Origin of the sequence: Actinoplanes sp. NPDC049668 (assembly GCF_044465445.1) — a bacterium.
GTDB lineage: Bacteria > Actinomycetota > Actinomycetes > Mycobacteriales > Micromonosporaceae > Actinoplanes.
Window position 1 is genome coordinate 225,067 of sequence record NZ_JBITLR010000009.1, and the last position, 113,650, is coordinate 338,716.

Annotated in this window: 109 protein-coding genes and 1 pseudogene (2 of these 110 running past the window's edge); 60 read left to right on the plus strand and 50 right to left on the minus strand. The window is 68.2% G+C overall.

Features of this window, described 5'->3' with window-relative positions:
- Positions 1–186, plus strand: partial view of a hypothetical protein gene (locus ACIBSW_RS34455; protein WP_354721686.1) — the 3' end only. Its footprint begins 360 nt before the window's first position; 186 of the gene's 546 nt are visible here — the last part of the coding sequence; the start codon falls outside the window, past its left edge; its stop codon occupies positions 184–186.
- A 271-nt stretch (positions 187–457) separates the two neighbouring features.
- On the opposite strand, the gene ACIBSW_RS34460 is transcribed toward ACIBSW_RS34455, so the two are convergent.
- Positions 458–724 carry a hypothetical protein gene (locus ACIBSW_RS34460; protein WP_354721687.1) on the minus strand — a complete coding sequence of 89 codons (267 nt, stop codon included), beginning with the start codon at positions 722–724 and terminating at the stop codon, positions 458–460.
- A gap of 307 nt (positions 725–1,031) precedes the next feature.
- On the opposite strand from ACIBSW_RS34460, the gene ACIBSW_RS34465 reads away from it, so the two are divergent.
- The 5 genes from ACIBSW_RS34465 to ACIBSW_RS34485 all read left to right on the plus strand — a co-directional run bounded on the left by ACIBSW_RS34465 (position 1,032) and on the right by ACIBSW_RS34485 (position 3,509).
- Entirely contained in the window at positions 1,032–1,229 is a 198-nt protein-coding gene (locus ACIBSW_RS34465; RefSeq protein WP_354721688.1) for a hypothetical protein, read from the plus strand.
- Positions 1,226–1,507, plus strand: coding sequence for a hypothetical protein (locus ACIBSW_RS34470; RefSeq protein WP_354721689.1), 282 nt, complete (start codon positions 1,226–1,228; stop codon positions 1,505–1,507). Before ACIBSW_RS34465 ends, ACIBSW_RS34470 begins: the two co-directional genes overlap by 4 nt.
- A 1,062-nt stretch (positions 1,508–2,569) precedes the next feature.
- Positions 2,570–3,010, plus strand: coding sequence for a hypothetical protein (locus ACIBSW_RS34475; protein WP_354721690.1), 441 nt, complete (start codon positions 2,570–2,572; stop codon positions 3,008–3,010).
- The gene (locus ACIBSW_RS34480; RefSeq protein ID WP_354721691.1) at positions 3,007–3,336 is read left to right on the plus strand and encodes a DUF1508 domain-containing protein; all 330 of its coding nucleotides are present in this window, start codon (positions 3,007–3,009) and stop codon (positions 3,334–3,336) included. Before ACIBSW_RS34475 ends, ACIBSW_RS34480 begins: the two co-directional genes overlap by 4 nt.
- Positions 3,333–3,509, plus strand: a complete 177-nt coding sequence (locus ACIBSW_RS34485; protein WP_354721692.1) for a hypothetical protein — start codon at positions 3,333–3,335, stop codon at positions 3,507–3,509. Before ACIBSW_RS34480 ends, ACIBSW_RS34485 begins: the two co-directional genes overlap by 4 nt.
- A 15-nt stretch (positions 3,510–3,524) precedes the next feature.
- Here the strand turns inward: ACIBSW_RS34485 and ACIBSW_RS34490 are convergent, their stop codons facing one another.
- Entirely contained in the window at positions 3,525–3,878 is a 354-nt protein-coding gene (locus ACIBSW_RS34490) for an Lsr2 family protein (RefSeq protein ID WP_354721693.1), read from the minus strand.
- A 307-nt stretch (positions 3,879–4,185) separates the two neighbouring features.
- Positions 4,186–4,419 carry a hypothetical protein gene (locus ACIBSW_RS34495; RefSeq protein ID WP_354721694.1) on the minus strand — a complete coding sequence of 78 codons (234 nt, stop codon included), beginning with the start codon at positions 4,417–4,419 and terminating at the stop codon, positions 4,186–4,188.
- A 1,221-nt stretch (positions 4,420–5,640) separates the two neighbouring features.
- Here ACIBSW_RS34495 and ACIBSW_RS34500 point away from each other — a divergent pair.
- Together ACIBSW_RS34500 and ACIBSW_RS34505 are read left to right on the plus strand one after the other, a co-directional pair.
- Positions 5,641–6,534 carry a helix-turn-helix transcriptional regulator gene (locus ACIBSW_RS34500; RefSeq protein ID WP_354721695.1) on the plus strand — a complete coding sequence of 298 codons (894 nt, stop codon included), beginning with the start codon at positions 5,641–5,643 and terminating at the stop codon, positions 6,532–6,534.
- Positions 6,524–6,730, plus strand: a complete 207-nt coding sequence (locus ACIBSW_RS34505) for a DUF397 domain-containing protein (protein WP_354721696.1) — start codon at positions 6,524–6,526, stop codon at positions 6,728–6,730. Before ACIBSW_RS34500 ends, ACIBSW_RS34505 begins: the two co-directional genes overlap by 11 nt.
- An 81-nt stretch (positions 6,731–6,811) precedes the next feature.
- Here ACIBSW_RS34505 and smpB (ACIBSW_RS34510) read toward each other — a convergent pair whose 3' ends face one another.
- Positions 6,812–7,339 (minus strand): SsrA-binding protein SmpB, encoded by a 528-nt coding sequence (smpB, locus tag ACIBSW_RS34510; RefSeq protein WP_354721697.1) that lies wholly within the window; start codon positions 7,337–7,339, stop codon positions 6,812–6,814.
- A 218-nt stretch (positions 7,340–7,557) separates the two neighbouring features.
- Positions 7,558–7,998 carry a hypothetical protein gene (locus ACIBSW_RS34515; RefSeq protein ID WP_354721698.1) on the minus strand — a complete coding sequence of 147 codons (441 nt, stop codon included), beginning with the start codon at positions 7,996–7,998 and terminating at the stop codon, positions 7,558–7,560.
- Positions 7,999–8,219: 221 nt separating this feature from the next.
- Here ACIBSW_RS34515 and ACIBSW_RS34520 point away from each other — a divergent pair, with 221 nt between their 5' ends.
- From ACIBSW_RS34520 to ACIBSW_RS34560, 9 genes are all read left to right on the plus strand, one after another.
- Positions 8,220–9,857, plus strand: a complete 1,638-nt coding sequence (locus ACIBSW_RS34520) for a hypothetical protein (RefSeq protein ID WP_354721699.1) — start codon at positions 8,220–8,222, stop codon at positions 9,855–9,857.
- Between the two features lie 40 nt (positions 9,858–9,897).
- On the plus strand, positions 9,898–11,304 hold the full coding sequence (locus tag ACIBSW_RS34525; RefSeq protein ID WP_354721700.1) for a hypothetical protein: 1,407 nt from the start codon (positions 9,898–9,900) through the stop codon (positions 11,302–11,304).
- A gap of 6 nt (positions 11,305–11,310) precedes the next feature.
- On the plus strand, positions 11,311–11,961 hold the full coding sequence (locus ACIBSW_RS34530; protein WP_354721701.1) for a hypothetical protein: 651 nt from the start codon (positions 11,311–11,313) through the stop codon (positions 11,959–11,961).
- 12 nt (positions 11,962–11,973) lie between these two features.
- Positions 11,974–12,855, plus strand: a complete 882-nt coding sequence (locus ACIBSW_RS34535; RefSeq protein ID WP_354721702.1) for a phage major capsid protein — start codon at positions 11,974–11,976, stop codon at positions 12,853–12,855.
- A 71-nt stretch (positions 12,856–12,926) separates the two neighbouring features.
- Positions 12,927–13,460 carry a hypothetical protein gene (locus tag ACIBSW_RS34540; protein WP_354721703.1) on the plus strand — a complete coding sequence of 178 codons (534 nt, stop codon included), beginning with the start codon at positions 12,927–12,929 and terminating at the stop codon, positions 13,458–13,460.
- 407 nt (positions 13,461–13,867) lie between these two features.
- Positions 13,868–14,365, plus strand: a complete 498-nt coding sequence (locus ACIBSW_RS34545) for a collagen-like protein (protein ID WP_354721704.1) — start codon at positions 13,868–13,870, stop codon at positions 14,363–14,365.
- 955 nt (positions 14,366–15,320) lie between these two features.
- Positions 15,321–15,983, plus strand: coding sequence for a hypothetical protein (locus tag ACIBSW_RS34550; protein WP_354721705.1), 663 nt, complete (start codon positions 15,321–15,323; stop codon positions 15,981–15,983).
- Positions 15,983–16,156 carry a hypothetical protein gene (locus ACIBSW_RS34555; protein WP_354721706.1) on the plus strand — a complete coding sequence of 58 codons (174 nt, stop codon included), beginning with the start codon at positions 15,983–15,985 and terminating at the stop codon, positions 16,154–16,156. Before ACIBSW_RS34550 ends, ACIBSW_RS34555 begins: the two co-directional genes overlap by 1 nt.
- A 30-nt stretch (positions 16,157–16,186) precedes the next feature.
- Positions 16,187–16,708, plus strand: a complete 522-nt coding sequence (locus ACIBSW_RS34560; RefSeq protein ID WP_354721707.1) for a hypothetical protein — start codon at positions 16,187–16,189, stop codon at positions 16,706–16,708.
- Positions 16,709–16,737: 29 nt separating this feature from the next.
- Here ACIBSW_RS34560 and ACIBSW_RS34565 read toward each other — a convergent pair whose 3' ends face one another.
- Positions 16,738–16,941 carry a hypothetical protein gene (locus ACIBSW_RS34565; RefSeq protein WP_354721708.1) on the minus strand — a complete coding sequence of 68 codons (204 nt, stop codon included), beginning with the start codon at positions 16,939–16,941 and terminating at the stop codon, positions 16,738–16,740.
- Positions 16,942–17,358: 417 nt separating this feature from the next.
- Between ACIBSW_RS34565 and ACIBSW_RS34570 the strand changes: the two genes are divergently transcribed.
- The 14 genes and pseudogenes from ACIBSW_RS34570 (at position 17,359) to ACIBSW_RS34635 (ending at position 33,892) form a co-directional block, all read left to right on the plus strand.
- Positions 17,359–17,691 carry a hypothetical protein gene (locus ACIBSW_RS34570; RefSeq protein ID WP_354721709.1) on the plus strand — a complete coding sequence of 111 codons (333 nt, stop codon included), beginning with the start codon at positions 17,359–17,361 and terminating at the stop codon, positions 17,689–17,691.
- A gap of 74 nt (positions 17,692–17,765) precedes the next feature.
- The gene (locus ACIBSW_RS34575) at positions 17,766–18,107 is read left to right on the plus strand and encodes a hypothetical protein (RefSeq protein ID WP_354721710.1); all 342 of its coding nucleotides are present in this window, start codon (positions 17,766–17,768) and stop codon (positions 18,105–18,107) included.
- A 25-nt stretch (positions 18,108–18,132) separates the two neighbouring features.
- On the plus strand, positions 18,133–18,549 hold the full coding sequence (locus ACIBSW_RS34580) for a hypothetical protein (RefSeq protein ID WP_404799545.1): 417 nt from the start codon (positions 18,133–18,135) through the stop codon (positions 18,547–18,549).
- Positions 18,550–18,978: 429 nt separating this feature from the next.
- Positions 18,979–19,617 carry a hypothetical protein gene (locus tag ACIBSW_RS34585; protein WP_354721712.1) on the plus strand — a complete coding sequence of 213 codons (639 nt, stop codon included), beginning with the start codon at positions 18,979–18,981 and terminating at the stop codon, positions 19,615–19,617.
- A gap of 265 nt (positions 19,618–19,882) precedes the next feature.
- Positions 19,883–20,437 carry a hypothetical protein gene (locus ACIBSW_RS34590; protein WP_354721713.1) on the plus strand — a complete coding sequence of 185 codons (555 nt, stop codon included), beginning with the start codon at positions 19,883–19,885 and terminating at the stop codon, positions 20,435–20,437.
- 329 nt (positions 20,438–20,766) lie between these two features.
- The gene (locus ACIBSW_RS34595) at positions 20,767–25,470 is read left to right on the plus strand and encodes a hypothetical protein (RefSeq protein WP_354721714.1); all 4,704 of its coding nucleotides are present in this window, start codon (positions 20,767–20,769) and stop codon (positions 25,468–25,470) included.
- Positions 25,471–25,472: 2 nt separating this feature from the next.
- A pseudogene (locus ACIBSW_RS34600) lies at positions 25,473–26,261 on the plus strand (fibronectin type III domain-containing protein); the annotation flags it as partial.
- Between the two features lie 384 nt (positions 26,262–26,645).
- Positions 26,646–28,022 carry a phage distal tail protein gene (locus tag ACIBSW_RS34605; protein WP_354721715.1) on the plus strand — a complete coding sequence of 459 codons (1,377 nt, stop codon included), beginning with the start codon at positions 26,646–26,648 and terminating at the stop codon, positions 28,020–28,022.
- 15 nt (positions 28,023–28,037) lie between these two features.
- Entirely contained in the window at positions 28,038–28,583 is a 546-nt protein-coding gene (locus ACIBSW_RS34610) for a hypothetical protein (protein WP_354721716.1), read from the plus strand.
- A gap of 1,281 nt (positions 28,584–29,864) precedes the next feature.
- Complete coding sequence (locus tag ACIBSW_RS34615) at positions 29,865–31,379, plus strand: hypothetical protein (RefSeq protein WP_354721717.1); 1,515 nt, start codon at positions 29,865–29,867, stop codon at positions 31,377–31,379.
- Between the two features lie 260 nt (positions 31,380–31,639).
- The gene (locus ACIBSW_RS34620) at positions 31,640–31,891 is read left to right on the plus strand and encodes a hypothetical protein (protein ID WP_354721718.1); all 252 of its coding nucleotides are present in this window, start codon (positions 31,640–31,642) and stop codon (positions 31,889–31,891) included.
- A gap of 426 nt (positions 31,892–32,317) precedes the next feature.
- Positions 32,318–33,370 carry a hypothetical protein gene (locus ACIBSW_RS34625; RefSeq protein ID WP_354721719.1) on the plus strand — a complete coding sequence of 351 codons (1,053 nt, stop codon included), beginning with the start codon at positions 32,318–32,320 and terminating at the stop codon, positions 33,368–33,370.
- Between the two features lie 26 nt (positions 33,371–33,396).
- Complete coding sequence (locus ACIBSW_RS34630) at positions 33,397–33,717, plus strand: DUF2958 domain-containing protein (RefSeq protein WP_404799546.1); 321 nt, start codon at positions 33,397–33,399, stop codon at positions 33,715–33,717.
- Positions 33,710–33,892, plus strand: a complete 183-nt coding sequence (locus tag ACIBSW_RS34635) for a hypothetical protein (protein WP_354721721.1) — start codon at positions 33,710–33,712, stop codon at positions 33,890–33,892. Before ACIBSW_RS34630 ends, ACIBSW_RS34635 begins: the two co-directional genes overlap by 8 nt.
- A gap of 39 nt (positions 33,893–33,931) precedes the next feature.
- Here the strand turns inward: ACIBSW_RS34635 and ACIBSW_RS34640 are convergent, their stop codons facing one another.
- The 6 genes from ACIBSW_RS34640 to ACIBSW_RS34665 all read right to left on the minus strand — a co-directional run bounded on the left by ACIBSW_RS34640 (position 33,932) and on the right by ACIBSW_RS34665 (position 39,160).
- Positions 33,932–34,357 (minus strand): hypothetical protein, encoded by a 426-nt coding sequence (locus tag ACIBSW_RS34640; RefSeq protein ID WP_354721722.1) that lies wholly within the window; start codon positions 34,355–34,357, stop codon positions 33,932–33,934.
- A gap of 83 nt (positions 34,358–34,440) precedes the next feature.
- Positions 34,441–34,911: an SsrA-binding protein SmpB gene (smpB, locus tag ACIBSW_RS34645; protein WP_354721723.1), complete on the minus strand. Its 471-nt coding sequence runs from the start codon at positions 34,909–34,911 to the stop codon at positions 34,441–34,443.
- Between the two features lie 16 nt (positions 34,912–34,927).
- Entirely contained in the window at positions 34,928–36,103 is a 1,176-nt protein-coding gene (locus ACIBSW_RS34650; protein ID WP_354721724.1) for a sn-glycerol-3-phosphate ABC transporter ATP-binding protein UgpC, read from the minus strand.
- A gap of 20 nt (positions 36,104–36,123) precedes the next feature.
- Positions 36,124–36,957 carry a carbohydrate ABC transporter permease gene (locus ACIBSW_RS34655; RefSeq protein WP_354721725.1) on the minus strand — a complete coding sequence of 278 codons (834 nt, stop codon included), beginning with the start codon at positions 36,955–36,957 and terminating at the stop codon, positions 36,124–36,126.
- 2 nt (positions 36,958–36,959) lie between these two features.
- Complete coding sequence (locus ACIBSW_RS34660; protein WP_354721729.1) at positions 36,960–37,793, minus strand: sugar ABC transporter permease; 834 nt, start codon at positions 37,791–37,793, stop codon at positions 36,960–36,962.
- A gap of 116 nt (positions 37,794–37,909) precedes the next feature.
- Positions 37,910–39,160: an ABC transporter substrate-binding protein gene (locus ACIBSW_RS34665; protein ID WP_354721726.1), complete on the minus strand. Its 1,251-nt coding sequence runs from the start codon at positions 39,158–39,160 to the stop codon at positions 37,910–37,912.
- Positions 39,161–39,353: 193 nt separating this feature from the next.
- Here ACIBSW_RS34665 and ACIBSW_RS34670 point away from each other — a divergent pair, with 193 nt between their 5' ends.
- Entirely contained in the window at positions 39,354–39,683 is a 330-nt protein-coding gene (locus tag ACIBSW_RS34670) for a putative quinol monooxygenase (protein WP_354721727.1), read from the plus strand.
- Between the two features lie 54 nt (positions 39,684–39,737).
- Here ACIBSW_RS34670 and ACIBSW_RS34675 read toward each other — a convergent pair whose 3' ends face one another.
- Positions 39,738–40,829: a cellulose binding domain-containing protein gene (locus ACIBSW_RS34675; protein ID WP_354730444.1), complete on the minus strand. Its 1,092-nt coding sequence runs from the start codon at positions 40,827–40,829 to the stop codon at positions 39,738–39,740.
- A gap of 190 nt (positions 40,830–41,019) precedes the next feature.
- On the opposite strand from ACIBSW_RS34675, the gene ACIBSW_RS34680 reads away from it, so the two are divergent.
- Positions 41,020–43,251, plus strand: coding sequence for a cellulose binding domain-containing protein (locus ACIBSW_RS34680; protein ID WP_354730442.1), 2,232 nt, complete (start codon positions 41,020–41,022; stop codon positions 43,249–43,251).
- Positions 43,252–43,368: 117 nt separating this feature from the next.
- On the opposite strand, the gene ACIBSW_RS34685 is transcribed toward ACIBSW_RS34680, so the two are convergent.
- The 3 genes from ACIBSW_RS34685 to ACIBSW_RS34695 are packed head-to-tail and all read right to left on the minus strand — an operon-like array spanning position 43,369 to position 47,299.
- On the minus strand, positions 43,369–44,712 hold the full coding sequence (locus ACIBSW_RS34685) for a heterodisulfide reductase-related iron-sulfur binding cluster (protein WP_354730440.1): 1,344 nt from the start codon (positions 44,710–44,712) through the stop codon (positions 43,369–43,371).
- Positions 44,712–45,851 (minus strand): FAD-binding protein, encoded by a 1,140-nt coding sequence (locus tag ACIBSW_RS34690; protein WP_354730438.1) that lies wholly within the window; start codon positions 45,849–45,851, stop codon positions 44,712–44,714. Before ACIBSW_RS34690 ends, ACIBSW_RS34685 begins: the two co-directional genes overlap by 1 nt.
- On the minus strand, positions 45,851–47,299 hold the full coding sequence (locus tag ACIBSW_RS34695; RefSeq protein ID WP_354730436.1) for an FAD-linked oxidase C-terminal domain-containing protein: 1,449 nt from the start codon (positions 47,297–47,299) through the stop codon (positions 45,851–45,853). The genes ACIBSW_RS34690 and ACIBSW_RS34695 overlap by 1 nt, the downstream gene beginning before the upstream one ends.
- Before the next feature lie 141 nt (positions 47,300–47,440).
- On the opposite strand from ACIBSW_RS34695, the gene ACIBSW_RS34700 reads away from it, so the two are divergent.
- Both ACIBSW_RS34700 and ACIBSW_RS34705 read left to right on the plus strand, forming a co-directional pair.
- On the plus strand, positions 47,441–50,326 hold the full coding sequence (locus ACIBSW_RS34700) for a M36 family metallopeptidase (RefSeq protein ID WP_404799547.1): 2,886 nt from the start codon (positions 47,441–47,443) through the stop codon (positions 50,324–50,326).
- 87 nt (positions 50,327–50,413) lie between these two features.
- A complete protein-coding gene (locus tag ACIBSW_RS34705; RefSeq protein WP_354729700.1) occupies positions 50,414–50,932 on the plus strand; it encodes a GNAT family protein in 519 nt (172 codons plus the stop codon).
- A gap of 162 nt (positions 50,933–51,094) precedes the next feature.
- Here ACIBSW_RS34705 and ACIBSW_RS34710 read toward each other — a convergent pair whose 3' ends face one another.
- From ACIBSW_RS34710 to recQ, 8 genes are all read right to left on the minus strand, one after another.
- Positions 51,095–51,382, minus strand: coding sequence for a hypothetical protein (locus ACIBSW_RS34710; protein ID WP_354729698.1), 288 nt, complete (start codon positions 51,380–51,382; stop codon positions 51,095–51,097).
- A gap of 35 nt (positions 51,383–51,417) precedes the next feature.
- The gene (locus ACIBSW_RS34715) at positions 51,418–51,690 is read right to left on the minus strand and encodes a hypothetical protein (protein ID WP_354729696.1); all 273 of its coding nucleotides are present in this window, start codon (positions 51,688–51,690) and stop codon (positions 51,418–51,420) included.
- A 181-nt stretch (positions 51,691–51,871) separates the two neighbouring features.
- Complete coding sequence (locus tag ACIBSW_RS34720) at positions 51,872–52,693, minus strand: intradiol ring-cleavage dioxygenase (RefSeq protein ID WP_354729694.1); 822 nt, start codon at positions 52,691–52,693, stop codon at positions 51,872–51,874.
- A 227-nt stretch (positions 52,694–52,920) separates the two neighbouring features.
- A complete protein-coding gene (locus ACIBSW_RS34725) occupies positions 52,921–53,184 on the minus strand; it encodes a hypothetical protein (protein WP_184994232.1) in 264 nt (87 codons plus the stop codon).
- A 304-nt stretch (positions 53,185–53,488) separates the two neighbouring features.
- Positions 53,489–54,637, minus strand: a complete 1,149-nt coding sequence (locus ACIBSW_RS34730) for a hypothetical protein (RefSeq protein WP_354729692.1) — start codon at positions 54,635–54,637, stop codon at positions 53,489–53,491.
- An 82-nt stretch (positions 54,638–54,719) separates the two neighbouring features.
- The gene (locus ACIBSW_RS34735; protein WP_354729690.1) at positions 54,720–55,601 is read right to left on the minus strand and encodes a glutathione S-transferase C-terminal domain-containing protein; all 882 of its coding nucleotides are present in this window, start codon (positions 55,599–55,601) and stop codon (positions 54,720–54,722) included.
- Positions 55,602–55,740: 139 nt separating this feature from the next.
- Positions 55,741–56,982, minus strand: a complete 1,242-nt coding sequence (locus tag ACIBSW_RS34740) for an HDOD domain-containing protein (RefSeq protein ID WP_354729688.1) — start codon at positions 56,980–56,982, stop codon at positions 55,741–55,743.
- A 450-nt stretch (positions 56,983–57,432) separates the two neighbouring features.
- Complete coding sequence (recQ, locus tag ACIBSW_RS34745; RefSeq protein WP_354729686.1) at positions 57,433–59,271, minus strand: DNA helicase RecQ; 1,839 nt, start codon at positions 59,269–59,271, stop codon at positions 57,433–57,435.
- A 153-nt stretch (positions 59,272–59,424) separates the two neighbouring features.
- Between recQ and ACIBSW_RS34750 the strand changes: the two genes are divergently transcribed.
- Positions 59,425–60,984 carry a carboxylesterase family protein gene (locus tag ACIBSW_RS34750; RefSeq protein ID WP_354729684.1) on the plus strand — a complete coding sequence of 520 codons (1,560 nt, stop codon included), beginning with the start codon at positions 59,425–59,427 and terminating at the stop codon, positions 60,982–60,984.
- A gap of 60 nt (positions 60,985–61,044) precedes the next feature.
- Here the strand turns inward: ACIBSW_RS34750 and ribA are convergent, their stop codons facing one another.
- From ribA to ACIBSW_RS34785, 7 genes are all read right to left on the minus strand, one after another.
- Positions 61,045–61,665: a GTP cyclohydrolase II gene (ribA, locus tag ACIBSW_RS34755; protein ID WP_404799563.1), complete on the minus strand. Its 621-nt coding sequence runs from the start codon at positions 61,663–61,665 to the stop codon at positions 61,045–61,047.
- 68 nt (positions 61,666–61,733) lie between these two features.
- Positions 61,734–62,423 carry a dihydrofolate reductase family protein gene (locus ACIBSW_RS34760; protein ID WP_354729680.1) on the minus strand — a complete coding sequence of 230 codons (690 nt, stop codon included), beginning with the start codon at positions 62,421–62,423 and terminating at the stop codon, positions 61,734–61,736.
- 73 nt (positions 62,424–62,496) lie between these two features.
- Positions 62,497–63,567 (minus strand): lysylphosphatidylglycerol synthase transmembrane domain-containing protein, encoded by a 1,071-nt coding sequence (locus ACIBSW_RS34765; RefSeq protein WP_354729678.1) that lies wholly within the window; start codon positions 63,565–63,567, stop codon positions 62,497–62,499.
- A gap of 61 nt (positions 63,568–63,628) precedes the next feature.
- On the minus strand, positions 63,629–64,432 hold the full coding sequence (locus tag ACIBSW_RS34770) for a class I SAM-dependent methyltransferase (protein WP_354729676.1): 804 nt from the start codon (positions 64,430–64,432) through the stop codon (positions 63,629–63,631).
- The gene (locus tag ACIBSW_RS34775; protein WP_404799548.1) at positions 64,429–65,493 is read right to left on the minus strand and encodes a glycosyltransferase family 4 protein; all 1,065 of its coding nucleotides are present in this window, start codon (positions 65,491–65,493) and stop codon (positions 64,429–64,431) included. The genes ACIBSW_RS34770 and ACIBSW_RS34775 overlap by 4 nt, the downstream gene beginning before the upstream one ends.
- Entirely contained in the window at positions 65,490–65,888 is a 399-nt protein-coding gene (locus tag ACIBSW_RS34780; protein ID WP_354729374.1) for a 6-carboxytetrahydropterin synthase, read from the minus strand. Before ACIBSW_RS34780 ends, ACIBSW_RS34775 begins: the two co-directional genes overlap by 4 nt.
- The gene (locus ACIBSW_RS34785) at positions 65,889–66,872 is read right to left on the minus strand and encodes a zinc-binding alcohol dehydrogenase (protein ID WP_354729373.1); all 984 of its coding nucleotides are present in this window, start codon (positions 66,870–66,872) and stop codon (positions 65,889–65,891) included.
- Positions 66,873–66,998: 126 nt separating this feature from the next.
- Here ACIBSW_RS34785 and ACIBSW_RS34790 point away from each other — a divergent pair, with 126 nt between their 5' ends.
- Positions 66,999–67,781: a CDP-alcohol phosphatidyltransferase family protein gene (locus tag ACIBSW_RS34790; RefSeq protein WP_354729371.1), complete on the plus strand. Its 783-nt coding sequence runs from the start codon at positions 66,999–67,001 to the stop codon at positions 67,779–67,781.
- A 2-nt stretch (positions 67,782–67,783) separates the two neighbouring features.
- Here the strand turns inward: ACIBSW_RS34790 and ACIBSW_RS34795 are convergent, their stop codons facing one another.
- Positions 67,784–68,668 (minus strand): ABC transporter substrate-binding protein, encoded by an 885-nt coding sequence (locus ACIBSW_RS34795; RefSeq protein WP_354729369.1) that lies wholly within the window; start codon positions 68,666–68,668, stop codon positions 67,784–67,786.
- 98 nt (positions 68,669–68,766) lie between these two features.
- Between ACIBSW_RS34795 and ACIBSW_RS34800 the strand changes: the two genes are divergently transcribed.
- Positions 68,767–69,141 (plus strand): hypothetical protein, encoded by a 375-nt coding sequence (locus tag ACIBSW_RS34800; RefSeq protein ID WP_354729367.1) that lies wholly within the window; start codon positions 68,767–68,769, stop codon positions 69,139–69,141.
- Here the strand turns inward: ACIBSW_RS34800 and ACIBSW_RS34805 are convergent.
- Positions 69,107–69,475 carry a hypothetical protein gene (locus ACIBSW_RS34805; RefSeq protein ID WP_354729365.1) on the minus strand — a complete coding sequence of 123 codons (369 nt, stop codon included), beginning with the start codon at positions 69,473–69,475 and terminating at the stop codon, positions 69,107–69,109. The two genes, ACIBSW_RS34800 and ACIBSW_RS34805, sit on opposite strands and share 35 nt — an antisense overlap.
- Before the next feature lie 222 nt (positions 69,476–69,697).
- Here ACIBSW_RS34805 and ACIBSW_RS34810 point away from each other — a divergent pair, with 222 nt between their 5' ends.
- Entirely contained in the window at positions 69,698–69,970 is a 273-nt protein-coding gene (locus ACIBSW_RS34810) for a hypothetical protein (protein WP_354729363.1), read from the plus strand.
- A gap of 51 nt (positions 69,971–70,021) precedes the next feature.
- Positions 70,022–70,531 carry a hypothetical protein gene (locus tag ACIBSW_RS34815; protein WP_354729361.1) on the plus strand — a complete coding sequence of 170 codons (510 nt, stop codon included), beginning with the start codon at positions 70,022–70,024 and terminating at the stop codon, positions 70,529–70,531.
- Between the two features lie 56 nt (positions 70,532–70,587).
- Here the strand turns inward: ACIBSW_RS34815 and ACIBSW_RS34820 are convergent, their stop codons facing one another.
- A complete protein-coding gene (locus ACIBSW_RS34820; protein WP_354729360.1) occupies positions 70,588–71,946 on the minus strand; it encodes a ferredoxin reductase family protein in 1,359 nt (452 codons plus the stop codon).
- Between the two features lie 176 nt (positions 71,947–72,122).
- On the minus strand, positions 72,123–74,291 hold the full coding sequence (locus ACIBSW_RS34825) for a discoidin domain-containing protein (protein WP_354729358.1): 2,169 nt from the start codon (positions 74,289–74,291) through the stop codon (positions 72,123–72,125).
- Between the two features lie 166 nt (positions 74,292–74,457).
- On the opposite strand from ACIBSW_RS34825, the gene htpG reads away from it, so the two are divergent.
- On the plus strand, positions 74,458–76,314 hold the full coding sequence (gene htpG, locus ACIBSW_RS34830; protein ID WP_354729356.1) for a molecular chaperone HtpG: 1,857 nt from the start codon (positions 74,458–74,460) through the stop codon (positions 76,312–76,314).
- On the opposite strand, the gene ACIBSW_RS34835 is transcribed toward htpG, so the two are convergent.
- Entirely contained in the window at positions 76,311–76,823 is a 513-nt protein-coding gene (locus tag ACIBSW_RS34835) for a TetR/AcrR family transcriptional regulator (RefSeq protein WP_354729354.1), read from the minus strand. The two genes, htpG and ACIBSW_RS34835, sit on opposite strands and share 4 nt — an antisense overlap.
- A 58-nt stretch (positions 76,824–76,881) precedes the next feature.
- Between ACIBSW_RS34835 and ACIBSW_RS34840 the strand changes: the two genes are divergently transcribed.
- Positions 76,882–77,892, plus strand: a complete 1,011-nt coding sequence (locus ACIBSW_RS34840) for an NADP-dependent oxidoreductase (RefSeq protein WP_354729352.1) — start codon at positions 76,882–76,884, stop codon at positions 77,890–77,892.
- Positions 77,893–77,947: 55 nt separating this feature from the next.
- Here the strand turns inward: ACIBSW_RS34840 and ACIBSW_RS34845 are convergent, their stop codons facing one another.
- Positions 77,948–79,165, minus strand: a complete 1,218-nt coding sequence (locus ACIBSW_RS34845; RefSeq protein ID WP_354729350.1) for a pectate lyase — start codon at positions 79,163–79,165, stop codon at positions 77,948–77,950.
- A gap of 279 nt (positions 79,166–79,444) precedes the next feature.
- Between ACIBSW_RS34845 and ACIBSW_RS34850 the strand changes: the two genes are divergently transcribed.
- On the plus strand, positions 79,445–79,924 hold the full coding sequence (locus ACIBSW_RS34850) for a GNAT family N-acetyltransferase (RefSeq protein WP_354729348.1): 480 nt from the start codon (positions 79,445–79,447) through the stop codon (positions 79,922–79,924).
- 4 nt (positions 79,925–79,928) lie between these two features.
- Positions 79,929–80,258, plus strand: coding sequence for an MmcQ/YjbR family DNA-binding protein (locus tag ACIBSW_RS34855; RefSeq protein WP_354729346.1), 330 nt, complete (start codon positions 79,929–79,931; stop codon positions 80,256–80,258).
- A 53-nt stretch (positions 80,259–80,311) separates the two neighbouring features.
- On the opposite strand, the gene ACIBSW_RS34860 is transcribed toward ACIBSW_RS34855, so the two are convergent.
- From ACIBSW_RS34860 to ACIBSW_RS34885, 6 genes are all read right to left on the minus strand, one after another.
- The gene (locus ACIBSW_RS34860; RefSeq protein WP_354729344.1) at positions 80,312–81,172 is read right to left on the minus strand and encodes an alpha/beta hydrolase; all 861 of its coding nucleotides are present in this window, start codon (positions 81,170–81,172) and stop codon (positions 80,312–80,314) included.
- 224 nt (positions 81,173–81,396) lie between these two features.
- On the minus strand, positions 81,397–82,188 hold the full coding sequence (locus ACIBSW_RS34865) for an MBL fold metallo-hydrolase (RefSeq protein ID WP_354730036.1): 792 nt from the start codon (positions 82,186–82,188) through the stop codon (positions 81,397–81,399).
- Positions 82,185–82,979 (minus strand): alpha/beta hydrolase, encoded by a 795-nt coding sequence (locus tag ACIBSW_RS34870; protein ID WP_354730034.1) that lies wholly within the window; start codon positions 82,977–82,979, stop codon positions 82,185–82,187. The genes ACIBSW_RS34865 and ACIBSW_RS34870 overlap by 4 nt, the downstream gene beginning before the upstream one ends.
- A gap of 97 nt (positions 82,980–83,076) precedes the next feature.
- On the minus strand, positions 83,077–83,934 hold the full coding sequence (locus ACIBSW_RS34875; protein ID WP_354730032.1) for a PfkB family carbohydrate kinase: 858 nt from the start codon (positions 83,932–83,934) through the stop codon (positions 83,077–83,079).
- 10 nt (positions 83,935–83,944) lie between these two features.
- Positions 83,945–84,100 (minus strand): hypothetical protein, encoded by a 156-nt coding sequence (locus ACIBSW_RS34880; RefSeq protein ID WP_184994260.1) that lies wholly within the window; start codon positions 84,098–84,100, stop codon positions 83,945–83,947.
- 78 nt (positions 84,101–84,178) lie between these two features.
- Positions 84,179–85,066 carry an amidohydrolase family protein gene (locus ACIBSW_RS34885; RefSeq protein ID WP_354730030.1) on the minus strand — a complete coding sequence of 296 codons (888 nt, stop codon included), beginning with the start codon at positions 85,064–85,066 and terminating at the stop codon, positions 84,179–84,181.
- Positions 85,067–85,121: 55 nt separating this feature from the next.
- Here ACIBSW_RS34885 and ACIBSW_RS34890 point away from each other — a divergent pair, with 55 nt between their 5' ends.
- Positions 85,122–86,606, plus strand: a complete 1,485-nt coding sequence (locus ACIBSW_RS34890) for an SLC13 family permease (RefSeq protein WP_354730028.1) — start codon at positions 85,122–85,124, stop codon at positions 86,604–86,606.
- Between the two features lie 35 nt (positions 86,607–86,641).
- Here the strand turns inward: ACIBSW_RS34890 and ACIBSW_RS34895 are convergent, their stop codons facing one another.
- Positions 86,642–87,427, minus strand: coding sequence for an LLM class F420-dependent oxidoreductase (locus ACIBSW_RS34895; RefSeq protein WP_354730026.1), 786 nt, complete (start codon positions 87,425–87,427; stop codon positions 86,642–86,644).
- A 90-nt stretch (positions 87,428–87,517) separates the two neighbouring features.
- On the opposite strand from ACIBSW_RS34895, the gene ACIBSW_RS34900 reads away from it, so the two are divergent.
- From ACIBSW_RS34900 to ACIBSW_RS34920, 5 genes are all read left to right on the plus strand, one after another.
- Positions 87,518–87,892 carry a hypothetical protein gene (locus tag ACIBSW_RS34900; RefSeq protein ID WP_354730024.1) on the plus strand — a complete coding sequence of 125 codons (375 nt, stop codon included), beginning with the start codon at positions 87,518–87,520 and terminating at the stop codon, positions 87,890–87,892.
- Positions 87,892–89,034: a hypothetical protein gene (locus ACIBSW_RS34905; RefSeq protein WP_354730022.1), complete on the plus strand. Its 1,143-nt coding sequence runs from the start codon at positions 87,892–87,894 to the stop codon at positions 89,032–89,034. Before ACIBSW_RS34900 ends, ACIBSW_RS34905 begins: the two co-directional genes overlap by 1 nt.
- Before the next feature lie 68 nt (positions 89,035–89,102).
- On the plus strand, positions 89,103–90,110 hold the full coding sequence (locus tag ACIBSW_RS34910) for a chlorophyllase/cutinase-like alpha/beta fold protein (protein WP_354730020.1): 1,008 nt from the start codon (positions 89,103–89,105) through the stop codon (positions 90,108–90,110).
- A gap of 37 nt (positions 90,111–90,147) precedes the next feature.
- A complete protein-coding gene (locus tag ACIBSW_RS34915) occupies positions 90,148–92,292 on the plus strand; it encodes a transglycosylase domain-containing protein (RefSeq protein WP_354730018.1) in 2,145 nt (714 codons plus the stop codon).
- A gap of 90 nt (positions 92,293–92,382) precedes the next feature.
- Positions 92,383–93,423 carry a hypothetical protein gene (locus ACIBSW_RS34920; protein ID WP_354730016.1) on the plus strand — a complete coding sequence of 347 codons (1,041 nt, stop codon included), beginning with the start codon at positions 92,383–92,385 and terminating at the stop codon, positions 93,421–93,423.
- Between the two features lie 39 nt (positions 93,424–93,462).
- Here the strand turns inward: ACIBSW_RS34920 and ACIBSW_RS34925 are convergent, their stop codons facing one another.
- Positions 93,463–94,470, minus strand: a complete 1,008-nt coding sequence (locus ACIBSW_RS34925) for a LacI family DNA-binding transcriptional regulator (RefSeq protein ID WP_239087191.1) — start codon at positions 94,468–94,470, stop codon at positions 93,463–93,465.
- Positions 94,471–94,699: 229 nt separating this feature from the next.
- Here ACIBSW_RS34925 and ACIBSW_RS34930 point away from each other — a divergent pair, with 229 nt between their 5' ends.
- Complete coding sequence (locus ACIBSW_RS34930) at positions 94,700–96,496, plus strand: LamG-like jellyroll fold domain-containing protein (RefSeq protein ID WP_354730765.1); 1,797 nt, start codon at positions 94,700–94,702, stop codon at positions 96,494–96,496.
- A 56-nt stretch (positions 96,497–96,552) separates the two neighbouring features.
- Here ACIBSW_RS34930 and ACIBSW_RS34935 read toward each other — a convergent pair whose 3' ends face one another.
- Positions 96,553–98,220, minus strand: coding sequence for a discoidin domain-containing protein (locus tag ACIBSW_RS34935; RefSeq protein ID WP_354727459.1), 1,668 nt, complete (start codon positions 98,218–98,220; stop codon positions 96,553–96,555).
- 111 nt (positions 98,221–98,331) lie between these two features.
- The gene (locus tag ACIBSW_RS34940; RefSeq protein WP_354727461.1) at positions 98,332–99,687 is read right to left on the minus strand and encodes an MFS transporter; all 1,356 of its coding nucleotides are present in this window, start codon (positions 99,685–99,687) and stop codon (positions 98,332–98,334) included.
- 90 nt (positions 99,688–99,777) lie between these two features.
- On the opposite strand from ACIBSW_RS34940, the gene ACIBSW_RS34945 reads away from it, so the two are divergent.
- Genes ACIBSW_RS34945 through ACIBSW_RS34960 form a run of 4 tightly spaced genes read left to right on the plus strand, consistent with a single transcriptional unit; the run spans position 99,778 to position 102,598 of the window.
- Positions 99,778–100,347 carry a TetR/AcrR family transcriptional regulator gene (locus ACIBSW_RS34945; RefSeq protein ID WP_354727463.1) on the plus strand — a complete coding sequence of 190 codons (570 nt, stop codon included), beginning with the start codon at positions 99,778–99,780 and terminating at the stop codon, positions 100,345–100,347.
- A gap of 36 nt (positions 100,348–100,383) precedes the next feature.
- Entirely contained in the window at positions 100,384–100,902 is a 519-nt protein-coding gene (locus tag ACIBSW_RS34950) for a SigE family RNA polymerase sigma factor (protein WP_354727506.1), read from the plus strand.
- Positions 100,899–101,546 (plus strand): hypothetical protein, encoded by a 648-nt coding sequence (locus ACIBSW_RS34955; RefSeq protein WP_354727465.1) that lies wholly within the window; start codon positions 100,899–100,901, stop codon positions 101,544–101,546. Before ACIBSW_RS34950 ends, ACIBSW_RS34955 begins: the two co-directional genes overlap by 4 nt.
- The gene (locus tag ACIBSW_RS34960) at positions 101,543–102,598 is read left to right on the plus strand and encodes an amidoligase family protein (RefSeq protein WP_354727467.1); all 1,056 of its coding nucleotides are present in this window, start codon (positions 101,543–101,545) and stop codon (positions 102,596–102,598) included. Before ACIBSW_RS34955 ends, ACIBSW_RS34960 begins: the two co-directional genes overlap by 4 nt.
- Here the strand turns inward: ACIBSW_RS34960 and folP are convergent.
- On the minus strand, positions 102,595–103,476 hold the full coding sequence (gene folP, locus ACIBSW_RS34965) for a dihydropteroate synthase (protein WP_354727469.1): 882 nt from the start codon (positions 103,474–103,476) through the stop codon (positions 102,595–102,597). The genes ACIBSW_RS34960 and folP overlap by 4 nt on opposite strands.
- A gap of 164 nt (positions 103,477–103,640) precedes the next feature.
- Here folP and ACIBSW_RS34970 point away from each other — a divergent pair, with 164 nt between their 5' ends.
- Both ACIBSW_RS34970 and ACIBSW_RS34975 read left to right on the plus strand, forming a co-directional pair.
- Positions 103,641–105,263 carry an ABC transporter ATP-binding protein gene (locus tag ACIBSW_RS34970; RefSeq protein ID WP_354727507.1) on the plus strand — a complete coding sequence of 541 codons (1,623 nt, stop codon included), beginning with the start codon at positions 103,641–103,643 and terminating at the stop codon, positions 105,261–105,263.
- Positions 105,260–106,993 (plus strand): ABC transporter ATP-binding protein, encoded by a 1,734-nt coding sequence (locus tag ACIBSW_RS34975; RefSeq protein WP_354727471.1) that lies wholly within the window; start codon positions 105,260–105,262, stop codon positions 106,991–106,993. Before ACIBSW_RS34970 ends, ACIBSW_RS34975 begins: the two co-directional genes overlap by 4 nt.
- Positions 106,994–107,057: 64 nt before the next feature.
- Here ACIBSW_RS34975 and ACIBSW_RS34980 read toward each other — a convergent pair whose 3' ends face one another.
- Positions 107,058–108,071: a TM2 domain-containing protein gene (locus ACIBSW_RS34980; RefSeq protein WP_354727509.1), complete on the minus strand. Its 1,014-nt coding sequence runs from the start codon at positions 108,069–108,071 to the stop codon at positions 107,058–107,060.
- An 88-nt stretch (positions 108,072–108,159) separates the two neighbouring features.
- On the minus strand, positions 108,160–108,435 hold the full coding sequence (locus ACIBSW_RS34985) for an excalibur calcium-binding domain-containing protein (RefSeq protein ID WP_354727473.1): 276 nt from the start codon (positions 108,433–108,435) through the stop codon (positions 108,160–108,162).
- Between the two features lie 476 nt (positions 108,436–108,911).
- Between ACIBSW_RS34985 and ACIBSW_RS34990 the strand changes: the two genes are divergently transcribed.
- From ACIBSW_RS34990 to ACIBSW_RS35000, 3 genes are all read left to right on the plus strand, one after another.
- The gene (locus ACIBSW_RS34990) at positions 108,912–109,235 is read left to right on the plus strand and encodes a hypothetical protein (RefSeq protein WP_354727474.1); all 324 of its coding nucleotides are present in this window, start codon (positions 108,912–108,914) and stop codon (positions 109,233–109,235) included.
- Between the two features lie 173 nt (positions 109,236–109,408).
- A complete protein-coding gene (locus ACIBSW_RS34995) occupies positions 109,409–113,083 on the plus strand; it encodes a hypothetical protein (RefSeq protein WP_354727476.1) in 3,675 nt (1,224 codons plus the stop codon).
- Positions 113,084–113,093: 10 nt separating this feature from the next.
- On the plus strand, positions 113,094–113,650 hold the start of the coding sequence (locus ACIBSW_RS35000; protein ID WP_354727478.1) for a hypothetical protein. The gene runs 907 nt beyond the window's last position; the window shows 557 of its 1,464 coding nt (coding positions 1–557); it begins with the start codon at positions 113,094–113,096; its stop codon lies beyond the right edge, outside the window.

The window sequence follows — 113,650 nt, forward strand, 5'->3', positions numbered from 1 at the left end:
TCGTATCGCAGGGCCGCCCAGGCCATGGCGTTCTTGCACCAAGAGCCCGAGATCTCCGCCAAGACGATCGGCGAGTACCTGCGCCGGATCGCCAAGATGGGCTTCATCGCCCTGGAGCCGGGGAAGCCGCGGGGGCCGAAGGCCAAGGTCCCAAGGGTCGCTTCCGTGATCAGGCTTCACATATAGGCGGTCGGGCCTCACTGGCGCGCGAGCTTTTTAGTTCTAGGGCGTCGCGGTAATAGGTGTATGACGATTTCTCCCGCCACCTGCTCCGCGATCGTGAAGAACACCGGTCGCCCCTGCAAGAACGCTCCATGGCGCGACGACCTCTGCGGCAGCCACCACCCCGACCGCCCCAAGCCCGGCGAGGGCTCGAAGATCTGGCCCTGCCCTGCGGGCCACGCCCTCAAGATCGACGGCAAGAGCACGGCGGCGCTGGAGTGGGTGCAGGATTCCGTTACGGGGAAGTGGTCGGCCCGCTGTCGCCTCTGCGGCGGCCCCGGTTGAGCAGGAACTTCACGTCGGCCTCGTCCACCCGCATCCCCTTGGCGGTGTCGAGGAGCTGCACTGCGAGCTTTTCCTTGCGCTCCACCAGTTTGTCGAACAGCTCTCGGTCCTCCACCTTCAGTCGGTCGATCGCCGCAAGGACGGTGGCGTACTCGACCGCGGTGTTGATCAGGATGGCTTCGGCTTCATCGTCGCGGTCCTGGTCGGCGTGGCTCACGGGGCCACGGTAACCCCGCGAGGGCCACCGTCAGGCCGCATCGGCAGCTTCGGCATATGGGCCTGGGGCCGGCTGGCTTCTGTCGCGCTAGGGCCTCTCAGCCGGTAACTGTTTATCGCCGGGTGGATCACCGTTTGGTAAATGTACGGAAAGCCTTGACGGGTCGCCGGGAACTGCGCCAGTGTGGCAGCCCGCAGGCGAGGTTAACGGACTGTAGTGGCCCGAATACGTATCCTTAACCGCTCGGTTGACTGGCCTGCCAGAAATTTCAAAAATGTAGTCAGGCAGTATCATTTGAGGAGTAAGAATGCACTACGACATTACCGATCCCGTCACACTGCGCGCAGAGCTCGCTGCCTTCCGGGCTAGGCTCGACGACTTGGCCGCCGAGCTCGCCGATCCGACCGTATCAGATGAAGATCTCGAACTATGGTCCGTAAAGCTCGACGGCATCCGTGCAGAAATAGGAGTGCTGCGGAACCAGTTGAAGGGAGCCGACCAGTGAGCGAACCGGCGGGGCAAGAAATGCAGTTCGATGATTTGAACGGTCCGGCAATTCAGCGGTACCTCGATGAGCACGGCGACGGGGCAGAACAGCCTGACGTGGAGTCGACGCGCCTGGAAAGCCGCGACGGTATCGAGGTGGTGGTTCTGAAGAGCGTGAACGGTGACGAGTTGGCTAGTTACCCGGTCGCGATGTTCACCAAGCGTCCGGTAGCCCCTCCACCGCTGACGATCCCGGACCTGGGGCAGAGCCGGAAGGAGGCCAACCATGACGAGTAGCCTCAACCGTCGGCCTCATCTCCACAACGGTGGTGGGGCCTTCGGCTGGTCTGAACATCGCCTCATCCGTAGTACAAGATAGATCCTCCTTTGTTCACGCCTGCTTCGGCTCAAAGGTCGATCGGCTAGCGATATCTCCTTCCGATCCTCAGGCCGGTAGTCGCTAGCTCAATCGAACAGCTCTCGGCTCTCCTGCGGGTAAGCAGGCTCACCCACATAGAGTCATGTTCATCAGGCTGGCCGCTTGTTGATCGGGTGAGGACATGTCGAGCCGGGAGCTGTTCTACGAGAGGCCGATGCACCTCCTAGTGTTAAGCGCCTCTCAACGGGCTCGCGCATGGTGGCCGGGGAGATCCTGGCACAAGGTCCGCGCATACCTCATGAAACAGAGCGAGCCCACCACAGCCATTGTTAGGCCGGTAACGAGTTGGGGCATGGGGAAGTGGGCACCATCCGATCTATCCAGCCGTAGGCAAGCTCAGAGGGCTGGAAGGTCATGGCCAATCGGCGCAGCAACCTTGGCGATTGCAGAAGGAATAGAACACGTAGGCGTAGTAGGAAGCGTGGCGCATCCTCCGTTTGACCCAGCTCCGTTCGCCAGCGTCGTTGAAGAGGCACTCAAGGCGTTCGGTTCTGACATCTCCTACGCGGAGGCCATGTGCAAGAACGCGTACAGCGTTCAACAGAAGCGCCTGGTTTGGGCCGCTCGTCAGGAGCTCCGCCTCCTGAGCGGGATTCCCAAGTACTACGGACCCGCTGGCTGGAAGATCGGTCCAGACCTCATCACCTGGCTGAACTCCCTCCCTCCGCCGTCTCACGACCCCAGATCCGATCCCAGTCGCAAGCAAGGCCGGCGGTTCCCACCCGACCGTCGCCGCGAGCTGATCCTCCTGGTCCAGCAGCTCAAGCGTGACGGCCTGACGCTCCAGGCCATCAGTAGGCGCACAGGTCTAAGCCTCGGTACAGCGAGCCGGTACTCCCGCATCCCTGCCGATGACTCATAGCAGTGGCGGTGGTCAGGTGAGGTGTCTCGTGTCGAATCCAAGCGGTAGGCGCATCGACGTGCCGGAGCGGTTGCGTCTCCAGGCCGAGGCTGTGCGGATGTACTCTCTGCGCCGCTCGTACAAAGACATCGGCGAGGCGCTAGGTATCCACTCGTCAACCGCGTTCAAGTACGTCCGTGACGCGTTCAAGGACCAGGCGATCGAGCAGGTAGACGAGGCCCGTAAGCGGGACATCAGCCTCATAGACCATCTCATCAATCGCCTGCTCGCCATCGTGGACGACCCTTCCTCCACCGACAGCTCGGCCAAGACGAACGCGGCCGGCACTATCAACCGCCTCCTGGATCGCAGAGCCAAGATGCTGGGCGTCGACACACCTGCTCAGTCCGAGGTCACCGTCACCCACCAAACGCCGGAGGATCTCGAGCTACGGGATCTCATCAACGCCGCCAAGGCCAGGGCTGCTCTGCCCGTCACGGACGAGGTGCCGCGGTCATGACAGAGCCAACTCCAGACCTCTCCTACGAGGAAAAGGAACAGGTCCTGGAGCAGAGCCAGGACCTAGCCGACGTACAAGATTCCAACCGTGCTGAACCTATCGACCGTAAGACTCACCGGGTCCGCGTCTACCTGGACGAATCCGGCGAGTACAGGTGGAGGCGCACCTCAGGCAACAACAAGACCATTGCGGTCTCAGGCGAGGGCTATAAGAACCTCGCCGCCGCCCTGGCCTCCCTGCACCTGGCTAACGATCCACCGTTCGTCGTGGTGTACGAGACGGAACAGGACGAGCCAGAGCAGGGCGACGACGAGGAGCAGCCATGACGACAACCGTCTGTGACCAGCACGGCTCCGAATGGACCTGGTCTGTACGCGTCGACGTAAGCCACGATCACCTCACATGGCTTTGCGTCATGTGCGAGAAGGACAACCCCACCCAGCTCACGCAGGAACGTGCCGACGAGGTGTTCCTGAAGGTCGCGGACCTCTGGGACTAGTAGCCCTCAGCTTGTTCAGTGCGCAGCTTCGTACGCATCCAAGATGTCTTGACTGATCCTTCCACGGTCCGACACCTTGTGCCCGTTCGCGTTGGCCCACTCACGGATAGCTAGCCTCTGGTCCTTGTCTCCTGCTGGGCTCACCTTGGTGACCTTCTTGGCCACACCACCACCACGTACGGGCGCAGCTACCTTGGTCGCCTTGTTGGTGTACTTCTCCAGCGCCTTGTCAAGCGCATCCTGGTTCTTCTTACTCAGGTCGATCTCGTAGTACTGACCTCGGATGGAGAAGGTCACGGTGCCTCCACCATCACCATCCTTTAGTTCAGTCCCATCCAAGTCATCAACGATCCTGGTCACCTTAGCCATGGCTAGCCTCCTGAGCGCATTCGGTCAGCCGATGCTAACAGTAAGGCCAACCAAACTCCTTCAATACAGGAGCGGTACATGCTCAGCCAAGGATGGATCCGGTGTCTCACCTGCAACAAGCGCAGGTACCTAACCGTGTTCAAGGCTGAATCCGTACGCAACGCAACCGAGTACGCCACCGACCTACAGCTACGGATCTACCCGTGCGATATCGGCGGCTTCCATATCACCCGCCAACCACTCGACCTTTGGGACACCAGGCTGTGAGCAGCACTCGCTACCTCTGAGGGCTGACTAACAGGCATGGTCAAGCAGCGTCGATCCTGCGCGGCTTCTCAGTCTTCTTTCCGATCGGCCGGCTCTCACCCATCGGCAGCGGCATCACGTGCGCGATCGTCAGCCGCTCGGTCTGACCCTGCTCCCGGATGCGCGCCCGCTTCGTTTCACCCACCTGCTTAGCGATCTCTCGGACCGCAAGCCACATGCCGCCACCGGCGAACAACGCGGTAACGATCTGAGCAACAAGGTCGAAGGCGGTCACGTCTTGGATGGTCTCACGCCACTAAGGCACTCCGGCGTGGACGGATTCGCGGTCAGTGGATCGCCTACCTGTGGATAACCATGTTTGCCCAGCTCACGGGGGGTACGGGACCAAGGTGATCTCCGTGGCGGCAGGTGGCTGATCGGCCGCACCCGTACTGGGAGGATTGAGCGACGGCTTACCAGAGAGCCGACACCACCAGGCACAACGGCCACAGCTAGCAGCCCAGTCACGGCGCAGGGCCACCACGTCGTCGATCCACCCATACGGCCAGGCCGACGAGCAGCGTGTCTTTAACCTTCAACTCCATGCAGGTGATCAGCTTCCCCCAGACTCAACGCCTGACGGACCATGCCGCGGTTAGCCATCGGCCGGCTGGGACACCCACCGAGGCACCTTCTTCGGACGGCTGGAGGGGTAACGCGGATTCTGCACCTTCCGGACCACTGGGCTGGCAGCTAGCTACGAATTCCTGGAGCTAGGACGGTCGTCTCGAGTTCCGAAGGCAGGCAGCTCGTACGTACAGGAATCGTGACTGCCCAGGGCCATTCCCGTTGGGTACGGGCTTGACGGTCGCCTCAACCTCAAACCAAGGCTCGTTGTCGAAGATCGTTTCGGTGATCACCCTGTCCACTCTCACGAGCAGAGCACCTAGGCCAAAGCGGTAATCGGCCTCCGCGATCTGGTAGACGCCGCCTACCTCCGGCCTCATCGCTCGATCACCTGCCAACGCCGCAGCGCGTTGAGGAGAACCCCCAGGTCTCGCTCATCCAGGTACCAGCGATCATCGGCCACGTTCTGAATTGGCACACGGGCCGCGGCTCTGTATGCCGCTGGCGGAAGGTTGGTCCCGGCTACTCGCTGCGGTAGCTCAGGTCTGGTGTCAGACACGATGACCACCGGCACCATCCATCGGCCGGCACGCCAATGTCGACCCTCCACACCGGGGACACCACCGAGCTTTGACCTTGAAGCTGAGCAGCCCGGCTAAGAATCCGATCAGCACGGCTATCGACAGCAGCATCAGTCACCCCTTGTGGTCACTTGTATCGTGTGGGTACAGATGCTCACTCTGGCGGGTATCAGATTGCAACATCCCAACCCGCGTCTATGAGCGTTGATCTTCCAGATCTGCCAAAAACCCGCTTGACGTGCCACATTGGTTGTTGGAACCTCCCAGACTGGTAGGTTCCCAGGTGCCAGAATGGAGGGCCGCCTGCCGTGACGGAGGAGACCAACGGATCGACAGTCCCCCGGCGAAGCCTCGGGCTTGCGTTGGAGTCGGCGCGTAAGCGGGCCGGGTTCACCATGCAGCAGGCAGCCGACCGGGTAGGCGTGTCAGTGCAGACGATTCGCCGTGTCGAACGTGGCGAGGTCTCGACTCGACCCTCGTTGGTGGAGGTGCTGTGCGAGTTCTACGACATCCCGAAACCCATGCGCGACGTGCTGATCGGCCTGGCGAAGGAGAGCAAATCTCGGGGCTGGTGGCACTCCTACGGCGACGTGATCCCTCGATGGTTCGAGCTGTACGTGAGCCTGGAGCAGACAGCCAGACGCATCCGGGAGTTTGCGCCGCAGCTCGTGCCAGGGCTCGTCCAACACAGTGACTACACCGGCCTCGTGATCCGAATCGACCTGCCGCATCTGGGCGACGAAGAGGTGTCCGCCCGGATCAAGCTGCGGCAAGAACGTCAGCAACTTCTGACCCGATCGTTTCCGGCTCCTCCTGAGGTGGAGGTGATCATCTCCGAGGCTGTCTTGTTGGGTGAGCCGACCGCCGACGGTGTGATGCGCTCGCAGGTGTGGCACCTGCTTAAGGCAACCGAGCTGCCCACGGTGACATTGCGTGTGCTTCCACTCCGGGCAGGGCCGCACCGGTCGTCCGCTAGTGGTGGCTGGACGCTGATGGACTTCTCCAGCGAGAACGGCTACAACACCCCGCCCAGCACGGTCTACAGCGAGGACGTGACGGGCGCGATCTACCTGGATAAGCCCTCTGAGATCGAAACCTACGAAGAAGTGTGGGCAGCCCTGGACCGGGCTGCTCTTGATCAAACTGAATCCATAGAACTGATGTCTCAGCGATTGAAGGAGCTGACAGACCGTGAAGCCTGACCTGACCGGGGCTCAGTGGCATAAATCCACCCGGTCCAACGGAAGCGGCAACTGTGTGGAGGTTGCCACCAACCTGACCGACATCGTCGCCGTCAGGGACACCAAGGACAACGGCAGCGGACCCGTCCTGTTGTTCACGCCAGCGGAGTGGGACGCCTTCGTCGGTGGCGCGAAGGCCGGCGAGTTCGACTTGTAGGCACACCGCAGGCCAAGCGAAGGCGTCTCCATGGGGAGGCGCCTTTGTGCCGTCCTGAGCCCGACCGGAGTCGAGGTCGTATCAGCCGCGGCTGCGTCCCTTGAGGTGACGGCCCATGGCCCGAGCGATCTCGCGGTTGGCGTCGCGCTCGGCGATCGCCTGGCGCTTGTCGTACTCCTTCTTGCCTCGGGCCAGGGCCAGCTCTACTTTTGCCCAACCATCGTTGAAGTACAACGACAGCGGTACTAGGGCATTGCCGGGCTCGCGCAGCTTCTCCAGGATGCGGGCGATCTCAACCCGGTGCAGCAACAGCTTTCGGGTGCGCCGGGGAGCATGGTTGGTCCACGAGCCGAAGCCGTACTCCGCGATGTGCAGGTTGTAGAGCATCAGTTCACCCTCGTGCTCCTGGGCGAACGCGTCCACGATCGACGCGTAGCCCGCGCGCAGCGACTTGACCTCAGTGCCCGCCAGCACCAGCCCGGCCTCGTACGTCTTCAGCACCGTGTAGTCGTGCCGAGCCTTCTTGTTGGACGCGATCACCTTGCGTCCGGTCTCCCTAGCCGTGACAAACCCCTTACCGGTACGGCCGCCGTCCCGATGCCGATCCACCGAGTGCCCATCTTCGCAGATCGGCCTCGTCGCCGGGCGCTGGACGCCAGGCAGCCGAATCGGCTGGCAGACAGAGTGATAGCCCGGCTGCCGCAAACGCCTAGAAAACGGGAGGCCGGGCTATCACCTTTGTGAAGGACTCCCGACCAGAGAGGAACCTTCACTGAGATCCACCCGTAGAACAAGTTCACGGGGCCTTTAGTTTCAGAACTTCCTGCTCAGCACAGCTTCTTCATCTTGTCGGAAGCGTACGCAGCATAGGCTTTCATTCGCATAGTTGCTTCCTCCGAAGATCCAGACTTACCAGCCCACATATCGCGCTCGGCTTTGACTTCTACACAGGACTTCCTTGAATCGATATAATCAATAGGACCTGGCTTACCGTTTACGAACCCAACGTCGCCGCCGTCGTCCTTGAAAATCACCACCGTCCCGTCTGGGAGTTTGTACTTCCACACCGCGACGGCAGGCGATGCTGCGGTTGATGGTGTTTGCTGAGCCGGAGTTGATGGTGTTTGCTGAACCGGAGTTGATGTTGTGGTAGGTGAAGATGAAGGAGTAGATGTATCATCCTTCGGCCTAGCTATCGCAATGCACATACACGCTATGGCAACAACTCCGATGGCTATCCACAATTTCCATTTGGTTTTCCGTGACATTATCGTTTCTCATCTCTGCGACGACCTAAGTGCAGCCCTCTTAGCGGTTCGAATTTAGCACGATAGCGTGTCAATTAAGCGGATATCTGAGGATGGCGCTGAGCTTGTTGATGATGTCCTGGCCTCTGAGTTGGCTTAGGACCGTAGATACGCCGTAGGCCCCTGTTCCCCATGGATGATGGGAGACAGGGGCCTATGGGTGCCGAGCCGATGAGATCACTGTGGCACTCCCTGGTGACTTCATCGACTTCAGCACTGATGCCGAGGTGTTCGACCTCGGCCAGTACCTGTCGGAAGCGACCGGAGGGCATCCCGAGCTCCTCGACTTCCCCGATGGTCGGAAGGCTCTGACCAGGAAGAACGCGCTCCTGTGGGCGGTGGTCTACTTCCGGCACTGGCTGAGGTCTGAGGACACCAACGACAAGATCACATTTAGCGACTTTCACCTCTCGATCTACAGGTGGGCTAGCCAGGACTGGTTACTCCCGCTAGGGGAGCCGAAGAAGTTCCGCGACGCGATCCTCGGCCCGCGCGGCATCGGTAAGACCACCACTCTGAAGATCCTCTGTCTGTGGGCGCTCCTGCACGGGCACTTCAAGTTCCTCGCGGTCTTCTCCGGCTCTGAGGACCAGTCACGCCTCCTGATCGACTCTCTGACCGAGGAGCTCCGCACCAACCTGCTTCTCCGCGCCGACTTCCCCGAGCACGCCAAGAGCTACGGCAAGCTGCCCGCTGAGCTGCGCGCCCTGGAGCAGGACCGGGTTGACTTCTTCAGGACCAGGGGAGGGGCGGTCATCGTTGCCCGCTCCGTCACAGCGTCTGTAGCTGGCCTGAACGTGTCTGGCCGGCGTCCCGACGCGATCGTGTTGGACGACATTGAGCAGGTAGGCGAGAACTACACAGCCACCCGAGCCCAGCAGCGTCTGGCCACGGTTCTCCAGAGCATCCTTCCGCTACGTCTGACAGCCAGGGTCATCTTCCTTGGAACCGCCCAGCTCACGGCATCTGTGATGCATGAGGCCGTCCGGTCCGTCGAGCAGGTCAAATCCAACGGCATCACGATCTCCAAGCCGGTAGCCGCGGATGCTCCCGACTGGCTCAAGTCCCTCAACGTCACGGTCCGCTGGTTCCGGCCGCTGGTCACACGGCCTGATGGGTCGCGCCGCTCGATATGGCCGGCTATGTGGTCCTCAGCCTTCCTCCTAGACCTGGAGAAGAGCGACCCAAGGGAGTATGGCGAGACCTTCGACAACAGCCCGTGGGTTAGCTCAGGGGTCTTCTGGTCCCGCGAGTACTTCACCTACGGTTCGCTTGAGTCCGCCTCCTTCACGGTTTTGAGCGTCGACCCGGCCAGGAATGCCAAAGCAGAGTCCGACTACACCGGCATCGCGGTCGTCAGCTACTCGAAGGCCGTCGACAAGTTCGAGGTCAAGCACGCTGAGCAGGCTCGTGTCACCGGCAACCAGCTCCGAGCCAAGGTGCTCGCGCTTCTCGAGACCTATAGCGACATCACGTCGATCGTGGTCGAGGTCAACACCGACGTGGCCTTTGCATCGGACGCTGGCATCTTCAACGACATCCCGGTTCCGGTCGTCCCCGTGCGTCAAACCCTGCCCAAGCCAGTCCGCTACGAGCAGGCCGCCATCGAGTGGCACCACGGACGTGTGCTCCACACGCAGCGGCATCCGCTCCTTGAGGGAATGCTCATCGCCTACCCGAACATCGCACATGACGATTTGACGGACGCCTGTGTTACGGCGGTATGTGAAATACGAAAGCGGGTTAGAGAGAGTCAGGCTCCTCGTCCTCTGTCCGCAGTAGCGGCGAGGTCGTCATACGCGGGATTCTACCGTCGGTAAAAGCCGATGTCCTCCCAGTAGAAGTACTGAGGAGGCATTCATGGCTGTCGAGAACTCGGATGTGCTTGCTCAGTCCTACACTGAGTTCACCAATCGTCTCGCCTTCTTTGCTCAGTGTGATGCGTACGCCCACGGAGCAAGCCTAGAGGTGTTCAGCGATCTGAGAACTAGAGGCATTTTGCGCCTCGATGAAGAGAGCCCTTACGTCTTCAACTTCTCCGGGATTCCTCTCCGCGTCATCTCTCATCGGCTGAACGTCTCCTCGTTCACGGTCCCCAACGACACAGGAGCAACAGATCGCTGTGCCGAACTGTGGCAAGAGAACAAGCTCTACCTGTACGAGCACGGCTTCATCTTCGACATCCTGAAGTACGGAGTCTCATATGCGTCCGTGTGGCCTGGCGAGGATGGCACAGCAGCTATCTCCTTTGAGAGTCCGCTCAACTGCCGGGTGTTCTACGACGAGGGATCGCAGACGCCTACCCACGCCATCAAGTCCTGGCGCGAGAGACGCGGTCTCGACTGGATAGCTCGGGTCAACCTCTACTTCACGGACCACATCGAGAAGTACTACGCCCTGGTGGCAGACGGCGTCCCTATCGCAACTGCCGACTGGATGGAGCTGGAGGAAGAGGACTGGTACGTCCCCAACCCCTATGGCTTCATTCCCATTGAGCCGTTCCACACGATCTGGCCATACGGGGAGCCCGAGCACAAGCCAGCTTGGCCGGTACAGGACGCCGTCAACAAGCTGGTAGCTACTCACATGGGAGTGGTCGACGCTCTGGGCCTTCCGATCCGGTACCTGCTCATGGACCCAGCGTCTCCCGAAGGCACATCCGACCTCAGCCTCCTAGAGGGCAACCCAGGTGGGACGCCCGACCCGTTCAGCGGCTCCCCCGGATCGGAGTCCATCAAGGCCAGGCCGGGCGACATCCTGGCGCTGAGAGCCAAGCAGGCCGGCACGTTCGAGGCCGCCAACTCCAGCCAGTTCATCGAGCCGCTGAAGTACTACGTCTCCCTGCTGTCGCCGCTGACCGACATTCCACTCAAGTACTGGGTAGACCCCGGCCAGATGCCAGCAGAGGGCAGCTCCATGGCGGCCGACGCCCCACTGCGGTCCCGCATCGCCAACCGTGAGATGAGCTTCGGCTACTCCTTCGGTGAGTTGCTGAAGAAGGCCCTCATCATCGAGAAGCGCGACGTGCCAACGGTCATCACCCATTGGCAGCCCCAAGAGGTCGAGATGGGCCGCAACTTCTGGGAAGGCGCTCAGATCATGCGGTCGCTTGGCGTGCCCATGTACTACATCGCGAAGAGCGCGGGCATCCCAGAGCAGACGCTACAGAGCTGGAACCTCAGCGAGGACTCAGCCACGTACAGCCCTCAGCAGACGGCCGGCGGGTCGACTCAGTTATCGGCCGATGGATTAGACACAACGTCATAGCGAACGGTGGCTGAGATGGGCACATTAGATCTCCGAGAAGGGGATTCGGATCAGGACCTGGAACTCGAGCAAGATGCCGAGGAACAGGGCGACGAAGAGGAACTAGACCCGGAAAGACTTCCAGGTCTGAAGTCGGCACTTAGGGAAGAACGCAAACGGGCGCGTGCCTACCGATCCGAGCTAACCAAGCTCGGCTACGTGGTTGGCAAGGATGGCGCGTTGCAGGCTCCTCAGCGCAAGGCTCCCGATGAAGATCCGGAGCAGCTCTTGCAGGCAGCAAAGGACGAAGCCAACGCCGAGTGGGGCCGGTACCTCGTAGCAGTAGAAGCCCGTTCAGAGCTTTCAAACGCAGGCTTTCTGGGAGATCCAGAGAGCGGAGTACGGATGCTCGACCTGGACGAGATCCAGGTGAGCAACAGGAGCGTTGACCGTGCCGCGGTACGGGACGCCATCGAGGAGCTGAAAGAGAAGAGCCCTCGATTGTTCAAACGCAGTAGGAGCCGAGACGACTCCGATGAAGAAGAAGAGGAACAGCTGAACGGCCGCGCGAGACGCCACGTCGGTTCTGCTGACCAGGGAAGACGCCTTCCAAATGTGACGCAGAAATCGCCCGCCGAGATATTCGGATCCTTTCGGAGGAACAACGGGCTTGACTAGAAGGAGACCGTCGTGGTCGACATCAGTAGGTCTACGACCGGGAACGTTCTCCCGGCCAGCATTAGTAATGACGTCTGGAGCAAGGTCAGCGAGACATCTGTAGTTCAGAGTCTCGCCCGCAAGATCGACGTTCCAGGCAACGGGCTCACAGTCCCTATGATCTCGGGCCACGCAGAGGCGTCCTGGGTCGCTGAGACCGACGTCAAGCCCATCTCGCGCCCGACCCTCGGTTCCAAGAACGTTCAGGCGTACATGATCCAGGTGACGGTGCCGTTCTCGAACCAATTCCGGCGTGACAACGCTGCCCTGTACGGCGCAATCGTAGACAGCCTCCCCGGCGCCATCGCCAAGAAGTTCGACCAAACGGTGTTCGGGTACGCACCCGCGCCAGGTCCCAACTTCGACACTCTGGAGACGTCTCCAGAGTCTGCGATCGACCCTGCGGACCCCTACGACTCGTACGTTGACGCGCTCGCCCTGGTCGGAGCCAACGACGCAGACATCTCAGCGTGGGTGCTGTCGCCCGCCGGTGAGATCTCAGCCCTCCGCGCCCGCAACGACGGTGGCGATCCCCTGTTCACCTCGGGCGCTGCTGAAGGCGGTGCTATCGGCAGCATCCTGGGTCGTCCGGTAGTTCGATCCAAGAACGTCGGCGACGCGGCCACGGACACCATCGGCATCGCTGGTGACTGGGCCGGGTCCGCTGTCTGGGGATCGGTCGGAAGCATCACCTACGCAGAGACCGACAGCGCAACCCTTCCCGACGCCTCAGTGCCTGGAGGGCTCCTGCACCTCTTCAGCCGCAACATGTTCGCTGTTCGGTTCGAGGTCGAGCTTGCCTTCCGCGTACGCGACGTCAAGGACTTCGTTCGTTTAACGCAGGCGACTCCGTAACTCACTCGACGAGAGGGTCAGTTGGCCACCGGCTGACCCTCTCCTCAGATCAAGCAGGAGATGGGTGAGTTATGCCAATCGTTGCCAGCGACATCGTGTTCCGCCTGACCACAAAGGGTGGGTCGGCCGGCGACACGACCGCATCCACACCCGCCGAGTCTCTGGGCGGGCACGTCAGCACATCGGTCTTCGCACCGGGAGCTAACTCGCTCTTCGATGACATCTCAGGTTCAGAGAACTCGGCATCCGTGGTGGACTACCGCGCCTTCGCCGTGCTGAACAACCACGCGAGCCTCACTCTTCAGAACGCCGTGGTGTACCTGTCTGCTGAGGCGGCAGGCGGCGCGAACATCGCCATCGCCGTCGACAACGTCGGTCCTGTGGCCAAGGGCGCCGCTGTTCAGGGCGCCAGCATCGCCAAGGAGACCACAGCTCCCTCTGGAGTAGGGGCCTTCTCGAGCCCCACCACGGCCGCGGTTGGACTCGCCTTAGGGAACCTGGCACCTGGACAGGTTCGGTTCGTGTGGGTCAAACGGTCGGCAACAAACAGTGCCGCTGCCGCGGACAACGTGGAGTTCAGCGTCTCGGGGGAGACCGCAGCCTAGGTAGGAGCGCGATGACTCAGCCGGACGACACCTCAATTCCCGTCAATTTCCCTGACGGTCAACGCGACGTGGCGTTTAGAGAGACTAGCCCCGACGGGCCAGTTGCTCTTGTTGTGTCGTCGGACGCCTCGGCTGTTGTTCCGGTAGTCGTGAACTTTCCTGACGGCCCTCGCGAGCTGGCTTTCACGGAGACTAGCCCTGGCGGTCCTCTAGCGCAGGTTGTGTCTGGGGAAGCAGGTCCAGAAGGCCCCGCCGGCCCTAACGGTCCTCAGGGCGTTGCTGGCGAAACCGGAGCCACAGGTCCACCCGGCGCGTCTGTGTCGGCGTTCAAATACCAGTACCACACCTCGCAGACGCCGCCTCCTGCGTCGGGTCAGGTGCGCACGGATTCAGACACCGCAACAACGGTGACCCTGATCTACCTGTCCTACCTCACCAAGCCGGGCGACAACGTGGCCCCGTTCGTGAAGTCCATCCTCGCGGGCAGCACGATCTACCTCCAGAACTCCAGCGACAACAACAAGTACGCATCGTTCACGGCCACGGCCAACGCGATCGATCATCCAGACGACTCCTACGCAGAGATCCCGGTCGCCTTCGCCGACGCCGCTCCACAAGCAGGCGACAAGAATCAAGAAGTTCTCGTCTTCATCAGCTACAAGGGCGCAGCAGGAGCCACCGGTCCTCAGGGGATGGCCGGCGCTAGCGGTCCAAGCGGTAGTCCAGGCCCGACCGGCGTGTCGGGTCCATCGGGAGCTGTGGGCGAACGAGGTAGCAAGATCTATACCGGCGCTGGCATCCCCGACGACACCCCCGTCGCCGAATGGACCCCGGAAGGCAGCGACTCAGCTGTAGGCGACGTCTACATCGACACGACCACCGGCAACATCTACGTCCAGGTGTAGAACGTGTTCAGCTCAACTGGAGGTGTGAGATGGCCGACGGACAGAGTAGGAACGTCACGTCCGCATACCAGTACTGGATGCCTGCGTTCTCATTTGATTACGTTCCTTACAGCACGTCATGGGATGTAGCTGCTCCTGATCGCTCGCCCGTTAGCAGTTCCACACTTACATCATGGGATGTGCTTGCTTCCGTATCTGCGAGCGATAGCACGTCCTGGAAAGTCAGGACGCTCATATCTGCGAGTGCGTCTACTGGCTGGGGCGTCAGGGTGTTTGCACTAGCTAGTGTTGGCACAGGCTGGCATCTTAAGCAATCTGTTGTAGCCGCGGTGGAATCTGCATGGCTAGTTGACGAGTTGGGCAGGGTTCTTGCGTTCAACCGCACGGATTGGGTTGTAAGGGCCTACGTAAGCCACACCCAAGCCACATCTTGGCATGTCCTAGGGGTAGTTAGGCATTCCACCTCAACTAGCTGGTATGGCTTCTCCTTGGTGTACAGCAGCACCTTCGACTCCTGGTCGGTGTCTGGGGCAGTAAAGACGAATATTGCTACTCGCTGGTACACCTACAAGGCGGTTAATAAGGCGGTTCGCACTACGTGGGATTCCAGGGTTACACCCACGTTCGTGGGTCCTGAGCTAGAGGGCTCTGTTGTACAAGGTGGCTCCGCCGTGTCTATTTCGTACACGGCTAGTTCTGGAAGCACCAGGTCCACGGCATCCGACGGCCTGGTCAAGACCAGCGCTCGGGAGGGACAGATCAGCTAGCAAAGGTGTCCAGCAACGTCGTTTGAGTTCCTTCGTGTCCAGGCGCAGCCTCCCTCAGCCGATGTCTTAGACGTCGAACGGGAGGCGTCATGGCTTCGGATCTAGTCGTAGTTTCAGGGGACTCGCACCCCCGCCCCACCGTGGTCCTGGAGGACCCGAGCGGGCAGCCTGCGGATCTCTCCGACGCCATGTCTGTCGACTTCATCATGCTGGACACGGACACCAACACGGTCTTCCTCAACGAGCTGGCTACGGTCGTCGATGCCACCGCAGGCGAGGTCACCTACGGGTGGCAGCCCACCGAGACGGACACCCCTGGGATCTACGCAGCCGAGTGGCGCGTGAACCGACCCACGGGGAGTCAGACCTACCCCACCCGTGGCGGGTACACCATCGAGATTCGTCCGAGCCTGTCGTCTCCGGATCCAACTCAACCACCTCGTCTAGCAACACCGGAGGATGTCAGCCGCCTCACGGGAGTGGACGTCACCACGGATGAGATCGATCGGGCTCAGGCCCACATCGAGATCTTCACGGGTCGCGCTCTCGCGGATCTCACGGAGTTCTCAGCCCAGGACGCGCATTGGCTCAAGCTAGCCGTGGTCTACCAAGCAGCATGGCTCGTCGGTCAACCAGACCTGGATCTCAGGCTCTCGGTCTCGTCCAACGGGCAGGCCGGCGCATTCACCGAGGACGCCGTCATCATCGCGCCCCTCGCCCGCAAGGCGTACATGCGCTGCTCGTGGGTCAAGTCTCGCGTCATCTCGGCCGGCGCTGGCACCTGGTCCGCCAGGGGCCGGTACATCGACAACCCGTACAGCTGGGTCACGTACCCCTACGGCAGGTACTGATGACCAAGCCTGGGTTCGAGAAGCGAAGCGAGACCTCCTCCCTCATCGACTCCGCAGCTCTGGTCACGTACACGCCGGAGCAGGTCCAGGAGGTCAAGCAGGCCTTGGACCTCGAGCGGGATCCAACGCCTGAAGAGCTGGCGGACTTCTTTGCCGATGTCTCTAGCACCTAACCCAGCTAGAGAAAGCGTCAGGTACGACTGATGAGCAATTCAACAGACCCAATCAGATGGCTCCCGCACATCAAGCTTGAGAAGTATGCCAGCGAAGAGGACCACCGCCAGCAGCTCCCATACGAAGTGGTCGAGCAGGACGGCAACCTCCTTACCACAGCCGGTCTGACCCGGATCATGTCCCTTCTCGTGGGAGCTGGAGGTCAGGCCGCGGATAACGGTCACACCCGTCTAGGCGTCGGCAACAGTGCTGTGGCCGAGGCTGCGGGCCAGACAGACCTTCAGGCGGCGGCCGGCGCAGCCAATCGCTGGTTCCAGGTCATGGACGCCACCTACCCCCAGGTAGCAGCAGGCGTGCTCACGGCGAAGGCAACCTTCGGCTCCGCTGACGGCAACTTCGTCTGGAACGAGTGGGGTCTGACCGTCGACAACTCTGGGTCTATCTCAGGCACCACAGTTGGCCAGACCCTCCTAAATCGAAAGGTCGCGGCCCTGGGAACCAAGGCGGCCGGAGCTATCTGGGTTCTTACCTGCACCATCACCTTGGCGTAGGCCGACTTCGCAGTTACGGAGTTCGCCCGTCATGGGAGCGGACCTCGTTTGCCCGGCTTGAGGGCCTGCACAAGTTCGGCCATCGCCTTGATCGCCTCAACTCGCTTCGGCTTTTCCACGAGCAGCATGGCGCAGACGAACATGACCATGATCGCAAACATCGGCATACAGATGACGAGAACAGCAGCCCACGGGCCGTTCGCCATGAGCGGTTCAAGGAACGCGAACCACACTTCTGGGGTCCTCTCGCTCGACCTGCTGGTCGAGGGAGGCAGGGCTCAGCTCGACCAGCGCATGACTGGTGAAGCTGAGGTCCCGCCGATCCGGCGCGAGGAGAACTCAGTAACTTGAAGCGTCCTACCGGCCAACTAACTCTCAACTGGCCGCGCGTTTCTCGTCGGCATGGCAAAGCTGTTGCTACCCCGTCCAGCCGGACGAACGGGGCGGCGAAGCCTGGGGAGCACCACGTGCTCTCTCTGAGTCGACTTCGCCTCAACTCTTGGTGCCCCACGAGTGTAGTGGACAGTCACAGGCGCCGGCACCCCCGAGGACCGAGATCCGCACATTGCCGTGTCTGCCTTGTGTTCAGCGGTCGCTGCTGCCGATTTGTTCAGTTAGCACGCCTTCCTGAACGGTGTCCGGGAGCAACCATGTTCATCGCATCCACCAAGGTCTCGGTTCTGAGCCGGGAGACCACGGAGTCGGAGTGGGGCTCACCAACTCTGACCTTCCGGGTTACCCACACGGGCATCCCCGCCTCGATCGTCTCCTCTCTCAGCGCGACGACCTCTCCGGAGACTGGCCGGCAGTACGTGGTCAACCGGGTCCGAGGCCAGGTGCCTCACGGAACGCCCCTCACCGACGGCGACCGGATCAAGGACGAATCCGACGGCAGGGTTTACACAGTTCTCGTCTGCTCTGAATCCACTATCCCGAACTTCAGAGGTCCCACTCTCCTTGACCTGGAGCGGATAGAAGTCTAGCCGATGTACTAAATCGAGATAAGCAGTCAATGCCTTCTCGCTACACGGCACCACTATTCCGTCAAGGAGCTACGGTGGGTAAGTTTCGGTTACAGTCAAACGGGCAGGCCAGAATCAGGCGCACTGCCATTCTTGCTGTAGCTGACGACGAGCGCCAGCTGGTGAGAGACATCGTTGAGGACATGCGCAGCTTCGCGGCATACGAATCCTCCGATGAGCCAGGCCACATACACCTCAAAGACACCATGTCGGGTGAGCTGGAGACCTTCACCGGTGTTATGCGTGTCGGTTCCACATCAGACCACGCCCAGGCCCAAGAGTTCGGTCGACCTGACTTAGTCAACTACCACTTCACGCCTTTTCTGCGTCCTGCGTTGGTCCGCAACATGGGAAAGAGAGGCGAGCGCCGTGGCTAAGACTCCTAACAGCGAACAAGTATGCGTGGCGTGGCTGCGCCGCTTGTCCGATCTCGTCTCTTCCGGCCTGGTGCAGGACGCAGCTACAGCGCTTCCTCAGATGGACTCACTCACAAGGCCAGTATTCCTGGTGGTCTCCTCTGTCACAGGCAGGATTGACCCCGCTTTCCCAACGCGCTCGCCGTTTATGCAGATAGACGCCTTTGCTAAAGCAGGTCTTGAGGCTGAGGTATTGGCGGCAACGGAGATGATCCGTGACCACTGCTACGACGGCGCTGGTCTCGGCATCTTTCCAGTCAAGGCTGGCTACTTCGACGCAAGCCTCAGTGATGTGACTTTGTTCGGAGAGCCTAGGCGCTCGCGTATTGATGCAGCGAAGTTGGCCAGAGCAGTAATAGATGTTGAGTTGACCTACGTTGTTTGGGAGTCGGTGACGGTCTGATGGCTACGAATGAGGAAAACATGGCGAAGTCGGATGAGCCTGTCGTCTATGCACAGAGAGATCTGTACATCGGCGGCGACAAAGCTTATGCGAAGGGCGGGGAGGTCAAAGCCACGCCGGAACAGATTGAGGCTTACGGCTGGACTGAGATGGTCGGCCCAGAGCCTCCTGAGGAAGAGACTCCAGAGGGCACAGCCACTAAAGAAACTACGGGAGTAACTCCCATGACATCAGGTGAAGATGCGGAGACCACTCCAATCTATGCGCCTGGGTCTCCACATACGCCAACAGATCAGACCAGTCCTGAGGGTGGCGAAGCTAAGGCCGCGGAATCTAGTGCCAGAGCTGCACGTCGGCGATCAGCCGCTGAGTAAATAGTGTTTGAGGCCGCCGAGGCGCCTCTCTAATTAGCAAGAGGAGTTGATTGACATGGCGCAAGTCAAGGTCAATATCGCCCGGCGCCAGTACGGAGTCGGCAAAATCTGGGGCGCTCCGCTGGGAACCTATACCAGCACTTATGCCCCGGAAGCAACTAACGGGAAGTTCGACCTCGGTACCACAGCCGCGACTGAGGTACCTGGAAATGTCGCTGCACTGCCAGTCGGTATCACCACGGAGGGTATGACGTTCACTAGGTCTATCGAGACTGAAGAGGACGAGGCTGCTGAGCAGTACGCCCCCATCAATGTCCTGGTGACCGGTGAGTCGGCGGGCCTGGCGTTTGAGATGAAGACTCTGAACTTGACCAACCTCTACTTCCTTTTCAACGCACCTCCTAACCAGGGAGCGGACCCAGACGACACCACAGCGGTGGACGTCGTGGTTCCTACTCCTGGTGATGAGGTGAAGCACCAGTGGCTTTGGTGCTCCCAGGACGACTCGATGCTCATCCTGCTCTACAGCGCTTTGAACACCGGAGAGCTGTCCCTCTCCGCAACAAAGGGTGCCGGCGGTATGAACGGTGCGGTCGACCTCCAGGGCACCATGCCAGACGCTTCCATCGCACCAACTCTGTTCAAGATCAGGGTTGCCGGTGCGAAGTGGGCCGAGACCGTAGCGACGGACTAGTCCATGAGCCTCGGAGAGGTCCACCTACGTTGCGATAAGTGCGCCACGGCGCTCTGTGGGGACAAGCCGCACAAGACGGTACCGGCCCGCAGGGGTGACGAGGCCAGGCGGTGCGTCAACTGCGTGTATCTCTCCGAGGCAGCAAAGCAGACCAGGCATTCAGTGCCTTCCACATACCTCAACACTCCGTTCGAGTACTCAACTGTGGACCCGATCGGAGTGGACTACCAGTGCGCTAACTGTGGGCACGTGATCTTTGGAATCGGTGGCGATTGAAATGAACGAAGCAAGAGACGTAGGAAACACAGCGCCTGTCGTCGGGTCTGTGTTCACGGTTCCTCAGGGAACCAACCTGGCGGAGATGATGTTCGGTGCGAGCCTTCCTCCCTCAAAGACCGGAACAGCAGTCATGGAGCGGCCAATACCATCGGGCGACTCCTTCGACTTCGGGGAAGACATCAATCCAGCGCCGGAACCAGGACCCGCGTTCACGGTTGAATCAGCGCTTGAGAGCAATAAGGCGGCAAAGGCAATGGAAGCGGAGGTACAGAACCTCGGAGTTCTGTTCCAGTACGAGGGAGTGACTTACACAATCCCGAAGGCTGATGACTGGGACCTGGAGGTCTTCGAGGCTTCCGAAGAAGGCCGCTTCGTAACCGCGGTTAAGTCCCTTCTCGGCCCTTACCAGTGGAAGAAGTTCAAGGACGGACCAGACCCTGACAACAAGCCGGTTCGCAAGGCTAAGGACCTGGAGCTGTTCTTCACCGAAGCTCAGAAAGCCCTTGGCGGTAAGAAGGGCGAGTTTCGGAAGGCTCGTTAGGATCATTTACGACGATGAGTTGGTAGGAGCACTAGAGAGCGACTTGCAACGATATTACGGAGTCGACGTTAGAGGCCTGTTTGTTCGGCCCAGGAAGTTGACGTACCGGCAGGTCGTAGTTTTTCTCAGGCACTTACCGCACGACTCAGCCCTAGGCCGGCGAGGAGAGGCAGGGGAGTACAAGTTCAGTTTCGAGCACAAGATTCAAGCAGCTCTCCTCAACGAGCTAAGGCTGGCGAACTACTACTACGTGTCGGCCCATGCTCAGAAGAACAAGGCTCCTAAAGAGCCGGCGATGCTAGAGCTGGAGTAATTGGAAGGAGGACCCGATGGCAGCTGAGTACACACTGTACGCGGAGATAATGCCGGAACTGGCTAACGGGTTCTCTTCCATCGTCGAAAAGCAAATCTCCTCGGCTCTTCGTCGTGTCAACCCCACAGTGACCCTGTCTGTTGACACCAGACGCACTGAAGCCCAGATACGTAAAGCCTTCAAGAACATTACCGCTGAGGTCAATGTAGAGCTGAAGGCGGTCAACAACACGATCAACGAGCTCCGTGACAAGTTCGGCGACGTAGAGCTTGAGGTTGACGTAGTATTCAGTTCGAGTCGCATCGAAGCTGCGTTTGTAGAGGCCACCTCAGGCATCACCGAAATTAACACCGAGGTCGACTTCAATGCTGCCCAGGTACAGTCAGACTTCAGGGCCGCCACGGCGGGCTTGGGAAAGATTGACGTAGACCTCGAATACAAGGGCCTGATGGGCGGCCTGCGTTCGTTGTGGGGCTTCGTCAGGGACTCGCTTTCTCAGGCTGTAGGCACGGCTATAGCGAACGGTGTCCAGAACAGGCAGATCGACAAGGCGTTCCAAGAGTCAGCGCTGAGAGTCACGCTTGATACCCGCGAAGCTATGCTTGAGTTGGCCAACCTCAACCGGCGGATTGAGGAACCGGCTCACAAAGAAGTGAAGCTTGACGTCGACAAAGACAAGGGCGCCGGGTTCAAAGATCTGTTCTCTCCTGGTGATGACGTCGGAGCCATAGATCTCTCGGCTTTCAGTGACGCCCTGTCCAACGTGGGTAAGTTTGCCGGAGACGCGTTCAAGCAGGTTCAGAGCTTGACTGGATCGTTTGGCGGCCTGGCCGGCGCACTGCCCTCGTCTATCGGTGGCGTGGGTGCTTTGGGCGCAGCTCTGTCAGTCGCTATCGGCGGGTTCCTGGCTCTAGCCTCAGCAGCCGCGGTGTTTACTGCTGCGGCATTGATTGCGGGGGTTGTGGCTGCCGCTCTGGCCTCATCAATCACTTTGGTAGGGGCGGCTATAGCTGCACTCCCAGCGTTGCTAGCAGGGGCAGCAGGCGGGTTCCTTGTCTTGTTCGCCGCTATGAAGCCAGTGATAGAGGCGTTCACCGCGTGGCAGGGAACTCTGGGAGGGTCGCAAGCTGCTCAAAGTACACAGAAGGCCATCTCTAACGCTGCTGCCATCGCTGCCGCACAGGAGAATCTGGCCCGTACCATCACGCGTTCCAACCGCCAGGTCCGCAACGCTCGTGAAGCGTTGGCCGCTACCACAGACAGAGCTAACCGAGCCGACCTCGCCGCTGAGGAACGTGTGCGGGACGCGAACCTGCGTTCCAAGGAAGCCACGGACAGACTCACGGAGGCTCGTGCCAGGGCTGCCGAGGATCTACAGGAGCTCAGCGACAAGGTAGCCGGTCTCGGAAACACTGAAGAGGCCGCGGCGATCCGCTTGGCCAAGGCTCAGAAGCGCGTACGGGAGACCGCTGGTCGCGCCGAGTCCGAGATCGACCGTCGGGAGGCCCTTCTCGAGCTGGCCGAGGCTCAGCAGAACCTCAACAAAGTCCAGCAGGACGGCATCAAGACGCGCGAGGAAGCTGCTAAGCGTCTGGGGGCCGGCGTTGAGGGCGAGAAGGGCGTCATCGAAGCTCAGGCGGACGTCAAGGAAGCCCAGCAGGATGTGAAGGACGCCGAGGCTGACCGCGTACAGACCCACAAAGATGGTCTCGCGGACATTGCACTCGCTGAGCGCACCCTCAAAGAGACTCAGGTTGACGCTGCTCTAGCTGTCAAGGACGCTAGAGATGCGGTTACGGTTGCCCGTGACCAGGAAACCATCGCAATTGGTGGCACCACTGGCGCTATCGGCAAGCTAAACGATGCGATGGACAAGCTTACTCAGGCGGGCAGGAACTTTCTCACCGAGCTTAAGAACATCTATACCTGGTTCGAGGGCTTGAGTCGCATCGCTCAGGATGCCCTCCTACCTGGATTCACAGCCCTTCTACAGTCCTTCCTCAAAGGCGGCATGGCGGCCGTTGTTGAGCAGGGAGTTAGGGAGATAGGCGGGGCGCTAGGAGCATTCGCAACTGAGCTAGGCGGACTGATCTCTGAGGGTCCGTTCAAGAAGGACATCGCAGACCTGTTCACAGCCGGTGCTGACCTCATCAAGTCTCTGACTCCCGCGACCATATCGCTGATACGTGATGTGATTGGTGGTCTGGCTGCGATGGCTAGGACCGCTAAGCCGGTTGTTGATGCTCTGGCTATCGGCTTGACGCTTATGGGCGAGGCTATCAACTCGTTCTTCGTTCAGTTGGCACAGCCCCAGGTGATGGAGGCTCTCGGCCAGGGCCTGAGTGCGTTCTTCGGCATCCTTGCTGGCGTCATCAAGTTGCTCGGTCCCTTCTTCGCTGAGATTGCAAAGGTTGGCGGACCTCTCCTACAGAAGCTTCAGGGTCCTCTGCTTTCCATATTTGAGTCTTTGCTTACCATCATCGAGGACTTCGTGACTGGCGGCGTCCTCACGGGCTTCATTACTCTGATCGAGGCTGTTGCTGATGCCTTTGAACTCATGGCGAAGCCAGGCGCCAACGGCCTGTCGATTATCGAAGAGCTTTCCATAGCGTTCGGCGAGGTCCTGACAGAGCTGGCTCCTCTGCTACCTGCATTGGTGGAGGAACTTGCTCCGATCTTGCCAACCATCATCAGGTCGTTTGTCGACTTGACGTTGGTGTTCATCAAAGCACTTCCCGCGTTGCTGCCTCTGATCCCTGTCCTGATAACGTTCATCGACATTCTGGTTCAGGATCTGCTACCTATACTTCCGACGCTAATCGAGTTCCTCAGTTACATGTTCGCGTCGGTGATGATAGTAGGAGCCACGGTCGTCTACGCACTTGTTGTAGCGCTAGCGGTCTTCGCCCAGTTGTGGAAGACCGTCACAGAAGCTGTGATCGATGCCGGAAAGTGGATTGGCGAAGCCATCGACTGGATCGGCAAGAAGTGGAACGAGCTGTGGGCGTGGGTTACTACGACCTGGAACAACTTCAAGATAGCAGTCCTCACCGCCTTCGTTGAGGTGTGGGAGGGCGTCAAGAAGAAGATCATCGACATCTACACTTCTATACAACTGAAGTGGGAAGCGATCCTCAACGCCATCAAGACTTTCTGGGACACCTGGAAGACCATTGTCCTGACAGCGATTCAGCTTGCGTGGGAGACCGTCAAGACCAAGATTGCTGCCGCGATTCAGGGTATCCGCGATAAGTGGGAAGCAGTCCTCAACGGCGTCAAGGCGTTCTGGACCTCTTGGAAGACAACAGTCCTGGATGTGATCCACACGGCGTGGGAGACCGTCAAGACCAAGATCGCTGCGGCCATTCAGGGGATCCGTGATAAATGGGACGCTGTTCTTAACGGCATCAAGGCTTTCTGGGGCACCTGGAAGACAACGGTCCTGGACCCTATCGTTGAAAAGTGGGAGGGCGTCGGAAAGAAGATCTCCTCTGCTTTGGACTCGATTAAGAAGGGATTCGAGACCGCCTTCGAAAACGGCTTGCTCGCCGTTAAGAAGGGCTGGAACAACATTGCGAACTGGGTCAACAAGAACGTCATCGACAAGGTCAACTCTGTCTTCCACATCGAGATTGCTGGGATGCCTACAGTGGCACTGGCAAAGGGTGGACTTGTCGCGGATACGCTACAGCTGGCTAGAGGTGGTCTTGCCACAGGCCCTGGCGGCCCGACTTCGGACATGATCCCAGCGATGCTATCCAACGGAGAGTACGTTCTCCGGGCAAGAGCTGTGTCAGCCATCGGTGTCGAGCGCCTCAACAAGCTGAACAACCTGGAGCCTGCTGGTACCGGGGGAGATGGCTCCGAGGGCATCTCCTTTGTTCGCAAATTTGCGGAGGGTGGTCTAGCGAGCCGCTTCGCTCGAGTTGGCCACGTCCCGCTGTCCGACGCCATGAGCCAACGTCTGGCCGGCGCACAGCAGTTCGCCAGGGACCAGCACGGCAAGCCATACGTGTGGGCCTCCGCTGGACCTGGTGGCTACGACTGTTCTGGCTTCATGAGCGCGATCTACAACTACCTCAGGAACCGGAATCCCTACAGCCACACCTTCTCCACCGGCAGCCTGCCTGGTAGTTGGCTAGAGCCGGGACCAGGAATCTTCACGCTCGGGTATGCCCACCCAGGCGAGCGCGGAGCTAGCTCTGGTGTCGGACACACAGCTGGCAACTTGGGCGGACTGCACGTGGAGAGCACTGGCTCTCGCGGCGTCGTCGTCTCAGGCGAGGCCACCGAGGGCGGACTGAAGACCCTCTGGGGATGGCTAACTGCGCCTCTCAAGAAGGTGAAGGAGTTCATGGCGGAGAAGGTCTCGGACCTGATCGCCACGCCGGGCGTTGCTGGCGAGACCTTGAGGGCTGTTGCCAAGTCGTCCATGACGGGCATGAACTTCGACGTACTCGACTCCGGAGGCCTCCTGCGGCCGCACGTCCCAGCAATCAACCTGACCCGTCGGCCTGAAACGGTGCGCACCTACGAGCAGGAGATGGCGCTCCGCGAAGGAGTACGCCTGCATGCAGAGACGATCCGTGAGTTGTCCGTGCGCGTGGCCCAGGCGCTCCAGACGCGGCCCGCGGAATTCCACGTCGACGGAAAGAAGATGGCTGAGGTCACCATGCCTCACATCGACGATCTACTCGGGTATCAGGGAGGTACGTGGTAGATATGGCTACTCTCGCTACCCCAGTAATCACAGGCGTTGACGAACCTACAGCGGACGGCAATATCCGCGTATTCTTCAACCAGGTTGCTAACGCTACTAGCTATACCATCTATGCCCGGTCTCCCGGAATATCAGAGTATGGAGATAACCACACCGAGACTAAAGCCCAGGTAGCTGGAGGCGCAGGCCAGGCCAACTCTACCTACTACCAAACGTATGTTGATGCTGAGTGGCAGATTGGTGTTCAAGCCACAGCGTCTGGGTACACATCTTCTGGGATAGCTAGCAGTCCACTGATCACCGTAGCGCACAACGCTCCGACCGGCTTCGCGGCCACTAAGGGCACTACGTCAATTACCTACACTTGGAACAAATCGCCGGGCAATAACACATATTTTCTGGATGTAGAGAATGGGTCGCAGTACCAGACTGGCGTTAACGTCACGTCTTTTACGATAAATGACTTCAGTCCAGGAGTTACGTACAAGACTAGGCTGTACTCGATTGAGAGTAACAACTCACAGCATCACTGGAGCAATCCAACCTCATACATCTCAGTTACTACTTATGCTCGGCTGCCAGCTCCTACGTCTATTTCTCTACAAACGCGTAACGACACACAGCTGAACGTTCAGTGGTCTACCGTTGCCAGTGCGTACGAGTACGAGGTTTATTCTCCTGCCGGCCAATTCGCGCCGATCTTCACGGGCACTGCGTACTCATCGTGGATTACTGGACTTCAACCCAACACGACGTATTCAATCGCGGTTAGGGCTTGGCGTGCTGGCCATTCCAGCGATCCAGGTTCGTACGGCAACTCTATTACTGCCTCCTACACAACCATGTACCCGGACACTACGCCCCCGAGTGTGCAGTACTTCAACGGAACTAGAACCAGCGGCGGCGCTAATATTTCGTGGTTGATTAACTACGATCAAGCGTCTTCTACTTCTTACGTGTCTGGCTACTGGAAGACTGAGATCTACCGCAGTGTGAACGGTGGTTCGTACTCTCTGATCTACACGAACAGCACTCAGGGTACGAACGTTGGATTGACGGACTCTGGCTGGGCTGCGGGGGATTCCCTGTCTTATCGGTTGCAGGCGTACGACAGCTATTCTAACCGGAACGATTGGTCTATCGGACTAGGAGCGTATGACACCACACCTCCTTCTGTGCCCATCAACTTGGTCAAAGTCAGCAACACTCAAACTGAGGTGGTCATCGGCTGGGATGAGTCTACTGGTGGTCCCTCGTACTATCAGGTCTACCTAGACAACGTCTACAAGGGGACTGGTGCAGTAGGGACTCGCCGCTTCACGTTTGCTGGGTTGACTCCTGGCGGGTCGTACAATGCCCAGGTTGCGTCCGTAGACAGCTCGGGCAACGTGTCTGCTAAATCTGACATTCTAGTTGTCCAGACCGCAGTACCCATTGCCTCTAGTGATTCGTTCACATCCGTAGAGGTGGTAACGGAGCGCGACTTCTCGGTTATCGAGGCAGGCCTATTCTCTGACGCTGTACTGGTGCGTGGCTACTCTGAGCTTGACCCCGGCCTATTTGCTGAGGAAGCGAGTCTTGGCGTATCTGGCAGCGGTGCGAATGATTCTGGTGCTTTCTTCTCTGAGACCGCAGACATCTTCGTGTCGAAGGCACCAATCACCAGCACATACGTTCAGCTTGTTGACGGCGACCTGGTCCTAGACATCCGCAAGTCCACGCTGAGCGTCCTGGACCCCATCGCCATGAGAGAGCTCGACCTGGGATACCCATCCTTCCGCGAGGTCCGCACTGACGCCGTGGGCCAGGACGGCGAGGTCGACCTCACGCAGCGATACGGGGCGCGCACCGTCTCCATGCAGCTCAGGATCATGAACCGGCCCAGCCAAAGCATCTCCCAGACCATCGACCAGATCTCAGCGATGGTGGTCCCGTTCCGCCGGCCATACATGTACGTGGAGCGGCCCGGCTGGATCGACCGCAGGAAGATGCGCCTTCGCCCTAACCCGCTGTCTTACGCCATCGTCAAGGAGTCTCTGGCGTACATCGACCTGAGCCTCAGCTTCTCCTGCCCATCTGGCGTCATGGAGGCGATCGACCCATCCACAGCGACGATCTTCGCCCTTGACCTCCGCACCGGAATCGAGTTCACATCCTCCGGTATGGCGGCGACCTCAGATGGTGTGGTTGTCAGTCCAGGTAACGCCGAGAACGAGCGAGAAGTGTGGTCGTACGGCAACGTATCGACTCCCGTCTTGCTAAGGGCCTATGGGCCGTTCACCTCCTTTGCCGTTAGGAACAAGCTCAGCGGCCGGAAGCTAGGTTTCACCGGCCTCAACCTCACGGCTGGCCACTACATCGAGGTGGACGTGGCAAACAGGACAGCGTACGTCGACTCTGATCCTGATCAGAGCGTCTACGGAAACATCGACTGGGCAGGCGGATCGACATGGTTCTCTCTCGCGCCTGGCCCCAACCCGTTGGTGTTTGAGAGCACGGGAGGAACGCCAGATACCCGATTGTTCGCTATGTGGGCTGATCGCTGGCTATAGGGAAAGGAGCCCATCATGGCTGACCAGATATATCTAAGTACCTCGGACGCCACCATGTCCGACTACCCATTCATGATCCAGCCTGTTGGCGGCGATCCCTCGATCAGCTACCCGGCGGTTGAGTTCCGCCAGGTGCTCGATTGCATCTGGACCACCGAGGGCAGGATAGCCGCGGCTGACTTCCTGGTGTCGCCACGAGCGGCCGGCGCCAACTGGTCGGTGGACATTGCCCCCGGCCGAGCTGTGATTCAGGGCGACCCGGCTGCGGCAAACTTAGGCAAGTACTTCGTGCGGTCTACAGGCATCGTGAACTTTCCTCTGTCCGCACTGGCGAACCCAGCCACCACCAGGACCCACCGCCTGATCATCCAGATACTGGATAAGCAGTACGCGGGCACTCAGTACGGCTGGGCATTCAAGGTGCTTGAGGACACCGGGTCCGGTATGCCAGCACTGCCTAACAGTGCAATCAGCCTGGCATCCATCACGCTTGCCAACGTCACAGCCTCAATCGGAGCAGGCCAGCTAACCGACCTCCGTGGTGCAGTGGCAGCCAAGTAGTTACGCCGTATCTTATGGAGGAGGTGAGCAATGCCAGCACCAGTCTTAACCACTAAAGGAGCGAATGTACCTGCTGCTGGAATAACTACTGCCACCGGCTTCACGTTCTCTAATATAACGATACAGGGCGGCTCGACTGTTGTACTGGCCTATTTGACGTCTCCTACACAGCTACCAACAGCTACGTTCAATGGCGTAGCTATGACTCGGACCGCAGTGAACGATGCCGGTGGCGCGTTCTCTTTAGGTGTGTTGGCGGTGTATGTTCCTGCCACTACGACCGGCAACCTTGTATGGAAGCCTAGCACTACAACCAACTATCAATCGTACTTGCAGGTGTTCGAGATAACGAATCTATCTCCTACTGTTCCCTTCAGGCAGGCACTGACGTATGCAGGGTCTGTTGGTACTAGCTACACTGCGAGTTTATCTGCTTTTGGTAGCTCTCTACATCGTCCTTTTCAGATTGTTGGGCAAATCTCAGAGCAGGACCCAGAAGCGGGATACACTCAGCTGTACGATCAGCTAAGTGGTTCTTATGATCTGTTCTCACAATGGAATCCCAACACTGCTGATACTACTGTCTCCGTGTATTCTAGTACCGTCACATCTGGTAGATACACTGCTATCACGATTGAGTTAAACACGCTTCCTTACTCTCTCAGTGATATTGTTGACGACTTTAATGGTGCGTCACCAGATCCTTCTATGTGGGCGACTTCCACTGCTGGTGTGGCAATTTCTGGTGGTGCTGCGAGATTAACTGCGGGCGGTTCTGATGTGTATTTGCAGACGCCTTCTAGTATCAACACGGGCTATCCGACATCTGTTGCGGCTAGAGTATCTCAGGTAGCCACAGGAGCAGGCAACACGGCTATACAACTATTTGATGGCGCGAGTCTTCACTGGATTTACTACGATGGCGCTAATGGGAGCCTTGCAGGGTACTCGAATGGCAGCTATAGTTTAGGTCCTTACAACCCGACCACGATGGCCTGGTGGCGCATCCGTCTTAATGCTTCTCGCGTCATCTATTGGGGATGGTCCGCTGATGGTCAGACTTGGACGGAGCAGGTCGGACCCACACTAGGTTCAACAACCGCCGGATATGTCCGTTTGTATGTAAACGGATCCGCTCGTCCTACTGCTGCTGTCTTCGATGCTGTGAACGTATTTTCTACTTTGGTATCGTCGTCTGATACTGGCGTATTCACTCAGAACCAAAGTGTGCTGACGGGTGTACTCCTATCTGACGTAGACTCTTTCACTTCTACCGAAGAAGTGAACTTCAGTCAGAAGCAGTTCGCAGTAAATGACCCGGGCACTGGTACTGAGTCCTTTTCTATCTTCTCCACCGTTGCCCAGTTGGTTGATTCAAATGTTCTGGCTGATGGTGGCGCTGTAGAGCAGATCGAGTTCCCGGCAAGCATCAGGTACAACGAGCGCTACAGCCAGGCCCAGCATCGCGTGAGCATCAGAGACTGGTCGCGCGATCCGGCGTTGACAAGCACAGAGAAGGAGTTCTCCGGGATCTCCGGTGCGATTCTGAACCTCAACCTGCTTGAGCCCTCCACGGTGTCCTTCACGTTGCCCGGCCAGCACCCCGATGCTGCCCTCATCGAAGAGTGGATCTCGGAGGTGGTCTGGAGACGCAACGCAGACGTCCTCTACATCGGCCGGCTGGTCAAGGCCGTTGACGAGCTGCCGCCGGACCCGGCAGCGATGAAGCTCTCCTGCGAGTCAACCGATTGGCGCGGCCTTCTCGACTACATGCACATCGTGGGGGACTCGACTACCTACGTTGGGTCTGTCACCTCCGCGACGGCGACCACGCTGACGGACACCAGCGCCAACAAGAACCCCGCCTGGACGACCAACCTGTGGAATCAGTACCGGGTGCGGATCACGTCGGGTACCGGGGCAGGCCAGGAGCGCGTGATCCTCTCCAACACGACCACAGTCCTGACCGTTGACCCCGCCTGGAGCATCACACCGACGGCCGGCTCTGGCTTCACGATCGAGGGGGAGACCAACGGTCTGACCTTCGAGGAAGATCCGCTGGAGGACATCGTCTGGGCCGTTCTCCATCACGTGCAGGGACAGGTTGGCCACGACTACGGGATCACCCGCGATTACTGGCCCGGCCTGAACGGCGTCCCTGCTAGCGGGGTTGTCCCGTTCGAGGTCATCTTCGATGACGGCGAGTCGGCATGGAGCGCGATCAAGAAGGTCACGCAGAACGCGGACTTCTACATCGATCCCGTCACCCGCGAAGCCAGCTTGTACGTGCCCGGCATGGGCAAGAGCATCGGAGCCACGCTCGACTACGGCGGATCGGTGAGCAGCGTCCGTAGAACCAGGGACGCCTTCTCTAACGCCGTGCGCTTCGACGGCCAGGACCCCGTGCAGTCCTTCGTCACGGCGCCCAATCTCGCCACCGCTCCTGAGGGGCGCTGGGACGTCAGGCTGTCGGACACCACTCTCCCGAACCAGGTCATGGTGGATGCCGCGGCTCAGGCCGCGTTCAAGGATCTGAACAGCAAGAACGGCACCATCGACTTCACGCTCGATGCGGGTATGTGGGGCGGACCGGAGCACATCTGGCTCGGGGACGTGGTCACGGTCTCCTGCCACGAGGGCCGGCTACAGCTCACTGAGGAACTCCGGGTGCTGAACATCCAGATCACCCTGGACGGCACTGGGATCGAGCAGGTGACTATCACAGCGGGTCGGGCCAAGCAGTCAGCGCTCAAGGGCTTGGTCACCCGGGTCCAGAAGCTAGAGCAAAGCCGCTGACAGCAACCTCCAGCCATCATCTGGGAGATCCTTAGGGGGAGTAAGGTAGGCTGCCCTCCGCCGCTCTCAATGGTCCTGTCCACGCAGTCGTTTGAGAGCGGCATTTCCTTTGCCGGAGGTTGTAGCAGGCTCCTCCTCGTAGACAAGTAACTCGCGGGCATTCTTAGATGGCTATCACCATGATTCGCCTAGCGGGCTCCAAGCATAAATTTGTTTCAGCACCGAGGAAATGCCCGGTCAACTGGAACAAGGAGCACCTAATGGCTACCACCACCCGCACCCGCAAGACCGCCGCTGTTGCTACTGTCGAGCTGGTCGAGATCACCACTGACCTGAAGCTGGAGCCGGGCGTGTACGTTAAGGTCGGCACCCGCCGCATCGGAACGGCTCACCTCACGATTGCTGCGGATGGCACGCTTGCCTACACCAATCGTCGGTCGGAGATCTTCGAGATCGACGCAAAGAAGTTCATGCAGGTGTGGAAGACCGGGATCAACTCCAAGGTCGCCTGATCGCCCAAGCAAAACAGAGAGCCCTCGGCCCTAATCGGGTCGGGGGCTTTCTTCGTGTCTGTGATCTCTAAGGGTCGGCTCGGGCTACACGTATCGGATTGCTATCAGCACTTAGCGGACTCTAGCTATTCGGGCTAACAATGCAATACCGCTTCGGGTTTACCTCCATGAACTGCTGGCATTTAATGCGGTCAGGAAAGGAGGCTGCTAAATGAAACGCCCTACTAGCTGGCCCGAACCAACCGAAGATGAGCCTTCGGAAGAAATGATTGAACACTGGGTCTTCGACTCCGTGTGCGATGCCACGGACGGTTGCCAGGTCGAGCCCGATGGCTGGTGCCCTCACGGTCACCCATCCTGGCTCATCCATTACGGCTTGGCATGACCAGCTGGAGACTGCCGAAACTGCGCAGACTCAGAGCAGAGATGCTGCCCTTCGTAGAACTCCTCACGGCCGAACTGCCAACGGATATCGAGTGGCATTTGATGGGCAGCTATCGCAGAAACGCTGAGGTCGTTGGTGACCTCGACGTGCTGGTGGTCACCGAAGATGGCGAACTCGCAGGCGACCTTTGGAAGCCCGGCATCACCCTTCCGCCATCGGTGGATTGGGATCGCATGGGTCCGAAGATTGCGCAGGGTTCGCTGTTCCTGTCCGAGAACGACTATGTGCACATCGATATCTGGAGCTGCACTCCAAAGATGCGTGGCGCAATGCTCATGTTCAGTACAGGCCCAATGTCCCTCAACGTGGTTCAGCGCAAGCGAGCTATCGGAATGGGCTACAGGCTCAGTCAGAACGGGTTGTTCGACAAGGACAACAAGCGGCAACTCGATGATGGCACCGAGGAGAACATCTACCACTGGCTGAATCTCGATTACATGACGCCCGAACAGCGCGAGAAATGGGCGGATAAGAAGCCGCCGTCGCCCAAGCCCTACCCACCCGTGAACCGAACAAGGAGAGAAGAGATGCCCACCACCCCTCAGAAGATGACGCCAGCGAAGGCAGCTCAGCAGAAGCCGGTCACCGAGGAGAAGCCCGCCAACGTCACGCCGATCAAGCCAGCAACGACGCCGAGGAAGTCAGCAGCTCGGAACAACCGAGCAGTCCACCGTGAGCAGGCTTGGGCCGAAGCACCCGAGCCCACCGAGACGGCAGCCCAGGCAACCGCGGCGGTCAAGAAGGTCGAGGAGCAGAAGAAGGACGAGGGTCCGAAGCTGGAGATCGGCGGCATCGAGGTCACGGTGTCGCAGGCCAAGCAGGCGCTGGTGTTCCTCGTCCAGGCCAAGAGCATGTTCGTGAGGCAGCCGCTCGCGGCGAAGTCCCACCCGCTCTCGGCCACGGACTACCACGGCGTGGCCGCTACTTGGTTCGCGGCTCACCCCGAGGACCGCAAGAAGAAGCACCCCACGAAGAGCGCGTTCATCGAGGCAGTCAAAGAGATGATCGCGAAGGCCGAGGGCGAGTCCAAGTGAGGCCGGCATCGGAGGCGTGGGACCTCATGCCCTACTCGCTTGAGGTGAAGATGCCCAAGATCTACGCCCAGGAGAAGCTGGGTGCGAACGCGGTCGTCTACGCCAAGTTCTTCTTGCCCGGTACTGGCTGGTCCTGGTTCGCCACGGAGTACGACCACGAGTCACGGGACTGCTTCGGCTACGCCCACAACTCGGCTGACCCACAGAACGCTGAGCTGGGCTACTTCTCCCTCAACGAGCTGGAGAGCGTCCGGGCGGGTGGCATCTTCCGTGTCGAGCGCGATCTCAACTGGGAGCCCAAGACCATCGCTGAGGTCAAACGGATGCTGGCCGCCAACGATGGCTGACCTGGAGCAGTACCTCGTGACGCTCTCCACCCCGAAGGGCGATGCTGTGTTCGAGGTGCCGACCTTCCAGGGTCCAGAGGTGGCAGGCCGCCGAGCTTGGGCGGCAGCGGTTCACATGCGGTTTGGGGATGTGGACGAGGTCAGGGTGAAGGCCATCGAGAAGCCTCAGGAATAGGGCCTGAGGTCAAGCGACAGGGCCGATCGGCGCCGGGTCCTAGGGGGACTTGGGCTGGTCGGCCCTGGCCGTGTCCATCCCGGCGAAAGCGTTCACGAACTTGACCCGTGCGGTGGTTTCAGACCGAGTGTAGGAGTCATCCGGTACGAAGACCGGGTCCTCGTCCTCGTCCGGTCCCTTGAACGGGTAGCCGCCCATCTCCGTGAAAGCCCACTCGCCGCCGTGGGCTGTCACGATCTCCTTGATGCCTCCCTCGTCGGCGGAATCAACCAGGATGTCGGTTCCCTCGACCAAGAGGGTGGCTATGAGCGTGTAGTCCTCAACGTCATCATGAGGCCAGTGGAGGTGGATTTTCTCGATTCTGGTCAGCTTGTCGAGGATGGCGTCACGACAGGCACGAGCGGACTCTAGGTCGGGCAGGCTCCACGCGGTCGTCAACCGCCGCCAGGGGTCTCCGTACTCCATGAACATCAGGCTAGGTCAGGCCCCAGCTTGACGGAGAGGTAATCGATTCAGGCCGTGTTATGCAAGGTCAGGGGTTGGGCAGGCTACTGCTTAGGGCGGTAGGCCTTACTCCTGGCTCGTTTAAGGCAATCGTAGGCTGGTTTACAAACATCAACCTTGGGCCAGCCGTCGTTGAAGTACAGCGACAGCGGGACCAGGGCGTTGCCGGGCTCGCGCAGCTTGTCGAGGATCCGGGCGATCTCCACCCGGTGCAGCAGGAGCTTGCGGGTGCGCCGCGGCGCGTGGTTGGTCCACGACCCGAAGCCGTACTCCGCGATGTGCAGGTTGTAGAGCATGAGCTCGCCCTCGTGCTCCTGCGCGAACGCGTCCACGATCGACGCGTAGCCCGCGCGCAGCGACTTCACCTCGGTGCCGGCCAGCACGAGGCCGGCCTCGTAGGTCTTCAGGACCGCGTAGTCGTGCCGCGCCTTCTTGTTGGACGCGATGAGCTTGCGCCCGCTCTCCCTGGCCGTGGCAGCCCCCTCGATGTCGGCGGACTCTCGTCCGCCGACCATCTTCGCAAACGAGGACTCAGTCGGCCGCCGCGATCAGGTTCCTGCCGGTCTCCACGTCGAAGACCTGGATCTTCGCGACGTCGTACCAGATGCGTGCCGTCTGGCCGCGCCGGACGTCGGCCGAGGCGTCCAGGCGTGCGGTCACGTCGACCCCGCCGCTGTGCAGCTCGTTGCCGGTGTCCTTGGCCAGGTCGTCGAGGTCCTTGGAGTGCGCGCCCTCGCCCTGGATGGTGAAGTACGCGTAGACGTCCGACCCCATCGCCTCCACGATGTCGACCGGCGCGTCGAACGTGGCGCCCGGCTTGTCGCCGACCAGGGCGGCGTCCTCGAAGTGCTCCGGGCGGATGCCGACGATGACCTCGCGCTCGCCCTGCTCGCCGCCGCCCAGCGCCTGGCGCACCTGGTCCGGCAGCTTCGCCTCGCCGAGGGCGGTCACCACGGTGTCCCCGCGCAGCCGGCCCGGGAAGAAGTTCATCGACGGGCTGCCGATGAAGCCCGCCACGAACAGGTTGGCCGGGTGGGCGTACAGGTGTGCCGGCGCGCCGACCTGCTGGACGATTCCGCCGCGCATGACCACCACGCGGTCGCCGAGGGTCATCGCCTCGGTCTGGTCGTGCGTCACGTAGAGGGTCGTCGTGGCGAGGTTCTTCTGGATCCGGGCGATCTGGGTGCGCATCTGCACCCGCAGCTTGGCGTCCAGGTTCGACAGCGGCTCGTCCATCAGGAACGCCTTCGGCGACCGGACGATGGCCCGGCCCATCGCGACCCGCTGGCGCTGCCCGCCGGAGAGGTTGGCGGGCTTGCGGTCCAGGTGCTGGCTCAGCTCCAGCATCTCGGCCGCGTGCGCAACTTTCTTCTTGATCGTCTCCTTGTCCATGCCGGCGAGCCGGAGCGGGAAGCCCATGTTCTCGCCGACCGTCATGTGCGGGTAGAGCGCGTAGGACTGGAACACCATGGCGATGTCGCGGTCCTTGGGCGCCTTGTCGTTCACCACCTGGCCGTCAATGATCAGCTTGCCCGCGGTGATGTCCTCCAGCCCCGCCACCATGTTCAGGGTGGTCGACTTCCCGCAGCCGGACGGGCCGACCAGGATGATGAACTCGCCGTCGGCGATCTCGAGATTGAAGTCGTCGACCGCCAGGGCACCGTCGGGGTAGCGCTTGACCACATGTTCCAGCACGATCTCGGCCATGTCAGCTCCTTCGGTAGGGGTCAGCCCTTGACGGCGCCCGAGGTCAGCCCCGCGACGATCCGCCGCTGGAACACCAGCACGAAGATCACGATGGGGATGGTGATGACCACGGCGGCGGCCGCGATCGGTCCGGTCGGTTTCTCGAACGTGGTGGCCCCGGTGAAGTAACTCATCGCCGCGGGCACGGTCCGCGCGTTCGAGGTCGAGGTGAGCGAGAGTGCGAACAGGAAGTCGTTCCAGCACGAGATGAAGACCAGGATGGCGGTGGTGAAGATGCCGGGCATGGCCAGCGGGGTGATCACTTGGCGGAACGCCTGGTACGGCGTCGCGCCGTCCATCTTCGCCGCCTTCTCCAGGTCCCAGGGGATCTCCCGGAAGAACGCCGACAGCGTGTAGATCGCGAGTGGGAGCGCGAAGGCGACGTACGGGATGATCAGGCCGGCCCAGGTGTCGAACAGCCCGATCGAGGTCTCGATCTTGAACAGCGGCGTGACCAGTGCGATCTGCGGGAACATCGAGACGAGCAGCGCCGCCGCCACGATCAGCATCTTGCCGGGGAACTGGAGGCGGGCGATGGCGTACGCGGCCATCGTCCCGAACGCGATGGCGATCGCGGTGGCGATGATGCAGATGCCGATCGAGTTGAACAGCGCCCTGAGGAAGTCCTGGTTGTTGAAGATCAGGGTGTAGCTGTCGTCGCTCGGCGAGGTGGGGAGGTACTTCCCGTCGTTGAGTGTCGCGTCGTCCTTCAACGACAGCGAGACGATCCAGATCACCGGAACGAACGCGTACAGCAGGACGATCGCGTTGACGCCCCACCACATCAGCTTGCGGTTGGTGGTCTCGGGCTGCATGACTACCGCCTCCCTGCGTCGGATCCGGGCGCCGCCGCCCCGAAGAGCTTGATGAACAGGAAGGCGATGATCCCGACGGTGAGGAAGATCAGCACCGACATCGCCGATCCGATGCCGAGGTTCAGACCCCGGATCAGGTTGCTGTAGGCCACCATCGACACCGAGCTGGTCTTGTTCGACCCGCTGGTGAGCACGAAGATGTTGTCGAACACCCGGAACGCGTCCAGGGTGCGGAACAGCAGCGCCACCAGGATGGCCGGCTTGATCAGCGGCACGGTCACCAGCCAGAACCGCTTCCACGCGTTCGCGCCGTCCATCGAGGCGGCCTTGAGCAGGTCCTCGGGCACCAGGGCCAGGCCGGCCATCAGCAGCAGGGCCATGAACGGAACCGTCTTCCAGACCTCGGCCAGGATGATGATCCCGATCGACGGCCAGAACTCGGTCAGCGGCGCCGAATCCCCACTCGCGAGCCAGCCGATGCCCTGGGTCCAGGCGAAGCGCCAGGAGAAGGCCGCGACCACGGTCACGATCGCGTACGGCACCAGTGCCGAGGTGCGCACGAGCCCGCGCCCCACGATCGTGCGGTGCATGACGATCGCCAGCAGCATCCCCAGCGCCAGCTCGAGGGTCGCGCCGACCACCGTGAGCAGCATGGTGACACCGAACGCGGTCCACCAGATGGGGCTGGAGAGCACGGTGATGTAGTTGTCGAACCAGATGAACTCGTTGGCGTCCGGCCGGCGCAGGTCCGCCTTGTTCAGCGAGAGCCAGAACGCGTACAGGATCGGATAGGCGGCCACCGCGGTCATGATCACCACGGCCGGCGCGACCAGCATCAGGCCCAGCTTGCGTTCGGCCCGCTTGGCATCGGTGTGGCGCTGGCGGGCGATCTGGAGGGTGCCGTCTTCGAACTGGTCCTCGGCCGCCACCGCGGCCGTGGTCGGGGTGATGGTCATGGCACGATCCCCTTGCCGTCGATCGCGTCCTGGATGGAGTCGCGCAGCTTGTCGGCCGCCTCCTGCGGTTTGATGCTCTGCGGTGGCGAGAGGGTGGTCGACACGAGCGTCGAGATGTTCTGGTACACCGGCGAGACCGGCCGCGGCACGGCGGCCTCCAGCTCGGTCATCATGACGTCGGCCATCGGGTACGCCTTCTTGAACTCCGGCAGCTCGAACACGGTGGCCAGGGCCGGCACGTCGCCGCCGTCGAGGGCGGCGCTGAGCGCGTTCTTCTCGTTGCGCATGCACATCGCGGCCTCGAAGGACTCCTCCGGGTGCTTGCTGTAGGTGCTGATGGCGTAGTTCATCCCGCCCAGCGTCACCTTCGGCGGGCTGCCGTCCACCGACGGGTACGGCGCGTAGCCGAGGTCGTCGACCAGCTCCGGGTTCGCCTCGCGCATGGAGCTCAGCACGTAGGGCCAGTTGAGCGAGAACGCGGACCGGCCGGCCTGCAGGTCGGCGAAGACCTCGGGCTCCTGCGCGTTGGACAGCGACGCGCTGGTGACGCCCGAGGTGGAGAGCTTGTGCAGCAGGGTGAGCGCCTGCACGGTCTTGTCGTCGATGGTGGGCGCCGAGCTGTCCTCGTTGACCAGCGTTCCGCCGTACGCGGTGATCAGGTTGTTGACGTTGACCACGTAACCCTCGTACTGGGCCGCGGTGAAGCCGATCTCGTAGGGCTTGCCCTGCGCCTTGAGCTGCTGGGCCATCGAAATCATCTCGTCGATCGTCTTGGGCGGGGTCGGCACCAGCGACTTGCGGTACCACAGCAGCTGGACGTTGGTCGTGCGCGGTACGCCGTAGAGCTTGTCCTTCCAGGTCGCGGTGTCGATCGGCGGCTGGAGGGTGTCCTTGGTCGCCTGCGCCTTCTGGTCACCCGTCAGCTCCCGGATCCACTTGGCCTCGGCGAACTCGGCGGTCCAGGTCACGTCCATGCCGAGCAGGTCCATGCCGTCGTCCTTGGCGGCGAGCCGGCGCACGAACTGGTCGCGCTGGCCGTCGGCGTCGCTGGGCAACAGGTTGCCCACGATGGTGTAGCGGCCGGCCGCCTGCCGGTTGCAGTCGTCAATGATCTTGTCGAATCCGAGCCCGCTCGCGCCGCCGTAGAGGTTGACCACCGTGCCCTCAGGGGCGTTGGAGCAGGCCGCGACCGGGGTCAGCAGCGCAAGGACGCCGATGATCGAGGTCCACCGTCGTTGAATCATCATCGATCCTCCGTTCGGGCAGACTGGTGGCAGATTGTGGCCCACTTCACAGCCCTGATGTCGACATTGCCAGATAACCCGGAGGTGCGCGACCGCTGGAGAAACTGCCCGTGGCGCGGCGGCCGTGCAAAGGTGACAGGACGGACGTTCCCGCTGAGTCGATTTAGCAGTTCGTGCAGAACGGAGAGGCGCTGCGATGATCTTTATTACCGCGAAATTCCTGATCAAGTCGGGGGACGCCGACCGGTGGCCGGAGATCGCCGGCGCCTTCACGGCCGCGACCCGCGCCGAGCCGGGCTGCCTGTGGTTCGACTGGTTTCGCGGCGTCGACAACCCGGACGAGTACGTCCTGGTCGAGGCGTTCCGCGACGGCGCGGCGGGCGCGGCGCACGTCGGGTCGGCGCACTTCAAGCAGGCGCAGCGGGACCTGCCCGCGCACCTGGTCGCGACGCCGAAGATCGTCAGCCAGGCGGTCGACCAGGACGACTGGTCGGAGCTCGGCGAGCTGGCGGTGCCGGGCAGCTGACGCGCCGCGGCCCCGGACCACGAGGTCCGGGGCCGCCGCTTCAGCAGGCCGCGGTCAGGAGACCGCCGCGCTCAGGGCCGGGTACCAGCGGTTCGAGATCTTCTGGTTGCCGCTGTCGTTCGGGTGTACGCCGTCCGGGGTGTCGGTCGCCGTGTTGAAGCCGGTCCACTGGTCGACGACGGTGACCGGGGAGGCCGCCGTGCTGGTCGACGCGGCCCAGGCCGGGATCGCCGCGTTGAAGTTGATCACCCGCTGGCCGCAGTCCGCGCAGTTGCTCGGCGCCATCGGCAGGATCTGGGCGACCAGGATCTTCATCGCCGGGTTCGACGCGCGCATCTGCCCGACCAGCTTGGTGAACGCCGCCAGGATGGTGGCGGGCGAGCGGTTGTTCCACACGTCGTTCGTCCCGAAGTGCATCATCACCACGTCCGGGTCGGTGGCCGCGAGCCAGCCCGGCAGCAGGTTCTGGTCGGCGACGTTGGTGGCCAGGAAGCCGCCGTGGCCCTCGTTCTCGCCGTCGTAGGTGAAGCCGCAGCCCTGCGCGGGCAGCGTGCCGACGAAGTCGACCCGGGTCAGCCCGGCCTGCTGCAGCCGCTGCCAGAGCAGCGCGCGCCAGCAGCCCGGCGAGCCGGTGATCGAGTCGCCCAGCGGCATCACCCGGACCGTCCCGCCGGTCGGCGGGGGCGTGGTGCCCGGGGTGGTGGGTGGCGTGGTGCTCGGCGTGGTCGGGGGAGTGGTGACGCCGCCGGTGCAGGTCACGCCGTTGACGGCGAAGGACGCCGGCACGCCGTTGCTGCCGGTCCACGCGCCGTTGAAGCCGAACGACGTGGTCGCGCCGGTGGCCACGGCGGCGTTGTAGCCGGCGTCGCGCACCGACACCGCCGCGCCGGACTGGCTGACCGTGCCGTTCCAGAGCTGGGTGACCGTCTGGCCGGAGGGGAACGCGAAGGACAGCGTCCAGCCGTTCAGCGGGTCGCCGAGGTTGGTGATCGCGACGGAAGCGCCGAAGCCGCCCGGCCATTGGCTGGTGACGGTGTACGCGACGCGGCAGCCGACCGCGGCGGAGGCCGGCGCGGCCAGCAGGCCGATTCCGGCGAGCGCGGCCGCGGTGGCGGCCACGCAGGCGAGCAGTTTTCTGGGGGACATCGCCTCACCTCAGGTACCTGAACCGCGAAAGGGGATCGACCGCATCATTGCATGGGAGCGCTCCCAGCAACAGTCGAAACATTCACCAAGGTTAATTGCCGAATAATTTCGGGGTCTTGACGTAACTATTTCGTGGCGGCACTCTTGGGAGCGCTCCCAATTGATACGTATCACTGTGAGGAGATCACCCATGGCGGCCATCGCAAAGATCGCCGGGCTCGGCGTCGTGGCGCTCGGCGCCGCGCTGCTGACGGTCGTTGACGCGCAGGCGGCCGCCGGCTGCCGGGTCGCCTACGCCGTCACCAACACCTGGCAGGGCGGCTTCGGCGCGTCCGTCGAGATCACCAATCTCGGCGATCCGGTGAACGGCTGGACCCTGGGCTGGACCTTCCCCTCGGGCCAGACGGTGACCCAGCTCTGGAACGGGGTCGTCACCCAGTCCGGCTCCTCGGTGAGCGTCCGGGACGCCGGCTACAACTCCGTGCTCGCCACCAACGCGTCCACGTCGTTCGGCTTCAACGGAGCGACCACCGGCGCCAACACCGACCCGACGGCGTTCACCCTGAACGGCGTGGCCTGCACCGGCGCCACCACCCCGACCACCGCGCCGACCACCTCGCCGCCGACGACACCACCGACCACGCCGCCGACGACACCCCCGACGACACCGCCGACCACCTCGCCGCCGTCCGGCACCGGGCGGCAGATGGAGCGGCTCGACCGGGGGCTGATCAGCGTGCGCTCCGGCAGCGGCAACCTGGTCAGCTGGCGCTGGCTCGCCGCCGACCCTGCCGACGTCGGCTTCAACGTCTACCGCGGCTCGACCAAGGTGAACGCCACGCCGGTCACCGCGTCGACCAACTACCTCGACTCCGGCGCGGCGGCCGGGTCCGCGTACACGGTGCGGGCCGTCGTCGGCGGCGTCGAGCAGGCCGCCTCCGCCGGGTCGCTGAACTTCGCCGCCGGCTACCTCGACGTGCCGATCCAGAACCCCAACAGCTCCGCGTACGCGGCCAACGACGCGAGCGTCGCCGACCTCGACGGCGACGGGCAGCTGGAGATCATCCTCAAGTGGGACCCGCTGAACTCCAAGGACAACTCGCAGTCCGGCGTCACCGACCCGGTCTACGTCGACGCCTACGAGCTCAGCGGCGCGCGGCTGTGGCGGATCAACCTGGGCCGCAACATCCGGGCGGGAGCGCACTACACCCAGTTCCAGGCGTACGACTACGACGGCGACGGCGACGCCGAGGTGGCCATGAAGACCGCCGACGCGACTGTCTCCGGCACCGGCCAGGTGATCGGCGACTCGAGCGCCGACTACCGCAACTCCAGCGGCTACATCCTCACCGGCCCCGAGTTCCTGACGATGTTCGACGGCCGCACCGGCGCCGCCCTGTCCACCGTCGACTACGTGCCGCCGCGCGGCACCGTCTCGTCCTGGGGCGACTCGTACGGCAACCGGGTCGACCGCTTCCTGGCCGGCACCGCCTACCTCGACGGCGCCCGGCCCAGCCTGATCATGGCCCGCGGCTACTACACCCGCAGCGTGGTCGTCGCCTGGGACTTCCGCAACGGGACGCTCACCCGGCGCTGGACCTTCGACAGCAACAGCTCCACCAACTCCGGCACCGCCGGGCAGGGCAACCACCAGCTCTCGGTCGCGGACGCGGACGGCGACGGCCGGGACGAGATCATCTACGGCTCGCTCGCCATCGACGACAACGGCGCCAAGCTCTGGAACACCGGCCACGGCCACGGCGACGCCCTGCACGTCGGCGACCTGAACCCGTCCCGCGCCGGCCTCGAGGTGTTCAAGGTCGACGAGGACGCCAGCAAGCCGTCGTCGTGGTTCGCCGACGCCCGTACCGGCCAGGTGATCTGGTCGACGCCGGCGAGCGGCGACAACGGCCGCGGGGTGTCGGCCGACGTCTGGTCCGGCAGCGCCGGCGCGGAGTCCTGGTCCTCGGCGGCCGACGGCGTGCGCGGGCCCTCCGGCGCGGTCGTGACCAGCCGCAAGCCCGGCTCGACGAACTTCCTGGCCTGGTGGGACGACGACCCGGTCCGCGAGCTGCTGGACGGCAACCACGTCGACAAGTACGGCACGTCGTCGGACACCCGGCTGCTGACCGCCGCGGACGTGCACTCGAACAACGGCACCAAGTCGACGCCGTCGCTGTCGGGCGACCTGTGGGGCGACTGGCGCGAGGAGGTGATCTGGCCGACCACCGGCAACACCGCGCTGCGCATCTACGCGACGCCGACCCCGACCGACCGCCGGATCACCACGCTGCTCCAGGACTCCCAGTACCGGATGGCGCTGGCCTGGCAGAACACGGCCTACAACCAGCCGCCGCACCCGAGCTTCTTCATCGGCGCGAACATGTCGACCCCGCCGAGGCCGACCATCCGCCAGCCCTGATCGGCGGGCGCGGCGGCGGGCGAGAGCTGGGCAGACGTCCGCCGGCCGCCGGCGCCCGCGGGCGGGTGGGCCCGCACGGTACGCGGTGGGGTGTACCGGCGCGGGCCCGCCCGCTACCTATCCGGCCGGCGTGAGCAGCGCCGACGGCGGCAGGCCGCGGATCGACGCGTCCAGCACCTGGGCGGTGTGCGCCAGCGCGATCGCGCCGCCCTGGCGCCGTACCGCGGCGGCCACCTGCATCAGGCAGCCCGGGTTCGCGGTCACCAGCAAACTCGCGCCGGTGGCCAGCACGTTGCTCGCCTTGCGGTCGCCGAGCTCGGCGGCCGGACCCGGGTTCAGGATGTTCCAGACGCCCGCCGAGCCGCAGCAGATCTCCGGGTCCGCGATCTCGCGGACCTCCAGGCCGGGAATGCCGGCCAGCAGCGCGCGGGGCTGCGCCCGTACGCCCTGGGCGTGCGCGAGGTGGCAGGCGTCGTGGTACGCCACGGTCAGCGGCAACGGGTGCCGTCGCGCCGCCGGGCCCAGCCCGGCCAGCAGCTCCGACAGGTCACGGACCTTCGCCGCGAAGGCGGCCGCCCGCTCGGCGTACGGGTCGTCGCGCAGCAGCTCCGCGTACTCCTTCATCGACGAGCCGCAGCCCGCCGCGTTGACGACCACGAAGTCGACGCCGGCCCGCTCGAAGCGGTCGATCAGCGCGCGGGCGAAGCCCCGCGCCTGTTCCTCGCGCCCGTTGTGGACGCTCAGCGCGCCGCAGCAGCCCTGCCCGGGCGGGATCACCACGTCGCAGCCCTCGGCCGCCAGCACCCGGATCGTCGCCGCGTTCACGTCCGGGAAGAACGCGTCCTGCACGCAGCCGGTCAGCATCCCCACGACCGCGCGGCGCGGCCCGCGGGCCGGCACCCGGCCCGGCGGCCTCGGCACCCGCCGCAGCCGCGGCGCCAGGGAGTCCAGGGTGGCCAACGTCGGCGCGAGGCGGGCCAGCAGGCCGCTGCGCGCGACGAGCCGCTGCAACCCGCTGATCTGGTACGCGCGCAGCGGTCCCCGCAGCAGTCGCAACCTGCGCGGGTACGGGAACAGCGCGAAGATCGCCTCCCGCAGCGCCCGGTCCCGGCCCTTGCGGGGATGCCGCCGCTCCACCTGGGCCCGGGTGTCCTCGATCAGAGAGTCGTAGCGCACCCCCGACGGGCAGGCCGTCACGCAGGCCATGCAGCCCAGGCAGGCGTCGACGTGCCGGACCATCGAGTCGGTCATCGGCTCGCCGTCCAGCCCCTGCTTCATCAGGTGGATCCGGCCGCGCGGCGAGTCCGCCTCCTCGCCCCACAGCACGTACGTCGGGCAGGTGGTCAGGCAGAAGCCGCAGTGCACGCAGTCGCTGACCAGGTCGCGCCGGGGCGGGCGATGGTCGTCGAAGGCCGGCTCGCCGGCGACCGGCCCCAGCACGTCGCGCGGCGCGTCCACCATCAGATTCCTCCCACGAAACGGCCCGGTGCGAACAGATGTCCCGGATCGAACTGGTCCTTCACCCGGCGCATCAGCTCCAGCCCCGGCACCGGGCCCCACATGTCGACCCGCTCGCGCACCCCCGGCGGGGCGGTGAGCACCACGCCGTGGCCGCCGGCGCGGATCGCCGCGGCCCGCAGCCGCTCGACGACGGCCGGCGCGTCGTCGACCGGCACGTCGGCGTACAGGACGCCGGTGCCGGCCGAGCCGCGCAGTGCGACGCCCTGGGAGAGCAGGTCCGGCACCCGCGACAGCGGCGCGGTCAGCTTCATCCCGGCCTCGGTCCACGGGTACGCGCCCCACCACGGCGGGAACTCGTCGGTAGCCTGCCCGCCGAGCGCCTTCTCGAGGGTTGCCGCCCGGTCCAGCACCCCGGCTGGGGTGCCCTCGACCAGCACCGCGAGCGTCACCGGGCCCTCGGCGGGCGCGTCGAGCTCGACCGCCGCCGGCACGACCTGCTCGGCGCGGACGGCGGCCAGCAGCGCGCCGATCTGCTCCGCCGGCGCGGTGCGGACCACCAGCGCGTGCGCGGCCGGGCGCGGGTGCAGCCGGAACGCGCACTCGGTGATCAGCCCGAGCGTGCCGTACGAGCCGGTGAAGAGCTTGCCGAGGTCGTACCCGGCGACGTTCTTCACGACCTTGCCGCCCGCCCGCGCGACCATCCCGCCGGGCCGGACCACCGTGATGCCGATCAGCAGGTCGCGGACGGTGCCGTAGCCCAGGCGCCGCGGCCCGCTGGTGTTCGCCGCGACCGTGCCGCCGACGGTCGCGCCCGGCCGGACCGGGTCCAGGGCGAGCTGCTGATCGCCCAGGCCGAGCCCGGCGAGGGGTGTGCCGGCCCGGACGACGACGATCAGGTCCCCGGCGGCGTGCTCGACCACGCCGGTCAGGTTGCGGGTGTCCACGATCAGGTCGAGGCGCCGCGGCGGCATGCCCCAGTCCAGCTTGCTGCCGCCGCCGCGCACCACGACCGCGAGATCGGCGGCGGCGGCGGCCCGCAGCACCTCGGCGGCCTCGGCGGTGTCGGCCGGCGCCGCGACGAACCGGGCCGGCACCCCGCCGACGGTGTCGGCCTCGGTCGCCGCCGTCCAGAGCGCCATCAGAAGAGCTCCGCCGGGCGGGGCTCGTCCGCCTTGTGCCGCCGGGGCACCTCGCCGCAGAGCCGGGGCGTCGGGAAGATCTTGCCGGGGTTGGCCAGCCCGGCGGGGTCGAACGCGCAGCGCAGCAGCTGCATGGTCTCGAGGTCGTCGGCGGTGAACATCCGCGGCATGTACTTCGCCTTGTCCATGCCGACGCCGTGCTCGCCGGTGATCGAGCCGCCGTACTCGATGCACAGGTCGATGATCGCGCCGGACACCTCCTCGGCGCGCTCGGCCTGCCCGGGCACGCCGTCGTCGAAGAGCACGAGCGGGTGCAGGTTGCCGTCGCCGGCGTGGAAGACGTTCGCGACCCGCACGCCGTGCGCGCGGGAGACCTCGTCGATGCGGTGCAGCACCTCCGGCAGCGCCGTCCGCGGGATGACGCCGTCCTGCACGATGTAGTCCGGGCTGATCCGGCCGACCGCGGCGAACGCCGACTTGCGCCCCTTCCAGAACAGCGCCCGCTGCGCCGGGTCGGCCGCGATCCGCAGCTCGAACGCGCCGTTGCCCTCGCACAGCGCGGTGACCTGCGCGAACTGCGCCTCCACCTCGGCCTGCGGCCCGTCCAGCTCGACGATCAGCACGGCGCCGGCCCCGGCCGGGTAGCCGCAGGCCACGGCCGCCTCCGCGGCCTCGATGGCGAGCGCGTCCATCATCTCGACCGCCGCCGGGACGACCCCGGCGGCGATGATCGCCGAGGTGGCCGCGCCGGCCTGGTCGGTGGTCGCGAAGGCGGCGAGCAGCGTACGCACGGACTCCGGCAGCCGGGTCAGGCGTACGGTCACCCGGGTCGCGATGCCCAGCGTGCCCTCCGAGCCGACGAACGCGCCGAGCAGGTCGTAGCCGGGTGCGTCGGGCGCCCGGCCGCCCAGCTCGACGAGGTCGCCGGCGGGCGTGACGACCTGCGCCCCGGTCACGTGGTTGGCGGTGAAGCCGTACTTGAGGCAGTGCGCGCCGCCGGAGTTCTCCGCGACGTTGCCGCCGATCGAGCAGATCTGCTGGCTGGACGGGTCGGGGGCGTAGTAGTAACCGGCCGGGGTCGCGGCGTGGGTGACGTGCAGGTTGATCACGCCGGGCTCGACCACCGCGCGCTCGTCGTCCGGAGCGACCTCGACGATGGCGCGCATCTTCGACGTCACGATCAGCACCCCGTCCGCGTGCGGCAGGGCGCCGCCGGACAGCCCGGTGCCGGAGCCGCGCGCCACGAACGGCACGTTCGCCTCGACGCAGGCCCGGACCGTGCGGGCGCACTCGCCGGCGTCGCGGGGCAGCACCACCAGGCCGGGGGTGACCTTGTAATGGGCCAGGCCGTCACACTCGTAGGTGCGCAGCTCCTGCCGGTCGCTGATCACCCGCCCGGCGCCCAGCCCGGATCGCAGCACGTCGGCCAGACGGTCTAACACGGTCATCGGCGCCCCCTGAACGCCAACTTAACCCGGCCCGCCGCCCGCCGACACCGTTGAAACAATTCGTTAATCTATGAACGTCGATGCGAGCGTAATGTCTCGACGGCCTGGAGAGATCCTCCAGGCCGATCTCAGGAGGCATGCGTGCGTACACGCAGACGGTCCGCCATCGCCGGAATCCTCGCCGCAACCACCATAATCGCCGCCGCGCCCATCGGCGCGGCCGCGGCTCCCGCCGAGCCGTCGCGGGCCGCGACGCCGCTGACCGGCGAGCACCTCGACGACGAGTACGAATTCATCGACAACCGCGGCGGCACCGCCGCACCCACCACCGGCCAGCGCGCCCTGGTCCGCGACGACGACCTCGCCATCCGCTGGAACAGGCTCGGCACCCCGGCCTCCGTCGCCCCTTCCGCGGTTTCCGCCGCCAAGGGCCGGCTCGCCGCCGGGACCAAGAGCGACCCGGAGACGGTCGCCCGCGACTACCTGAAGAACAGCCAGGGCCTGTTCTCCCTGCGGTCGGCCGCGGTCGACGACCTGGAGACCGTCGCCGAGACCGAGGTCGGCGGCGGCGCCGTCGTCCTGCTGCGCCAGCGCTTCGGCGGCCTGCCCGCGGCCCACGACGGCCTCGTCGCGGTCGCCGTCAAGGACGGCGACGTCCTGCGCGTCACCTCGTCGCTGAGCCCGCGCACCGCCAAGCCCGCCGCCGCGACCCTGTCCGCCGACGACGCCGTGGCCGCGGCCCTCACCGACGCCGGGATCGACCGGGCCGAGCTGGCCGACTCCCGGGTCCGGCTCGTCGCGGTGCCGATGCCCGGCGCCGACCCGCGGGCCGCGTACGAGGTCGTGGTCCTGTCGAACGACGTCGACCACCCGCTCGGCTACACCACCTACATCGACGCCCGCGACGGCAAGGTGCTGCTGCGCGAGAACCTGGTCAACTTCGCCGAGGGCGACCCGCACTGGAAGGTCTTCCCGGGCACCCCGCCGGCCAACGGCGCCGACACCCGCCAGACCTGGTGCGCGACGACGGCCGCCGGCTGTTCCCGGCAGGTCCTCGACCCGGCGACCGGCCGGCCCTGGGACGTCGACCCGGCCACCGGGCTGCCCACCTTCACCTCGTCCGGCAACTCGGCCGACACGGTGCGCCTGTGGGGCAACGGCAACCCGGCCGTGCCCGCCGCCGCCCGGCCCGACCGCGAATACGTCTACCCGTTCACGAACCAGTGGAACACCAGCAGGTGCGACCCGAACTCGCTGACCTCGCCCGAGCAGGCCGACGCCGACGCGGCCACCGCGAACCTGTTCGCGATGCACAACCGGATGCACGACTGGTCTTACAAGCTCGGCTTCACCGAGGCCACCTGGAACCTGCAGAAGACCAACACCCTGCCGTACGGCAAGGGCGCCGACGCCGAGCGCGGCAACGCACAGCAGGGCGCGGCCACCGCCACCACCCGCAACAACGCCAACCAGGCGACGCCGCCGGACGGCATGCAGCCGGTCACGAACATGTACATGTGGCAGCCGTTCGCCGGCAGCGCCTACCCGCCCTGCGTCGACGGTGACTTCGACATGACGGTCATCGGCCACGAGTACACCCACGCGATCAGCAACCGCATGATCGCCGGCCCGGACAGCGGCATCAGCTCGTCGCAGGGCCAGGCGATGGGCGAGAGCTGGTCGGACCTGCTGGCGATGGAGTACCTGTTCGAGAGCGGCTACACCCCGCGGGGCAACACGCCGTACCTCACCGGCGCGTACGTGACCGGCGACCTGGCCGCCGGCATCCGCAACTACGACATGAGCAACAGCGCGCTCAACTACACCAACTACGGCTACGACCGCGGCGCCGCCGTGCACTCCGACGGCGAGATCTGGAGCGCGACGAACTTCGACGTCCGCCGCGCCTTCATCGCCCGCTACGGCTCGGGCACCCGGGCGCTGCAGGAGAGCTGCGCGGCCGGCACCACGCCGGCCACCGAATGCCCGGGCAACCGCCGCTGGGTACAGCTGGTCTTCGACTCGTTCCTGCTCGCCGCGGCCGGCTCGATCAGCATGCTCGACATGCGCGACAACATGATCACCGCGGACGCGCTGCGCTTCGACGGCGCCAACGCCGACCTGCTGTGGAACGCGTTCGCCGCCCGCGGCATGGGCGCCGGCGCGTCGAGCGGCCCGTCGGACTCCGACCCGGTGCCGAGCTTCGCGTCGCCGTACACCGAGAACGTCGAGGTGACGTTCAAGGCCCTCGGCGAGGCCGCCGGCAAGCCGGTCCGCCTCTACGTCGGCGACTACGACTTCGGCACCGTCCCGGTCGCCGACACCGACCCGGCGACCGCCCTGCCGGCCACGGTGACGCTGGCGCCCGGCACGTACCGCTTCCTGGCCATCGGCGCCGGCTACGGCCACAAGCGCTTCACCCAGACCATCTACCCCGGCGTCACCGCCAACGTCGGCGTGGTCATGCCGGCCAACCTGGCCTCGGCCGCCTCCGGCGCGACGATCACCGGCGACGGCACGAACCTGGGCCGCCTCACCGACGACGCCGAGGGCACCGCCTGGACCGCAACGGGCGGCGCGGCCGGCCGGCAGGTGACGGTCGACCTGCCCACGGACGCGCCCAAGCTGGTGTCCCGGGTCCAGCTCAGCGCCTTCCCCGGCGCCGGCGCGGCCACCTCGACGATGTACAGCACGGTCCGCCAGTTCGAGATCCTGACCTGCAACGCGACGACGGGCGCGGACTGCGCGACGGACGCGGGCTACAAGGTGGCGTACGCCAGCGCGGCGAACGCCTTCGACACCGCGCAGTTCCGTCCCAAGGTGCCGAACCTGCTGCTGAAGACGTTCCAGGTCCGGCCGACCCCGGCCACGCACGTGCGGCTGCGGGTGCTCACCAACCAGTGCACGGGCAACCCGCTCTACGCGGGCGAGCAGGAGAACGACCCGCGCAGCGCCACGGACTGCGCCACGGCCTCGGCCGCGGCGGGCAATGTGGTCGCCGCCGAGTTCGAGGTGTTCAGCAGCTGACCCACCGGGCCCGGGGGAGCGGCGCCTGCCGATCCCCCGGGCCCACATCACCTTCCGCGGTGGCCGCCGCCCGCTAGCGTCGCCGGCATGGACACCCCTGCTGTCGAGCTGCGTCCGGTGCGGGAATCAGACCTGGATCTGCTCTGCCGTTTCGATGTGGAGCCGGGCCTGATCGGCCCGAACTGGTATGGCTTCCGCGACGCCGGCCGGCAGCGCCGCCGATTCGAGAGCGATGGTTGGCTCGGCGACCGGGACGGCATCCTGATCGTCGCGGTCGGCGACGAGGCCGCCGGGTTCGTCGGCTGGACCTCGGCCGGACACGGGGCCGGCCGGTACCACAACGTGGGGATCGTCCTGCTGCCGGAGTGGCGAGGCCGCGGTTTCGGCACGCGGGCTCAGGCTCTGCTCTGCCGGTACCTGTTCGCCCACACGGCGGTGCACCGCATCGAGGCGGGGACACAGCCGGAGAACGCGGCCGAACAACACGCACTCCGCAAGATCGGCTTCCGCCAGGAGGGCGTGCTGCGCGGAGCCGAGTTCCGCGACGGCGCGTGGTGCGACATCGTCGTCTTCGGCCTGCTCCGCGGCGAACAAGTAGCCGACTGATCCCACCCGGCGCATTCGCCCCGGCCGCGGGTCGTGCGCGCTCGCCACGGGCCGGTGGGACCGTTTGCTGCGGGGATGCTGCGTGCGCTTGTCGCGGACTGCGGGATGTTCTGTCGCAGGCTGGCGGGCGTTGGATCGGACCCCTCGGCGTTGAACAGCCGGTCAGGATGTGGTGGGGCGGCGGTCGCGAAGCCGGAACCGGCCAGGGAGGTCACAGCAGCCTTCGGCGTGGAGGCCGAGGGTGGGGGTGTTGAGGATGGACGGCGTGAAGTAAGACGGGTCGAGGTGGTAGGTCAGTTTGGTGCCGGTGCCGGTGCCGGTGCCGGTGCCGGTGCCGGTGTCAGGTGGCGGGTCGAGTTCGTGGGGTGGTCCGGTGGGGCGTAAGCCGGCGAGGTCTTGACGCAGGGCGTGGCCTGCGTGCCAGGTCTCGATCGTGGTGTGGGTGCTCACCGCGGCGGCCGCGGCGTGGACCCAGCGGTAGTGGGTCAGGAGGGACCGTAGTAGCCGGCGGTTGAGCCGTCCGGGCCGGTCGGCCAGTTGTCGGTTATCGAGAATGTGAGGTCAGCGATGATCTCCGCGGCGACGTCGGGTGGACCGGCGGGCGCGACTTTCAGGCCCGGGTGCAGGGACGCTATGACGACGGCGGTCAGGATGCTGGTTGCCAGGTGCGGCTCGGCCCCGAAGTACATGCCTGGCCGGCGGCGAACCGACTCGTCGAACGCCAGGACCGTGATGGCTGCCGCGGTGTACTCCGTCACGGGCAAACGGTGCCTGAACCGGCCGCGAAAGAACAGTCCGGGCTGGTGGCCGATCTACGTCGAGTGGTGAGTGAAAGGTAGCGGCCTCAGGCCTCAGCGGTGCCTGCCCAGGTTGGTCCGCGCCCGGCCGCTCCGTGTTGCGGGAGCGCCGTCCCCCGGGCGCGGACCGGGTCCCGGTCGGTCAGGCTCTGACCGCGATCGTCAGCCGGGCGGTGTAGCCGGTCGTCACGTTGCCGGTGACGGTGGCCATCTCGCGGGCCGCCAGGTCGTCGCGGAAGACCATGTCGGTGGCGAGGGTGACCCGGCTGAGGTTGGTCACGCTCTGGCTGTAGCCGGTGGTCGCGTAGACGGCCGACGACACGTCCTTGGGCAGGGCGATCTGGGAGGTCTTGACGATCGGGCCGCGGCCGCTGGTGGCGTTCGCCAGGGACGAGTAGACCTCGAAGTGGATGTGCGGCCAGCGACCCGCGTAGCAGCCGGGGTAGACGCTCCTGAACGTGACGGTGCCGGTGGAGTCGGTGGCCTGGATGCCGCGCAGGTAGTTCTGGTTGGTGACGCCGCTGGAGTACAGCGAGTACCGGCCCTCGCGATCGCAGTGCCAGGCGTACACCGCCGCGCCGACCAGCGGCACGCAGGCCAGGCTGAGCACGGTCAGGGAGAAGTTGAGCCCGATGCCGCCGGCGACGCCCGTCGCGCCGTTGAACGACGGGCGGATGTCGCTGCGCACGACGCCGGCGACGGTGCGGATCTCGATGCCGTTGCTGCCGTCGGCGGGGTACGGGCCGGCGGTCTCGGACTCCACCTCGGCCACGCAGGCCGCCTCGGCGGGGCTCTGGTCGGTGAGCAGCCTGCCCCCGACGGCGCCCAGCACGCCGGCGCTGCCGAGCGCCGTCAGCATCCGCCGCCGGGACATCGTCCGGAGGTCGAACTGCAGGCCCTTGTCGTGCACCTCCCGCACGTAGGCGTCGTTGTCGATCGGGGTCTCGTCGCGGTGTTCTGACATGGATGCTCCTACTCGTGGTAGGCGGCGGACGGCCGGATCGCCCGGTAGGGCGCGGCCGCTGACCGCCGTCTCAAATCTTGAGCAGGCAGTGAAACATGTCTATCTATGAATGAGCTTTGAATGTCCTCCGGCCAGCCGCGGCCCCGACCGTCGCACCGTCGACTGTGGAGGAAATGGCGTGGCGGCCGCCGTTCCGGTGGCCGCCACGCGGGGGAATCGGGTGCGGACTACGGGACCGGGCGGCGCATCGAGTACGTGACGCCGTGCAGGCGGTGCGGCTCGTTGATCACATGGATCGCGGCCCGGTCGTACGCCTGCCAGCCGGCGGCGCCGGCCCGGTTCAGGTGGCGCAGGTCGTCGAAGCGTTCGTCGGTGCCCCACCGCAGGGTTCCACCCGGGTGGTGGAACGTGGCCGTCCAGTCCATGAACCGGTCCGCGCCGAAGGTGCCGGCCGCACGGTACTCGAGTCGCGCATACTCCCAATTGGTCACAGCCGTGATTATCACTCCGGCGGGCGACGCGACGCACGTACCGGCGATCGATCCCTCGACCGGGCGGCGATCCAACGCCGGTCCGTAGCGGTTGGCCGCCCGCCGCGACCTCGGCGTCCGCCGTTGGTGGCCGTGCGTGCGTGTTCTCGGGTGGGCTCGGCCCGCCTCGAAGGCGGGCCGAGGAAGTAGAGACGATCTCCGCCCGGCGGCCGGTCCCGGAGGCGCGACGCCGCACCTACCGGCCCGGTGCGCCGGTCCAGCCCCGATCCTGCGTCTGTCGGCCGCGCCGCCCGTACCGGATGGGTCAGCGGTTGATGCGGGCCCCGAGGAAGAAGATCCCCGGCTGGCCGGCGGTTTCGAAACCGGCGCTGCGGTTGCGCTTCAGGGACGAGCTCTTGAGCGTCAGCGTGCCGGTGCGGTCGTTGCTCACGAAGAAGATCGCGCCGCCGCCCTCGTTGGCGCGGTTGTCCCGCACGACCGTGCCGGAGAGGGTGACGGTGAAGAGGTTGCCGTCGGTGTAGATCGCGCCGCCGGAGCCGCCGCCCGGGGTGCCGCCACGGGCCGGGTTGGCGCCCCTGCCGATCGCCTTGTTGCCGGTGAAGACGCTGTTCAGCACCGTCCAGGAGACGCCGATGCTGCTCAGCGCGCCGCCGTTAGCGCAGACTCCGCCGCTGAAGGTGCTGTGCACGATGTACACCGGGCGGTTCCGGGACTGCGACAGCGCGCGGATCGCCGCGCCGCCGAGGTCCGGGCCCGTCGCGTCGCAGCGGTTGCCGGTGAAGCGGGAGTTGACGACCTTGAGGCGCCCGCCGCGCACGAAGATCGCGCCTCCGCCGCCGCCCTCGGTGGTGTCGCCGGTGGAGTCGCCGTCCTTGAACGTCAGGTTCTGCACGGTCAGCCGCGGCGTCGGCTGGTCCTGGCAGTGCGAGGTGGTGAAGCGCTGCGCCTGGTCGCAGGTGTTCTGGTACAGGATCCGGCGCTTGCCGGCACCGCTGAGGGTGACCCGGCCGCCGCCGTCGAGCACGACGTCGGGGCCGTGGTCGTTGCGTACCTTGGCGGTGGCCTTCATGGTGATCGTGACCGGCGCCGGGCCGCAGTCGAAGGTGATCTTGCCGCCGGCCGCGACGGCCTTGACGACCGCGGCCGAGGTGCAGCTCGCGGGAGTGCCGGTGCCGATGACCCGGTCGGGCTTGCTGGTGTCGACCGCCTTCGCCTCCGCCGGAACGACCGCCTCACCGTCCGGATTGCCAGGACTCGGCAAAGCGGGTGCGGGCTTCGGGGGTGCGCTCTTGGTCGGCGCGGCCGAAGAACTCGGGCCGGGCGAGGGCGGCGTCGATGCGCCGGGCGCGGGCGGGGCCGGCAGCGACGCGACCGGTTCTGGGGCGGCGGTGCCCGCGGAGCCGCAGCCGGTGAGCATGAGCGCGCACGTCAGCGCGGCAATCTTGGAACGCACCGGACGATACTAGGTGTTGCCGCGGCGGCCCGATCCCGGCCGATCGGGCGGTCTGGCGCGAGGATTTGCGTTGCGCGGTGGGTCAGGGGGTGGGTTCGTTCCAGTTCGGGCGGGTGGCGCCTGGGCGGGAGAAGGAGGCGAAGTCGGTGGTGTCGCGGAACGCCGGGATGCGGTACAGGGCGCGGGCGTACGACCACAGGTGTGGGTACACGTGGAGTCCGGGGTTGATGGTCCGTTCGGCGTTCACGCCGACGTCGTAGCGGACCAGCGTCACCCAGAGCCGGATGTCGGCCTCGGTCAGGTCGTCGCCGAGCAGGTAGCGCGACCGGGACAGCCGGTCGTCCAGCTGCTCGAACGCCTCGAGCAGGGCGGTGCGGGCCGGGCCGGGGCTGCCGGCCGCGCCGGCGCCGTGGTTGACGGCCGGGCCGAGCCAGCGGTCCAGCTCCTCGATGCGGTCGCGCAGCCGCTCCGGGTACGTCTCCACCAGCGGTTCCGTCAGGTGCCGGAACCGGGTGGCCAGGTCGATGCCGATGCCGACGCAGTCGTTGCTGACCAGGCGCGCGTTGGCGCGGTCCCACAACGCCGGCACGCAGATGTGGCCGTCGAAGCCCTCCTCGGTGGCCTCGTAGACCTCGCGCAGCAGGGTGAAGCCGTTGACCGGGTCCGGGCCGTACCGCTCCCGGAACGCCCAGCCGCGGCCGTCACGGGCGCCGTCGACGAACGACATGCCGACGATGTCCTCGAGGCCGGAGAGGGCGCGGGTGATCGCGACCCGCTGCGACCAGGGACAGAACCAGCCGCCGTACACGTGGTAGCGGAACGGCCGGGCGGTGAAGTCGCCGGTCTCGGTGATCCGGCCGGTGAAGCGCAGCAGCGGTCCGGGGGTGTCGGGGATGCGGTATTCGCCGTATGCCGCGGTGTCGACCGGGGTGGCCAGGCGGGTGGCGGGCGACATCTTGACCATGACCCTCTCCTCGGATGCGGCGAGATGGCCGGTAAAGCCTATCCCCCCTATAGGAGATGGGCAATGAACCTTTCAGCCTGGCATCGAGCCCGTCGGCGCCGACCGCTGCCGGCCTCGCCACGTTGAGAAAGGTTCAATGTCAGATGGCACCCTGGGTGGCCTGCACGGCCATCCGGGACCAGCGCATCGCGTCCATCACGGTACCCGCGAGATCATCGCCCGAGTACGCGGCCGCGACTTCCGCCAGATCGCCCCGCTCGTACGCGTTCACCACCCGCAGCACCTGACCGATCGGCCCGGTGCCCCGCTCGAGGGCGCCGGCGATGTCCGTGCTCAGCGGCAGCTGGTGCGCCATCGCGGCGTTCGAGAGGCCGAGCATGCCGGCCACCGCGCCGATCAGCCCCGCCATGAACGCCGCGTCGGGGTTCGCGTTGAAGGCCGACGCGACGTTCTCGCAGAGGCGGGCCCGGGTGAGCGCGTCCGCCATCTGCTCCTCGGTCGCCTCGGCGACGTCGTCGACGACCATCAGCATGGCCCACTGGCGGATGTGCGCGATGCCGAGCATCACCACGGCCTGGCGCACCGAGGAGATCTTGGTGCTCAGACCCACGGCGGCCGAGTTGCTGGCCCGCAGCACCCGCATGGTCAGCGCCGGGTCGCCCGCGATGATCGTGAGGACGCGCTCGAGGTCGGTGTCGGCGGCGCTGAGCGCGGCGAGCAGTTCCAGGCGGCGCAGCCGCGAGGGGGTGAGGCTGGTGGCGGTCAGCACCTGCGGCCGGCTGAGCACGTAACCCTGGCGCAGCTCGAAGCCGTACCGGTTGCTCAGCGCCAGCTGCTCGCCGGTCTCCAGGCCCTCGGCGATGATCTGGATCCCGGCGTGCGCCCGGCAGGCCGCGACGATCTCGTCCAGGTGGGTGAGGTCACCCAGCAGCAGATCGAGCTTCACGTACGAGGCCAGCGGAAGCAGCTTCTCGTGCCCCGAGCCCCAGACGAAGTCGTCCAGCGCGATCCGGTAGCCCTGCGCGACCAGCGCGGTGACGCCCTCGATGACCTCGTCGTCGATCTCGACCGTCTCGAGCACCTCGAGCACCACGTGCTCGGGGCCGAACGGCAGCGCCAGCTCGCCGATGAGGAACTCGCGGGTCAGGTTGATGAAGCAGGTACGGTCGCCGACGACCTCGTCGATGCCGAACTCGGTGAACGTGTTGACGATGACCTGGCTGGTCGCGTACGTGTCGCGGCGGTCGGCCTCGACCGCGTCCATGCTGCCGCGGAAGAGCAGCTCGTAGGCGACGACATCGCCGGTCACATCGAAGATCGGCTGCCGGCCGACGTGCACGAGCTGGGTGCCCGGCACGGGAAATGGCAGCGTTGGGTTCACGGCTTGTTTGATCGGCCATGGGAGCGGACGCATGAGGTTTTTCGGCGCCGTTCGCGACCCGCGAGGCCGCGCGTGACGACCGGCACACGACGCCGCTCGCACTATTCGGACCGTCCGGCCGGACCGGCCGGCCCCGCCCCGCCAGGCCGGACCCGTTCCGGGACGTCCAGCCGGACCCGACCCGCCCCGGCCCGCCCCGACCCGGGCCGCCCGGCCGGACTGTCCCGATCCGGACCGTCCCGATCCGGACCCGCCCCGACCTGGGACGCCCGGCCGGACTGTCCCGATCCGGACCCGCCCCGACCCGGGGCGCCCGCCGGACCGTCCCGGGGCGCTCGACCCGGACCCGTCCCGGCCCGGACCGTCCCGACCCGGACCCGCCTCGACCCGGACCCGGACCGCCCGGGACCGCCCGGGACCGCCCGGGGCGTCCGGCTGGACCGGTTCGGGTCAGTCTTCGGTTAGGGCGGCTAGGAGTTGGTCGCCGAATCTGGCCAGTTTGTTCTCGCCGACGCCGTTGATGGTGGAGAGTTCGGCCAGGCTGCCCGGGCGCTGGGTGGCGATCTGGCGCAGGGTCGCGTCGTGGAAGACCACGTAAGCCGGGACGCCGGCCTCCTTCGCCGCGGCGGCGCGCCAGGTGCGTAGCCGCTCGAACAGCGGTGCCGCCTCCGGGGGCAGGTCGGCCGCCGGGGCCGCCTTGGTCGAGCGGGCCTTCGGGGCGCGGGCGGCGCGCTCCGGCTCGCGGCGCATCATGACCTCGCGTTCCTTGCGCAGGACGGTGCCGCTGGCGTCGGTGAGCACCAGCGTGCCGTAGTCGCCCTCCACCGCGAGCAGGCCCTGGGCCAGCAGCTGCCGGACCACGCCGCGCCACTCGGACTCGCGCAGGTCCGCGCCGATGCCGAAGACGCTCAGCTCGTGGTGGCGGAACTGGGTGACCTTGTCGGTGGTCTTGCCGAGCAGGATGTCGATGGACTGGCCGGCGCCGAACTTCTGGCCGCGCTCGCGCTGCAGGCGCAGCACCGTGGAGAGCAGCTTCTGCGCCGCGATCGTGCCGTCCCAGGACTCGGGGGGATTGAGGCAGGTGTCGCAGTTGCCGCAGTCGGCGGCGCCCGGCTGGCCGAAGTAGGCCAGCAGCCGGGCGCGGCGGCACTGCACCGTCTCGCAGAGCGCCAGCATGGCGTCCAGGTGGGCGGCGAGGTTGCGGCGGTGCGCGAAGTCACCCTCCGAGGTCTCGATCATCTTGCGTTGCTGCACGACGTCCTGCAGGCCGTACGCGAGCCAGGCGGTGGACGGCAGGCCGTCGCGCCCGGCCCGGCCGGTCTCCTGGTAGTAGCCCTCGACGGACTTCGGCAGGTCGAGGTGGGCGACGAAGCGCACGTCGGGCTTGTCGATGCCCATGCCGAACGCGATCGTGGCGACCATGACCAGGCCGTCCTCGCGCAGGAAGCGGGACTGGTTGGCGGCGCGGACGCGGGCGTCGAGCCCGGCGTGGTACGGCAGGGCGGGTATGCCGTTCTGCGTCAGGAAGTCGGCGGTCTTCTCCACCGAGGCGCGGGACAGGCAGTAGACGATGCCCGCGTCGCCCGGGTGCTCGGTGCGCAGCAGGTCGAGCAGCTGGCGGCGGGGCTCGTTCTTGGCGACGATGCGGTACTGGATGTTGGGGCGGTCGAAGCCGGCGGTGAAGTGCCGGGCGCCGGTCAGGTCGAGCCGGGCCGCGATCTCGCCGTGTGTCGCGGTGGTCGCGGTGGCGGTGAGCGCGATCCGCGGCACGTCGGGCCAGCGCTCGTGCAGCATCGACAAGGCGAGGTAGTCGGGGCGGAAGTCGTGGCCCCACTGCGACACGCAGTGCGCCTCGTCGATGGCGAACAGCGCGATGGTGCCGCGGTCGAGGAGCCGCTGGGTGGACGGGACGCCGAGGCCCTCGGGCGCGACGTAGAGCAGGTCCAGCTTGCCGTCGACGAAGGCCTGCTCGACCAGGCGGCGCTCGCCGGAGTCCTGCGTCGAGTTGAGGAAGCCGGCCCGCACGCCGAGGGTGCGCAGCGCGTCGACCTGGTCCTGCATGAGGGCGATCAGCGGGGAGATCACCACCGCGACGCCGTCGCGCACCAGCGCGGGTATCTGGTAGCACAGCGACTTGCCGCCGCCGGTCGGCATCAGCACCAGGGCGTCGCCGCCGGCGATGACGTGCTCGATGATCTCGCGCTGCTGGCCACGGAATCCGGAGTAGCCGAAGACCCGGTTGAGCACCTCGGTTGCCGCGGACCGGTCGATCTCGGGAGCGGAAGTCACCCCGCGATAGTAGTGACCTCGCCGGGCGCCGGGCCCGGGGCCTGTGGACAACGAGTGACCGGATGCTCGGTCTGTGGACAGCACCCGGTCGGCAATTGTCAACATTCCGGCTACGCATTGACATAGGTACGTCACGAGGAGTGGGCTGTCCACATGCGACCCGCATCCGCGTTGATCGGCGCGATTCTCGCCGCCGTCCTCGCAGTGCCGGGTGCCGCCGTCGCGCACGACGGTCGCGGACCGGTGGCACCCGCCGGCAAGAGCCCGACGGCACCCACCGGCAAGAGCCCGGTGGCACGTACCGACAAGGGGCTCGTGCAGGGTGTGCGCGCCGGCGGCGTGGACAGCTTCCTGGGCATCCGCTACGCGACCCCGCCCGTCGGCGGCCTGCGCTGGCGTGCCCCGCTACCCGCCGCGGCCTGGCCCGGCGTCGCCCCCGCGACCGCGTACGGCGCCCGCTGCGCCGCCGCGGCCAGCGCCAACGGCCCGCGCACCGAGACCGAGGACTGCCTGTTCGTCAACGTGCAGCGCCCGGCCGCCATGCGGCCCGGCGAGCGCCGGGGCGTCTACGTCTTCATCCACGGCGGCGGCCTGGTCAACGGCAGCTCCAACCAGGCCGACCTGGCGGCGATCGTGCGGGCCACCGGCGTGATCGGCGTGTCCTTCAACTACCGCCTCGGCGTGCTCGGGTTCCTCGGCCTGGCCGGGCTGACCGCGGAGAGCGGCGAGTCGGGCAACTACGGCTTCCAGGACCAGCAGGCCGCCCTCGGGTGGGTCCGCCGCAACATCGCCGCGTTCGGCGGCGACCCGGCGCGGATCACGGTCGGCGGCGAGTCGGCGGGCGGCTGGTCGGTCTGCGGTCACCTGGTCGCGCCCGGCTCCCGCGGGCTGCTGGCCGGGGCGATGATCCAGAGCGGGTCGTGTCTCACCCGCACCCAGCCGGCGGCCGAGAGCGCGGGCGCCGGGGTGGCGACCGCGGTCGGCTGCGCCAACGTCGCCTGCCTGCGGGCCACAACGGTGGCCCGGCTGATCGACGCACCGTCCGGCGGCTTCGCGCTGGTCCGCGGCACGCCGACGCTGCCGGTCGAGCCGGCGGCGGCGGTGGCCGCCGGCGGCTTCGCGCGGGTACCGGTCGTGATCGGCGCGAACCTGGACGAGGGCCGGACGTTCGCGCAGGGCTTCATCAGCGCGACCCGGGAGCAGTACGAGGCCTGGGTGCAGGCCAACGGCGGCGCCGAGGTGCTCGCCCGGTACCCGTGGCCGGCGAGCCCCGACCGGTTCACCGCGGCGTACCTGATCGGCGCGATCATGACCGACTCCGGGCTGCTGGCCGGCATCGGCGGCTGCGCCAACCGCGCGCTGACGCACGACTTCGCCCGCTGGACCACGACGTACGCCTACGAGCTCGCGCACCGCACCGGCCCCGGCCTGACCCCGATACCGGGCTACGTCTGGGGCGCGGGCCACGCGGCCGAGCTCGCCTACCTGTTCCCGTCCTTCGACAACGGCACGCCGATCGCGCCGACCTTCGACCGCGACGAGCGCCGGCTGGCCGCCGAGATGAAGCGCGCCTGGGGCGCGTTCGTCCGGACCGGCTCGCCGGGCTGGCCACCGCGGGGCGTGCAGTCGCTGCGCGCCGGCGGCGAGAGCCGTCCGATCAGCGACGCGGCCCTGGCCGCCGAGCACCGATGCGCATTCTGGGACGCCCGTTAGGTCATGGTTCGGCGCAGCCCGGCCCCGGTCCGAAACGGGAAGCAGGCGCCGCCGGTCCGGTCACAGGCCGGGCAGCTCCAGGGTGTGCGAGGTGTGCGACGCCTTCGTGCTCAGGTACCGCAGGTTCGCCGAGGACAGGTGCACCCCGGTCGGTATCCGCTCCGCGATCCGGATGCCGCGCGCCTCCAGCTGCGCCGCCTTGTCCGGGTTGTTGCTCAGCAGCCGGATCCGGTTCGCGCCGAGCGCCAGCAGCATCTGCGCCGCCGCGGTGTAGTCGCGCTCGTCCTCGCCCCGGCCCAGCGCCACGTTGGCCTCGTAGGTGTCCAGCCCGGCGTCCTGCAGCGCGTACGCGTCCAGCTTGGCGTACAGGCCGATGCCCCGGCCCTCCTGGCGCAGGTAGAGCAGCAGGCCGCCGGTCTCGGCGATGCGCTCGACCGCCTCGCGCAGCTGCGGTCCGCAGTCGCAGCGCTGGCTGCCGAACACGTCGCCGGTCAGGCACTCGCTGTGCGGGCGGACCAGCGGCGACGCGGACAGCGCCCGCTCCCAGTCGCCCAGCCCGAGCGCGAGGTGTTCCCCGCCGTCGACCAGCCCGTCGAAGGTCAGCACCTGCGCCGCCGTCGTGTAGCCGTCGGCGAAGCGCAGCGGGACGGTGACGCGCGTCCGTACCGTGGCCTTCGGAATCGTCCCCAAGCCCAGCGCCTCGGACATCCGCCCCCCATTTCGATCTTCAGATTGCTCGGCCACCGGCGTCAGCCCCGGTAGCGGTCGGAGAGCGCGTACCGCAGCAGCACCACGTCGCCGATCTGGCGTACCTCGGTGAGGTTCGCGCGGCGCTCCGGCCCCCATGGGAACGTGCCGTCGCCGACGAAGCGCGGCGCCCGCGAGTCGCCGACGAAGAACGGCGCGACCACCAGCTGCAGCTCGTCGGCCAGGCCCGCGGTGAGGAAGCCGGTGTGTATCGTGCCGCCCCCCTCGACCATGAGGCGGTCGACGCCGCGAGCGTGCAGGTCGGTGACGACCTGGCGCAGGTCGACCGGGTCGCCGCCGTCGATCACGGTAGCGACCTCGCCGAGCCGGCGCCGGGCGTTCGGGATCGACGGTCTCGCGCAGTAGACCAGCTTGTCGGCCTCGCCGACGGCGAAGAAGCTCGCCGCCGGATCCAGCTGGCAGCTGTTGGTGACGGTCACCTTGACCGGGTCGGGCCGCTCGCCGCGGGCCACCCGGTCCTTGCGCCGGGTCTCGTCGCGGATCAGCAGCCGCGGGTTGTCCCGGCGGATCGTTCCGGCGCCGACCAGGATGGCGTCGCAGCCCGCCCGGACCTCGTCGACCCGGTCGAAGTCGGCGCTGTTGGAGAGCAGCAGCCGCTCGTCGCTCGGGCTGTCCACGTACCCGTCGATCGACATTCCGCAGCTGAGCAGCACGTACGGTCGCTCAAGCACTGATGGCCCTCCTACCGAGCGACCACCGTCACCCCCGCGTCCAAGATAATCCGAACGTGAATGCCCGGCACTTTCAGGCACCGCTTCCGACCAGTTCCCGCACCGGCAGCACGATCCGCTGCGCAGGGATGGCCACCGGCCGGGCGTGCGTGATCGCCGCGACCGCGGGCACCGCGGCGACGGGCCGGGCGGCGGCCCGCGCGGCGGAGCGGGCCCGCGCGCCGGCCAGCGCCCGGGCGATGATCACGACCAGGCCCGGCAGCGCGGCGACGAAGGCGAACAGCCCGTAGACCACGGCGATGGTCAGGCCCTGGGTGGCGCTGAGCCCGGCCGCGCCGAACGCCCACGCGGTGACGCCCTCGCGGGGTCCCCAGCCGCCGATGTTCACCGGCAGGGTCATGGCCAGCAGCGCGAGCAGCATCAGCGGCGCGAGGCGCAGCAGCGAGGCGTTCGAGCCGGCGGCGCGGGCGGCGACCACGAACGTGGCCAGGTGCCCGGCCAGGACCACCGTCGAGGCGAGCACGATGCCCGGCCAGTTGCGGCGGGCGAGCAGGCCGGAACGCACCTCCGCGGCCCCGGTCCGCGCCGCGCGCGCCCACCGGGACGCGCCGCCACGCAGCCGGGAGAGGCCGAAGAACGCAAGTGCCGCGACGCCCGTGATGGTCGCGGCCGCGACGGCGATGCCGCGGCCGTTCGCCTCCAGGTGCGACAGGACCGGCGACGGTACGGTCAGCAGCACCGTCACGCCGACCGACACCAGCACCACCTGCCCCGCCGTGCGCTCGAGCACGACGGCCCGCACGCTCTTGCCGACGTCGCCCTCCTCGCGGCCGTGCTGGACCGCGCGGTCGACGTCGCCGAGCACCCCGCCCGGCAGCGCCGCGTTGATGAACAGCGCCTTGTAGTAGTCCGCGATCGCGGTGCGCAGGGAGAGGGTCATGCCGAGCCCGCGGGCCACCAGGCACCACCGCCAGGCCGAGAACACCGTGGTGGCGACGCCGATCGCGAACGCGGCGACCAGCGCCGGGCCGTCTATCACCCGCAGTCCGTCGACGAAGGCACCGGTTCCCAGGCGCCAGAGCAACACGGCGAGGATCCCCACCCCGCCGAGTACCCGCACCCATGCCCAGATCGATCGGTTCATCCCGCCGCCCCCTCGAATTCCACCCTCATGCGACTAATACGTCCGGGCGGCGGCAGGTGGTTCAGAATTTCTGCGCAAGAAGATCTTGATGCCCGACTGTTACCTGCAGCCGGCCGGCCTCGGCGGCCTCAATCCGGTTCTTCAGGTACTCCTCCAGTGACAGCTCGGGGCGCTGCTCGGCGGCGGCGCCGACCCAGCCGCGGAGCCATTCGGCGGTGAGCTCGGCCTGCTCCGGCCCGAGCCGCCACGGGCTGTCCCGCACGGTGACTGTCGCGCCGGCGCTCGCGAACGCCTCCGCCGCGGCGCCGACCGCCTCCGGCCCGAGCAGCATCCGGCCGCCGACGACCCGCCGCTGGTGCTCGTTGAACGCGGCGGTGACCTCGGCGTCCAGCGGATCCGCGGGCTCGAGGGTGACCTCGCCGACCACCGACAGGGTGAACAGGACGGGCGTGCCCGACGCGACGCAGACCTCGGCCAGCGCGGCGACCTCGTCGACCGTGAACAGGTCGAGCAGCGCCGAGCAGGTGACCAGCGTGGTGCCGGCCAGGTCGGCGGCGGTGAGCGCGGTGACGTCGCCCTGCGCGGTCTCGACCGTCACCGGGCTGCCGTCGGCGGCGGCCGACGGCAGGTGCGCGGCGGCGTGGGCGAGCAGCGCGGGGTCGCGGTCCTGCAGCACCCAGCGCTGCGGCCCGGGCAGCCTCGGCGCCAGCCACCGGCCCAGCGAGCCGGTACCGCAGCCGAGGTCGCGGATGACCAGCTCGCCACCGGCGGGCAGGCGCAGCGCCTCGATCAGGTCGGCCGCGCGGGCCGCCGCGTCCGCGGGCTCGCGCAGCGTCAGCCACGCCGAGCTGAACTCTCCGGTCATGGGTACAGCACCTCGCTCAATCGTCGGGTCGTCTCGTCCCAGCCCCGCAGGCCGGTGCGCCGGTCCCGGGCGGAGTCCCGCCAGGAGCGCCGCAGCCGCGGGTCGGTCAGCCAGCGGCGCAGCGCCGCGGCCAGGGCTTCGGGGTCGCCCGGGGGCACGAGGTCCCCGGGGGTGGTGCCGTCGGCGGCGGCGCCGAGCGCCTCGGGCACGCCGTCGACCCGGGTGCCGAGCACCGGCACGCCGCGCGCGAGGGCCTCGGTCACCACCATGCCGTACGTCTCGGCCAGCGACGGGAGCACCAGCAGGTCGGCCTCGGCGTAGCTGCGGGCCAGCTCCGGCCCGCCGCGGGTGCCGACCAGCCGGATCCGGCCGGGTTCGGGCGCGGCCGCGATCAGGCCGCGGACGCGGTCGGCGAAGGCCGGCGCGCGGTCCAGCGCGCCGACCAGGGTGCAGGTCCAGGGCAGGTCGGCGACCGACCGCAGGGCCGTGACCAGGACGTCCTGCGCCTTGCGCGGCGTGACCGCGGCCACGCACAGCAGCCGGTCGCCGGCGCTCGAGTGCGCGGCCGGCGGCGCGGGGTCGACGCCCGGCGCGGCCACCCGCACGCTGCCGGCGGGCAGGTCGTGCAGGGCCTCGAGGCGGCGGGCGGCGCCGGAGCTGGTCGCCACGACCGCGGCCGCGGCGCGCAGCGTGCGCCGCTCCCGCGCGGTCAGCGCGGCCGCCTCGGCGGGGGACAGGCCGGTCTCGTCGCCGAGCGGCAGGTGCACGAGCACCACCAGCCGCACCCGGTCGCGGTGCGGCTCGAGCAGCTCCGGCACGGCGCAGCCGACCAGGCCGTCGAGCAGCACGACGGCGCCGTCCGGTATCCGAGCGAGGGCCCGGCCCAGCGCCGCGACGTCCGCCTCCCCGGGGTTCGGCCAGGCCGCCGGCACCGCGATCTCGTGCACCTCGCGGTCGGCGGCCAGGCCGGTCAGCACCCGGCGGTCGTACGTGTTCCCGCCGCTCGGCGCCGCCGGGTCGTCGATGACGCCCGGCAGCACCACGTGGAGCGCTTCGGTCACAGGTTCCGCTCGTAGCTCGCCCAGGCGATGTGCGACTCGTGCAGCGTGACCGCGATGCCGGTCAGGCCGCGCGCGCCGACGCCGAGGTCACCCGACTCCGCCTTGCCGGCGAGCCGGTCGGCGATCACCTTGGCGAGGAACTCGGTCGAGGTGTTCTGCCCGGCGAAGTCGGGCTCGTCGTCCAGGTTCCGGTAACTGAGCGTGCCGCAGATGGTGTGCAGCTCCTCGCTCGCCCGGCCGATGTCCACGACGATGTTGTCCGCGTCCAGCTCGGGCCGCTTGAACGTGGCGTCTACCACGAACGTGGCGCCGTGCAGCTTCTGCGCGGGTCCGAAGACCTCGCCCGAGAAACTGTGCGCGATCATGATGTGGTCACGGACGGTGACGCTGAACATTCACTCTCCTGCCGGGTAGTTGATCAGATGACACAGTGCGGGCAGCGAGCCGTCGGTCAGCCGGGGCATGACCTCGGGCAGCTGCGCGAAGTCCGACTCCCCGGTGATCAGGGCGTCGAAGATCGGGTCGGCGAGCAGGTCCAGCGCGATCGCGAGCCGGTCGGCATAGCTGCGCCGGCCACGCCGCGCCGGCGCGATCCCGCCGACCTGGCTGCTCTTGACCACCAGGCGGCGGGAGTGGAAGAACTCGCCGAGCGGGACGCTCACCTCGCGGTCGCCGTACCAGCTGAGCTCGATGACCGTAGCCTCCGCCGCGAGCAGCTCGAGCGCCCGGGTCAGCCCGGCCGAGGTGGCGCTGGCGTGTACCACCAGGTCGCAGTCGCCGTCCGCGTCGGCGGGCAGCGCGAATCCGACGCCGAGCGCGGCGGCGACGGCGGCCTTGGCCGGGTCGGCGTCCACGAGCTGCACCTTCGCGGCCGGGAAGCGGGCCAGCACGGCGGCGACGCTCGCGCCGACCATGCCCGCGCCGACCACGGCGATCCGGTCGCCGACCAGCGGCGCGGCGTCCCAGAGCGCGTTGACGGCGGTCTCCACGGTGCCGGCCAGGACCGCCCGGCCGGCCGGAACGGTGTCCGGGATCACGGTCACCGCCGTGGCCGGCACGACGTAGCGGGTCTGGTGCGGGTACAGGGCGAAGACCGTGCGGCCGAGCAGCTCGGGCGGGCCCTGCTCGACCACGCCGACGTTGAGGTAGCCGTACTTCACCGGAGCCGGGAAGTCGCCCTCCTGGTACGGCGCCCGCATCGCGGCGTGCTGGCTGTCCGGCACGCCGCCGCGGAACACCAGGGTCTCCGTGCCGCGGCTCACGCCCGAGTGCAGGGTCCGGACCAGGACCTCGTCCGGGCCCGGGTCACCGACCGTGACCGGACGGATCTCGCCGCGGCCGGGCTCGGCGAGCCAGAACGCCTGTGCGTCACCCGACATCGGTAATTCCCCTCCGAGCTGAACCGAACGCGCGGATCTAGCGTGTTCAGTGACGACAAGCGGCAACCATACGCGGCAACTCGATCTTGCCCACCCGGAGGCACGGTGACTATCAGTATCGCCACGATGACGGCTCGCGAGAGCCGGGGACCGATCGTCGGCCTGGCCGCGAACCTGATCCTGTTGACGGCGCTGGCCGCCACGACCGGGATCAGCGTCGCCGGCGCACTGGCCGGCGCGGCGTACGCCGTGGTCCTGGCCGTGGCCCTCGGCGCCGGACTGCGCCGCACCGGGATGCGCGCCCTCGGGCCGGCGAACGCCGTGACCCTGGGCCGCGCGACGCTGGTCGGCGGCGTGGTCGCCCTGGTCGTCACGTCGTTCCAGGCGCCGGTGCCGCTGTCGGTGCTGGTGCCGCTGATCGGCGTCGCGCTCGCCCTGGACGGGGTGGACGGCCAGGTGGCCCGCCGGACCAACTCGACGTCGCGGCTGGGCGCGCGCTTCGACATGGAGGTCGACGCGTTCCTGATCCTGGTGCTGAGCGTCTTCGTGGCCGGCACCTTCGGCTGGTGGACGATCGCGATCGGCGCGTTCCGCTACGTCTTCGTCGCCGCCTCCTGGGCCCTGCCCTGGATGAACGCCGCGCTGCCGCCGAAGTTCTCCCGCAAGGTCGTCGCCGCGGTGCAGGGCGTGGTGCTGGTGGTCGCGACGGCGAGCCTGATCCCGGACGCCGTGGCCCTCGTCGCCGTCGCCGGCGCCCTGGCGTCGCTGATCTGGTCCTTCGGCCGCGACGTGCTCTGGCTCTGGGACACCGAGCAGCAGCGCCGCCGCGCCGAGGTCCGGGCCGACGTCGTGGCCCGCCGCGCCGTAGCCCGGCCCCGCACCACCGCCCCGGCCCCGGCCGGCGCCTGACCTCAGGCCACCCGGGCGATCGTGCCCGGCGGGGCGGGCGGTACCGCGTCCGGGTGCAGGATCGCCGCGATCGCCTCGACCCCGTCGATCAGGCGGGGGCCGGGGCGGACCACCAGGGCGTCGCCGTCGATCGCCCAGACCGCGGCGTCCGGGAAGTGCGGGACCACCGCGGCGGCCTGGCCGGTGGCGCCGTCGAGGTGGAATCCGCAGGGCGTGACCAGCACGATGTCGGGGCCGGCCGCGGCCAGCTCCGACCAGGTCGTCTCCACCGAGCGGGCGCCCGGTCGGGCCGCGACTGGCGTGCCGCCGGCGGCCGTCACCAGGTCCGGGACCCAGTGCCCGGCCGTGAACGGCGGGTCGACCCATTCGACGACCGCCACCCGGGGCCGGGGGCGGCCCGCGACCGCGGCGGCCACCGCGTCCAGCCGGGCGCGCAGCGCCGCGACCAGGTCCCGCGCCCGGTCCGGCACCCCGGCCCGCGCGCCGACCAGGGTGAAGGTGCCGAGCACCTCGTCGAGGGAGTACGGGTCCAGCGTCAGCACGTCGGCGCGGCAGCCCAGATGGCCGAGCGCGTCCGAGACCTGCCCGGACGGCAGCGCGCACACCCGGCACAGGTCCTGGGTGAGGATCAGCTCGGGCTCGAGCGCGGCGAGGGCGCCGGCGTGCAGCGTGTAGAGGTCGTCGCCGGCGCCCATCCGTTCGCGCACGTACGCGTCGATCTCGGCCGGGGTCATGCCGCGGGTGTCGCGCCCGCCGACCACCACCGTCTTCTCCGCGCGGGCCGACGGCGGCTCGTCGCATTCGAACGTGACGCCGACCAGGTCGTCGCCGAGGCCGAGGGCGTACACGATCTCGGTGGCGGACGGCAGGAGCGAGACCAGGCGCATGGTCCTGAAGTCTGCCCTGTGCCGGACGGTGTCGCCCGATCAGGTTCAAGTGCGCGATGTTCGCGGCGGGCCGGTCGCGGCCGTGCCACCCTCGGCGAGTGCCACTGCCGGATCTTGAGACCTACACGCCGGACCGCACGATCACCGACGCCACCTTCGAGGGCGTGGTCGTGCCGGGTCTGTGCGCCGAGTTCTTCCGCCGGGTCGAGGGCGGGCGGACGGCGACCGCGGGCCGCTACTCGATGTACGGCCGGGAGCTGCTGCTCGCCTGGGGGTGGGCCGACGAGGAGCACTGCCGCTTCTCGTCGGTCCGTGATCCCGAGGGCTTCTGGCATCCGGAGACGCCCGGCTGCCCGGTGGTGGAGATCATCCGGGACGGCGAGGCGCCGGATGCGCCGGTGACCGCCCTGGCGATCCGCACGCCCACCGGCCAGTGGGTCACGACCGATCGGGCGCGGGTGCCGTCGCGGTAGCGGGGGAGCGGCGCACCAGCCAGAGCGAGGCGCCGGTGAGCGCCAGCGCCGCGCCGAAGAGCGCCAGGTGCAGGGCGGGGTCGACGATCGGCACGAAGCCGATGACGGCGACCGGCACCTGGACCACCGTGATGAGCGCGGCGAGCAGCCAGGCCCGGGAGCCGCGCCAGAGCAGGGCGGTCCAGATCGGCGCGGACGCCACCAGCAGGGTCAGCCCGTCGAGCAGGGCGTGCAGGTTGGCGTTGTGTACGGCGTTGTGTGCGAACCCCTGTGCGGGCGACGCGATCCACAGGGCGGCGAGGACGGATCCGGCGATGACAGCGGCACGACGCATGGCTTCCTCCGGGTGTTACTGAGCCGTTGCACTGGGTAATCACGGTACGGAGGCCCCATGCGGGCCGTAAAGCCCTCAAACGATTCACTCCTGTCACTCGCGCGCGGGGCTTTCTCACTCTGAGTTGCTGAGGTGGAAGCGCAGGATCGCTTGGCTACTTCAGGTGACGTCGCCTAAGGTGGCCCGGTCGGCATGCGCCGACGGAGTGAGCAGGAGATATCCGTGAACCTGAGCGAAGTCGCCATGGCTGCCGCAATCACTGTGAGTGTTGGCGGTGTTTCTTACGCTGCGTTGAACGTCGATGGCATCTCCGGCTCGACCCGGGCGGTCGCCGACCAGGCGTCGTGCCACACGGTCGACGCCGCCGTGGTGGCCTTCGTGGCGCAGCATGGCACCGCCCCGACGACGATCAAGCAGCTCGCCCCGTACGTGAAGGGCGACATCTCCGCGTACCGGATCGTCGGGGGCCGGGCCGCCGGGCCGGGCTGTCAGTAACACCTGTCTATACTGCCGCGTCTTGATCTTTCTAGGTACGGGGACTCACCTATGCAACGCATCATTCTGGCCGCCACAACGGGCGCGCTGCTGCTGACCGGTTCCGCCTGCGGGACCAAGTCCGACACCGACACCGCCGCCGCTCCGAAGGCGCCGGCCGCGACCGTGTCGGCCAGCCCGTCGGCCGACTACACCGCGGACACGAAGAAGGTGTGCGGCGAGATCGAGAAGCTTCTCGACGGCAAGAAGATGGAGAAGTTCGGCGAGGAGCTCGGCAAGCTCATCGTCTACAAGCAGGCGAAAGCCACCGCCGAGGCGAAGAAGGCCCGCACCGCGGCCGGCGAGAGGCTGACGGATCTGGCGAAGGCGATGAACGAGTCCACGGCGGCGGCGAAGGATCCGGAGCTCAAGGCCGCCGGCGAGGAGACTCTGCAGGCCATGACCCGCACCGCCGAGGACGACGCCTTCTTCGCGAAGCTCAAGACCGTGAAGGACCTCGACAAGACGCTCGAGTCCGGGATCACCGCCTGGCTCACGCCGCTGACCCCGTTCTGCGCCTGAGCTGAACGCGCCGATGGTCCCGCCTCAGCTGCGAGGCGGGACCATCGGCGTTCGTCTCAGCCGGCGAGGCTGAACCGCTCCGAGTGCACCTGGGCGGACGGGACCCGCAGCGAGCGCAGGCTGCGCAGCACCGCGTTGGTCATCGCCGGCGGCCCGCAGACGTAGACGTCGCGGTCCAGGATGTCCGGGACCATGGCGGCGAGGTTCTGCGGCTCGAACGGGTTGTTCGGCGGGTTGCCCGCGCCGGTGCGCCCGGTGAGGACGTGCAGCTGGGCGCCGCGCGAGCGGGCCAGGTTCTGCAGCTCGCCGAGCAGCACCGCGTCCTGGGTGGTGTGCGCGCGGTACAGCACGACCACCGGGCCGGTCAGCTCCTCCAGCAGGGCGCGGATCGGGGTGATCCCGACGCCGCCCGCGATCAGCAGCGTCGAGTCCCGGACCCGGCTCAGCGAGGTGAACGCGCCGTACGGGCCCTCGGCGAAGACGCGCGTGCCGACCGGGATGTTGCGCAGCCGGGCGCTGCCCGAGCCGACCGCCTTCGCCGTCAGGCGCAGGCTGCGGCCGTCGGGAGCCGCCGAGAGGGAGAACGGGTTCGCCTCCCACCAGTGTCCGTGTCCCAGGAAGCGCCAGATCATGAACTGGCCCGCGCGGGCCGGCAGCTTGTCCAGGTTGCGGCCCGTGACGTACACCGAGACCACGTTGTCGGCCTCGGGCACCACCGCCGCGACCCGGAACCGGTGGCGGGCGTTGCGCCACAGCGGCATGACCATCCGGCCGACGACCAGCGACACCAGCGCGAACGCCCACAGGCCCCACCAGTACACCCGGGCGAACGCCGAGGACGTGAACGTCGACACCTCGGTGAGCTGGTGGATCAGGCCGAAGACCACGGCGACGTACAGGCAGACGTGCACCGCGTGCCAGGCCTCGTACGACAGGCGGCGCCGCGCCGCGCGTACCGAAAGGCCGGCCGCGACCAGCACGATGCCGGCGGCGAGGATGCCCAGCAGGACCGGCACCTGGCCCTTGAGGTTGTTGAACTCGGTCAGCGGGGTGCTGTTGTACTCGCTGGCGTAGCCGAGCAGGATGAACGTCGGGTGCAGCAGGACCAGCCAGAACAGGCTGAAACCGGTCCACCGGTGCCACGAGGTGAGCCGGTCCATGCCGATCCGCCGGTCCAGCCACGGCAGGCGGGCGACCAGGATCAGCTGCAGGATCATCACCAGGGCCAGGTGCAGGCCGAGCCACTTGCCGAAGCCGAGGATGGCGTTCTTGGCGGGCTCGGCGGTGAGGAACACGGTCTCGACGATCAGCACGTTGACGCCGACGACCGTCCACAACACCAGGCGGCCCAGCATGGCCGGGGGGATGGCCGTGCGCGCGGGTACCCCGTGCAGCCGTTCGTTCGCAGCCGTCATCGACATATCTCCTGTTCGCAGGGCCTTGCGTCACACACGGCCCGGTCGGCGATCCGGTTCACTGCGACGTTGTACAGCACCCTGGCGACGACAGTTCAGCACAGTGGGCACCGACACGGAAAGCGTGCGCCGGAATCCCGACGCACGCCCTCCGAGCGGTGACCGCTTTAACCTGATCAGGGATAGTTGACGACGTAGCTCGGCACGGTTTCCGCGCCCTGCGCCACGTTGCCTGTGGTGTTGATGACATTGGTGATCGTGCCGACGCCGCCGAGCGACACCGTCAGCAGGTTGTGGAACCGGACGCCGGACCGGTTCGGCGCCTCGAAGCCGCGGGCCGCGACGATCGAGGGGTTCACGTTGAAGTAGCAGTAGCTGCCGACGCCCCACGCCTCGTGCGTGGTGACCGAGTCCGCGACCTTGTACGCGGCGTAGCCGTTGGCTCCGGTGCGCCACGCGGCCTGGGTCGGCGGGTCATACGGCATCTCGTTCTGAAAGAAGATCGTCCGCCCGCCGTTGCCGTTCCACTGCACCTGGTAGTTCTGGTAGTGCTCGACGAACAGGCCGAGCGCGAGCACGTTGGCGCCGTTGACGATCAGCCCGCTTGCGGCGGGGTTGGTCGTCCAGCCGACCCCGGCGCCGTGGTCGGCGCGCCAGGCCCAGATGTGGTCGAGCAGCGTGTTGTTGCTGTTGACCAGCAGGCTGTTGGTCGCCGCGCCGGGGCCGGCGCCGCCGATCCGGAAGAACACGTCCTGCACCGAGATCGGGTTCGCGGCGTGGTTGGCGCTCGACCCGGCCGGCCCGATCTGCAGCAGATTGGGGGAGTTCGTGGTGCCGGCGTCGAAGAGCAGGCTAGAGATCTTCACCCCGTCGACGTCCGCGACGCTCATCGCGGTGACCCCGCCGTCCGGGATGATCGTGGCGTAGCCGAGGCCCATCACCACGGTGTTCGCCCGGGTCACGTTGATCGTCTGGTTGACGTGGTAGATGCCGGGGGTGAAGAGCAGGTTCAGGCCCTGCGCGAGCGCCGCGTTGATGGTCGCCGCCGAGTCGCCGGGGCGCGCGACGTAGAACTGGGTCAGCGGGATGGAGCTGCCCGGGGTGTTCGGCCAGGTGACGTTCGACGAGTTCGTCGCGAGGCTCGGCACCCACACGGCGTAGTTCGCGCCGTCCAGGTACAGGTAGGGCTTCTCCCGGCTGATCGGCGTGGTGGCCAGGGTGGTGATCGGCGGGTTCGGGAACGAGGTGGCCGGCGCGCCGGCCACGCCGGTGAAGACGTTGTTCCACACCGCGTTGAGGTTCATCTGGATGCTGCTGTTGCGGGTGTACCACTGCTGCTGGGAGAACGGCTGGAGCTGGCCGCTGATCCGGGTGTCGGCGATGTATCCGCCGCTGGCCCAGCCGAACCCGGTCGGGGTCAGGCTCAGGTGGGTGTTGATGTTCATCCGGCGCATCGGCGCGGCCTGCGCGACCGCCCAGCGCTCGTACGCGGTCCCGGCCGGCGGCGTCACCGAGAAGTTCTCGGTGGAGCGCCAGAAGTTCTGGGTCGCGTTGCCGCCGAACCAGCCGGCGTCCACGGTCAGGTTGCTGCTGTTGAGGTGCACGTCCGTCGGGTTGCGCCCGAGCCCGGCGATCGAGGTGTAGAAGCCGATGTTCGCGGTCAGGTTGTTGTAGGTGCCGGGCTTGAAGAGCAGCTCGTAGCGCTGGCCGCCGAACTGCTGCGTCTCCGACTGGCTGAACACGCTGTTGAGCTGCGCCTGGATGGACGCGGTCGACATCGACGGGTCGAAGACGAGCACGTTGGGGCCGAGCGGGCCGCCGCCGGGGATGGTCGGCCCGCCGACGGGCACGCCGAAGACCTGGAATTCCCAGAGCGAGTAGCCGTACGGCGTGGCGCGGGCGGTGCCGTTCACCCGTACGTAGCGGCCGGTGCCGGAGACGGCGAGGGTCTGCACGCCGCCGGTGCCGGTGGTGGTCGAGGCGACGGTGGTCCAGCTGGTGCCGTTCGCCGAGGTCTGCACCTGGTACGCGGTCGCGTACGCGGCCTCCCAGTTGAGCACGACCTGGCTGACCGTGTGCGAGGCGCCCAGGTCGACCTGGATCCACTGCGGATCGCTGAACGCGCTGGACCAGCGGGTGCCGGTGTTGCCGTCGACGGCGGCGGAGGCGGGGAAGGTGCCGTTCTCGGTCGATGACGCGGTGGCGGGCCGGCCCTGGGAGACGAGGGGATCGGCGGCGCGCGCGGCCCGCGGTGTGGCGACGAGGGTGAGCGCGGCGATCAGCGTGAGGACGAGGCCGATCAGGGCGCCGCTGCGGCGGGGGCGGGGGACGGGAGCTATCTCCATGAGCACTCCTCAATTTGCAGGATTGTTACATGAGAGCGCTCTCTGAGCGTGAGTCGAGCCTCCAAATATGTCAATAGTTCGATGGGTGGCCGTGCCCGTGCGCGGACCGTCACGGTGAGGTCATACGATCGCAACGGGAAATGACGGACACGGCACGGAGGGTTCGATGACGGAGACGCTGGAGTTTCAGGCAGAGGCGCGGCAGCTGCTGCAGTTGATGGTCCATTCGATCTATTCGAACAAGGACATCTTCCTGCGCGAGCTGATCTCCAACGCCTCCGACGCCTTGGACAAGCGCCGCCTCGTGGCCCTCGCCGAGGACGGCGCCAGCCCCGAGGACCTGCACATCGAGATCGCCGCCGACGCCGAGGCGCGCACCCTCACCGTGACGGACAACGGCATCGGCATGTCGCGCGACGAGGTGGTCTCGCTGATCGGCACGATCGCCAAGTCCGGCACCGCCGAGCTGCTGCGCCGGCTCAAGGACGGCAAGGAGAAGGAGACGGAGTCGGCCGAGCTGATCGGCCAGTTCGGCGTCGGTTTCTACTCGACCTTCATGGTCGCGGACAAGGTCACCCTGGTCACCCGCCGGGTCGGCGAGGACTCCGGTACGCGCTGGGAGTCGGCCGGCGAGGGCACGTACACGATCGAGGGTGTCGCCGACGCGCCGGAGGGCACCGCGGTGACCGTCCACCTGCGGCCGAAGGACGAGGAGGACGCGCTCTTCGACTACGCGGACGAGCGCAAGATCAGGGAGATCGTCAAGCGGTACTCCGACTTCATCGCCTTCCCCATCCGCCTGGCCGCCGCCGCCGAGGGCGAGCCGGCGACGCTGAACTCGATGAAGGCGCTCTGGGCGCGGCCGCGCTCGGAGGTCAAGGACGAGGAGTACACCGAGTTCTACCGGCACATCAGCCACGACTGGCTCGACCCGCTCGAGACCATCCAGATGCGCGCCGAGGGCACCTTCGAGTACGAGGCGCTGCTGTTCATCCCGTCCCGCGCGCCGCACGACCTGTTCCAGCGCGACGGCCGCCGCGGCCTGCAGCTCTACGTCAAGCGCGTGTTCATCATGGACGACAGCCGCGAGCTGATGCCCGACCACCTGCGCTTCGTCAAGGGCGTGGTGGACGCGGCCGACCTGTCGCTGAACATCTCCCGGGAGATCCTGCAGCAGGACCGGCACATCCAGCTGATCCGCCGCCGGCTGGCCAAGAAGGTCATGTCCACCATCAAGGACCTGATGACCAGCGACCCGGAGAAGTACCGCACGTTCTGGCGCGAGTTCGGCCGGGCGGTCAAGGAGGGCCTGCTCGGCGACCCCGGCGACCACAAGGCGATCCTGGACATCGCCTCGTTCGCCTCGACCGCCGGGGACGAGCCGACCACCCTCGCCGCGTACGTGGAGCGGATGAAGGAGGGGCAGGACGAGATCTACTTCATGACCGGCGAGACCCGGGTGCAGGTGGAGAACTCGCCGCACCTGGAGGCGTTCAAGGCCAAGGGCTACGAGGTCCTGCTGCTCACCGACCCGGTCGACGAGATCTGGGTCGACGCGGTGCCGGAGTACGAGGGTAAGAAGCTCCAGTCGATCGCGCGGGGCTCCGTCGACCTCGACAGCGAGCCGGCCTCGGAGGAGAAGTCGGGCGAGTTCGCGCCGCTGCTCACCTGGCTCGGCGAGACGCTCACCGGGGAGGTGAAGGAGGTCCGGCTCTCCACCCGGCTGACCACCTCGCCGGCCTGCCTGGTCAGCGACTCCGACGACATCACGCCGACCCTGGAGAAGATGTACCGGGCGATGGGCCAGGAGGTGCCCCCGGTCAAGCGGATCCTCGAGCTGAACCCGGAGCACCCGCTGGTCAGCGGATTGCGGGCGGCGCACGAGCAGCGGGCCGACGACCCGAACCTGCCGGAGACCGCGGAGCTGCTCTACGGCACCGCGCTGCTGGCCGAGGGCGGCGACCTGGCCGACCCGGCCCGCTTCGCCAAGCTGCTCGCCGACCGCCTGGCCCGGACGGTCTAGCCCATCGCGGGGGTCAGGACGGCGACGACCGTCGTCCTGACCAGCGCGTCGGGGTCGGCGCACTTCAGCTTGCCGTCGAGCAGCAGCACGGCCAGGCCGTGTACCAGCGCCCAGGCGCCCACCCGCAGCGCCGGATCGGAGACCCGGCTCGCCAGGATCTCGGCGGTGTGCGCCCAGGCCGCGTTGGCGGTCGGGCGGCCGTACATCAGGCGGAACAGCCCGGGGTGCTCCAGCGCGAACGCCACATAGACGCCGGCCATGGCGGTGAGGTCCGGTGCCGCCTCCAGGCGGTCCGCCAGCCGGTCGAAGCCGCACCCGGCCAGGGCCGAGAGCAGGGCCTCCTTGTCCTCGTAGTGCCGGTACGGCGCGTTCGGTGAGACGCCGGCCCGGCGCGCGACGGCCCGCAGCGAGAACGTCTCACCCTCCTCGAGCAACTCGAGCGCGGCGGCGAGCAGCGCCACCCGCAGATCGCCGTGGTGATAAGGCCGACCCGCCGATGAAGTTGACACTGCACACATCCCTTCCTAATGTGCGCAGTGTATACATTCGCGATCACCGGGAGTGCACGTGTCCGTACGATCGACCGAGATCCGCCTCGCGGCCCGTCCGCAGGGCTGGCCCACCGCTGAGACGTTCGAGACCGCGGTAGCCGAGCTTGGTGACCCCGCGCCGGGCCAGGTGCTGGTGCGCAACCTGCTCATGAGCGTCGACCCGTACATGCGCGGCCGGATGGACGACCGCAAGTCCTACGTGCCGCCGTTCCAGGTCGGCCACGCCCTGGAGGGTGGCGCGATCGGCGAGGTCGTCGAGTCGGCCGCCGAGGGCCTCAAGCCCGGCGACATCGTCCTGCACGGCCTCGGCTGGCGCGAGTACGCCCTGGTCAAGGCGCGTTCCGCGGCCAAGGTCGACCCGTCGGCCGCCCCGCTCGGCGCGTACCTCGGCGTGCTCGGCATGACCGGGCTCACCGCGTACGCGGGGCTGCTGCGCACTGCGGAGTTCAAGCCGGGCGACGTCGTCTTCGTCTCCAGCGCCGCCGGCGCGGTCGGCCAGGTCGTCGGCCAGCTGGCGCGGCTCAAGGGCGCCGCCCGGGTGATCGGCAGCGCCGGCTCCGCGGCGAAGGTCGCGTTCCTCAAGGACGAGCTCGGCTTCGACGAGGCGTTCGACTACCACGACGCCCCGGTCGCCGAGCAGCTCAAGCGGGCCGCGCCGGACGGCATCGACGTCTACTTCGACAACGTCGGCGGCGCGCACCTCGAGGCGGCCATCTCCTCGCTGAACGTGCACGGCCGGATCACCGTCTGCGGCATGATCAGCGTCTACAACGCCACCGAGCCGACCCCGGCGCCGCGCAACCTGGCCACGCTCATCGGCAAGCGCCTGACGATGCGCGGCATGCTGGTCGGCGACCACAGCGACCTGCGCGAAACGTTCATCGCGGACGTGGCGCCGTGGCTGGCGGACGGCAGCATCAGGAACCAGGAGACGATCTTCGAGGGCCTGTCCCAGGCGCCGGAGGCGTTCCTGGCCATGCTGCGCGGCGACGGCCTCGGCAAGAACCTGGTCCGCATCGCCGAGTAGCGCCGCTCAGCGCGATGATGGGGCGCCCACCCTGCGGTGAGCGCCCCCGTCCGGCCTACCTGTAGGTGATGTCGCTTCTGCTGACCCTGCAGTTGCTGTCGTCCCATCCCTCGCCGAGGTAGGTCGGCTCGCTGCCCTTGGCGACGCCCTTGTACTTCCCGCAGACCACAGGGCTGGAGCTGTTGCTGATGGTGACTCGGGTGATGGTGGCGGTGTCGCCCCAGTTGCTGTTGATCCCGGTGACCATGTCGATATCGTTCAGCAGGACGTTGTCGACCTTGACGTGGCGCTGGTAAGAAGTGGTGCAGTTGCCGCAGGCTCGGTACAGCTTTCCGGAGCCGCTGAGGTAGAAGCCGGAGATGCTGACCGTTCCATTTCCGTTGTGCTGGAACGTCTTGTCGCTGCCGGACCTCGCGCCGCCGCCGATGACGTAGCTGGTGCCGCCGCCGGTGCCCTTGAAGGTCGCGGCGTCCTCGCCGATATCGTTCCACCACACGTTCCTGATGGTGCAGGTCCCCTCGCAGTGCACGCCGTCGCCGGCAGGGGAGCCCAGGATGACGTTCTGCAGGGTGCCGCCGTTGGCGATCTTGAACATCGGATCCTGGGACTCGTTCTGCGAGCCGTCACCGATGCAGCAATACGTCTTCATGCCGCCGTCGAAGGTCCCGGTGACGTTGACGGTGCTACTGATGCTCACCGAGCCGGCCGAGGACGGCCACGCGCCGGTCGGGGTGCCGCTACCGCCGGTCGGTGTGGGCGTCGGAGCGGTGGTCGGGCTGGTGGTCGGGCTGGTGGTCGGGGTCGAGCCGCCGCTGGAATACGTCTCGAATTCGGCGATTCGCGGCGCGCTGGATGCGCTGGTGATCTCGAAGGTGAGCTTCTTCAGTGAGGTCGAGGCGAAGGAGATGGTGCTCGGGCTGCCGCTGCCGCTGGTCAGGACGGAGCCTGAGTCTGCGTTGAGCACTCGCCAGGCGCTGATCGAGCCGCCGCCCGAGGCCTGGACGATGACGGCCGAGGACACCGTCTTCGCGCTGCTCCACTTGACTGAGACGTAGCCGGTCGTGCTGTTCGGCGACCAATAGGTGCCGGTGCTGCCGTCTATGACGTTGCCGTAGCTGGTGCCGCTGGCCTTGCTGGAGCCGTCGGCGCCGGCGCCGATGCTCAGGTTGTCGGCGGCCAGGGCGTTGGGCTGCGGCAGCGTCAGCAGGATTGCGGCGGTTGTGATCGCGGTGGCGCCTCCGGCTATCCACCGTAGGGCGACTGGTCGCCTCATCTGGGTCTCACCTTCATTGTCGGGAGTGCTTCGCGCCGTCGCTCGGGAGTGGGGGGAGGTAAGCGCTTTCCTGGTCAGGATAGAAAAGCGTCGATGTAATGACAAGGAGTTGCAAAGGTTTGCAGGAATGTGAATTGTGTTCGCAAATGTCCCGGGCGCCGGAGGCGTTCCTGGCTGCTGCGCGGCGACGGATTCGGCAAGAGCCTGGTCCGCCGCATCGCGGAGTAGCCGGCGGAAACCCTTTGCGCGCCGGCCGCGCGGGTGCGGATGATGCGGGCCATGACTCCTGGACACACGCAACCGCTGGACCACGTGGTCCGGCGGGCCGGTGCCGGCGACGCCACGGCGGTCGCGGACCTGCTCATCCGCTCCCGCCGGGCCGCCGCCGGCTCGATACCCCCGTCGGTGCACACGGACGCCGAGTGGCACGAGTGGGTGGCCACGGTGGTCCTGGCCGAGCAGGAGGCCTGGCTGCTGGACGGCGCCGGCGGCGAGCCCCTCGCAGTGCTGGTGCTCGACGGCGACTGGGTCGGCCAGCTCTACGTCGACCCCGCGCACACCGGCCGAGGGCTGGGTTCGCACCTCGTCGAGCTGGCGAAGTCGCTGCGGCCCGCGGGCCTTCAGCTCTGGGCCTTCGAGACCAACACCGGCGCGCAGCGGTTCTACCTGCGCCACGGCTTCGTGGTGGCCGAGCGGACCGACGGGTCCGGCAACGAGGAGAAGGCGCCGGACGTCCGCATGGTCTGGGTCGGCGCCTGAGCGCATGGTCACCGCCGACGAGGCCCGCGACATCGCGCTCTCCCTGCCCGGCGCCGAGCAGCGCGGGCACTTCGACGTCGTCGACTTCCGGGTCCGCAACAAGATCTTCTGCACGCTGCCGCCCGAGGGCGACCGGATGACGATCCGGCTCACCCCCGAGGAGCAGGCCGAACTGCTGGCCGAGCGGCCGTCGGTCTTCTCGGCGCCGGCGAATCACTGGGGCCGGCTCGGCTGGACCGTGGTGCGGCTGGCCGGGGCCGACGCCGGGCAGCTGCGCGAGCTGGTGACCGACGCCTGGCGCCGGCTGGCGCCCAAGGGCCTGATCGACCGGTAGCCGGGCGGCTCACCACCGGGCCGCGCCCGGTGGTGAGCCCGTGTCCGGATCGCTTACGAGTGCGGGCAGGTGTCGCGGTACTCCTGGATGGCCGAGCCGCTCGGCTTCGGGCAGAGGAACTGCTCGTAGCGGGTGTCGTTGTCGATGAAGCGCTTGAGCCACGAGATGCTGTACTTCGCGACGGTCACGTTCGTCGACGTCGGCGCCGAGTGCGAGGCGTTGTTGAGCTCGAGGTACGCCTTGTCGAGGCTGCTCGGCAGGCTGGTGTAGAACGGCTCGGAGTGCGAGCTCACCGAGGCGACGGTGTCGTTCTCGGCGCCGATGATCAGGGTCGGTACGGACACCGACGACCAGTTCTTGGTGCCGTGCCACGGCGTCAGCGGGATCGCCGCCTGCAGGCTGGGCCGGGTCCGGGACGCCGACAGGCTGCCGCCGCCGCCCATCGAGTGGCCCATGACGCCGAGCCGGGTCGCGTCGATGCGGGTACGCACGGAGCTCGTGCCGGTCAGGTAGGTGAGCGCGGCCAGCAGCTGGGTGCCGCGGCTGTCCGGCTGGTCGAGGGTGCTGAGGGTGTCGATGGTGATGACCACGAAGCCCTGCGAGGCCAGGCGCGGGCCGAGCCAGGAGACGCTCGACTGCGACGCCGTGAAGCCGGGGGAGATCGCGATCGCGCCGAACGTGCCGTCCGCCGTGCTGGTCGGGTAGTAGATCGTGCCGCCGCCGAAGCCCGAGACGCTCGAGCGCGCCACGGTGACCTGGGCGAAGGCGTAGTAGCCGCGGCTGGCCTCGATGCTGGCCACGGTCGGTGCGGGTCCGCGCTCGTACGGGTTGGCGGCCAGGGCGGGTGTCGGGGCGGCGACCAGCGCGGCGGCCAGGGTGAGTGCGCCGAGCAGGCGCGGGATGGGGTTTCGCATTTCCGGGGCTCCCTACGGTGGAAGGGATCGCGTTGTCGCCCGGGAAGGCGGGAAGGTTGACCCGCGCGTTGTGGACGAGTCCGGCGGCCTCAATCGAGGCACGTCAATACTCGTTCATTTTTGCTACTGGTTGGTAATCCCACCGTCATCATGTTTCGCCGATATGACGGCGACGACGAAAAGGGACCCCGGCGGCTCGGCCGCCGGGGTCCCGTGGTGCTTGTTCAGACGGTGACGGAGGTGGCCTCGCCGGGGGTCAGCCAGCGCAGGCTCTCCCGTACGGCGGCCGGCGCGCCCGCGAAGGCCGCCTCGACCGCCGGGCGGCCCTGGCTGAAGTGCCCCCAGCCCTCGTAGTGCACGGGCAGGACCGTGCGCGCGCCGACGAGACCGCAGAGTTCCGCGCCGTCGGTCGCCGTCATCGTGTAGTGCAGCGGGCCGGTCAGGCCGAACCGGACCGCGCCCAGGTGCAGGATCGTCGTGCCGATGTCGAAGCGGCCGGCCACCTGCCGGACGCCGTCGTAGAGCACCGTGTCACCGGTGATCCAGAGCGGGCCGTGCCGCTGGCCCGCCCAGCTCAGCACGAAGCCGGTCACCTCGCCGACGATCGGCCGGCTCAGCGGCGGACCGTGCCGGCACGGCGTCGCGGTGATCTCGATGTCCGGCCGGCCGGGCGCCGAGAGCCGCGTGGTGCGCCACGGCGCCAGCCCGGTGGCCGCGGGGCCCAGGCGGCGGGCGCCGGCCACCGTCGTGACGACCCGGCCCGCCGACGGCAGCAGCGCGCGGCCGGCGTCGTCCAGGTTGTCGGCGTGGTGGTCGTGCGTGAGCAGCACCGCGTCGAGGGCGCCGAGCGACTCCGCCGGCACCGCCGGGCCGGTGAGCTTGCGCGACGCCGTGCCCCAGCCGAACCGGTAGGTCCGGCCGGGCGCGTCGAACGTCGGGTCGGTGAGGATCCGCCAGCCCTCCGCCTCGATCAGCGTCGTCGGGCCGCCGACGTGGGTGATCCGCGGTTCGGTCATCCGGCGTGCCGCAGCGCCCAGTCGAGCACCTCGTCCGCGATCCGCTCCCAGCCCTTCTGCGCCGGCAGCAGGTGTGCGTAGCCCTCGTACTCCTTGCGCTCGGTGACGGTGGCGGACTTGTAGTGCCGCAGGTTCGACTCCTGCACCGCCGGCGGCATGATGTGGTCCTCGGAGCCGGAGACGAACAGCAGCGGCGCCCGGTCGTCGTTGCTGTAGTCGACCCAGGTGTCCTGGTGGCCCGGCTGGAAGTTGGCCAGCACGCTGCCCCACAGGATGCCGCCGTTGGCCGGGATCGCGTAACGCTCGTAGAGCGCCCGGCCCTCCTCCTCGGTGAACGTGTTGGTGAAGGCGTACTGCCACTCCTCGAACGTGAGCGGCACCGCCCGGTGCCGGTTCGCCGGGCTCTTGAGCACCGGGAACGTGGACTTCACCTGGGTGAGCGGCACCACGCGTACACCCTCGGTCGGCGCGGAGTTCATCGCGACGCCGGCCGCGCCGAGGCCGTGGTCGAGCAGGATCTGGGTGAAGGCGCCGCCGGCCGAGTGGCCGATGATGACCGGCGGGGCGTCGAGAGCGCGGATGACCTCCTCGTAGTGGGCGATGATCTTCGGCACGGTGAGGTCCAGGATCGGCGTCGTGTCGGCGTTGAGCGACTCCACCTCGACCTCGAAGCCGGGGTAGCCCGGCGCGATGACGCGCAGGCCCTTGCTCTCGTAGTGGGTGATCCAGTTTTCCCAGCTGCGCGGGGTGACCCAGAAGCCGTGTACCAGCACGATGGTGTCGGGTGCCATTGTCGAGCATCCTTTCCGGAGGGGAAGTCGAGCGGGTCGCTGAGGTCGTCCGCCAATCCTATGGATCTTGTGTGGATCTGGGAGCTGGCCCAAGGGCCTATTTCCGTTGACTTCGGACGGCGTCGAGCCACGCGCGCGGGCCGGCGTGCCGGACCCGGATCCCGGCGATCTCCACCGCGAAGCGCAGCGCGGGCACCAGATCGGGGTCGCGGGCGAGGGCGACCGCGAGCGCGCCGTGGAAGGCGTCGCCGGCGCCCGCGGTGTCGACGGCCGGCACCACCGGCACCGGCAGCTCCCCGGCGCGGTCGCCGGACCACCAGGTGACCGGGTCCGGCCCGTGCGTGATCGCCCCGCGCCGCACCCCGGCGGCGCGCAGCGCGTCGCGGGTACCGGCCGCGGTGGCGCCGGGCATCAGGAACGCCGCCGAGGCGGCGACCACGTCGGCGGCGCCCAGCAGGTCCGCGAAGACCGGCCGCCAGCTGCCGGCGTCGAGCAGCAGGGGACGCCCGCACGCCGCGGCGGCCCGGGCCAGGGCGGGGTGGTGGCCGTCCACCAGCACGATGTCCGCCGCCGCGAGCACGTCGGAGAGCCCCGGGGGAGCGGTGACGTCGGCGCCGCGGGCGTTGCGGCTCACGATCGTGCGCTGACCGGTGGCCCGCAGGACGGTGACGGCGGAGACCGGCGGCGGCGCGGCGGACCGGGGCGCGGCGTCGAGCAGCGCCACGCCGCAGGCCGCGACGTCGGCGCGGATCAGGGCGCCCAGCGGGTGCGCGCCGACCGCCGTGACCAGCGTGACGCTCGCGCCCAGCGCGGCCGCCGTGACCGCCGCGTTGGTGGCCGGGCCGCCCGCGGCGACGTCGGCCGAGAGCGCCTCGGCCTTCTCGTCCACGCCGGGCACCCGCTCGACGCGCTGCACCAGGTCGACGGTGGCCAGGCCGACGCAGACGACGCGCACGCCCGGGTGCTCAGTCGGCGAGCTCGGAGAAGAACACGCCGATGTTGCGGAAGATGTCCGCGACGCCCGAGCCGATCCCCTCGGCGATGTCCGCCGCCGGCCCCGGGTTCGTGCCGATGTAGAAGATGACCAGGATCAGGACGATCCAGCCGATGGCCTTCTTCATCGCACACCTCTACTCGCAGGTAGTCGCTCGGTCATGATCTATGTGATCGTGGCACAACCGCGCACGCTTGACGTGCATCTACGCGCTATCGGCCGGGGAAAGCGGCCAGCCGCGCAGCAGCCGGGCGGCGTTGTGCCAGCACACCGCGCGCAGCCACTCGTCGCCGAGGCCGAGGCCGGCCAGCGCGTCGAGCTGGTGCTGGTACGGGTACGGGATGTTGGGGAAGTCGCTGCCCAGCAGGACCTTGCCGGCCAGGCCGAGGTCGCGCAGCCGGGGCAGCAGGTCCGGCGGGAACGGCGCGAATCGCGCGAAGAAGTCGGTGAACGCCATTGTCGTGTCGAGCCCGACGTTCTCGTAGCGCTCGGCGAGGTCGAAGAAGCCCGCGTACTCGGGCGCGCCGAGGTGCGCGGTGAGCATGGTGAGGCGGGGGTGGCGCGCGAGCACGCCGCCGATCGGCTCCGGCCCGGTGAAGCCGCTGGCCACCGGGCCGGAGCCGGCGTGCACGACGACGGGCGCGCCGGCGTCGGCGAGCAGGCCCCAGGCCTCGTCGAGCAGCTCGTCGCGGGGGTCGAAGCCACCGACCTGCAGGTGCAGCTTGAAGATCCGGGCGCCGCGCTCCAGCGCCGTCCGTACGTCGGCGGTGGCGCTGGGCTCGGGGAAGAACGTGGCGCTGGGCAGGCAGCCCGGGGTGCGCGCGGCGAAGTCGAGGGTCCAGGCGTTGAGGTCGGCGGCCATGCCGGGCCGGTGTGCGTACGCGAGGGCGGAGAACGTCCGCACACCGAGCCGGCCCAGCTCGGCGACCCGCTCGGCCTCGGTGCCGCGGTACCGGATCGGCCAGGGCCGGCCGATCAGCGGACCGGCCTCGTCGAAGTGCGCCCAGACCCGCCGCTGCATCCGCTCCGGCAGGAAGTGGGTGTGCACGTCGGCGAGGCCGGGCAGTCCCAGCGCGGTCCAGAACTCCGTCATGGTCTGATCATTGCCCCGCGATTGGAAACCGGGGACAGGGGGTACGCCCTCGCGCATGACCCCGCCATTCGCCGCGGAAGCCATCACCTCCGCCGGCACCACCCAGCTCGTCCTCGCCGCGGTGTTCGGAATCGCGGTCGTCGTCCTGCTCATCGCCTGGGCCAAGTGGCATCCGTTCCTGGCCCTGATCCTCGGCGCCGCCGCGCTCGGGGTCACCGCCGGCGCCGCGCCCGGCGCCACCGTCACGTCGTTCACCACCGGCGTCGGCAGCACGGTCGGCAGCGTCGGGCTGCTGATCGCGCTCGGCTCGATGATCGGCGCGCTACTGGCCGAGTCCGGCGGCGCCGACGCCATCGTCACCACGATGGTCCGCAAGGTCTCCGGCTCGGCGCTGCCCTGGGCCATGGCCGGCGTCGCCGCGCTCATCGGCCTGCCGCTCTTCTTCGAGGTCGGCGTCGTGCTGCTGGTGCCGATCGTGCTGCTCGCCGCCCAGCGCACCGGCCTGCCGCTGCTCAAGATCGGCATCCCGGCGCTGGCCGGCCTCTCCGTCCTGCACGGCCTGGTCCCGCCGCACCCCGGCCCGCTGGTCGCGGTCTCCACCCTCAACGCGGACCTCGGCCTCACCCTCGCCCTCGGCCTGGTCTGCGCCGTGCCGACGGTGATCGTCGCGGGACCGGTCTTCGGCAACTTCATCGCCAAGCGGGTGCCGCTCGCCGCCCCGCCCGCGCTGGTGCCGGCCGGTATCGACTACCAGGGCCGGCCCGGCTCCGGCCCGGCCGGAGGGCAGGACTTCGTCGACCGCGACGACCTGGTCAACGCCGGCGCCGGGGAGCCGGACCGGCCCGTCGACGACGCGCTGCCCGCCGGCCGGCGCCGGCCCAGCGTGCTGGCCGCCGTGCTCACCATCCTGCTGCCGATCGTGCTGATGCTGGCCCGGGCACTCGGCGAGCTCACCCTCGGCGAGGACAACCGCCTGCGCACGGCGCTCGACGTCGCCGGTACGCCGGTGGTCGCGCTGCTCGCCGGCGTGCTCCTGGCGATGTGGACGCTCGGCAAGCGGGCCGGATTCGACCGGGTGCAGACCTCCGCGGTCATCGGCGGCTCGCTCCCGCCGATCGCCGGCATCCTGCTCATCGTCGCCGCGGGCGGCGGCTTCAAGCAGGTGCTGGTCGACTCGGGCGTCGGCAACGTGATCGCGAACGCGGCGCAGGACGCCAACATGTCCGCGCTGCTGCTCGGCTACCTCGTCGCGGTCGGCATCCGGGTCGCCACCGGCTCGGCCACCGTCGCCACCATCAGCGCCGCCGGCATCGTCGCGCCGCTGGCCACCACTCTCGACAAGCCGGCGGTCTCCCTGCTGGCGCTGGCCATCGGCTGCGGCTCGCTGTTCTTCTCACACGTCAACGACGCCGGCTTCTGGCTGGTGAAGGAGTACTTCGGAATGACCGTCGGCGAGACCATCAAGACCTGGTCGGTGATGGAGACGATCATCTCGGTGTTCGGCTTCGGCTGCGTCCTGCTCCTGGACGTCTTCATATAGCGGGGGCCGGCCGCCGGCCGGCCGGCCCCACACCCTCAGGCGTTCTGCTCGTCGCGCCAGGCCAGCCACTCCCGCAGCGGTGCCAGGTCCGGCTTCGGGCCGCCGACGCCGACGGTGAAGAGCGAGACGCCCTGCTCGCGCAGCGCGGCGGCGCTCACCGACGGGTCGTCGGTGATGCGGCCGCCGCCGGAGATCTCGATCTCGGCGAAGTCGCGGCCCACGTCGGTGCAGTGCGCCCGCAGGATGCCGAGCTTGCGGGCGACGGTCTCCGCGTCGCCGAAGCTGTGCCAGATGTCCGCGTGCCGGGCGACCAGCTTCAGCGTCTTCTTCTCGCCGCCGCCGCCGATCAGCACCGGGATCTTGCGGGTCGGCGGCGGGTTCAGCCGGCCCCAGCGCGACTCGATCCGGGGCAGCGCGCCGGCCAGGTCGTCCAGCCGGCCGCCGGCCGTGCCGAACTCGTAGCCGTACTCCTGGTAGTCCTTCTCGAACCAGCCCGAGCCGATGCCGAGGATGAGCCGGCCGTCGCTGATGTGGTCGACGGTGCGGGCCATGTCCGCGAGCAGCTCGGGATTGCGGTAGCTGTTGCAGGTCACCAGGGCGCCGATCTCCACCTGGGACGTCGCCTCCGCCCACGCGCCGAGCATGGTCCAGCACTCGAAGTGCAGACCCTCGGGCTCGCCCGAGAGCGGGAAGAAGTGGTCCCAGTTGAACAGGACGTCGACGCCGAGCTCCTCGGCCTCGGCCGCCGCCCGGCGAATGGTGGCGTAGTCCGCGTGCTGTGGCTGCAGCTGCAGCCCGATCCTTACCGGCCTGGAAGTCATGATCGCAGCGTAAGCCCGGCGCGGAGTGAACCGCGGCCTCAGGTCGCTCGTGTCCTACGTAGCGCGTGGCAGGCGACGGGGGAGGGCGGCATGCCGGACGGCGTTGCAGTCGAGACACCGCGGGTGGGCGAGTTCGCCAAGAGCCTGCGGCTGGAGGCGGACAGCGGCTTCGCGGCCGCCGCCGAGCGCGGCGCCGACCTGCACCGGCATGGCGTGGTCTTCGGCGCGGGTATCCCCGGCGGCACCGTGCTGGACGTCAAGAACCGCTACGCCCGGGCCCTGGCCAACACCGACGCCAACCTGCGCGCGTACCGGAAGGCCGCGGTCGTCTTCGCCGACGTCGCCGAGCGGATCGCCCGCGAGTTCGCCGCGGCCGACCTGGCGTCGGAGCGGGCGCAGGGGCGCGTCGACCGGCTGCTGCGCGGCGCCGTCGCGGAGGCGAACGCGGCCCTGGAGGGGCTCTGATGGCCGGCGGCGCGGACTGGGACGCCTACAACCTGCCCGCGATCTGGTCGATGATCCAGCCGGAGAACTCCTGCGCCGGCGCGGACCGGGTGCTGAGCTGGCTGAATCTGGCGTCCGCCTGCCGCGAACAGCATCGCCGGCTGCTCGCCGCCCGTGAGGAACTGGCCGAGGTGTGGCCGCCCGGGAGCAACGCGTCCGCGCGGGTCTTCCTGGAGCGGCTGGACCTGCTCGCCGCCTCGCTGGACGAGACGCTGAACCGCGCGGAGCAGACCCGGGTCGGCCTGCAGGGTGTCGTCGACGCCCTCGGCGCGGCGCAGACCACGATCCGGCCGCTCGTGGCGGAGCGGGTCGTGGTCAGCGACGACCTCGTCCCGCGCTTCCTCGACCATGCCGAGGACGAGTACGACGAGCGGGCCCGCCAGGCCATGCGCGAGGCGGAGGCGGCGATCGCCGAGCACGGCACGCAGATCCAGGCCCCCGAGCTGTACCGGCTGCGGCCCGACCAGCCGGTCGGCGGACTCGGACTACCCGACGCCGGTGACTCCGGCCCGGGCGGTGACTCCGGCGCGGGCAGTGGGCCGGACGACGGCGCGTTGCGGGCCGTGCCGAGGCCGGTCGAGGTGCCGCACGACCCGCCGGCGCCGTCGTCCGCGCCGCCGCCGTCGTCCGGAACGGGGCCCGAGCTGGCGGGTGTCGTTCAGGCGCCGTCCTCGCCGGTGGCGGCCTCCGCAGGGGTCCTGCCCGGAGCGGTGATCGGTGCCGGCCTCGGCTCCGGCCCCGGACCGGGCCTTCCGTCGAGCGTCGCGGCGGCGGCCGGTGCCGGCCTCCTCGGGAGCCCGGTGGTGCCCATCCGGGGAGCCGGGGCGGCATCGGGTCGCCTGGCGGCCGGCGCGCGCCGGCCGCTGCCCTCCGGCGCGGTGATCGGCCCGGCCGGGCCCGGGGTCGGTGTCGGCGGCCGGGCCGTGCCCGGCCGGGCGCCGTCCGGCGCGGGCCGCGGCGCGAGCACCGGCGACGGCGAGGGCCAGGCCGGCGGGGCGGACCAGCGGTGGGGCGTCCTGGCCGGCGTGGCACCGGTCATCGCCCCCGACACCGCCGTGCCCGACCACGGCCCCGGCCCCGGCGTGATCGGCCTGGACCGGTGACCTTGTGTGATCTTCGGCTCGGGTCCGGCCCGAGGCCAGGGCGGGTTCCGTACCGGAAGATGGTCACCATGCGTAGACGGACTCTGATCGTGGGCCTCGCCGGAGCCGGCACCGGGGCGCTCGCCGGCTGCGCCGCGCCGTCGCGGCCCGTCGCGACCCCCTCGGCGTCGCCGGGCGGGTCCGCGCCGGCGTCCGCCTCGCGCGCGCCGATCCTCGCCTCCACCGCCTCGTCGTCGCTGGCGCCCCGGCCGGTGAGCGCGCCGTACACGCCGGCGCCGGGCAGCGCGCCGGCCGCGTACGCGGTGGGCCGGCGGGTGCTGCACCTGCGGCGCGGCCCGGACCGCGCCCTGCCCACCACGGTCTGGTATCCGGCCGCGGGCGCGGTGCCGGCCGAGCCGGATCCGGCCGACGGCGCCGCGCCCGCCGCCGGGCGCTTCCCGCTCGTGCTGTTCAGCCACGGCCTCACGTCGCGGCCGGAGGACTACGAGGCGACGCTGGCGCGGTGGGCGCGGGCCGGCTTCGTCGTGGCCGGGCCCACGTACCCGAGGACCTCGTACGGCGCGGCGGACTTCGACGCGCGGGACATCGTCAACCAGCCCGCCGACGCGTCGTTCGTGCTCGATTCGCTGTCGGCGCCCGCCGGCCCGTTCGGCGCGATGGTCGATCTGAATCGGCTGGCCGCCGCGGGTCACTCGGCCGGGGGAATAACCACTGTCGGGTTGTTCAGTGCCTACCGTGACGAACGTCTCAAAGCGGGCGTCGTGCTGAACGGCACCGACTTCCAGGGCGCGCCGTTCACCGGGCCGCCGGCGGCGCTGCTCTTCGTGCACGGGCGCCGGGACCAGACCGTCACGCACCGGGCCGGGCACGCGGTTTTCGCGGCCGTTCCCTGGTCACGCGCGATGCTGTCGATCACCGAGGGCGGGCACGTCACGAAGGCGCCGGACTTCGAAACGACCGTCGGCACATCGACGGAGTTCCTCCGCTGGGCACTGTACGGCGACGCGGCGGCGCGGGCGCGCATCCCGGCCGCGGCGGCGGCCGGCAATGTCGGCACGCTCGAGGACCAGCTCTGAGAGGCGGGCTTGGATCATCGTGACTAACCTGATTCAGGTGACTTCTCCAACCTCCTCCCGTGATCGCAACAAGCTGGCCAGCGCCGGATCGCTCCTGATCTGCGGGCTGCTGGCCGGCGTCGTGGTGGCCGCCGCCTCGTTCCCGGCCGTCGCCATGTCGGGACTGGCGGCGAAGGCCGGTTCGGAGACGTTCGGTGAGCTGCCGAGCCAGCTCTCGCAGCAGAGCGCGCCGCAGGTCACGCGGGTGTTCGCGTCGGACAACAAGACCCAGCTCGCGGTCATGTACGACGAGTTCCGCAGCGACGTCCCGCTCAAGGACATCTCGGTGAACATGCAGAACGCGATCGTGTCCGCCGAGGATCACCAGTTCTACAAGCACAACGGCGTCGACCTCAAGGGCGTCGCCCGCGCGTTCGTGAACAACAAGAACGGCGGCGGCAAGCAGGGCGCGTCGACGCTGACCATGCAGCTGGTGCGGATGACGCTGGCCTACTCGGCCAAGACCCCGCAGCAGGCGGTCGACGCGACCAAGGACACCCCGGAGCGCAAGCTCTCGGAGATGAAGTACGCGATCCAGCTCGAGAAGGAGCTCACCAAGCAGCAGGTCCTCGAGCGCTACCTGAACATCGCGCCCTTCGGCAACGGCGCGTACGGCGTCTACGCCGGCAGCCAGGTCTACTTCGGCAAGAAGCCCAAGGAGCTGACGGTGCCCGAGGCCGCGCTGCTGGCCGGCATGGTCAAGGCGCCGACGTCGTTCGACCCGACCACGCCGAGCGGCCACCCGCAGGCGCTGGACCGGCGCAACTACATCATCGACAACATGCGCGACCTCGGCTACCTGACCCCGGCCGCGGCGACCAAGGCCAAGGCCGTCAAGCTCGGCCGGACCACCAACCGGCCCGGCAACGGCTGCGTCTCGGTGGCGAAGAACAACTGGGGCTTCTTCTGCGACTACTTCTACCGCTGGTGGTTGACCCAGGAGGCGTTCGGCAAGACCACGTACGACCGGGAGCGCCAGCTCAAGACCGGCGGCTACCGGGTCGTCACCTCGCTGGACGTCAAGGCGCAGAAGGCGGCGCGCAAGGAGATCACCGGGCTGATCCGGGACACCAACCGCAACGCGCTGCTGCTGGCCGGCGTCGAGCCGGGCTCCGGCCGGGTGCGCACCCTCGCCGCCAACCGTAAATACAAGCTGGACAGCACGGCGGACCCGCAGAACCGGCTCTCGTCCGACCCGGCGAAGGCGGAGAAGGGCATCCGCGGCACCTACCCGAACACCACCAACCCGATCATCACCGGCGGCGGCGACATCGCCGGCTACCAGGCCGGCTCGGTGTTCAAGATGTTCACCATGGTCGCGGCGCTGGAGAACGGCTTCGGCCTGGACCACACGATCAACGCGCAGGGCCGGTACAAGTCGGGGTACATCATCGACCCGAGCTCGGACGCGGCCTGCCCCGGCACACACTTCTACTGCCCGGGCAACGCCGCGAAGAACGAGGTCGGCCCGTTCAACATGTGGACCGGCTTCGGCCGCTCGGTGAACACCTACTTCGTGCCGCTGCAGGAGGAGGTCGGCGCCGAGAAGGTCGTCGACGTGGCGAAGCGGTTCGGGGTGAAGTTCCGCTCGGAGAGCGACGCCAAGATGGCGAACGACGAGGCGTCGGCGAACCAGTGGGGCGCGTTCACGCTCGGTGTCTCCGCGTCGACGCCGCTGGACATCGCGAACGCGTACGCGACCCTCGCCGGTGACGGCCGGTACTGCGCGCCGACGCCGATCCAACAGATCTACACCCAGGACGGCAAGAAGAGCGACATCGGCCAGCCCAAGTGCAACCGGGCGACCAGCAAGGACGTCGCGCGCCGGGCGCTGGACGCGGCCCGGTGCCCGGTCGGCGACCGGGCGCAGCTCGGCAACTGCGCCGGCGCGACCGAGCGCAACGCCCGCAGCGTGGTCGGGCACCCGATCTTCGGCAAGACGGGTACGACCGACGCCGACAAGACCGCCGCGCTGGTGGTCGGCACCCAGGATCTCGTGGTGGCCGGCTACCTGGTGAACCCCGACTGGGCCGACCACCCGGACCGGATGTCGCACGGCATCGTCAACCCGGCGGTGTACCGCACGGTCGCGGACTACATGCAGGACCGGCCGGAAGAGGAGTTCAAGAAGCCGAGCGACTGACACCCGCGCTTTCCGCTCCGGACATGTACAGGCCGCCGTTGATCTCATACATTGACGGCGGTCCATCAATTCCGGAACGTGGGAGCACACATGCTCGGTACGGGCAGGATCGCGGCCGCGCTGACCTTGGCGCTGGCCTCCCTCGGCATCGTGGCGCCGGCACCCGCCGGCGCCGCGGTCAGTCGGTCCGAACTGGCGCTGCGCTGGGCGCCGATCCATTACCAGGACGTCGACGCCACCGGCAGCCACGCGCTGGGCGGCAAGTCCGACTACATCACCCGCGTCGACTTCGACGGGGACCTCAACGGCCGGAACAACTGGGACAACGCCGCGCGGGCGGACGCCTCGTTCTCGGCGGCGGCGTACTACTCCGTCGCGGAGACGGGTACGCACTGGTACATCACCTACCTCTTCTTCCACCCCCGCGACTGGGTCGACCATCCGTTCTTCGAGACCGAGCACGAGAACGACGGCGAGGGCGTCCTGCTCGCGGTGCAGAAGGACGGCTCCACGTACGGCGTGCTGCGCTCGGCGGTGACCGTGGCGCACACGAGCTTCTACTCGTACACGCCGAGCGGGAGCACGTGGACCGGCGGCCGCGAGACGGTGGACGGCACGCTGCAGCTGCAGTCCTCGCCGCACGACTCGTTCCAGCACCCGGTGACCGCGCAGGAGGTGCAGGGGCACGGCCTGAAGGCGTACCCGCAGTACACCATCAACGGCGACGGCATCGTCTACTACCCGGCGGCGCAGGGAGAGACCCCGAGCGGCGGCAACGACCGGGACGTGAAGTACGAGCTGATCGACATCTTCGCGAGCGGCGGCCTCTGGGCGCAGCGCGACAACACGAACCTGTACGCCAACCTGGGCACCTTCGCCGGCGACACCTCGGGCGGCTGCGGGACCGGCACGTACTCGTGCGGCACGAACTCGGCGAACGCGCCATGGGGCTGGGACGACGGCGACGACCTGCCGGGGCGGGGCCAGATCGCCACCGACCCGGCGAAGCTGTCCGCCGAGTACTTCACGGTGCCGGGCGAGCTGGCCCGGGCGTACACCTACAACCCGTACTCGGCCGAGGCCGCTGACCTGAAGCGGGCCGCCGAGACGGCACCGCCGGTGATCGACTGAGGCAGGGGTGTTGCGGCCGGGCGCAAGCCCGGCCGCAACCTAGGCGCGCGGCGCCCGGGTGCTGTCGCGGATGATCAGCTCGGTCGCCAGCTCGATGCGGGGCGCCTGGATCTCCTCGCCCTGCGCCAGGCGCAGGATGGTCCGGGCCGCCAGGCCGCCCATCTCGGCGAGGGGCTGGCGCACCGTGGTGAGCGGCGGCGACGCCCACCGCGCCTCCGGCAGGTCGTCGAAGCCCACCACGCTCAGGTCGTCCGGCACGCGCAGCCCGCGCCGGCGGGCCGCCTCGTGCACGCCGAGCGCCATGGTGTCGCTGGATGCGAAGATCGCCGTCGGCGGCGTGGCCATGTCGAGCAGGGAGGCGCCGCCGGCGAAGCCCGAGTCGTACAGGAAGTCGCCCTGGCGGATCAGGTCCTCGTCCGGCTTGAGCCCGGCGGCCTCCAGGCCCGCGCGGTAGCCGTCCATCCGGGCCCGGCTGCAGAGCAGGTTCTTGGGGCCGGCCACGAAGCCGACCCGGCGGTGGCCGAGCTGCACCAGGTGCTGGGTCGCGGACAGGCCGCCCGCCCAGTTCGTCGCCCCGATGGTCGGCACGTCGATCGCCGCGCCGCCGGCCGGGTCGATCACCACGACCGGGATGTTGAGCCGCTGCAGCTCCGCGTAGACCGGGGTGGTCAGGTCGGAGGTCACGAAGATGACGCCGTCGGAGGCGCGCACGTAGAGGTTCTGCAGCCACTGGCGGGTCGCCGCGGACTTGCGGTGCACCGCCGAGACGACCGTGCCGACCCCGGAGGAGTGCATCACGTCCTCGACGCCCCGGATCAGCTCCACCGCCCAGGGGCTGTCCAGGTCGTTGAAGACCAGGTCGACCAGGGCCGCCTTCCCGGCCTGCTGGCGCGAGGCCCGGCGCCGGTAGCCGTGCTGCTTGAGCAGGTTCTCCACCGCCTCCCGGGTCTGCGGAGACACGTCGGCGCGGCCGTTGAGCACCCGGGAGACCGTGGGGACCGAGACCCCGGCCTCGCGGGCGATCGCGGCGATGGTCACGCGGGCCAAGGCGATCTCCTCGTAAGTTTCGGTGGCAGTTTTCGGAAGTATTCCACAGTCGCCGCCGGAAAACATGAAAGCCATTAACGTCCATCGATATAGATCCTTCGGCGTAATCACCCCATAGCGCCAAGTGATCCGTTCGACGGCCCGCGCTCGCGACCTTTGGGCGCGAGCCCCGTTAGTTCCCGTTGTGCGTAATAACCGAAAAAGCCTGAAATTCGTCGTACGTAGGTTCGTGACCGTCGGCGTCGCCACGGTGGTCGTCGCCGCCGGCGGCGCCGCCCTCGCCGAGGTCGTCTCCGGGGCGCCCACCCCGTCGCCGTCGTTCAACGGCCCGGTGTACGCGATCGCACACCGCGGCGACGTCGTCTACGCCGGCGGCTCCTTCACCGGCGCCCTGGTCCGCGGCAAGACCGTCGCCCGGCAGCGCCTGGCGGCCTTCAACGCGCGGACCGGCGCCCTGCTCGACTGGAACCCCGGCGCCGACGCGACCGTCCGCGCGCTCACCGTCGACGGCAACACCGTCTTCGCCGCCGGCGACTTCGACAAGGTCGCCGGCATGTCGCGCGACGCGGTGGCGAGCATCGACGCCGACACCGGCGTGCTCGGCGCGCTCAAGCACACCGTGCTCGGGCAGCCGAACGCGCTCGCGGTCGCCAACGGCCGGCTCTACGTCGCCGGCCGGCTCACCGCGGTCGACGGCTCGCCGCGGGCCAACCTGGCCGCGTTCAGCACCGCCACCGGGCAGCTGGAGGCCTGGGCGCCGACGGCCGACGACACCGTCAACGCGCTCGCCGTCGCCGGCAGCCGGGTCTACCTCGGCGGCACGTTCCACAAGGTCAACGGGGTCAAGTCCACGCTGCGCCTCGCCGCGGTGGACGGCAACACGGGCGTGCTGGACGCGGCCTTCAAGCCCAAGCCGGTCTCGCAGGTCTTCGCGCTGACCGCCGACGCCGACGGCGTGTACGCGGCGCTGGGAGGCCTGGGCGGCCGGGCCATCGCGTACACCTTCGCCGGCGCGACCCGCTGGACCCGGGTGTTCGACGGCGACGCGCAGGCGATCGCCACGATGAACGGCACCACCTACGTCGGCGGGCACTTCGACAAGGCCTGCACGACGACCAACAACGGGATCAAGGGCGTCTGCACCGACGGCTCGGTGCCGCGGGTCAAGCTCGCGGCGATCGACGGCGCGGGCAACCTGACCGACTGGGCGCCGCAGGCCAACGGCGTGGTCGGGGTGCGCACCCTCGCCGCCAACCAGGCCATCGGCCTGCTCAGCGTCGGCGGCGACTTCACCACCGTCACCGGCTCGGCGCAGAAGCGGTACGCGTCCTTCGGCGGCCCGACGGTCGGCGGTCCGGTGCCGCCCGCGCCGCCCGTCGAGTCGTCGCCGTACGTGGCGTCGTACAACTTCGACTCCAACGTCAACGACGGCAACTACGACGACGGCTCCGGCAACGGCCACGTGCTGCGGACCCAGGCGGTCAACGGCGGCGCGCTCAAGCCGGTCCGGCACGGCGACGGCATGGCGATCACGTTCCCCACCAAGTGCACCGGCGCCGACTGCGCCCGGGTCGTGCTGCGCTCCGGCGAGGTGCCGGACCTGAACCCGGACACGCGCAACCTGCGCTACGGCGCGGCGGTGCTGCTCTCGCCGGCCGAGACCTCGTCGGGTGAGAACGTGATGCAGAAGGGCTACTCGACCGCGGGCGGCGGTCAGTACAAGCTCCAGGTCGACGGCGTCTCCGGCAAGCCGACCTGCGTGATGAGCGACCAGAACACCCCGACGATCCACGTGGCCCGGGGCGCGCGGTCGATCGCCGACGGCGCGTGGCACAGCCTCGAGTGCCGGCGGATCGGCACCAGCCTGTCGATCCACGTCGACGAGCAGGAGGCGGGCAGCGCGACGCTGCCGGCCGGCCTGTCGGTGGTCAACGCGCAGCCGCTGAGCCTCGGCGGCAAGGGCACGGGCGTCGACAACGACCAGTTCCACGGCAGCGTCGACGACGTCTGGGTCAGCATCGGCTGACGCAAGCGCGGGCCGGCGGCCCCTGCGGCTGAGGATGGAAGCCGCAGGGGCCGGGTTCATCCGGCGTACACCTCGAGGGAGGAGGCCTGGCCGGCCGGCCAGCCGGTGTTGGCCGTGAACGTCACCCGCAGGTGGCGGGCCGGGGTCGCGGCGCAGGCGATCGTCGCCTGGTTGCCGGTGGCCGGGTCGAACGCGCGGCCGGCGGCGCCGGCGAGGGTGGTGAACGCGGCGCCGTCCGTGCTGCCCTCGATCCGCAGCGTCTGGGTGCGCGGCCCCCAGCCCGGCGGCAGCCGCAGGACCACCCGCGCGACCGCGGTCGCCGCGCCGAGGTCGACCTGCAGCCACTGCGGGAACGCGTGGTTGACGCTCTCCCAGTAGGTGCCGGGGTTGCCGTCGACCGCGTTGCCCGGGCCGTACACCTGGGTGTGCCCGCTCTCGGCCGTCGGCCGCCCGGCGGCCAGGTCCCGGGCGGGGTCCGGCCCGGGGCCGCCGCCGACGACGGGCGGGGTCGGCCGGGTCGCGGTGAGCGCGAGCTGGCCCTTGAGCATCCGGCCGCCGTCGGCGGTGATACGCAGGTAGTAGTCGGGGGAGCAGGCGGTGCCGTCCTCGTCCAGCGCCCGGATGCCGGAGCCGGCCGGCACGTGCGCGGCGCTCGCCGCGGTCTTGGCGATCTGGTTGCCCTCGTTGAACTCGTCGAACATGGACACGTAGAGGCCCTGCGAGCCGAGCCGGATCATGTTGTAGAGGCTGCGCCAGTAGTAGTCGCCGTGCCGGCGGTGCCCGGCGGACAGGTCGCCCGGCAGCACGCACGGCTGGTAGTCGATGCCGTGCGCCTGGCAGTCCGCGTAGTCGCCGACGTTGACGTTGGCGTAGTACGAGTCCAGGTCGGCCGGGCTCGCGGCGCGCCCCACCATCCACGGCGAGATCATGTGGAACGCGTGGTACACCTCGCCGAAGCCGGGCCGGGAGTCGTTGATGCCGGCCCGCCACCAGGTCGGCACGCCGCCGATCACGTAGCAGCCCTGCGCCTTGAACCAGTTGATCACCTCGAGGCACGGTCCGGGCGCGAACGGGCGGCCCGGATCGTTGAAGCCGAAGCCCCAGATGCACACGACGGGCTTGCCGTTCTGACGGGCGTACGCCGGCGACGACGTGTGCGCGGACATCTTCGTGGTCCAGTCGGTCTTGAGCTCGGACTGCATGTTCGTCCAGCTCGTGACGTCGTACATGATGTAGAACTTGCGGCCGGTCGCCTCGGCCGCGCCGCGGACCTTGACCGCCATGGCGTCGCGGGTCGGGCCCTCGTCGCCGAACGGGTTGAAGCGCTGCAGCGCCGCCGTGTCGATGCCGTGCTGCCGCATCCAGCCCAGGTGGGTGTCGACGGTCTGCTGGTCGTAGGAGGAGAAGAGCCGGGCGGGCCGCCCGTCGCCCAGGTTCGGGTAGGCGGTCGGGTAGCCGTGCGCGAGGTCGGTCAGGTCCGGCCAGGACACGATCGTGGTGTTGGCGGGCGACGGCGGCTGGAACCGGTCGCGGCTCCAGTGCCACCAGCCGCCGATCGGGGCGCCGTCGCCGGGGCAGGCGAACCAGCCCTGGTAGCCGGCGCTGATCTTGCCGACGACGTCGCCGGGTGGCGAGGCCGCGGCGGCCGGCGCGGGTCGGGCCAGTGCCGCGGCGGCGGGGCCGGCGGCCATCGTGGCGAGCAGGGTACGGCGGGAGACGGGCACGGTGACGCTCCTCTGATCCGGACTCGAAGGGAGTCTGGGGATGACGGATCGACGGTCATCGTGGCAGTGCCCGACACATCAATGCAATAGTTGAACCAAATTATGAAACAATCACGACTCGTGTCTGAAAGAAGGCAGCCACAGCGCCGCCAGGGCGCCGGCCGCGATGAGGGCGGCGCCGACCTCGACCGCCGGCACCAGGCCGTCCACGAAGGACTGGCGGCTCGCGTAGCCGCCGTACGAGCTGAAGACCGAGGCCAGTGCCGCGACCCCGACCGCGACGCCGAGCTCGCGGATCGTGTTGTTGGCGCCCGACGCGACGCCGCGCACCCGGGCCGGCACGCCGGCCAGGGCCATCGTGCTGATCGGCGCGAAGGTCAGGCCCATGCCGGCGCCGGCGAGGACCAGGGCGACGACGAGCCCGCCGTAGCCGACGTCGGCCGTGGTCCGGAACGCGAGCCACAGCACGCCGGTCGCCAGCAGCGCCTGGCCCGCGACGATCAGGTTCCGCAGGCCGAGGCGGTCGGCGAAGACCCCGGCCAGCGGCGCGACGACCATCGGCGCGAGGGTCCACGGCAGCGTCCGGATGCCCGCGTCCAGCGGGCTCAGCCCCTGCGCCACCTGGAAGAACTGGGCGAGCAGGAAGACCGAGCCGAACGCGCCGGCGGAGAACGTCAGGCTCACGACGCTGACCAGGCCGAAGCCGGGGGAGCGGAAGAGCGAGAGCGGCAGCATCGGTGCGGGGTTGCGGTGCTGCCAGCCGGCGAACGCCGCCAGCAGCGCGGCCCCGCCGATCAGCATGGACAGCACGCGCGCCGAGGACCAGCCGTGCTCCGGGCCGTCCGCGATGCCCCAGACGAGCAGCAGCATGCCGGCCGCGGAGAGCAGCAGGCCCAGCGGGTCGAGCCGGGCCGCCCCGCCGCGCGACTCGGGCAGCACGGCCGCGGCCAGGGCGACGGCGACCACGCCGACGGGCACGTTCAGCCAGAAGATCCACGACCAGTGCAGCCCCTGCGCCACCGCGCCGCCGACGACCGGGCCGACCGCGATGCCGAGGCCGCTGATGCCGCCCCAGACGCCGACCGCCGCGCTGCGCCGCCGGTCCGGGACGGCCTGGGAGAGCAGGGTCAGCGACAGCGGCGCGACCGCTGCGCCGGCCAGGCCCTGCGCTGCCCGGGACGCGGTCAGCATCCACGGCTGCGTGCTCAGCGCGGCGGCGGCCGAGGCGAGGGTGAACAGCACGATGCCGGCCAGGAACACCCGGCGCCGGCCGAGCCGGTCGCCGAGCGCGGCGGCGGTGAGCAGGACGGCGGCGAACGGCAGCGTGTACGCGTTCACGAACCACTGCAGGTCGGTCACGGAGGCGCCGAGGTCGGCGCGGATCGCCGGCAGGGCCGTGGTCACCACCAGGTTGTCCAGCGTGACCATGAAGATCGGCAGGCCGGTGGCGGCGAGCAGCCGCTTCATCCGGCCTCCTAGTTGTTATTCACTGATAACTAGCCATCGAACGTAGTTATCGACTGATAACCTGTCAACCGCCGAAACCGAGGGAGCGCCGTGACCAGGACCCGCCTGACCGCCGGGGAACGCCACGATCAGCTGATCGGCGCGGCCCTGACGGCGTTCACCGCCGGCGGCTACGCCGGCACGACGACGGATCAGGTCGCGCGGCTCGCCGGCGTCTCCCAGCCGTACGTGATCAGGCTCTTCGGCACCAAGCAGCAGCTGTTCATCGCGACCGTCGAGCACGCGGCCGACCGCATCGAGCGGCGCTTCCGCGCGGCCACCCCGGACCTCGACGGCCTCGGCGACGCCTACGACGAGCTGCTCGCCGAGCGCGAGCTGATCACCGTGATGCTGCACGGCTTCGCCGCCGGCGCCGACCCGGCCATCGGCCCGGTGGTCCGGGCCTGCTTCGGCCGGCTCTACGCGACGGTGCGCGAGCTCACCGGCGCCGACGCCGAGCAGACCCGCGCCTTCTTCGCCTCGGGCATGCTGCTGACCGTGCTCGGCGCGATGAACGTCATCGGGCGCGACGCGGTGCCGCCCGACGGGCCGATGAACGACCTGGTCGACAGCCTCGACCTGCCGGCGTCGCTGCGCGGCCCGGAAAAGTTCGGATCATGACTGCACAGACGACGGCGGGGATGCGTTCTAGTGGGTGTGACCTTCGAGCAGTTCGCGGTGGCCCGGCTTTCCAGTCTGCTGCGCTACGCGGTCGTCCTCACCGGCGACCGCGACCTGGCGCAGGACGTCGTACAGGAGGTGCTGGCCCGGGCGCAGGTCAAGTGGCGGCGGATCGGCGGTGCGGACTCACCCGAGGCGTACGTGCGCAGGATGGTGCTCAACGAGTACCTCTCCTGGCGGCGTAGCTGGGCGGCCCGCAACGTGCACGCCGTCGGTGAGCGGCTCGTCGAGATCGACGACGCCCGGGGCGGGGTACGCGACCACGCCCAGGACGTCGTGGAGGCCGACGAGCTGTGGCACCGGCTGGGCACGCTCGGGCGCAAGCAACGGGCCGTGCTCGTGCTGCGCTACTACGAGCAGCTCGAGGACGAGGCGATCGCCGACCTGATCGGCTGCTCGCCGGCGACCGTCCGCAGTCACGCGTCGAGGGCATTGAAGAGTCTCCGGCTCGAGTCGGAGCAGCAGACCAGGATCCACGCCGAGGAGATGTCGTGACCGAACACGGAGACCAGCTCCGTAGGGCCTTCGAGGCCCATGAGAACGAGGGCCCGGATCCGGCCGAGGTGTACGCCCGGGTGCAGCAGATAGCCAAGGGCCACCAGTGGCGCCGACGCGGCGCGCAGGTCGCCGGCGGGGCCGTGCTGAGCGCCGGCCTGATCGCCGGGGTGATGAACCTTCCCGCGCTGCTGCCGGCGGCGCCGAACGGCAACGTCGCGGCGCCGCAGCTCCAGGCGGGCGCGCCGGCCGCGCCCTCCTCGGCGCCGTCGACCCCGCCGATCGACCCGAACCAGGACGAGTTCGACGCCTACTTCGGCGCCGGCTACGACTACGACGACGCGGTCAAGCTGGCCAAGATCTGGAAGAAGCCGAAGGCCGACATTGGCGACATCAAGGTGGAGGCCGGGCGGCTGCTGCTGGCCGGCGAGGTGCTCCCGGTCAAGCCGGGCGAGGGGACGCCAGGCAAGCCGCCGCCGCCCACCAAGGAGGAGAAGCGGGTAGCGGCCTTCTTCGCCGCCGGCTACGACTACGACGACGCGGTCAAGCTGGCCGAGATCTGGAAGACGAAGACCCCGTACGACGCGAAGATCGCCGGCGGCAAGAAGCTGCTGGCCGGCGAGACCCTGCCGATCCGGCCGTGACCGCCCGGCTGCACCGGCGCACGGGGTTCGAGATCGAGCTGATGGCCCCGCCAGGCCACAGCCGGCGCACCCTGGCCCAGGATCTGGCCGCCCGCTGCGGCGGCCAGGTCCGGCCGGTGTGGCACCACGACAGCGAGCCGTCCCTGGTACCCGGCCTGGGGCGGTTCCTGCACCTGACCCAGGGCTTCGAGGTGCGCGGCCGCGACGGCGACCCGCTCTGCACCCTGGTCGACGACATCACGCTGATCGCCGGGCTCGACCGCCGCGCCGCCGCGCCGGCGGGCTGGTTCCGGATCCTCAGCGACGACCCGCGGCTGCTGCGGCTGCTCGAGGCGCAGAGCGATCCGGGCGGCGCCCTGCCGGACGCGCTCGGCGCGGCTGCCCGGCTCTGGGGCACCGCGGTGCAGCGGGTCGGCGACGTCTACCGGCTGGACGACGCGGCCGGCGCGACGATCGCACTGGCGGCGCCGCAGGGCGGCGAGCGGGAACGCCCCTGCGAGATCGTCACGCCGCCGCTGACCGGCGACCACGGCGCCGCCCTCGAACGGCTGCTCGGCCCGGCCCGGGAGCTCGGCTTCACCGTGCCGCTCGAGGCCGCCGTGCACCTGCACCTGGACGGCGCGCCGTTCCGGGCGCCGCACGCCCTGGCCAACGTCGTACGGCTGTTCGCCTACTGGCGCGAGCCGCTGCGGACGCTGCTGGCCACCAACCCGGCCTGCCGCCGCCTCGCCCCGCTGCCGGCGCCGCTGGTGGCCGCCGTCGCCGGCACCCCGTCCTACGACGAGCTGTGCGCGGCGGCGGAGCAGGGCGGGCTGACAAAATTCTTCGACGTCAACCTGACCCAGCTTCTGCGCGACGACCCGGTCCGGGACACGATCGAGATCCGCATCCTGCCCGGCGCGATCGACACCGCGGCCGTCCTCAACCGGGCGGGCCTGGTCGAGCTGCTGCTGGACCGCTGCCTCGACCCGGAGCCGGTGCCGCCCGCACCCACCGACCCGGACGCCGCCACGGAAGCCCTGATGGGACTCGCCGCAACCGCCGTGACCTAGATGTTGTGCCGGGCGTACGCGGGCTCGCGCAGGCCCAGCATCGCCTCGGTCATCCGGACCGCGTCGACCGCCGCCGCCACGTCGTGCACGCGCACGATCCGGGCGCCCTGCAGGATGCAGAAGACCACCGTCGCGACCGTGCCCACCAGGCGCTCCTGCTGCGGGCGGTCCAGCGTCTCGCCGATGAAGTCCTTGTTGCTCAGCGCGGCCAGGGTCGGGTAGCCGATCTCGGTGATCTCCCGCAGCCGCCGGGTCAGCTCCAGCGAGTGGTACGTGTTCTTGTTCAGGTCGTGGCCCGGATCGATGATGATCTGCTCCGGCCGCACGCCGCGGGACAGGGCCAGCTCCACCCGCCGCCGCAGGAAGCCGGCGACCTCCGCGGTCACGTCGCCGTACTGCGGGCTCGGGTGCAGGGTGCGCGGCGCGGCCAGGCTGTGCGTGATCACCAGGGACGCGCCGGTGCCGGCCACCGCGTCGGCCATCGCGGGATCGCGCAGGCCCGAGGTGTCGTTGACGACCCCGGCGCCCGCCTTGATCACCTCGCGGGCCACCTCCGGCCGGTAGGTGTCGACCGAGACCACCGCCAGCTCCCGGGCCGCCTCGACGACGGGCAGCACCCGCCGCAACTCCTCCTGCACGCTGACGTCCGGCCCGGGCGCGAACGGCACGCCCCCGATGTCGATCCAGTCCGCGCCCGCGCCGGCCGCCGCCCGGACCGCCTCGACCGCCTTCTCGAGGGCGAACGTGCGGCCCTGATCGTGGAACGAATCGGGCGTCCGGTTGACGATCGCCATCACCGCCACCCGGCGCGCGAAGTCGAAAGCCCGCCCGCCGATCACACGTTCGGCGCTGATCAGCGGGGGTGCGTAGTCGCTCACGCCCGGAGACTAACCCGGTGGCGAGGATCCCCCGGACTCGGCCTCCCGCCTATGATCGATCCTGCTCTATGGTGCAAGGCGTGACGGAAGCAGGACTCCCGGTCGCGGACGTGCGCGGCCCGCTGCCTTACCTGTGGTGGCTCATCCGGCGGCAGAAGGGGCGCATCGCCACCGGCGCCCTGATCGGCTCGTTGTGGATGGTGGGGCTGACGCTTCCGCCCTACCTGCTCGCCCAGGCCATCGACCAGGGGCTGCAGCGGCGCGACCCGGCCGCGCTCGCCGCCTGGGCGGCGGCCCTGTTCGCCGTCGGCGCGGTCAACGCGCTGCTGGCCATCCTGCGGCACCGCACGATGACGAAGATCCGGCTCGACGGCGGCTTCCGGACCGTCCGGGCGGTCATCGCGCACGCCACCCGCCTCGGCGCCGCGCTGCCGCGGCGCATCGGCGCCGGCGAGATCGTCACCATCGGCATCGCCGACGTCTGGGTCCTGGCGCAGGCACTCACGGTCACCGGGCCGGGGCTCGGCGCCGTCATCGCGTACGTGGTGGTGGCCGTGCTGCTGCTGAAGATCTCCCCGCTGCTGGCGGTCGTGGTGCTCGCCGGCGTGCCGGTGCTGGCCGTCGTGGTCGGCCCGATGCTCGGGCGGCTGCAGCGGGCCGGCGCCCGCTACCGGGAGCGGCAGGGTGCCCTCGCCGACCGTCTCGTCGACATCATCGGCGGCCTGCGCGTCCTCAACGGCCTCGGCGGCAAGGACGGCTACGCCCGCCGGTACCGGCGCGACTCCCAGGCCGTCGCCGAGGTCGGCTACCGGGTCGGCGCGGTGACCAGCTGGATACAGGCGCTCGGCGTCGGGCTGCCCGCGATCTTCCTCGCCGTGGTGATCTGGCTGGCCGCCCGGATGGCCGCGCAGGGCGACATCACGGTGGGCGAGCTGGTCGCGGTCTGGGGGTACGCGGCCGTGCTCGTCGTCCCGGTCGCGTTCTTCATCGAGGGCGGTTTCGACGTCAGCCGGGCGCTGGTCGCCGGCCGCCGGGTCGTCGACTTCCTGCGGCTGCCGGTGGATCCGCCGCCGCGCGGGCAGGGCCCCGACGGCCCGGCCGTGCTGCGCGACCCCGACTCCGGCGTGGTCGTCATCCCCGGGCGGCTGGTCGCGCTGGCCACCGCCCGGCCCGCCGACGCCGCCGCCGTCGTCGACCGCCTCGGCCGGTACGGGCCGACGGCGGTGACCTGGGGCGGCCGGCGCCTGGACGGGCTCGCGGTACGGGACCGGATCCTGGTCGCCGACAACGAGGCCTACCTGTTCACCGGCGCGCTCGGCGAGGTCGTCGCCGGCCGCTCCGAGCCCGACGACGAGGCCGTCGCCCGGGCCCTGGCCGCCGCCGCGGCCTGCGACATCGTGGACGGTCTGCCGGACGGGACGGCATCGGTGATCGACACGCAGGGCCGCAACCTCTCCGGCGGCCAGCGCCAGCGGGTACGGCTGGCCCGCGCCCTCTACGCCGACCCGGAGATCCTGCTCGCCGTCGAACCGACCTCCGCAGTCGACGCCAACACCGAGGCCGCCATCGCCGAGCGCCTGCCCGCCGCCCGGGCCGGCCGGGCCACCCTCGTCGCGACCACCTCGCCGGCCATGCTGGACCGCGCCGACATCGTGCACTACATCGTCGGCGGACGGCTCGCGGCGACCGGCACCCACCGCGCGCTGCTCGACACCGAACCCGGGTACCGCGCGCTGGTGACCCGGGCGGCGGGGGAGGCCGCCCTGCCCGAGGCGGCCCGGCGATGACCGAGCTGCCCGTCGCCGGGCGCGCACACGTGCGCCGGGCCGCGGTCCGGCTGATCCGCGACGACGGCGGCGCGGTCGCGCTGATGGTGCTCTTCAACGCCCTCGCGGCGATCGCCGGGCTGGCCGGTCCGTGGCTGCTCGGCCGGATCATCGACACGGTCACCGCCGGCCCCGCCCCCGTCGGCGTCGTCGACCGCCTCGCCCTGGCCGTCCTGCTGTGCACGGTCGTCCAGATCGTCCTGGCCCGCACCGCGCTCGCCGTCGGCTACCGCTTCGGCGAGCGCACCGCCGCCCGGGTACGCGAACGCTTCCTCGACCGGGCACTCGCCCTGCCCGCGTCCGTGGTCGAGCGGGTACCGGCCGGCGACCTCGCCGCGCGCGGCACCTGCGACGTCGGCACGGTCGCCGCGACCCTGCGCGACGCCATCCCCGAGGTGCTCATCGCGGCCGTGCAGGCGCTGTTCGTGCTCGTCGCCGTCTTCCTGCTCGACCCGCTGCTCGGCGCCGTCGCCCTGCTCGGCCTCGCCGCCATCCCGCCCGTCACCCGCTGGTACCTGCGCCGGGCCCGGACCGCCTACCTGGAGGAGGGCGCGGCCGGCTCGGTGCTCGCCGACGAGCTCGCCTCGACCATCGCCGGCACCCGCACGGTCGAGGCGCTCGGGCTGCGCGAGCGCCGCACCGCGGTGGCCGACGAGGCGATAGACCGGGCCCGGCACACCCGCCTGCGTACCCTCGCCCTGCGCAGCGTGCTGTTCCCCGCCGTCGACGTCTCGTACGTCGTGCCGGTCGTCGGCGTGCTCCTGGTCGGCGGCGCCCTGTACATCGACGGCCTGCTCAGCCTCGGCGCCGTCGCCGCCTGCGCGCTCTACCTGCGGCAGCTGGTCGTGCCGCTGGACGCGATCCTGGTCTGGCTGGAACAGCTGCAGAGCAGCGGCGCGTCCTTCGCCCGCGTCGAGGGCCTGGCCGCCATCCCGCCCGCCGTGGTGACCGAGCGGTCCGCGCCGGCCGACGACCGGATCGAGATCCGCGGCGTCCGCTACGCCTACGAGGGCGACCGCGACGTGCTGCGCGGCGTCGACCTGACCGTGCGGCCGGGCGAACGCCTCGCCCTGGTCGGACCCTCCGGCGCCGGCAAGTCCACCCTCGGCCGGCTGCTCACCGGCGTCGACCGCCCGCGCGCGGGCAGCCTGACCGTCGGCGGCGTGGAGATCTCCCGGCTCCCGCCGGGCCTGCTGCGCCGCCAGGTCGTGCTGGTCACCCAGGAACACCACGTGTTCCGCGACGCGGTCCGCGACAACCTGACCCTGGCCGCGCCGGACGCCACCGACGACGACCTGATCTCGGCCCTCGCGGTCGTCGGCGCCGACTGGGCGATGGACCTGCCGGACGGCCTAGACACCCGGCTCGGCGGCGACGGCGTCGTCCTGGACGGCGCGCAGGCGCAGCAGCTCGCGCTGGCCCGGGTCGTCCTCGCCGACCCGCACACGGTGGTGCTCGACGAGGCGACCGCGCTGCTCGACCCGACGACCGCCCGGGACGCGGAGCGCGCGCTCGCCGCGGTGCTGCACGACCGCACGGTGATCGCGATCGCGCACCGCCTGCAGACGGCGCACGACGCCGACCGGGTGGCGGTCATGGACGGCGGGCGGCTGGTCGAGCTGGGCACCCACGACGACCTGGTCGCGGCCGGCGGCACGTACGCGCACCTGTGGCGTACCTGGCACGGCTGAATTCATGTGCCGTGCCGGGCATGTCAACTCCCATACCCGGCATCGGTGCAGCCGTCGATTCTGGTTACGCCGTCAGAACGGGAAGGCCGAACTGGCCGAAGATCTGCCGCTTCTTCGAGGCGTTCACCTCACGTACCGCTCCTGAAACGAAAAACACGTCGATCAGGGCCCAGAGTCCGAGGCCGCCCAGAGTCAGCAGCATGGCGATGCCGACGCCTTTGTGGCCGACATAGAACCGGTGTGCGCCGAATCCGCCGAGGAAGAACCAGAACGCAAATGCTATTCCTGCGGACTTCTTGACGTCGTCATACGCGGACTGCGCCTGCATTTGACGGGCCAGGCCATCGTTGGCGTGGTAAGCGTGCATCGTCATGCGGTCCTCCTGGATCAGATGATTTCTTCGCCACCACACATCGGCATCCAGGCGGTCGGTCCTATTGTTATCCGCCGCCCATGAAAGATGACACAACGTCTCAGGCGCGATGCTCGGTAGGCAGGTCCGAACCCGCGACGTGGGCGGAGGCGGGGTCAGCCGAGCTGGAAACCGTCGACCTCCCAGGCCACGTCGTCCGGCCGAGGTGAAGTTCCATCGTGCGGGTAGGTCGTTGTCGCAGAGTGCGCAGACGAAGTCGCCGTCCCGCACGATGTTGCGCTCAGCGCAGGACGGACAGCGGCGGAAAACCACCTTGTCGGTGAAGTCGCCCGGGTGCGGAATCCCGAGGCGGTCGAGTGACCGGCGCACGGCCGGCCAGCAGTCGGGATCCGGGCAGTAGCCGGTCGACTGGTTGGTCACCTCGAGCACACGCCAGCCGGATGCGTCGCGGGCGAACGTCATCTCGCCCGCGGCGAGTACGTCCCGGCCCGCGGCGAGGGCGACATGTTCGCTACGGCGCGGTGCCAGCCTGAGCCGGCCCTCAACCGTCACCACGAACGTCAGAGGATCATCGGGCTCGGTGCTTGCGCGTCCGGTGAGCCAGTCGGCCAGCCGGGCCGACGAGTCCACGGTCAGCATGTCCACCGTGACGGCCTCATCGCGGATCTCGACCGGACCGACATAGCGGTACCGCCTGGCGCGCATCACCAGGCGACGGTATCCGCCGAGGTTGACACGGTCGATGTAAATAGCGTTCAGTTGCGAGCGTGATCCGAACGCCTTCGCGTCCGGTTCAGCGCTTCTCGCAGGCCACGCCGTCGCGGTCGCGGTCGGACTTCTTGTTCGCCGCATACAAGGCGTCGGACACCTTGAAGTTTGTCACCCGCTTGGCGGCGCCGCTCACCTTGTCCCTCGCGCCCGTCTTTGCGACACCGTGCTTGTACACCTTGTTCAGCTCGGTGCAATTCGCAAAGGTCTTCGCGGCCGCCTGGGCGGGCGTTACGACCGTCGCGGCGCCACCGGCGACGAGTCCTGCGATGAGTAGGCCGCGCGCAACGTTGCTCAACATGAGACCTCCGGAGCCTGTCGGTTTGCGGACCACCGCCGACGGCTGTCCCGGTTGATCCAAAGGTCGGTTCGGCCTGACGACTCATTCGCTGAGGTGTTCCGGTCGCCGGATCGCGCAGGCTGGTCGCCGACCCGAAGTTCGCGGCCCGACTTGCCCATTCGGGCAGGAACATCACTTAATCCACGAGATCTCTGGTGCGGATCCGCGGTTCGGTCAGCTTGTCACCCGGGCCGCTTCCGAGTCCGACCTACCCACCTCGGTGGCGATCGCCCTGGCTTGAGCAGGGAACACACCGGCCGAACGGTCAAGTGTGGCACGCGTGGGTGGCTAGTCTTGATCACCGTGGTGATGCCGACGTACCAACCCGGACCGCCTCCGCGACGCCGCACACTGCGGACGGTGTTGATCATCGTCGGGGTTGTGCTGTGCTGTGCTGCGCGGGCGGGGTGACCGGAGGATATTTCCTTTACCGCGGGGTGCAACAGGCAACCGGGCCGGCCCGTGAGGCCACCAGCGACTTTGTCACCGATCTTGAATCAGGCAACGCCGATGCCGCCTACGGTCGGCTCTGCGCGGGCACACAGAGCAAGTTCACCCGCGAAGCATTTGGTCTTGGACTCAGCGCGGAGCCCAAGATACGGAGCCACGAGATCACGGGCGTGAACGTTTCGAACTACAACGGCCGAGTATCGGCGACCGTTACCGCGAAACTCACTCTCGATACCGGGTTCGTCGACCAGCACACTTTCGCACTTGTCGAGGAGGACGGGCAGTGGAAGGCGTGTGGGCAGCCGTTCTGAGACGGACGCAGAAGTCGGTGCCGGGGTTGGCGGCGTGCACCCTGCGGCACTGGGCGTCTGCTGGGCCGCTCGAGTTGCGGGGGCCTGTCGGGAGTGGGACAACGACCTAGGCGGACGGAATACTCGCTTGTGCTGCCGGCCCTGCGGGTGTCTCGTGATGCCGGGGGTGCCCGATGGTCGAGGCCGGCACGCAGCTTGTCACGTACGACCGCGGTCCGCTCGCCGCCCGGATGGGCGCTCGGGCGCTCGCCTCCGCCGAGGGACAGTTCGACCTGCGCCGCGGCGTGCGCGCCGAGGCCAAGGCCGAGATATCGACGAGCCTGGACGCGACGCTGAGCGCGACCCCGGGGTTCTCCGCCTCGCTGCACGCCCAGCTGGCCGCGGCGGGTCGGGCGGCCTTCGCGGCGCAGCTGGACGTTTACGGCCTGTTCGCCGAGGTCGCCCTGGTCGCCGAGGCGCGGGCGCGGATCCGCGGTGACATCGCGCTGGACGGCGCCGCGCTCATGGCGGCCATGGCGGTTCAGCTTCCGCCGGCGCTGTTCCGGCCGGCCTCGGTGATCCTGCGCAAGGCGGAGATCCATGCCGGCGTCAGCGCCGAGGCGTATTTCGCCGTCAAGGCGCAGGCGCGGCTGATGGCCGCCGGCAGCGTCCTGCCCACCGGCAGGAACAATCACCGGTCCGGGTACGCCGTCGAGTTCCAGTACGGCTACGCCTGGGTCTTCGGCGCGGGCGTCGTCGGCAACGTCGACATCGAGTTCCCGGACGCCGGCGACGTGTTGGACGCGCTGGTGCGCGAGGTGCTGGCACAGGTCGCCGAGCTGATCCCGGCCCACCAACGAACGGTCACCACCCTGCTGGACATCGTCCTGCCGCTGGCGGCGTCCGCGGCGGTGGCGCTCGGCGCGCAGCTGGGCGCGCCGAAGGACACTCCCGACGCCACCGCGGCAGGCGACGAACTCGACGGGCTGATCCCGGCGTTCCTGGCGCAACTGCGTGGCAGCGGCCTCGATCTGGCCGTCTCCACGGTGGTGACCGCCGCGCTGGGCGAGGCCACGACCGCGATCCTCGCGGCGGTCGACCGACCACTGTCGCCGGCGGCGCACGAGACCGCGTCCCGGGTGTTGGGGGAGGCCCGGACGATCCTGGCGGGCTTCTCCGGCGCTGCCGTCCCGCTGGACGCGCTGCCGGTCCTGATCAACCTGTGTGGCTCACTGGGTGAGCTGAGCGACGGCTCCGCCGGCGATCCTCTGACGCCGGTGCTGGACGCCGTGACATTGGCCGCCGCCGGCGCCGCCACCCTGCTGTCGGTGCTGGGAGACGGCCCGGTGAGCAGCTTTCCGGCGCCGCTGAGCCGACACGTACATCGGCTGCTGCGACAGGTGCCGGCGGATGACACCGCGCCGGCACCGGCGGAACTCGTCGAGTTCATCACCGCCCGCCTCGGTGGGCTGGATGCGGAGGTTCGAGGCCGGCTCGGTGTGCTCGCGGCCGCCCTGAACACCGACACCGAGGCGCTGGTGGGCTGGCTGTGGGACATCGGCGCGGCGACGCAGGACGCCGACGCCGCACGCCGGCTCGCCCAGGACGTGCTCGCCACCCTGGTGACGGCGCTCGACGCACAGGTCGGACCGTGGGTAGAGGGCCTGCCGCCGGGCGAGTTGCGCGACGTGGCGACCTTCATCCGACCGCTGCTCGAGGTCGCCGCGCTGGCGCTGCCGGCCCTCGTCGCCGGCGACCTCACCACCGCAGACGCGCAACGCCTGCGGGATCAGCTCGACGCGCTGCTGACCCAGCTCTTCGGGCCGCTCGTCATCCGGGTGTCCGACACCGTGCTCAGGCCGTACTTTCGGCAGGGCGCCGATCAGCTCCGCGCACTCGCCGATGCGGTCGATCGCGCCGACCCGGCGTACGCGGAATTCTTCGCCCTGGCCAACCGCTTCGGTCTCATCTTCCGGATCAACGAGACCATCGTCAGCGCGGCATTGCGCGAGACCGCCGAGATCGTCTCGATCGTCGAATCGGTCGGCTTCGACAGCGCCCTCAAGCTGATGAACGCGTTCGTCCTGCTGCCCGAGCCGGCGCTCGAGCGGCGCGCCGAGTTGGCGCGGCTCGCCGGCAGCGACGCGGCCCGGGTCGGCGATGCGGAACTGCGTGCCGGGCTGCTCGAGGCCATGTTCGTGGACAGCCACGAACTCGCACTTCGAATGATCCCGCCGTCGCTGCGGATGAGTGCGCTGATCGCCGCGGAGCAGGGCCCGCTGCCGCTGGTCACCCTGTTCAACGACGCGAAGGCCGTCGGTGCCGCGATGGCCAGGACGGCCGACGACCTGGAACAGGCGGGTACGGACGCGGTGAACCTGATCGCGGACATGCTCGAGCGCGGTCGCGTGTCGGCCGACGAGCTGAAGGCGCTCGGCGAGGACCTCAAGACGCTGGTGCACGACCTGGCCGACGTCGTGCGCGCGGTGCTCCACGTCGTCAAGAGCCTGCTGTGGCCGCTGTGGGTGGTGAGCACCGGCGGTTGGGGGCTGGCGTTTCCCGAGCTGTACGACCAGTTCTTCGACGGCGCCGACTGGATCGTCGATCTCATTCGGGGCGCCCTCGACGATGTCGCCGATGCGCTGGTGACCAGCGCGATCGTCGTCGCGCAGGACCTCGGGATCCTGGACACCGGCAGCGGTGGTGACCTCGGCCGGCTGGGGCAGTTCGTCCGGCAGCGTGCGCTGGGTGACCCGGATCAGGACGGCGTGACGATTCAGGTCGGACCGGGCAGCGCCACGATGAGTCACGCCGAGCTGTCCACCGAGGTGGCGAATGCCGCGCTGGGCAAGGCCGATGTCCAGGACACGATCCGGCAGATCCACTACCGCGCAGTCGAGCAGGCCGAGCTGGGCAAGCGGGTGGCCGTGCTGCGGTCCGGCAGCGCGGCGATCAGGCAGCAGGTCACCGACCTTCGTCATTCTCTGGCCGCGCGGCAGCGCCCGACCGGCGCGCCGCTGCGCGTCACGATCGACGGAGTGGCCGACGGCGAGGTCATCGCCACCGGTCACACCGTCGACATCGTCCTCACCGGCGCGAACCGAGAGTTCGTGACGAATGCGACCCCGCAGGTCCGGCTGGAGGTCGGCGGTTGGCCGATCCACCTCGACGAGCGGATCTGGACCGTCGAGGGGCAGAACAGGCTGCGGTTCCGGCTGCGCATGGTGGTGGACGAGCGCCAGCCCTCGCCCCATCCGCTGATCGTCGCGGGCGCGCTGAGGCTGACCCGCCAGCACATCCTTGCCCTGCCGCGGCCCGATCCGCCGCGGTTGGAAGCACTGCCCGGCGACATGGTCGGTCCTGCGCTGCTGCCGGTGCTGAACCGGCGCGCGCAGCAGCAGGTCCACATCGCCGCCCCGGCGGTCCCGGCCGGCGAGTCGGATCCGATCGAGCGGCTGCTGGCCGGGGCGCCCGGCTCGCCGGCGGCCGCTGACTTCCTGCCGGCTCAGATGCGTTCCTCGTCCTCCTTCGTGACCGCGGCCGACATGTCCGTCGTGACGGCGAGCCGGGCCGCGCTGCGCGAACGCGCCGGCACCGGACCCCGGCGCGCGGCCGTCGACCGGCTGCCCGGCTGGGGCGACACCGTCGTGGTGCCGATCTCGGAACTGTCGGGGCTGACCAGCGCGGGTCCGGGCTCGGCGGCGTTGCCGCCGCCCGACGCGTCCGCCGCCATGATCGTCTCGAACCGGTCGGGATTCCTGACCATCACCGCGGCCGTCTGTGCGGTGCCGATGGCGGGACAGGACGAGCGGACCACCCCACAACACGTGCAGTCCATCTGGTGCGTGCTCGCACCGGATGCTCCCTGAGGGGGTTGTCATGCCCGTACAGTCCGTTGATCTTGCTGAGCAGGTCGAGAGCTGGGCGACGTCCGTCCTCGACTCCATCGCGGACCTTCTCGCGAAGGGCGTCGACACCCTGGACCCGGACCAGCTCGCCGAACGCCTGCGGCCCGCGATCGCGGACATCATGGCTGTGGTCTCGGACCTCGGTGCCGCCGCACCCAGGCCGGGCGAGGAGTTCCTCGCGCCCGATGGACAACCAGCCGGCCCGAATCAGATGACAGTGCAGGACTTCGCCGCGGCCGTGGTCACCGCGCTCATGGGGGCCGGCACGCTCCCGCCGGGACTGCCTCCCCTGACGCCGGCGGACACGGCGCCGCTGACCTCAGGGATCACCGGCCTGCTGGAGATGTGCGCTCCGCTGATCGACCCCGAGATGTACGTACGTTGGATCTTGAAGATCCAGGGCGTCGCCAACGCCACCGACGTCGCTCAGGCGCTGGCGGAGGCGATCGGCAAGAACATCCGGGCAACGATGAAGGCGACCACCGCCAACTGGCCGGCGGATGTGCCGCAGCTGGACAGCACCAAGGA

What these genes read in the sequence shown, in the direction of transcription:
- ACIBSW_RS34485 (WP_354721692.1), top strand. Translation starts at nt 3,333, where the DNA reads ATGACGACAACCGTCTGTGACCAGCACGGCTCCGAATGGACCTGGTCT.
- ACIBSW_RS34680 (WP_354730442.1), top strand. Translation starts at nt 41,020, where the DNA reads ATGGCGGCCATCGCAAAGATCGCCGGGCTCGGCGTCGTGGCGCTCGGC.
- ACIBSW_RS34570 (WP_354721709.1), top strand. Translation starts at nt 17,359, where the DNA reads ATGTTCATCGCATCCACCAAGGTCTCGGTTCTGAGCCGGGAGACCACG.
- ACIBSW_RS34550 (WP_354721705.1), top strand. Translation starts at nt 15,321, where the DNA reads ATGTCTGTCGACTTCATCATGCTGGACACGGACACCAACACGGTCTTC.
- ACIBSW_RS34655 (WP_354721725.1), bottom strand. Translation starts at nt 36,957, where the DNA reads ATGCAGCCCGAGACCACCAACCGCAAGCTGATGTGGTGGGGCGTCAAC.
- ACIBSW_RS34480 (WP_354721691.1), top strand. Translation starts at nt 3,007, where the DNA reads ATGACAGAGCCAACTCCAGACCTCTCCTACGAGGAAAAGGAACAGGTC.
- ACIBSW_RS34660 (WP_354721729.1), bottom strand. Translation starts at nt 37,793, where the DNA reads ATGCTGGTCGCGCCGGCCGTGGTGATCATGACCGCGGTGGCCGCCTAT.
- ACIBSW_RS34795 (WP_354729369.1), bottom strand. Translation starts at nt 68,668, where the DNA reads ATGCGCCTGGTCTCGCTCCTGCCGTCCGCCACCGAGATCGTGTACGCC.
- ACIBSW_RS34880 (WP_184994260.1), bottom strand. Translation starts at nt 84,100, where the DNA reads ATGAAGAAGGCCATCGGCTGGATCGTCCTGATCCTGGTCATCTTCTAC.
- ACIBSW_RS34625 (WP_354721719.1), top strand. Translation starts at nt 32,318, where the DNA reads ATGCTGCCCTTCGTAGAACTCCTCACGGCCGAACTGCCAACGGATATC.
- ACIBSW_RS34785 (WP_354729373.1), bottom strand. Translation starts at nt 66,872, where the DNA reads ATGTCGGGTGACGCACAGGCGTTCTGGCTCGCCGAGCCCGGCCGCGGC.
- ACIBSW_RS34695 (WP_354730436.1), bottom strand. Translation starts at nt 47,299, where the DNA reads ATGACCGTGTTAGACCGTCTGGCCGACGTGCTGCGATCCGGGCTGGGC.
- ACIBSW_RS34540 (WP_354721703.1), top strand. Translation starts at nt 12,927, where the DNA reads ATGCCAATCGTTGCCAGCGACATCGTGTTCCGCCTGACCACAAAGGGT.
- ACIBSW_RS34895 (WP_354730026.1), bottom strand. Translation starts at nt 87,427, where the DNA reads ATGACTTCCAGGCCGGTAAGGATCGGGCTGCAGCTGCAGCCACAGCAC.
- ACIBSW_RS34490 (WP_354721693.1), bottom strand. Translation starts at nt 3,878, where the DNA reads ATGGCTAAGGTGACCAGGATCGTTGATGACTTGGATGGGACTGAACTA.
- ACIBSW_RS34845 (WP_354729350.1), bottom strand. Translation starts at nt 79,165, where the DNA reads ATGAGGCGACCAGTCGCCCTACGGTGGATAGCCGGAGGCGCCACCGCG.
- ACIBSW_RS34870 (WP_354730034.1), bottom strand. Translation starts at nt 82,979, where the DNA reads ATGGCACCCGACACCATCGTGCTGGTACACGGCTTCTGGGTCACCCCG.
- ACIBSW_RS34720 (WP_354729694.1), bottom strand. Translation starts at nt 52,693, where the DNA reads ATGTCAGAACACCGCGACGAGACCCCGATCGACAACGACGCCTACGTG.
- ACIBSW_RS34920 (WP_354730016.1), top strand. Translation starts at nt 92,383, where the DNA reads ATGCTCGGTACGGGCAGGATCGCGGCCGCGCTGACCTTGGCGCTGGCC.
- ACIBSW_RS34905 (WP_354730022.1), top strand. Translation starts at nt 87,892, where the DNA reads ATGGCCGGCGGCGCGGACTGGGACGCCTACAACCTGCCCGCGATCTGG.
- ACIBSW_RS34640 (WP_354721722.1), bottom strand. Translation starts at nt 34,357, where the DNA reads ATGGAGTACGGAGACCCCTGGCGGCGGTTGACGACCGCGTGGAGCCTG.
- ACIBSW_RS34555 (WP_354721706.1), top strand. Translation starts at nt 15,983, where the DNA reads ATGACCAAGCCTGGGTTCGAGAAGCGAAGCGAGACCTCCTCCCTCATC.
- ACIBSW_RS34995 (WP_354727476.1), top strand. Translation starts at nt 109,409, where the DNA reads ATGGTCGAGGCCGGCACGCAGCTTGTCACGTACGACCGCGGTCCGCTC.
- ACIBSW_RS34815 (WP_354729361.1), top strand. Translation starts at nt 70,022, where the DNA reads ATGCAACGCATCATTCTGGCCGCCACAACGGGCGCGCTGCTGCTGACC.
- ACIBSW_RS34975 (WP_354727471.1), top strand. Translation starts at nt 105,260, where the DNA reads ATGACCGAGCTGCCCGTCGCCGGGCGCGCACACGTGCGCCGGGCCGCG.
- htpG (WP_354729356.1), top strand. Translation starts at nt 74,458, where the DNA reads ATGACGGAGACGCTGGAGTTTCAGGCAGAGGCGCGGCAGCTGCTGCAG.
- ACIBSW_RS34805 (WP_354729365.1), bottom strand. Translation starts at nt 69,475, where the DNA reads ATGCGTCGTGCCGCTGTCATCGCCGGATCCGTCCTCGCCGCCCTGTGG.
- ACIBSW_RS34855 (WP_354729346.1), top strand. Translation starts at nt 79,929, where the DNA reads ATGGTCACCGCCGACGAGGCCCGCGACATCGCGCTCTCCCTGCCCGGC.
- ACIBSW_RS34620 (WP_354721718.1), top strand. Translation starts at nt 31,640, where the DNA reads ATGGCTACCACCACCCGCACCCGCAAGACCGCCGCTGTTGCTACTGTC.
- ACIBSW_RS34610 (WP_354721716.1), top strand. Translation starts at nt 28,038, where the DNA reads ATGGCTGACCAGATATATCTAAGTACCTCGGACGCCACCATGTCCGAC.
- ACIBSW_RS34985 (WP_354727473.1), bottom strand. Translation starts at nt 108,435, where the DNA reads ATGTTGAGCAACGTTGCGCGCGGCCTACTCATCGCAGGACTCGTCGCC.
- ACIBSW_RS34690 (WP_354730438.1), bottom strand. Translation starts at nt 45,851, where the DNA reads ATGGCGCTCTGGACGGCGGCGACCGAGGCCGACACCGTCGGCGGGGTG.
- ACIBSW_RS34635 (WP_354721721.1), top strand. Translation starts at nt 33,710, where the DNA reads ATGGCTGACCTGGAGCAGTACCTCGTGACGCTCTCCACCCCGAAGGGC.
- ACIBSW_RS34780 (WP_354729374.1), bottom strand. Translation starts at nt 65,888, where the DNA reads ATGTTCAGCGTCACCGTCCGTGACCACATCATGATCGCGCACAGTTTC.
- ACIBSW_RS34765 (WP_354729678.1), bottom strand. Translation starts at nt 63,567, where the DNA reads ATGAACCGATCGATCTGGGCATGGGTGCGGGTACTCGGCGGGGTGGGG.
- ACIBSW_RS34670 (WP_354721727.1), top strand. Translation starts at nt 39,354, where the DNA reads ATGATCTTTATTACCGCGAAATTCCTGATCAAGTCGGGGGACGCCGAC.
- ACIBSW_RS34650 (WP_354721724.1), bottom strand. Translation starts at nt 36,103, where the DNA reads ATGGCCGAGATCGTGCTGGAACATGTGGTCAAGCGCTACCCCGACGGT.
- ACIBSW_RS34665 (WP_354721726.1), bottom strand. Translation starts at nt 39,160, where the DNA reads ATGATGATTCAACGACGGTGGACCTCGATCATCGGCGTCCTTGCGCTG.
- ACIBSW_RS34890 (WP_354730028.1), top strand. Translation starts at nt 85,122, where the DNA reads ATGACCCCGCCATTCGCCGCGGAAGCCATCACCTCCGCCGGCACCACC.
- ACIBSW_RS34595 (WP_354721714.1), top strand. Translation starts at nt 20,767, where the DNA reads ATGGCAGCTGAGTACACACTGTACGCGGAGATAATGCCGGAACTGGCT.
- ACIBSW_RS34900 (WP_354730024.1), top strand. Translation starts at nt 87,518, where the DNA reads ATGCCGGACGGCGTTGCAGTCGAGACACCGCGGGTGGGCGAGTTCGCC.
- ACIBSW_RS34910 (WP_354730020.1), top strand. Translation starts at nt 89,103, where the DNA reads ATGCGTAGACGGACTCTGATCGTGGGCCTCGCCGGAGCCGGCACCGGG.
- ACIBSW_RS34465 (WP_354721688.1), top strand. Translation starts at nt 1,032, where the DNA reads ATGCACTACGACATTACCGATCCCGTCACACTGCGCGCAGAGCTCGCT.
- ACIBSW_RS34940 (WP_354727461.1), bottom strand. Translation starts at nt 99,687, where the DNA reads ATGAAGCGGCTGCTCGCCGCCACCGGCCTGCCGATCTTCATGGTCACG.
- ACIBSW_RS34585 (WP_354721712.1), top strand. Translation starts at nt 18,979, where the DNA reads ATGGCGCAAGTCAAGGTCAATATCGCCCGGCGCCAGTACGGAGTCGGC.
- ACIBSW_RS34525 (WP_354721700.1), top strand. Translation starts at nt 9,898, where the DNA reads ATGGCTGTCGAGAACTCGGATGTGCTTGCTCAGTCCTACACTGAGTTC.
- ACIBSW_RS34885 (WP_354730030.1), bottom strand. Translation starts at nt 85,066, where the DNA reads ATGACGGAGTTCTGGACCGCGCTGGGACTGCCCGGCCTCGCCGACGTG.
- ACIBSW_RS34630 (WP_404799546.1), top strand. Translation starts at nt 33,397, where the DNA reads ATGCCCTACTCGCTTGAGGTGAAGATGCCCAAGATCTACGCCCAGGAG.
- ACIBSW_RS34860 (WP_354729344.1), bottom strand. Translation starts at nt 81,172, where the DNA reads ATGCGAAACCCCATCCCGCGCCTGCTCGGCGCACTCACCCTGGCCGCC.
- ACIBSW_RS34865 (WP_354730036.1), bottom strand. Translation starts at nt 82,188, where the DNA reads ATGACCGAACCGCGGATCACCCACGTCGGCGGCCCGACGACGCTGATC.
- ACIBSW_RS34825 (WP_354729358.1), bottom strand. Translation starts at nt 74,291, where the DNA reads ATGGAGATAGCTCCCGTCCCCCGCCCCCGCCGCAGCGGCGCCCTGATC.
- ACIBSW_RS34750 (WP_354729684.1), top strand. Translation starts at nt 59,425, where the DNA reads ATGCGACCCGCATCCGCGTTGATCGGCGCGATTCTCGCCGCCGTCCTC.
- ACIBSW_RS34685 (WP_354730440.1), bottom strand. Translation starts at nt 44,712, where the DNA reads ATGGTGGACGCGCCGCGCGACGTGCTGGGGCCGGTCGCCGGCGAGCCG.
- ACIBSW_RS34705 (WP_354729700.1), top strand. Translation starts at nt 50,414, where the DNA reads ATGGACACCCCTGCTGTCGAGCTGCGTCCGGTGCGGGAATCAGACCTG.
- ACIBSW_RS34770 (WP_354729676.1), bottom strand. Translation starts at nt 64,432, where the DNA reads ATGACCGGAGAGTTCAGCTCGGCGTGGCTGACGCTGCGCGAGCCCGCG.
- ACIBSW_RS34820 (WP_354729360.1), bottom strand. Translation starts at nt 71,946, where the DNA reads ATGACGGCTGCGAACGAACGGCTGCACGGGGTACCCGCGCGCACGGCC.
- ACIBSW_RS34790 (WP_354729371.1), top strand. Translation starts at nt 66,999, where the DNA reads ATGACGGCTCGCGAGAGCCGGGGACCGATCGTCGGCCTGGCCGCGAAC.
- smpB (WP_354721723.1), bottom strand. Translation starts at nt 34,911, where the DNA reads ATGGTCGGCGGACGAGAGTCCGCCGACATCGAGGGGGCTGCCACGGCC.
- ACIBSW_RS34980 (WP_354727509.1), bottom strand. Translation starts at nt 108,071, where the DNA reads ATGCGCGCCAGGCGGTACCGCTATGTCGGTCCGGTCGAGATCCGCGAT.
- ACIBSW_RS34515 (WP_354721698.1), bottom strand. Translation starts at nt 7,998, where the DNA reads ATGTCACGGAAAACCAAATGGAAATTGTGGATAGCCATCGGAGTTGTT.
- ACIBSW_RS34850 (WP_354729348.1), top strand. Translation starts at nt 79,445, where the DNA reads ATGACTCCTGGACACACGCAACCGCTGGACCACGTGGTCCGGCGGGCC.
- ACIBSW_RS34560 (WP_354721707.1), top strand. Translation starts at nt 16,187, where the DNA reads ATGAGCAATTCAACAGACCCAATCAGATGGCTCCCGCACATCAAGCTT.
- ACIBSW_RS34675 (WP_354730444.1), bottom strand. Translation starts at nt 40,829, where the DNA reads ATGTCCCCCAGAAAACTGCTCGCCTGCGTGGCCGCCACCGCGGCCGCG.
- ACIBSW_RS34735 (WP_354729690.1), bottom strand. Translation starts at nt 55,601, where the DNA reads ATGGTCAAGATGTCGCCCGCCACCCGCCTGGCCACCCCGGTCGACACC.